The 88,212-nt window shown below is 54.2% G+C and carries 87 protein-coding genes and 1 riboswitch; of the genes, 37 read left to right on the forward strand and 50 right to left on the reverse strand.

The window, feature by feature from the left end; genetic code table 11:
* From RTM06_RS06050 to gmk, 3 genes are all read right to left on the reverse strand, one after another.
* The coding region (locus RTM06_RS06050; protein WP_312180679.1) for a RelA/SpoT family protein at positions 1–982 on the reverse strand (982 nt) is incomplete at its 3' end.
* 20 nt (positions 983–1,002) lie between these two features.
* Complete coding sequence (gene rpoZ, locus RTM06_RS06055; protein ID WP_007885265.1) at positions 1,003–1,278, reverse strand: DNA-directed RNA polymerase subunit omega; 276 nt, start codon at positions 1,276–1,278, stop codon at positions 1,003–1,005.
* A 57-nt stretch (positions 1,279–1,335) separates the two neighbouring features.
* On the reverse strand, positions 1,336–1,959 hold the full coding sequence (gene gmk / locus RTM06_RS06060) for a guanylate kinase (protein ID WP_256697857.1): 624 nt from the start codon (positions 1,957–1,959) through the stop codon (positions 1,336–1,338).
* Positions 1,960–2,199: 240 nt separating this feature from the next.
* On the opposite strand from gmk, the gene ligB reads away from it, so the two are divergent.
* Positions 2,200–3,969, forward strand: coding sequence for an NAD-dependent DNA ligase LigB (gene ligB, locus RTM06_RS06065; RefSeq protein WP_312180682.1), 1,770 nt, complete (start codon positions 2,200–2,202; stop codon positions 3,967–3,969).
* Here ligB and RTM06_RS06070 read toward each other — a convergent pair.
* Positions 3,883–4,500, reverse strand: coding sequence for a trimeric intracellular cation channel family protein (locus RTM06_RS06070; RefSeq protein ID WP_008109765.1), 618 nt, complete (start codon positions 4,498–4,500; stop codon positions 3,883–3,885). The genes ligB and RTM06_RS06070 overlap by 87 nt on opposite strands.
* A gap of 291 nt (positions 4,501–4,791) precedes the next feature.
* Here RTM06_RS06070 and RTM06_RS06075 point away from each other — a divergent pair, with 291 nt between their 5' ends.
* Complete coding sequence (locus RTM06_RS06075) at positions 4,792–5,484, forward strand: LuxR C-terminal-related transcriptional regulator (protein ID WP_312180684.1); 693 nt, start codon at positions 4,792–4,794, stop codon at positions 5,482–5,484.
* Between the two features lie 80 nt (positions 5,485–5,564).
* Here the strand turns inward: RTM06_RS06075 and RTM06_RS06080 are convergent, their stop codons facing one another.
* The 7 genes from RTM06_RS06080 to RTM06_RS06110 form a co-directional block, all read right to left on the reverse strand.
* Positions 5,565–6,209 (reverse strand): oligosaccharide flippase family protein, encoded by a 645-nt coding sequence (locus RTM06_RS06080; protein ID WP_312180686.1) that lies wholly within the window; start codon positions 6,207–6,209, stop codon positions 5,565–5,567.
* Positions 6,210–6,283: 74 nt separating this feature from the next.
* Positions 6,284–6,550 carry a hypothetical protein gene (locus RTM06_RS06085; protein WP_256697851.1) on the reverse strand — a complete coding sequence of 89 codons (267 nt, stop codon included), beginning with the start codon at positions 6,548–6,550 and terminating at the stop codon, positions 6,284–6,286.
* 436 nt (positions 6,551–6,986) lie between these two features.
* Positions 6,987–7,382: a polyketide cyclase gene (locus tag RTM06_RS06090; protein ID WP_256697850.1), complete on the reverse strand. Its 396-nt coding sequence runs from the start codon at positions 7,380–7,382 to the stop codon at positions 6,987–6,989.
* A gap of 111 nt (positions 7,383–7,493) precedes the next feature.
* Positions 7,494–8,636: an alanine racemase gene (locus RTM06_RS06095; protein ID WP_312180773.1), complete on the reverse strand. Its 1,143-nt coding sequence runs from the start codon at positions 8,634–8,636 to the stop codon at positions 7,494–7,496.
* 144 nt (positions 8,637–8,780) lie between these two features.
* Positions 8,781–9,449 (reverse strand): TolC family protein, encoded by a 669-nt coding sequence (locus RTM06_RS06100; protein ID WP_312180775.1) that lies wholly within the window; start codon positions 9,447–9,449, stop codon positions 8,781–8,783.
* 171 nt (positions 9,450–9,620) lie between these two features.
* Positions 9,621–10,544: a kdo(2)-lipid IV(A) palmitoleoyltransferase gene (gene lpxP / locus RTM06_RS06105; RefSeq protein ID WP_008109757.1), complete on the reverse strand. Its 924-nt coding sequence runs from the start codon at positions 10,542–10,544 to the stop codon at positions 9,621–9,623.
* Between the two features lie 425 nt (positions 10,545–10,969).
* Positions 10,970–11,833 carry a YicC/YloC family endoribonuclease gene (locus RTM06_RS06110; protein WP_061720336.1) on the reverse strand — a complete coding sequence of 288 codons (864 nt, stop codon included), beginning with the start codon at positions 11,831–11,833 and terminating at the stop codon, positions 10,970–10,972.
* A gap of 156 nt (positions 11,834–11,989) precedes the next feature.
* Here RTM06_RS06110 and RTM06_RS06115 point away from each other — a divergent pair, with 156 nt between their 5' ends.
* The gene (locus tag RTM06_RS06115) at positions 11,990–12,433 is read left to right on the forward strand and encodes a DUF3574 domain-containing protein (RefSeq protein ID WP_312180694.1); all 444 of its coding nucleotides are present in this window, start codon (positions 11,990–11,992) and stop codon (positions 12,431–12,433) included.
* A 31-nt stretch (positions 12,434–12,464) separates the two neighbouring features.
* Here RTM06_RS06115 and RTM06_RS06120 read toward each other — a convergent pair whose 3' ends face one another.
* Positions 12,465–13,649, reverse strand: coding sequence for a nucleoside transporter C-terminal domain-containing protein (locus tag RTM06_RS06120; RefSeq protein WP_312180696.1), 1,185 nt, complete (start codon positions 13,647–13,649; stop codon positions 12,465–12,467).
* A gap of 144 nt (positions 13,650–13,793) precedes the next feature.
* Here RTM06_RS06120 and rph point away from each other — a divergent pair, with 144 nt between their 5' ends.
* Positions 13,794–14,510 (forward strand): ribonuclease PH, encoded by a 717-nt coding sequence (gene rph, locus RTM06_RS06125; RefSeq protein WP_061720334.1) that lies wholly within the window; start codon positions 13,794–13,796, stop codon positions 14,508–14,510.
* A gap of 49 nt (positions 14,511–14,559) precedes the next feature.
* Complete coding sequence (gene pyrE / locus RTM06_RS06130; RefSeq protein ID WP_008109749.1) at positions 14,560–15,201, forward strand: orotate phosphoribosyltransferase; 642 nt, start codon at positions 14,560–14,562, stop codon at positions 15,199–15,201.
* 41 nt (positions 15,202–15,242) lie between these two features.
* Here pyrE and slmA read toward each other — a convergent pair whose 3' ends face one another.
* The 3 genes from slmA to coaBC all read right to left on the reverse strand — a co-directional run bounded on the left by slmA (position 15,243) and on the right by coaBC (position 17,612).
* Positions 15,243–15,839 carry a nucleoid occlusion factor SlmA gene (gene slmA / locus RTM06_RS06135; RefSeq protein ID WP_007885293.1) on the reverse strand — a complete coding sequence of 199 codons (597 nt, stop codon included), beginning with the start codon at positions 15,837–15,839 and terminating at the stop codon, positions 15,243–15,245.
* Positions 15,840–15,955: 116 nt separating this feature from the next.
* Positions 15,956–16,414, reverse strand: a complete 459-nt coding sequence (gene dut, locus RTM06_RS06140; RefSeq protein ID WP_008109745.1) for a dUTP diphosphatase — start codon at positions 16,412–16,414, stop codon at positions 15,956–15,958.
* Complete coding sequence (gene coaBC / locus RTM06_RS06145) at positions 16,392–17,612, reverse strand: bifunctional phosphopantothenoylcysteine decarboxylase/phosphopantothenate--cysteine ligase CoaBC (RefSeq protein ID WP_312180699.1); 1,221 nt, start codon at positions 17,610–17,612, stop codon at positions 16,392–16,394. The genes dut and coaBC overlap by 23 nt, the downstream gene beginning before the upstream one ends.
* 185 nt (positions 17,613–17,797) lie before the next feature.
* Between coaBC and radC the strand changes: the two genes are divergently transcribed.
* The 4 genes from radC (at position 17,798) to mutM (ending at position 19,992) form a co-directional block, all read left to right on the forward strand.
* On the forward strand, positions 17,798–18,454 hold the full coding sequence (gene radC, locus RTM06_RS06150) for a RadC family protein (RefSeq protein WP_312180700.1): 657 nt from the start codon (positions 17,798–17,800) through the stop codon (positions 18,452–18,454).
* 243 nt (positions 18,455–18,697) lie between these two features.
* Positions 18,698–18,934 carry a 50S ribosomal protein L28 gene (gene rpmB / locus RTM06_RS06155; RefSeq protein ID WP_007885297.1) on the forward strand — a complete coding sequence of 79 codons (237 nt, stop codon included), beginning with the start codon at positions 18,698–18,700 and terminating at the stop codon, positions 18,932–18,934.
* Positions 18,935–18,945: 11 nt separating this feature from the next.
* A complete protein-coding gene (rpmG, locus tag RTM06_RS06160) occupies positions 18,946–19,113 on the forward strand; it encodes a 50S ribosomal protein L33 (RefSeq protein ID WP_001051798.1) in 168 nt (55 codons plus the stop codon).
* A gap of 69 nt (positions 19,114–19,182) precedes the next feature.
* Positions 19,183–19,992: a bifunctional DNA-formamidopyrimidine glycosylase/DNA-(apurinic or apyrimidinic site) lyase gene (gene mutM, locus RTM06_RS06165; RefSeq protein WP_256697843.1), complete on the forward strand. Its 810-nt coding sequence runs from the start codon at positions 19,183–19,185 to the stop codon at positions 19,990–19,992.
* A gap of 1 nt (position 19,993) precedes the next feature.
* On the opposite strand, the gene coaD is transcribed toward mutM, so the two are convergent.
* From coaD to RTM06_RS06205, 8 genes are all read right to left on the reverse strand, one after another.
* Positions 19,994–20,479: a pantetheine-phosphate adenylyltransferase gene (gene coaD / locus RTM06_RS06170; RefSeq protein WP_312180702.1), complete on the reverse strand. Its 486-nt coding sequence runs from the start codon at positions 20,477–20,479 to the stop codon at positions 19,994–19,996.
* A complete protein-coding gene (locus RTM06_RS06175; RefSeq protein ID WP_256697840.1) occupies positions 20,476–21,252 on the reverse strand; it encodes a glycosyltransferase family 2 protein in 777 nt (258 codons plus the stop codon). Before RTM06_RS06175 ends, coaD begins: the two co-directional genes overlap by 4 nt.
* A 3-nt stretch (positions 21,253–21,255) precedes the next feature.
* Positions 21,256–22,530 carry a lipid IV(A) 3-deoxy-D-manno-octulosonic acid transferase gene (gene waaA / locus RTM06_RS06180; RefSeq protein ID WP_256697838.1) on the reverse strand — a complete coding sequence of 425 codons (1,275 nt, stop codon included), beginning with the start codon at positions 22,528–22,530 and terminating at the stop codon, positions 21,256–21,258.
* Positions 22,531–22,615: 85 nt separating this feature from the next.
* The gene (locus tag RTM06_RS06185; RefSeq protein ID WP_256697836.1) at positions 22,616–23,749 is read right to left on the reverse strand and encodes a glycosyltransferase family 4 protein; all 1,134 of its coding nucleotides are present in this window, start codon (positions 23,747–23,749) and stop codon (positions 22,616–22,618) included.
* Entirely contained in the window at positions 23,742–24,818 is a 1,077-nt protein-coding gene (gene rfaQ, locus RTM06_RS06190; protein ID WP_312180706.1) for a putative lipopolysaccharide heptosyltransferase III, read from the reverse strand. The genes RTM06_RS06185 and rfaQ overlap by 8 nt, the downstream gene beginning before the upstream one ends.
* A 73-nt stretch (positions 24,819–24,891) precedes the next feature.
* The gene (locus tag RTM06_RS06195; protein ID WP_312180708.1) at positions 24,892–25,890 is read right to left on the reverse strand and encodes a glycosyltransferase; all 999 of its coding nucleotides are present in this window, start codon (positions 25,888–25,890) and stop codon (positions 24,892–24,894) included.
* On the reverse strand, positions 25,887–26,996 hold the full coding sequence (locus tag RTM06_RS06200) for a glycosyltransferase family 9 protein (protein WP_312180710.1): 1,110 nt from the start codon (positions 26,994–26,996) through the stop codon (positions 25,887–25,889). Before RTM06_RS06200 ends, RTM06_RS06195 begins: the two co-directional genes overlap by 4 nt.
* A 42-nt stretch (positions 26,997–27,038) precedes the next feature.
* Positions 27,039–28,163: a glycosyltransferase gene (locus RTM06_RS06205; RefSeq protein WP_256698462.1), complete on the reverse strand. Its 1,125-nt coding sequence runs from the start codon at positions 28,161–28,163 to the stop codon at positions 27,039–27,041.
* 319 nt (positions 28,164–28,482) lie between these two features.
* Here RTM06_RS06205 and RTM06_RS06210 point away from each other — a divergent pair, with 319 nt between their 5' ends.
* A complete protein-coding gene (locus tag RTM06_RS06210; protein ID WP_293796777.1) occupies positions 28,483–29,451 on the forward strand; it encodes a polysaccharide deacetylase family protein in 969 nt (322 codons plus the stop codon).
* Positions 29,452–29,466: 15 nt separating this feature from the next.
* On the opposite strand, the gene rfaC is transcribed toward RTM06_RS06210, so the two are convergent.
* From rfaC to rfaD, 3 genes are read right to left on the reverse strand one after another with little or no spacing between them, the layout of a single operon-like run.
* The gene (gene rfaC, locus RTM06_RS06215) at positions 29,467–30,435 is read right to left on the reverse strand and encodes a lipopolysaccharide heptosyltransferase RfaC (RefSeq protein ID WP_312180713.1); all 969 of its coding nucleotides are present in this window, start codon (positions 30,433–30,435) and stop codon (positions 29,467–29,469) included.
* Between the two features lie 2 nt (positions 30,436–30,437).
* Positions 30,438–31,481 carry an ADP-heptose--LPS heptosyltransferase RfaF gene (gene rfaF / locus RTM06_RS06220; RefSeq protein ID WP_312180715.1) on the reverse strand — a complete coding sequence of 348 codons (1,044 nt, stop codon included), beginning with the start codon at positions 31,479–31,481 and terminating at the stop codon, positions 30,438–30,440.
* Between the two features lie 17 nt (positions 31,482–31,498).
* Positions 31,499–32,431, reverse strand: a complete 933-nt coding sequence (gene rfaD / locus RTM06_RS06225) for an ADP-glyceromanno-heptose 6-epimerase (RefSeq protein ID WP_008109718.1) — start codon at positions 32,429–32,431, stop codon at positions 31,499–31,501.
* A 230-nt stretch (positions 32,432–32,661) separates the two neighbouring features.
* Between rfaD and RTM06_RS06230 the strand changes: the two genes are divergently transcribed.
* Together RTM06_RS06230 and tdh are read left to right on the forward strand one after the other, a co-directional pair.
* A complete protein-coding gene (locus RTM06_RS06230) occupies positions 32,662–33,870 on the forward strand; it encodes a glycine C-acetyltransferase (RefSeq protein ID WP_256697829.1) in 1,209 nt (402 codons plus the stop codon).
* The gene (gene tdh, locus RTM06_RS06235; protein WP_312180717.1) at positions 33,867–34,895 is read left to right on the forward strand and encodes an L-threonine 3-dehydrogenase; all 1,029 of its coding nucleotides are present in this window, start codon (positions 33,867–33,869) and stop codon (positions 34,893–34,895) included. The genes RTM06_RS06230 and tdh overlap by 4 nt, the downstream gene beginning before the upstream one ends.
* A gap of 30 nt (positions 34,896–34,925) precedes the next feature.
* Here the strand turns inward: tdh and RTM06_RS06240 are convergent, their stop codons facing one another.
* Genes RTM06_RS06240 through envC form a run of 4 tightly spaced genes read right to left on the reverse strand, consistent with a single transcriptional unit; the run spans position 34,926 to position 39,272 of the window.
* Positions 34,926–35,837, reverse strand: a complete 912-nt coding sequence (locus RTM06_RS06240; protein WP_256697826.1) for a hypothetical protein — start codon at positions 35,835–35,837, stop codon at positions 34,926–34,928.
* Positions 35,830–37,050: a glycosyltransferase gene (locus tag RTM06_RS06245; RefSeq protein WP_312180719.1), complete on the reverse strand. Its 1,221-nt coding sequence runs from the start codon at positions 37,048–37,050 to the stop codon at positions 35,830–35,832. Before RTM06_RS06245 ends, RTM06_RS06240 begins: the two co-directional genes overlap by 8 nt.
* 20 nt (positions 37,051–37,070) lie before the next feature.
* Complete coding sequence (locus RTM06_RS06250; protein ID WP_312180721.1) at positions 37,071–37,967, reverse strand: divergent polysaccharide deacetylase family protein; 897 nt, start codon at positions 37,965–37,967, stop codon at positions 37,071–37,073.
* A gap of 3 nt (positions 37,968–37,970) precedes the next feature.
* On the reverse strand, positions 37,971–39,272 hold the full coding sequence (gene envC, locus RTM06_RS06255) for a murein hydrolase activator EnvC (RefSeq protein ID WP_222186086.1): 1,302 nt from the start codon (positions 39,270–39,272) through the stop codon (positions 37,971–37,973).
* 249 nt (positions 39,273–39,521) lie between these two features.
* On the opposite strand from envC, the gene RTM06_RS06260 reads away from it, so the two are divergent.
* From RTM06_RS06260 to cysE, 5 genes are all read left to right on the forward strand, one after another.
* Positions 39,522–39,953 (forward strand): rhodanese-like domain-containing protein, encoded by a 432-nt coding sequence (locus RTM06_RS06260; RefSeq protein ID WP_008109709.1) that lies wholly within the window; start codon positions 39,522–39,524, stop codon positions 39,951–39,953.
* A gap of 18 nt (positions 39,954–39,971) precedes the next feature.
* Positions 39,972–40,226 carry a glutaredoxin 3 gene (gene grxC, locus RTM06_RS06265; protein ID WP_097095602.1) on the forward strand — a complete coding sequence of 85 codons (255 nt, stop codon included), beginning with the start codon at positions 39,972–39,974 and terminating at the stop codon, positions 40,224–40,226.
* Positions 40,227–40,266: 40 nt separating this feature from the next.
* Positions 40,267–40,731: a protein-export chaperone SecB gene (secB, locus tag RTM06_RS06270; RefSeq protein WP_007885330.1), complete on the forward strand. Its 465-nt coding sequence runs from the start codon at positions 40,267–40,269 to the stop codon at positions 40,729–40,731.
* Entirely contained in the window at positions 40,731–41,750 is a 1,020-nt protein-coding gene (gene gpsA, locus RTM06_RS06275) for an NAD(P)H-dependent glycerol-3-phosphate dehydrogenase (RefSeq protein WP_312180729.1), read from the forward strand. Before secB ends, gpsA begins: the two co-directional genes overlap by 1 nt.
* 69 nt (positions 41,751–41,819) lie before the next feature.
* The gene (gene cysE, locus RTM06_RS06280) at positions 41,820–42,635 is read left to right on the forward strand and encodes a serine O-acetyltransferase (protein ID WP_008109705.1); all 816 of its coding nucleotides are present in this window, start codon (positions 41,820–41,822) and stop codon (positions 42,633–42,635) included.
* Here the strand turns inward: cysE and trmL are convergent.
* The 3 genes from trmL to cpxR are packed head-to-tail and all read right to left on the reverse strand — an operon-like array spanning position 42,632 to position 45,212.
* The gene (gene trmL / locus RTM06_RS06285) at positions 42,632–43,105 is read right to left on the reverse strand and encodes a tRNA (uridine(34)/cytosine(34)/5-carboxymethylaminomethyluridine(34)-2'-O)-methyltransferase TrmL (protein ID WP_312180731.1); all 474 of its coding nucleotides are present in this window, start codon (positions 43,103–43,105) and stop codon (positions 42,632–42,634) included. The genes cysE and trmL overlap by 4 nt on opposite strands.
* A gap of 35 nt (positions 43,106–43,140) precedes the next feature.
* On the reverse strand, positions 43,141–44,517 hold the full coding sequence (gene cpxA / locus RTM06_RS06290) for an envelope stress sensor histidine kinase CpxA (RefSeq protein ID WP_008109701.1): 1,377 nt from the start codon (positions 44,515–44,517) through the stop codon (positions 43,141–43,143).
* Entirely contained in the window at positions 44,514–45,212 is a 699-nt protein-coding gene (gene cpxR / locus RTM06_RS06295) for an envelope stress response regulator transcription factor CpxR (protein ID WP_007885339.1), read from the reverse strand. The genes cpxA and cpxR overlap by 4 nt, the downstream gene beginning before the upstream one ends.
* Positions 45,213–45,362: 150 nt before the next feature.
* Here cpxR and cpxP point away from each other — a divergent pair, with 150 nt between their 5' ends.
* The 5 genes from cpxP (at position 45,363) to RTM06_RS06320 (ending at position 50,151) form a co-directional block, all read left to right on the forward strand.
* Entirely contained in the window at positions 45,363–45,875 is a 513-nt protein-coding gene (gene cpxP, locus RTM06_RS06300; protein ID WP_312180734.1) for a cell-envelope stress modulator CpxP, read from the forward strand.
* A gap of 202 nt (positions 45,876–46,077) precedes the next feature.
* On the forward strand, positions 46,078–46,980 hold the full coding sequence (gene fieF, locus RTM06_RS06305; protein WP_008109699.1) for a CDF family cation-efflux transporter FieF: 903 nt from the start codon (positions 46,078–46,080) through the stop codon (positions 46,978–46,980).
* Between the two features lie 209 nt (positions 46,981–47,189).
* Positions 47,190–48,152 carry a 6-phosphofructokinase gene (gene pfkA / locus RTM06_RS06310; RefSeq protein ID WP_007885343.1) on the forward strand — a complete coding sequence of 321 codons (963 nt, stop codon included), beginning with the start codon at positions 47,190–47,192 and terminating at the stop codon, positions 48,150–48,152.
* A 143-nt stretch (positions 48,153–48,295) separates the two neighbouring features.
* On the forward strand, positions 48,296–49,285 hold the full coding sequence (locus RTM06_RS06315) for a sulfate ABC transporter substrate-binding protein (RefSeq protein ID WP_061720313.1): 990 nt from the start codon (positions 48,296–48,298) through the stop codon (positions 49,283–49,285).
* Positions 49,286–49,392: 107 nt separating this feature from the next.
* Positions 49,393–50,151, forward strand: coding sequence for a CDP-diacylglycerol diphosphatase (locus RTM06_RS06320; RefSeq protein ID WP_312180739.1), 759 nt, complete (start codon positions 49,393–49,395; stop codon positions 50,149–50,151).
* An 85-nt stretch (positions 50,152–50,236) separates the two neighbouring features.
* Here the strand turns inward: RTM06_RS06320 and tpiA are convergent, their stop codons facing one another.
* The 3 genes from tpiA to fpr all read right to left on the reverse strand — a co-directional run bounded on the left by tpiA (position 50,237) and on the right by fpr (position 52,568).
* Positions 50,237–51,004, reverse strand: a complete 768-nt coding sequence (tpiA, locus tag RTM06_RS06325; RefSeq protein ID WP_312180741.1) for a triose-phosphate isomerase — start codon at positions 51,002–51,004, stop codon at positions 50,237–50,239.
* 120 nt (positions 51,005–51,124) lie between these two features.
* The gene (locus tag RTM06_RS06330) at positions 51,125–51,715 is read right to left on the reverse strand and encodes a YiiQ family protein (protein ID WP_265303017.1); all 591 of its coding nucleotides are present in this window, start codon (positions 51,713–51,715) and stop codon (positions 51,125–51,127) included.
* 106 nt (positions 51,716–51,821) lie between these two features.
* A complete protein-coding gene (gene fpr / locus RTM06_RS06335; protein WP_312180744.1) occupies positions 51,822–52,568 on the reverse strand; it encodes a ferredoxin--NADP(+) reductase in 747 nt (248 codons plus the stop codon).
* 289 nt (positions 52,569–52,857) lie between these two features.
* On the opposite strand from fpr, the gene emrD reads away from it, so the two are divergent.
* The gene (gene emrD / locus RTM06_RS06340) at positions 52,858–54,054 is read left to right on the forward strand and encodes a multidrug efflux MFS transporter EmrD (protein WP_312180746.1); all 1,197 of its coding nucleotides are present in this window, start codon (positions 52,858–52,860) and stop codon (positions 54,052–54,054) included.
* On the opposite strand, the gene glpX is transcribed toward emrD, so the two are convergent.
* From glpX to RTM06_RS06355, 3 genes are all read right to left on the reverse strand, one after another.
* Entirely contained in the window at positions 54,044–55,054 is a 1,011-nt protein-coding gene (glpX, locus tag RTM06_RS06345) for a class II fructose-bisphosphatase (protein ID WP_008109685.1), read from the reverse strand. The genes emrD and glpX overlap by 11 nt on opposite strands.
* A 97-nt stretch (positions 55,055–55,151) precedes the next feature.
* Positions 55,152–56,660 (reverse strand): glycerol kinase GlpK, encoded by a 1,509-nt coding sequence (gene glpK, locus RTM06_RS06350; protein ID WP_008109683.1) that lies wholly within the window; start codon positions 56,658–56,660, stop codon positions 55,152–55,154.
* Between the two features lie 30 nt (positions 56,661–56,690).
* Positions 56,691–57,539, reverse strand: coding sequence for an MIP/aquaporin family protein (locus RTM06_RS06355; RefSeq protein ID WP_258144166.1), 849 nt, complete (start codon positions 57,537–57,539; stop codon positions 56,691–56,693).
* A 420-nt stretch (positions 57,540–57,959) separates the two neighbouring features.
* Between RTM06_RS06355 and zapB the strand changes: the two genes are divergently transcribed.
* Positions 57,960–58,199: a cell division protein ZapB gene (zapB, locus tag RTM06_RS06360; protein ID WP_007885384.1), complete on the forward strand. Its 240-nt coding sequence runs from the start codon at positions 57,960–57,962 to the stop codon at positions 58,197–58,199.
* A 50-nt stretch (positions 58,200–58,249) separates the two neighbouring features.
* Here the strand turns inward: zapB and rraA are convergent, their stop codons facing one another.
* The 6 genes from rraA to priA all read right to left on the reverse strand — a co-directional run bounded on the left by rraA (position 58,250) and on the right by priA (position 65,318).
* The gene (gene rraA, locus RTM06_RS06365; RefSeq protein ID WP_061720294.1) at positions 58,250–58,735 is read right to left on the reverse strand and encodes a ribonuclease E activity regulator RraA; all 486 of its coding nucleotides are present in this window, start codon (positions 58,733–58,735) and stop codon (positions 58,250–58,252) included.
* 154 nt (positions 58,736–58,889) lie between these two features.
* On the reverse strand, positions 58,890–60,227 hold the full coding sequence (gene hslU / locus RTM06_RS06370; RefSeq protein ID WP_008109676.1) for an HslU--HslV peptidase ATPase subunit: 1,338 nt from the start codon (positions 60,225–60,227) through the stop codon (positions 58,890–58,892).
* Positions 60,228–60,232: 5 nt separating this feature from the next.
* On the reverse strand, positions 60,233–60,769 hold the full coding sequence (hslV, locus tag RTM06_RS06375) for an ATP-dependent protease subunit HslV (RefSeq protein WP_008109674.1): 537 nt from the start codon (positions 60,767–60,769) through the stop codon (positions 60,233–60,235).
* An 89-nt stretch (positions 60,770–60,858) separates the two neighbouring features.
* Positions 60,859–61,764 carry a cell division protein FtsN gene (ftsN, locus tag RTM06_RS06380; protein WP_312180752.1) on the reverse strand — a complete coding sequence of 302 codons (906 nt, stop codon included), beginning with the start codon at positions 61,762–61,764 and terminating at the stop codon, positions 60,859–60,861.
* Positions 61,765–61,915: 151 nt separating this feature from the next.
* On the reverse strand, positions 61,916–62,953 hold the full coding sequence (gene cytR / locus RTM06_RS06385) for a DNA-binding transcriptional regulator CytR (RefSeq protein WP_061720292.1): 1,038 nt from the start codon (positions 62,951–62,953) through the stop codon (positions 61,916–61,918).
* 166 nt (positions 62,954–63,119) lie between these two features.
* The gene (gene priA / locus RTM06_RS06390; protein ID WP_312180754.1) at positions 63,120–65,318 is read right to left on the reverse strand and encodes a primosomal protein N'; all 2,199 of its coding nucleotides are present in this window, start codon (positions 65,316–65,318) and stop codon (positions 63,120–63,122) included.
* Positions 65,319–65,528: 210 nt separating this feature from the next.
* On the opposite strand from priA, the gene rpmE reads away from it, so the two are divergent.
* A complete protein-coding gene (gene rpmE / locus RTM06_RS06395; RefSeq protein WP_007885402.1) occupies positions 65,529–65,744 on the forward strand; it encodes a 50S ribosomal protein L31 in 216 nt (71 codons plus the stop codon).
* A gap of 77 nt (positions 65,745–65,821) precedes the next feature.
* On the opposite strand, the gene metJ is transcribed toward rpmE, so the two are convergent.
* Complete coding sequence (gene metJ / locus RTM06_RS06400) at positions 65,822–66,139, reverse strand: met regulon transcriptional regulator MetJ (protein WP_007885403.1); 318 nt, start codon at positions 66,137–66,139, stop codon at positions 65,822–65,824.
* 274 nt (positions 66,140–66,413) lie between these two features.
* On the opposite strand from metJ, the gene metB reads away from it, so the two are divergent.
* The 3 genes from metB to metF all read left to right on the forward strand — a co-directional run bounded on the left by metB (position 66,414) and on the right by metF (position 71,124).
* Complete coding sequence (gene metB / locus RTM06_RS06405) at positions 66,414–67,574, forward strand: cystathionine gamma-synthase (RefSeq protein ID WP_179453190.1); 1,161 nt, start codon at positions 66,414–66,416, stop codon at positions 67,572–67,574.
* 2 nt (positions 67,575–67,576) lie between these two features.
* Positions 67,577–70,009 (forward strand): bifunctional aspartate kinase/homoserine dehydrogenase II, encoded by a 2,433-nt coding sequence (locus RTM06_RS06410; protein WP_312180759.1) that lies wholly within the window; start codon positions 67,577–67,579, stop codon positions 70,007–70,009.
* Positions 70,010–70,227: 218 nt separating this feature from the next.
* Complete coding sequence (gene metF, locus RTM06_RS06415) at positions 70,228–71,124, forward strand: methylenetetrahydrofolate reductase (protein WP_256697811.1); 897 nt, start codon at positions 70,228–70,230, stop codon at positions 71,122–71,124.
* Positions 71,125–71,249: 125 nt separating this feature from the next.
* Here the strand turns inward: metF and ppc are convergent, their stop codons facing one another.
* Positions 71,250–73,901, reverse strand: a complete 2,652-nt coding sequence (gene ppc / locus RTM06_RS06420; RefSeq protein WP_008109660.1) for a phosphoenolpyruvate carboxylase — start codon at positions 73,899–73,901, stop codon at positions 71,250–71,252.
* A gap of 257 nt (positions 73,902–74,158) precedes the next feature.
* Positions 74,159–75,307, reverse strand: a complete 1,149-nt coding sequence (argE, locus tag RTM06_RS06425; protein ID WP_007885409.1) for an acetylornithine deacetylase — start codon at positions 75,305–75,307, stop codon at positions 74,159–74,161.
* A gap of 167 nt (positions 75,308–75,474) precedes the next feature.
* On the opposite strand from argE, the gene argC reads away from it, so the two are divergent.
* The 5 genes from argC (at position 75,475) to oxyR (ending at position 81,154) form a co-directional block, all read left to right on the forward strand.
* A complete protein-coding gene (gene argC, locus RTM06_RS06430) occupies positions 75,475–76,479 on the forward strand; it encodes an N-acetyl-gamma-glutamyl-phosphate reductase (protein ID WP_312180762.1) in 1,005 nt (334 codons plus the stop codon).
* 15 nt (positions 76,480–76,494) lie between these two features.
* Positions 76,495–77,268 (forward strand): acetylglutamate kinase, encoded by a 774-nt coding sequence (gene argB / locus RTM06_RS06435; protein WP_256697808.1) that lies wholly within the window; start codon positions 76,495–76,497, stop codon positions 77,266–77,268.
* A gap of 14 nt (positions 77,269–77,282) precedes the next feature.
* On the forward strand, positions 77,283–78,500 hold the full coding sequence (locus tag RTM06_RS06440; RefSeq protein ID WP_179453191.1) for an argininosuccinate synthase: 1,218 nt from the start codon (positions 77,283–77,285) through the stop codon (positions 78,498–78,500).
* Positions 78,501–78,576: 76 nt separating this feature from the next.
* Positions 78,577–79,950 (forward strand): argininosuccinate lyase, encoded by a 1,374-nt coding sequence (gene argH / locus RTM06_RS06445; RefSeq protein ID WP_179453192.1) that lies wholly within the window; start codon positions 78,577–78,579, stop codon positions 79,948–79,950.
* Positions 79,951–80,236: 286 nt separating this feature from the next.
* Positions 80,237–81,154, forward strand: coding sequence for a DNA-binding transcriptional regulator OxyR (oxyR, locus tag RTM06_RS06450; protein ID WP_008109652.1), 918 nt, complete (start codon positions 80,237–80,239; stop codon positions 81,152–81,154).
* Here the strand turns inward: oxyR and sthA are convergent.
* On the reverse strand, positions 81,137–82,537 hold the full coding sequence (sthA, locus tag RTM06_RS06455; protein ID WP_008109650.1) for a Si-specific NAD(P)(+) transhydrogenase: 1,401 nt from the start codon (positions 82,535–82,537) through the stop codon (positions 81,137–81,139). The genes oxyR and sthA overlap by 18 nt on opposite strands.
* A gap of 194 nt (positions 82,538–82,731) precedes the next feature.
* On the opposite strand from sthA, the gene fabR reads away from it, so the two are divergent.
* Positions 82,732–83,376 (forward strand): HTH-type transcriptional repressor FabR, encoded by a 645-nt coding sequence (fabR, locus tag RTM06_RS06460; RefSeq protein WP_008109648.1) that lies wholly within the window; start codon positions 82,732–82,734, stop codon positions 83,374–83,376.
* 18 nt (positions 83,377–83,394) lie between these two features.
* Positions 83,395–83,751, forward strand: a complete 357-nt coding sequence (locus tag RTM06_RS06465) for a YijD family membrane protein (RefSeq protein ID WP_265302966.1) — start codon at positions 83,395–83,397, stop codon at positions 83,749–83,751.
* 33 nt (positions 83,752–83,784) lie between these two features.
* Here RTM06_RS06465 and trmA read toward each other — a convergent pair whose 3' ends face one another.
* A complete protein-coding gene (trmA, locus tag RTM06_RS06470; RefSeq protein WP_312180767.1) occupies positions 83,785–84,888 on the reverse strand; it encodes a tRNA (uridine(54)-C5)-methyltransferase TrmA in 1,104 nt (367 codons plus the stop codon).
* A 112-nt stretch (positions 84,889–85,000) separates the two neighbouring features.
* Positions 85,001–85,182, forward strand: a riboswitch (cobalamin riboswitch).
* 68 nt (positions 85,183–85,250) lie between these two features.
* Here trmA and btuB point away from each other — a divergent pair.
* The gene (gene btuB, locus RTM06_RS06475; protein ID WP_312180769.1) at positions 85,251–87,131 is read left to right on the forward strand and encodes a TonB-dependent vitamin B12 receptor BtuB; all 1,881 of its coding nucleotides are present in this window, start codon (positions 85,251–85,253) and stop codon (positions 87,129–87,131) included.
* Entirely contained in the window at positions 87,076–87,927 is an 852-nt protein-coding gene (gene murI / locus RTM06_RS06480; RefSeq protein WP_312180771.1) for a glutamate racemase, read from the forward strand. Before btuB ends, murI begins: the two co-directional genes overlap by 56 nt.
* The last annotated feature ends 285 nt before the right edge of the window (positions 87,928–88,212 follow it).

The following is an 88,212-nucleotide window of genomic DNA, read 5'->3' on the forward strand; positions in this document are numbered from 1 at the left end:
CCATATCTTCAGTACGGATCTGCACCTCAACCGGCACGCCGTGCGGGCCAATCATTGAGGTATGCAGCGATTGATAGCCGTTGGCCTTGGGAATGGCGATGTAATCTTTGACGCGTCCGGGACGCGGTTTGTACAAGCTGTGCATCTGTCCGAGCACGCGATAGCAGGTATCCAGATCTTTCACGATGACGCGGAAGGCGTAGATATCCATGATCGAGTGAAAACGCTGCTCTTTCAGGTGCATTTTGCGGTAGATCGAGTAGAGATGTTTTTCGCGTCCACTTACGCGGCAGGGAATGCCTGCTTCCTGTAAGCGACCGTCGATTTCAGCAAGGATCTTCTGAATCATCTCTTTACGGTTACCGCGCGCCGCTTTCACCACCTCTTTAATCACGCGGAAACGGTTCGGGTAGAGCGCTTCAAAGCCGAGCTCTTCCAGTTCTGTTTTCAGGTGATGAATACCAAGGCGGTGCGCCAGAGGACTGTAAATCTCCAGCGTTTCCAGCGCGATACGGCGTTTTTTATCCGGACGTAACGCGCCGAGCGTGCGCATGTTGTGCGTGCGGTCAGCCAGTTTGATCAAGATGACGCGGATATCCTGCACCATCGCCATGATCATTTTGCGGAAGTTTTCAGCCTGTGCTTCTTTCTTGTCGCGGAACTTCAGCTTATCGAGCTTGGATACACCTTCCACCAGTTCGGCAACGCTTTTACCAAACAGCTGTTCCATGTCCTGGTAAGTGGCGGGCGTATCTTCAATCACGTCATGCAGCAGCGCCGCCATTAGCGTTTCATGGTCGAGTTTCATCTCGGCCAGAATGCAGGCAACAGCAACAGGATGGGTGATATAAGGCTCGCCGCTGGAGCGTGTTTGACCCTCGTGAGCATCACGCGCGACTAGATAAGCTTGCTTGAGGCGCTTGATTTGCTCCTCAGGCAAGTATTTTTCAATCAGTTGATTGAGGCTTTCAAACAGATACAAGGGCGACCTGCGAAGTGCTGTTAACGACGACCTTCAGCGATAGCGGTAACGGCTTGTAACTCAGCGGCTTCCTGCTCATGCTGTTCCTGACGATCACGGACATCCAGAATCTGGGTAGTGATCAGACCTTCTTCGATTTCGCGCAGGGCGATAACGGTTGGCTTATCGTTCTCTTCCGGAACCAGCGCATCTTTACCGCCTACCTGCATCTGACGTGCACGACGTGCAGCGACCAACACCAGGTCAAAACGGTTACCAACTTTCTCTACTGCGTCCTGAACGGTTACGCGTGCCATAGGTGTGCTACTCCACAGATGATGAAGAAATGACTGGGCATAATACTGAAAGTGAATTCAGACTGCCAATAGTTTGCTGATTAAAGCATCATGTCGCGATTTTTGGCGACCCATACGCAGACGTTCTGCGCGAATAATGGTTTTCAGATCTGACAGCGCCAGATCGAAATCATCATTAACAATTAAATAGTCATACTCGGCGTAGTGGCTCATTTCTGCCACGGCCTGTTGCATACGACGGGCAATCACCTCTTCGCTGTCCTGACCGCGGCCACGCAGGCGACGATCCAGCTCTTCGGTAGAAGGCGGCAGCACAAAGATGCTGCGTGCGGCAGGCATTTTCTGGCGAATTTGCTGCGCACCTTGCCAGTCGATATCCAGGAAGACGTCCACGCCGGTCGCCAGCACCTGCTCAATCGCCGCGCGTGACGTACCGTAATAATTGCCAAACACTTCCGCATGTTCGAGGAAGTCGTCTGTGGCAATCATGGTCTCGAATTCGGACTTAGAGACGAAATAGTAGTGCTCACCATGAGCTTCACCGGGACGCACGCCACGGGTGGTATGAGAAATAGACACCTGCGTATCGTACAGCGGTTGTGTCTTTAACAGCGCCTGAATCAGGCTGGATTTACCCGCGCCGCTGGGGGCGGAAACTATATAAAGCGTGCCTTGAGCCATGGTTATCTTGAATTGAGTAAAGAGCGGAGTCGATTTCCTGCACAGTATACACGGCTTGGGGTGGTCACGCAGCGTTTGCCGCTTGGCTGAGGCAATTCTTTTTTCTGTGAAGCCGCGCCAGAGGCTGATGTAGCAGGCTGCAACAGCGAATTAATCTCTGGAATCTGCCTCCAGCGCGCAATTTTCATGGCTGGTAAATGGCTGCGCTGCGCTCTCCAATAGCGAAAAAGGAGAGCGAAGATGAAAGGATGTCTGAGTTTATTATGTTGCTTATTTAGCATCGGTTGTTGGGCCGAAGCGCTCTGCCCGAACTGGTCGCCGGTGCGTGCGGGGCAGGAAATCGCACAACTGCAAACCCAGCTACGACAATGGGATGACGCGTACTACCGGCAGGGCACCAATCTGGTGACCGATGCCGATTACGACAGCTTGCAACAGCGATTACAGCAGTGGCAGCGCTGTTTCACGCCGGCGCAAGCCACCTACGATGCACAACTCTCCACCGATGGCAGCACGCATCATCCGGTGGCGCATACCGGCGTGCGCAAACTGCGCGACAAGCTGGCGGTGGCGTACTGGATGCAGGATAAATCTGCGCTATGGCTGCAGCCGAAAGTCGATGGCGTCGCCGTCACCCTGGTGTATCGGCAAGGCAAGTTGGCGTCATTGATCAGCCGCGGTGATGGTTTGCGCGGTGAAGAGTGGCTGGCCAAATCCACACATATTCCCTCCATTCCGCAGCGGCTGGATACTTTGCGTGAGGAAGTGGTGCTGCAGGGTGAGCTGTTTCTGCAAATGAGCGATCATCAACAGGCGCGGGACGGCGGCAAGAATGCGCGTGCTCAGGTGGCGGGGGCGATGATGCGTCACGACAACAGCCCGCTTCTTGAACGACTTGGCATATTTATCTGGGCGTGGCCGGATGGGCCAAATTCGATGCCCGATCGTCTGGCGCAACTCACACAATGGGGATTTGGACTGGCGCAGAGCTGGAGCCGTCAGGTAAGTAATGAAGAGGACGTCGCGGTGTGGCGCGATCGCTGGTTCCGCGAATCGCTGCCGTTTGTCACCGACGGCGTGGTAATCCATCAATCACCTGTCAGCGCAGGGCGCGACTGGCAGCCCGGTCAGGGCAGTTGGTCTGCGGCGTGGAAGTATCAACCGGCGGAAGTCAGCAGCGAAGTGCTGTCAGTGGATTTCAATGTGGGCCGCACGGGCAAGATCGCCGTGGTGCTGAATCTGATACCGGTGCAACTGGAGGACAAAACCGTACGCCGGGTAAACATTGGTTCACTACGACGCTGGCGTGAATTAGATGTAATAGCAGGTGATGAGGTGACACTCACGCTCGCAGGTTTAGGCATTCCGCGACTGGAGCGGGTGATTTGGCGCGTGGCGCAGCGCGATTATCCAGCGTCTCCACAGAATGGCGAATTCAACGGCTTAACCTGTCTGCACTTTAGTGCAGACTGCCGGGCGCAGTTTTTGTCTCGCCTCAGATGGCTCAGCCAGAAATCAGTACTCGATATTGTGGGCGTACAGCGCAGCAGCTGGCAGCGCCTGCTGGATAGCGGCGCTATCACCCATCTCTTTTCGTGGCTGACGCTGACGCCCGAGCAGATTGCGCAAGCCAATGGCATCACGCCAGCTCGCGCGCAACTTATCTGGCACCGCTTTAACCTGACGCGCCAGCAGCCGCTGCGGCGCTGGGTGAGTGCGCTTGGCTTGCCGTTGCCGCGCGCAGCGTTACAGGCGTTACCGGATGTGCAGTGGTCGCAGTTGCTAACGCGAACGGCGGAGAGCTGGCAGCAGTTGCCCGGCATCGGAAGCGTGCTGGCGCAGCGGATTGTGATGATGCTGCAGGATGCGCACCTGCAGCAGTTGATTCACTTTCTACAGCAGCAGGAGATTCCTGCCACTGACTCAGTGCTCAGGATGGGGATAATTAAAGATCGGCAAGCCGAGGCGGAAACGCAGCGCCAGCAAGCGGGCGAAAAAGCCGAACAGTAGCGTGATGATCACCACCGCTTCATGCGCCAGCGGCGTTTTCAGCAACAGGATGTACATCCAGCCCGAGGCGAATGCGATCCCGGCATACAGCTCTTTCTGGAACACCAGCGGAATGCGGTTGCAGAACATATCGCGCAGCACACCGCCAAACACGCCAGTGATCACGGCAGCAATGGCGGCGATGATGGAGGCGTGTCCGCTGTCCAGCGCAACCTGGGCGCCAATAATGGAGAACACCACCAAACCCAGCGCATCCAGCACGAGAAACACTTTGCGCAGGTGCGTCATTAGCGGCGCAACAAAGGTGGTCACCACCGCAGCCGCAGCAACGATCATGATGTATTCCGGGTTCTTAACCCAGCTGAGCGGATAGTGGCCCAGCAGAATGTCACGCACCGAACCGCCACCAATGGCGGTGACCGAAGCGATGATGATTACGCCAAACAGGTCCATTTTACGACGTCCTGCCGCCAGCGCGCCGGTCATGGCTTCGGCTGTAATACCAATAATATAGAGAACGGTTAATAACATAGAGCACTCCAATAAATTGGCGGCAAGGCTAAAGATTTCCCAGAGTGTAGACCACTGAGATTTTCTAAATACAGTGCTATCGGATTAGGCATTTTGATGGCGAGCATGCTAACAGGCTTAACGGGCGGGATAAATCGAGAGTTAATGACCTTTTCGCATAAGTATAAATGATGCGAAGAGGCTAAGAGCCTTTCTTCTTAAGTTCCATCAGGTTTGTGTCGTACGTGATTACTGGCAAATAAACCCGGCTTTCCGCTCTCAGGTATCACGCATAGCAACTATTGGACAGGCATGAAAACTCGCAACGAAGACATTCTCTTTTTCTCCTCTGACAAACTGGCAGCGCTGGGGCTTGAGAGTCTTTTGTCCAGGTTACCTGTGGCGTGTCAGGTGCATGAACTGTGGTCACTCAGCACGGTGATGGCGAAGTGTGAGAAGATGAAACCGCGTTTGCTGGTCTGTATCTTTCATGAAAATATGCCGCTAACCGGCACCTTAAAAGTGCTTTACGCTTTGCAGCAGCAGTTTCCCGCGATGCAAATCGTGGTCCTCACGCGACGTTTGTTACCGCTGATGCATGCGCTCAGTCGTTATCTGCCTTCTCTCACTGTTTTGGATTTAAAATCCTCGCGCCAAATGCTTTCCAGCCGCCTGCTCACCAGCATCAATACCAATGCCCAGATTCAGTTAGTAGAAGGCGCGGATATTCTTCTGCCAGACAGGCAATTAAGGGTGCTACTGATGTTGGCGTGGGGTTACAGCATCGAGCACATCGGCATTCGCTTAGGCATCAGTCATAAAACCGTGAATGCACACAAACTCAATGCACTAGCGCGACTGCAGGTCAAAAGCAAAAATGATATGGCCGATCTGTATATGGTGATTGATGAGTTACGCATGATAGTGAGTTGGCTGCGCTTGCAGCGTAACGGCAAGTTAAGTGAACTCAGTTTTCAGTCACTGGAAGAGTTACTGGAAGCCTAAAAAGAAAAAAGCGTGCTGGCGACCAGCACGCGAACGCATCTTTTCAGATGCCCAGAGCCCACCATACAGACTTGTTTTTATTATCCGTTTCTTGCTCGCACGTTAGCGAAACTTTTCAGGCTAAAACGGTATTCTGGCTGGAACCAGGAGCGCCCGTAGTAGCAGTAGATCAGCATTCTGATGGATACCATCGCGAGGTAGCCCCAGATGGCGCATAGCACTGAAGGTGTTAGCCACACGGTAAACAGCGTGACGCCCAATCCCACCAGCACAGAAGCTATTTCCGCAAATGCGATGCGCGAAAATTGGTTTTCCCGCTGTAATATGGCGCGATAATGTTGTCCCTGCGGAATAATGATGAATATGACCGACATCATCTCCAGCATGATTGCCATTTCGGGCTGATTCATTATACGACTGGAAATATCGCTGCCGATAAACAATGCAGCAAATATTGCCAGTCCGCTTAATACATTCCCCCAATACAATATTGAGAGATCGCTGTTATTCAGGTTTTTACTTCTAATAATTTTATTACCAAATCCGCGATCGGCCAGCGTATCAATAATTAATAACATCACAATAGCAATGGCGAGTAGATCTAACTCGTTTGCCTGGAGTATTTGTGCCAGAAGTGAAAGTTGTAAAACACCAATGCCGACGATTTTAATCGATGACAAAATTGACCATTTAGCGTTGGTCAGATTTTTTTCTCTTATCGCCATATCCTGCTCATTATGGTACATGTACCAGTGCAATTAAGGGTTTACTCTGGCCACAGGCCAAAGCACAGGTCACATTAATGCAGCGATTCCTGACGCAACCCTGATATACCTTTCAGGTTTTGCCACGTAAAGATGCTCGCAATTAAATGATGTTCTGAATTAATAAAGATGCCCCTGGCGCTTAATGGTGTTGTTGTCTTAATGGTATCTCCTCCTGTGCGGAGGAAATCCGTAAGATCATTATAAAATCCCTTTGCGTTTATATATTCCCCGGCCAGCATCCGCCTGGCAATCTCAACAAATTCTTTTTCTGATAACAAAGGATAGGTTGAGCGATCCATGTTATTTCCCTGCTGTTGTTATTATGGTTACTGCTGTGTGTGGAAAGAGTTATACCGTGTTTTAATTAAATTAACACCATCAGAAAACTCCTATAAATAGACCGCAGGAATAAATGGTTTCAGAATTTGCATCAGAATATATAAGGCGAGTGATTTACTATTTATTAGTGCTTTTCTTCATTCAGGACTGGTGAATGAAGAAGTGTTAGAGGTAATTAGAAAAAACTTTGATAAATCAGAGTGACTCAGCATTTTCATGCACATCCTCACCAGGAATTTTCCTGCTGAGGATGCTTAAGCCGGGCTGGTGAATAACAGATAAACACATGAAGGTTTGAACAAAACAGTTAAACGCTACTGAGCAAAAAAGTAACCGATTTTTATTGATTGATTCCAGCATGCGTTAAAGAGGCGAGCACTGCATAATCCATTGATTCTAATGAGTTAACAGATGGAGAAGCTGTTCGAGGTCGCGTTTTACCCACGCTACATCCCCGGCAAACTTCTCGTCAGACATGAATGGTTGACGGTAAACCACCATCACCACTTCTGCGCCTTGCTCGTTAGCAATTACTCGCATCGGCATATAAATCTCTTTACCGTTTCCGTTATCAATCCAGTGATCCATCACGCCAAACGGATTGTGTGGGGTAAAGCGAATCTTCACCGTTCCTTCGGGACCTTTGGCTTTCCAGCTGTTCCCTTCCTGCGTCAGCGTACTGGCGCTGAGTCCGCTAGCCCATTTGGCAAAGCATTCAGGTTTCCAGATGGTTTCATACAAATCTAACCAGTTGCGTGGGACCGTGAGTGTGACTGTCTGAGATGGCAGCATGGAACCTCCTGATGAGCTAACAAGAAGTCATTAAAGCACGCTGATACCGGGCTGCAAACGGCCCGGTCATGGAAGTGTGGGACAGCAGCGGTTTCCGTGAAAACGCTGTAATCAGATAAACTTGCCGCGCCCCTGAATGTCCTGCTCTTCACCCGCACCATCAGCATGGCGCAGCACGAAGCGATCGGACTGCGCAACCACTGCGCAGCTATGGTTAGGGAAGATGCGCAGCAGCGTACCAACGGCTGGCGCCTGCTCGGCGTATTGCAGGAAACCATGCTCTTCCGACAGCTTCAACACTTCAAAGTGATTGCCATGCTCATCCACGGCGATACCAAATCCGCTGGCATTGGTGCCGTGCGGGCCTTTGTCAGAGCTAAGCATTTTGGAACCGGCATCAATAATGGCGAAGTGCGGATTGACGGCCACCACGCGCGTCACCACGCTCAGCGCCAATGCATCTGGCGTGCAGAGACCCAAACGCCATGCGGTGAGATCGAGCAACGCATAGTTGCCTGGACGGATTTCATCGCTGCCCTGCGCGACGGGCGCTGCCAATGCCGTTGGCGTTGAACCGACCGAAATCGGGCAGTGCGCAAAACCGGCTGCAATCAGGCGCTGTTGAAGATCCTGCATGAGTGCAATTTCCTGCAGGGCCACTTCTGCAATCGCCGTGGCGTTGCCCGCGCCATAAGCGTGACCAGCATGTGAAACCAGCCCAGCAAAAGTAAGGCCCGCATCCTGAATCTGCTGCGCCAGCGTAATGACCGTATCGCTGTGCGGATCAACGCCGATGCGGTGCAATCCCACATCCACCTTGATGGCTAACGCCAGCTGACAATCGGGCTGGCGCTGATGTGCAGCCGCTATTGCCGCCACGCCATTGGCGCAATCAGCAATGCAGGTAATGCGCGCCTGATGTTGTGCGGCCACCGCTAACAGCTCTTTCAGCGTCCCGGCATGCACTATCGGATAAGCCAGCAGCAGATCGCGTTCGCCACCCAGAATAAAAGCGATGCCTTCACTCGGTTTAGATACGGTAATACCACGCGCGCCGAGCATGCGCTGCTGCTCAGCAATCCAGACACTTTTATGGGTTTTGATGTGAGGGCGCAGCGCGACGCCAGCGGCATCGGCTTTTTGCTGCATCTGTTGCAGGTTACGCTGCAGGCGAGCGGCGTCAATTTCGAGGTAAGGCGTTAGTCGGTCGGCAATCAGAGGCCGCAACCAGCCAGCCTCAATATTCTGTTCCATCATAATAGTCCGCAGGTGATTACACAGTGCGGACTATGATTCATCAATGCTCGTCAGAATGCCAGCCGGCAAAATTTGCACATTCATGGCGACCTTTTCAAACTTGAGAGCTGCCGCTCTGGAATCCGCCGCCCAAATCCTCAATCAACACCACCGCAAGATTGATCTGTTGAGCCCGGAAGTGAGTCCGGCGCTAACATGTTGCTGCTGAATGTTGGCGATACCCGCAGCCCGCTCAAGATTCTGCTGTGCCAGTGCGGCATTATTCCAGGAGGGATTAAGGTTGTTCCATGCTCGCGTCACGTTCGCAGCCAACGTTAACTGGCTAGCCTGACGATCCAACTCGCTGGCGCGTGCTTGCCCCAACGCGGCTTCAGCGGCATCTTTTTTGCCGCCCCACAAATCAAAGGTGTAGCTCAATCCAATGTTAGCGGTGCGCAGCGTACTGTAGCTCTTGCCCTCCAGCAGAGGATCATCCACTTTTGCCACGCGCGAACGCGTAATACCGGCATTGAGATCGACATCAGGATAGCGCTCAGCATCGGCGGCAATCACATGCGCATTGGCTTTATCTGCCAGCGTGTTGACCACCTGTAAAGCCGGGCTGGAAGCCATCGCATCATAAATCAGCTGATTGAGTTGAGCATCGTCAAAGCTTTGCCACCATTCACTTTTCGGCCAATTCGCGGCGCTGAAATGTGCATCTTTCAGGGATTGATTGGGTTGCAGAGCGTTGGCATCAAGCAGGGTGTTTTTGGTGTGTAAGCCGTGTGAATTGGCACAACTGGCCAGCAGCGCAGTGGCAACGGCCAGTGCGACAAATTTGCAATGAAAGTGCTATGTCATGGCTCTGGTCAAAGAGAGGAGGAGGCGACCATTACAAGAGGCAGGGCAGATTTTGACAAACCTGTTTTTCGTTAAGAATGGTTGTTAAATGTGAGTAGAGAAAATGAGCAGCAGGCGAAAACCTGCTGCATCAAGAGATTAGATATAAAGAGACGCTTCACCTGGCGGGCGGGTTTTAAAGCGGCGGTGCAGCCACAGGTATTGATCGGGTGCGCGCAGAATTTCTTTCTCGATGACGCGATTCATATACGCAGCGGCAGCGGCCTCATCTTCATACGGATAATTTTCCAGTTCTGGTTGAATGATCAGCTGATAACCACTTTTATCCTGATTGCGAATCAGCACGATGGTTAGCATCGCCGGTTTCGCCAGACGAGAAAGCACAAAGGTACCGTTGGTGGTCGCCGCTTGTTTAACCGCAAACAGCGGGGCAAACACGCTGCCTTTCGGGCCGTAATCCTGATCCGGTGCGAACCACACCGCTTCGCCTTTTTTCAGCGCCTGCACCATGCCGCGCAAATCGCGGCGGTCGATCATCGCCTTATTTGAACGCATGCGACCTTTGGTTTGTGCCCACTCCATCGCCTGATTATTGTGCGGACGGTACATCGCCATCATTGGCTGGCATAAACCGGTAATGCGGCCGCCCAACTCCAGCGACATGAAGTGCACACCGATTACCATCACACCGCGCTGATGGCTCTGGGCGTGCTGCAAATTTTCGAGACCGCTGACTTTGAAATAGCGACGTACGCGTGCATCGGACCAGAACCAGGCAATGCCAGTTTCTGCCAGCGCCATTCCCAGAGATTCGAAGTTGCCGGCGATCATCGCTTCTTTCTTCTCTTCATCAATATTGGGGAAGCACAGCTCGATATTACGGCGGGTGATGCGTTCGCGACGCTTGAGGAAGTGACGTGACAATTTGCCCGCGCCAGCGCCAAGCCGGATCAGAATGGGGTAAGGAAGTTGCACCAGCAGCCACAGCACACCTAGCCCAAACCAGGTAAACCAATAGCGGGGATGCAGAAGTTTGGAACGGAACTGCCTGGATTTCGTCATAACGCCTTCATGTCGGGAGAAAATGTATCGCACTAAGAAGAGGGTCCATGAGTTCCTGGCGGTACAACTGTTCTAATTACGACCAGTAGATTAACAAATAGTGCCGTCAAAGAAACGCGATCTCCACAATCTTTAAGATTAATGGAAATCATTGATGAGGCGACTATTGGCAGGTTAATGGCGATCAAAATGATTTTATTGTTTACTTACAGAGGGTTAATTACAGGGGGTATTTTGGTTTGCTGCCTATTTTCGCTCGCTTAACATCACTTTAGAAATGTTTTTTTATCATTGCTGACAATTCACTAACGCTAGCGGCGGAAAACATACGCTATCCGGGTGTGGATGATTCTCTACCAGAGCGATTCTGCTATCAATCGATGAAGTAGCAAAGCCCGCGGCAATGCGGGCTTTGTGGAAGCTAACTATTCGATGTTCTGAATCTGCTCACGCATCTGCTCAATCAGCACTTTCAGCTCAATCGCTGAAGTAGTGATCTCGGCATTAATCGATTTCGAAGCCAGCGTGTTCGATTCGCGGTTGAACTCCTGCATCATAAAGTCGAGGCGGCGGCCAACGGCTTCTTTCTTTTTCAGGATGTTGTAGGTCTCTTTAACGTGCGCATCCAGACGATCCAGCTCTTCTGAAACATCGGTACGCTGCGCCATCATCACCAGTTCCTGCTCGAGGCGATTATTTTCCAGCTGCACTTCGGCTTCTTCCAGCTTGGTCACCAGACGCTCGCGCTGCCATTTGATCACTTCTGGCATCTGCGCGCGCACTTTGCTGACTTCGTGCGATACGCCTTCCAGACGCTGCTCAATCATCGCTTTCAGCGCGGTGCCTTCGCTTTCACGCGCTTCGATAAAGTCATCCAATGCGCCATCCAGCGCCACCAGCAGCTCAGCATTAATAGCATCGAGATCCTGTTCTTGCGCGGACATTACGCCCGGCCAGCGCAGAATATCCAGCGGATTAATCGCGCCTTCATCACTCTGCATCTTCACCCAGTTGGCGGCCTGCACCAGCTGCTTGGCCAGCGATTCATTCAGCTGCAGTTCGCCTTGCGCGCTGGCATCGGCGTCATAACGCAGGTTGCACTCGATTTTACCGCGCGTCAGACGATTGCGGATGCGCTCGCGGATTACTGGCTCCAGACCACGAAATTGCTCCGGCAGACGGATATAGGTTTCCAGATAGCGCTGGTTAACCGAACGGATTTCCCAGGCGGCGCTGCCCCAGTGGCCTTTGGCTTCGCGGCGGGCGTAAGCGGTCATACTGCGGATCATAGTCGTCTTCTCTTTTTCAGAAATGTTGGGTGAAGTATAGCGAGGCAGCCTCGACGCTAACAGGCATAAGCGCACTTAAGCGTGAATAACAAAAAATTACCCCTTTTACTGACAGACACTTATGCTTAGCGCTGGTTCGCTTAAAAGGATGAAGTGATGTTCCGCTCTCTGGCTCTTCCTGCTTTATTTACCTTACTGCTCGCGGGCTGTCAGGCACCGTCGACCACAACGCAACAGATCCCGCCCAACACTACGCCGGTCGCGGTATGCGGTTCGGGTGACGTGATGATGCAAACCACGCTGTGGTTTGGCATGAACAAACCGAAAGGTGGCATTGTCAGCAGCAGCGAATGGCAGCAGTTTGTTGATAACGATGTGACGCCGCGTTTCAAAGACGGTTTATCGGTATATGACGCAAAAGGGCAGTGGCTGGGCGAGAACGGCAAGCTGGCGCGGGAAAACAGCAAAGCGCTGATGCTGATTCACAATCCGGATGTGGCGAGTTCTGAGAGCATCAATAAGCTGCGTGACGTGTATAAAAAGCGCTTTGAGCAGGAATCGGTGATGCGGGTTGATTCACTGGTGTGCGTGGCGTTTTAAAAAATGGCGGCCATGCAGCCGCCATGTGTTATCAGATAAACAGTCCGGCGAACGCGGCCGAGAGCAAACTCACCAGCGTGGAGCCATACACCAGCTTCCAGCCAAAGCGTGAAACCACATTGCCCTGTTTCTCGTTCAGGCCTTTAATCGCACCGGCAACGATGCCGATCGAGGCGAAGTTAGCGAACGAAACCAGGAACACCGACAGAATCCCCAGTCCGCGCGGCGTCATCTCAGCCGCCACTTTCTTCAGCTCGATCATCGCGACAAATTCATTTGCCACCAGTTTGGTGGCCATAATACTCGCTGCCTGCAAGGCATCAGCGGACGGAATGCCTACCAGCCACGCAAATGGATAGAAAACGTAGCCGAGCAGCTGCTGGAAGCTGTAGCCAAATAGCGCCGCGAACAGCGCATTGATCGCCGCGATCAGCGCGATAAAACCAATTAGCATCGCCATGATGATCATCGCCACTTTAAAACCGGCGAGAATATATTCGCCCAGCATCTCAAAGAAGCTCTGATCTTCGTGCAGCTTATCCAGCGCAATCTGCTCTTCGTTTTCCGGGCGGGTTGGATTGATGATCGAGAGGATAATAAAGGTGCTGAACATATTGAGCAGCAGCGCTGCAACCACATATTTGGCATCAATCATCGACATATACGCGCCAACAATCGACAGCGAAACCGTCGACATCGCCGTCGCCGCCATGGTGTACATACGCGGCGCAGAGATATCGGCGAGAATGCCTTTATAAGCGATGAAGTTCTCCGACTGGCCGAGAATCAAGGTGCTGACGGCGTTAAACGACTCCAGCTTGCCCATGCCATTCACTTTCGACAACAGAGTACCAACCGCGCGAATCAGCAGCGGCAGAATGCGCCAGTGCTGCAAAATGCCGATCAGTGCGGAAATAAACACAATCGGGCAGAGCACGCCGAGGAAAATAAAGGCTAATCCCTGATCCGCCATATTACCGAAGACAAAGTTGGTCCCTTGCGCGGCGTAGGTTAATAAGGTCTCAAAGAAGCCGCTCACCGCAGAGACCACCGATTGGCCGCCCGCCGAGTGCAGGAAGAACCAGCCCAGCGCGGCTTCAACAATCAGCAGCTGAATAATAAAGCGGGGACGAATGTGTTTGCGGTCGTGGCTGACCAACAGCGCAAGGGCAAAGATCACCACCAGCGCCAGCAGGAAATGGAGTATCGCGATCATCATTTATCTTTTTTAGGGAGGAAACGCGCATTTAGCCACAGCCACCACAGAATTTCATCCAGGATTGTGGCGATCGCGGGCAGGACAGCCGCAGCTGAAGTCCGTATAATGCGCAGCCAAACCTAAGCAAGCCGGAGAGAAACCATGCGTCCAGCAGGCCGTAGTGCATCTGAAACACGTCCCGTCACACTCACTCGTCACTACACCAAACATGCAGAAGGCTCTGTGCTCGTTGAGTTCGGCGAAACCAAAGTGCTGTGCACCGCAACCGTCGAAGAGAGCGTGCCGCGTTTCCTCAAAGGCAAAGGTCAAGGCTGGATTACCGCTGAATATGGCATGCTGCCGCGTTCTACCCACAGCCGCATGGCGCGTGAAGCGGCCAAAGGCAAACAGGGCGGCCGTACGCTGGAGATTCAGCGTCTGATCGCCCGTTCACTGCGCGCGGCAGTGGATTTGGAAGCGCTGGGTGAATTCACCATCACGCTGGATTGCGACGTGATTCAGGCCGATGGCGGCACGCGTACCGCATCCATTACCGGTGCCTGCGTGGCGCTGGCCGATGCGTTGAATGCGCTGGTGGCTGCTGGCAAGCTGAAAGCCAGCCCGCTGAAAGGCATGGTGGCGGCGATTTCTGTGGGCATCGTCGGCGGTGAAGCGTTATGCGATCTGGAATATGTGGAAGATTCCGCCGCAGAAACTGACATGAACGTGGTGATGACCGAAGACGGTCGCATGATTGAAGTGCAAGGCACCGCAGAAGGTGAACCCTTCAGCCACGACGAGTTACTGCAGCTGCTGGCGCTGGCGCGAGGCGGCATTGAGCAGTTGATTCAGGCGCAGAAAGCGGCGCTAACTAATTGATGTAACAGGCGACCATAGAGTCGCCTTTTCTTTATTTGAGGAGTGAGAAATGAAAGCCTGGCAGCGTCAGTTTATTGAATTCGCCCTGAACAAAGGGGTGCTGAAGTTTGGTGAGTTCACCCTGAAATCGGGACGTAAAAGCCCCTATTTCTTCAATGCCGGCCTGTTTAATACTGGTCGCGATTTAGCGCTGTTAGGCCGCTTTTACGCACAGGCGTTGGTCGACGGCGGTGTTGATTTCGACCTGTTGTTTGGCCCGGCGTATAAAGGCATCCCGATTGCTACCACTACTGCGGTAGCGCTGGCCGATCATCATGAGCGTGATGTGCCTTACTGCTTTAACCGCAAAGAAGCCAAAGATCACGGCGAAGGCGGTTTGCTGGTGGGCAGCCCGCTGCAAGGCAAAGTGATGCTGGTGGATGATGTGATCACCGCCGGCACCGCGATTCGTGAATCAATGGATATCATCAGTGCGCATAACGCGACGTTAGCGGGCGTGTTGATTTCGCTGGATCGTCAGGAACGCGGCCGCAGCGATATTTCGGCGATTCAGGAAGTGGAACGCGACTATAAATGCAAAGTCACCGCAATCATTACGCTGGCTGAGCTGATTGATTATCTGGAAGAGAAACCGGAGATGGCTGATCATCTGGCGAAAGTGCGCGCGTATCGCAAAGAGTATGGGATTTAATGATTCGGTAATGAGGTCGGCATAAATGCCGACCTGGTCTTTTAAACCAACTGCGCAGCCATCAGCGGCCAGCGGCTATCGAAATCTGCGGTCGGACGAAAACGAAACTCCGAGCGCACATAGCGCGACAACAGCCCTTCACAAAACGCCAGCAACTGGCTCGCCAGCAGCGTTTCGTCGTTCTGGAAACCTTCACCATCACGCATTTTCTTCTCGCGCATCACCTGACGCAGCTGCACTTCAATCCGTTCGAACAGCTGGTTGATACGCCCTTGCAGGCGATCCTGTTCAAACATCAGCGCATGGCCGGTCAAAATACGCGTCAGCCCCGGATTACGCTCACCAAATCCCAGAATCAGCTGCACGATTAAACGCAGTCGCGTCAGCGTCTCTTTTTCATCTTTCAGGATCAGATTGATGCGGGTAATCAGACTGTCTTCAATAAACTCGATAAGGCTGTCAAACATACGCGTTTTGCTGGGAAAGTGGCGATAGAGCGCCGCTTCCGATACGCCGACATTAGCGGCCAGCTTCGCAGTGGTGATGCGCTGACTGCCATCGCCCGACTCCAGCATTTGTGCCAGCGCCTGCAAAATCTCTTCGCGACGATTCCGTTTCGCGACTTTTTTTTCTGCCATGACCTTCAACACCCCTGAAATTCACCAAAAACAGGCAATACTGCCTCATCTGCCACAGACATAGCGGCCTGTGGCGACAAGAAATAAAAAGATGGCTAAGCGAAAAGTGTCGCGTGTTACTGACGGCCTGAGTGACCGAAGCCGCCTGCGCCGCGATCGCTGGTGTCAAAATCTTCCACCAGGTTAAATTCGGCCTGCACGACCGGCACGAAGACCAGCTGTGCCAAACGGTCGCCTGGCTGCAGCGTGAAGCTATCCTGACCACGGTTCCAGACGGAAACCATCAGTTGGCCCTGATAATCGGAATCGATTAAGCCGACCAGGTTGCCCAGCACGATGCCATGTTTATGGCCAAGACCGGAGCGCGGCAGAATCACGGCTGCCAGACCTGGATCGCCAATGTGGATCGCCAGACCGGTGGGTACCAGCGTGGTCATGCCTGGTGCGATTTCCAGTGCATCATCCAGGCAGGCGCGTAAATCGAGACCTGCGGAACCAGAGGTTGCATAAGTCGGCAGCGGGAATTCATTACCCACACGTGCATCAAGAATTTTAACGTCGATTTTTTTCATCATAACGGCTGACAATCTCGTCTATTAATTGTTGGCCAAGGAGCGTCTTATCGTTGAGCGGTAAGACTTTTTCTCCTTCCTGCCAAAAAAGGTGAAGAGCATTGGTGTCGCTATTGAAGCCCTGACCCGCCTGCGCCACATCGTTGGCACAAATCAGATCCAGGTTTTTTCGCACCCGTTTTTGCCGCGCGTATTCTTCCACATTCTGGGTTTCGGCAGCAAATCCCACAACGTAAGGGCGATTTTTCTGCAGCGCCGCCACGCCTGCGACAATATCGGGGTTCTTCACCAACTGCAGCGTGACGCTATCGTCGCCACCCTGTTTTTTGATTTTCTCTGCGGCAATGTTAGCCGCCCGATAGTCTGCCACGGCTGCGCTGGCAATGAAAATATGTTGTTGCTGGATTTGCGCCATCACCGCTGCTTCCATCTCCAGCGCGCTGTCGACGTCCACGCGTTGCACGCCAGCTGGTGTTGGCAGCGCCACCGGACCGGCAACGAGCGTCACCTTTGCACCGCGTTTTGCTGCCGCAGCCGCAATCGCAAAGCCCATCTTACCCGAGCTGTGATTGCTGATATAACGCACCGGGTCCAGCGCTTCACGTGTTGGACCGGCGGTGATCATAATGTTGAGATGTTGCAGATCGTTGACGGGCGCAGCCCATTCCAGCGCGTGCGCCACAATTGCCAGCGGGTCGAGCATGCGGCCCGGACCCATATCGCCGCACGCCTGGCTACCGCTGTCGGGTCCCCAAATCAACACGCCGCGCTGATGCAGACGTTGCAGGTTCTCTTGCGTGATCGCCGCGCGGTACATCTGCTGATTCATGGCCGGGACGATGGCAACGGGCGCGGCGCTTGCCAGACACGCGGTGGTGACCAAATCATTCGCCATACCGGCCGTCACGCGGGCAATCAGATCGGCGGTTGCCGGCGCCAGCACAATCAAATCGGCCCATTTCGCCAATTCAATATGGCCCATCGCCGCTTCCGCCGCCGGATCGAGCAAATCATCAAATACCGGATAACCGGAAACCGCCTGCAGGCTCAGCGGGGTAATAAAAGCTTTGGCCGCTTCGGTCATCATTACGCGCACATCCGCACCGCGATCGCGCAGCCGACGCACCAGCTCCGGCGCTTTATACGCAGCGATGCCGCCGCTCACGCCCAGCAGAATTTTCTTTCCGGCTAATCCCGTCATGTTGTTCGCCTCAAAGCAGATTGCCGCATCAGGGGCGGCAGATGCAGGCAACTTTATCACAAAATCCGCAACGCGCCTTTTCACTGCCTGCGGCCTTTGCGAGCCGGCTCTGAAATCGTTCAATGCGTGCTGGCGCTGAATGTGGCTGACGCGCAGAATCGCCGCAACGCAGGGAGAAGATGGTCATGACGGAACTGGCACCACGGGAAAAACTGATGTTAATGGGCGCCGAAGTGCTAAGTGATGCTGAGCTGCTGGCGATTTTTTTGCGCACCGGTATTAGCGGCACCAGCGTGCTGCTGCTGGCACAGCAGATGTTGAACGAGTTCGGTTCGCTCTATCGCATTATGACGGCCAGCAAAGAGGAGCTCGGGCAGATTAAAGGTGTGGGCAGCGCCAAAATGACGCAGCTGTATGCCATAGCTGAACTGGGAAGGCGGTTTTTTGCCAGCCAGCTGGCGCGTGAGAATGTGATGGAGAATCCACAGGTGACACGCCATTACCTGCAAAGCGTGCTGGCGCATCAGGAGCGCGAAGTGTTTATGGCGCTGTTCCTTGATAACCAGCACCGCGTGTTGCAGGCGCAAAAGATGTTCTCCGGCACGATTGCCAGCGTGGAAGTTCATCCGCGCGAAATCGTGCGCGAAGCGCTGAAACTCAACGCGGCAGCGGTGATTCTGGCGCACAATCACCCGTCGGGCATCGCTGAACCCAGCCGCGCCGATCGCGAAATTACCGGAAAAGTAGGACAAGCCTGCGCGCTGCTCAATATCCGCTTACTTGATCATTTGGTGATCGGTCACGGCGAGTTTACCTCTTTCGCCGAGCGCGGTTGGTTGTAATTCATCGATTCAACTGAACAGAAATAGGGCATTTTTGCGTGATCCAGAGGGATCTTTATCTGTTCGGGACTTGAGCACTTGGGCTGAGCGGCGTATACTACGCCACCTTTGAGAATCTCGGGTTTGGCGTTTGGGCCAGCTTAGCGGGTTCACATGGAACTCGCCTGGGCGGGCTAAGGCCTGACGAGGCGGCCAAAACCTAGTTTTTAAAGCTCGAGCTGATTTGATTTTTGGAGAATAGAAATGTCACGAGTCTGCCAGGTAACTGGAAAGCGTCCGGTAACGGGTAACAACCGTTCCCACGCAATGAACGCGACGAAACGCCGTTTCCTGCCGAACCTGCACTCTCACCGTTTCTGGGTTGAGAGCGAAAAGCGCTTCGTTACTCTGCGTGTATCTGCTAAAGGTATGCGTGTTATTGATAAAAAGGGCATCGATACGGTTCTGACCGAAATCCGCGCCCGTGGTGAGAAGTACTAAGGAACTGAATCATGGCTAAAGGTATTCGTGAGAAGATCAAGCTGGTTTCCTCTGCTGGTACAGGTCACTTCTATACCACCACGAAGAACAAGCGTACTAAACCAGAGAAATTAGAACTGAAAAAGTTCGATCCGGTTGTACGTCAGCACGTGATCTACAAAGAAGCTAAAATTAAGTAATTTTAGTGTTCTGTGAAAAACCCGGCTTCGGCCGGGTTTTTTGTTTCTGCGATTCGTTGAGGAGATGAGATGCCTGAATTACCTGAGGTAGAAACCAGTCGTCGCGGTATCGAACCCCATATGGTGGGTGCCACGATTCTGCATGCAGTGGTGCGCAATCCACGTTTGCGCTGGCCGGTCTCGCATGAAATCCACGCGCTGAGTGATCAACCCGTATTGAGCGTGCAGCGTCGCGCTAAATATCTGCTGCTCGAACTACCGCATGGCTGGATCATCATTCACCTCGGCATGTCCGGCAGCCTGCGTGTGCTTCCCGGCGAACAACCGGCCGCTAAACATGACCACGTCGATTTGGTGATGAGCAACGGCAAAGTGCTGCGCTACACCGATCCACGTCGCTTTGGCGCCTGGCTGTGGAGCAGTGACCTTGCAGGCAGCAGCGTGCTGGCGCATCTCGGTCCGGAACCGCTCAGCAACGAATTTGATGGCGCTTATCTGTTTGAAAAGTCGCGCGGCAAACGCACCGTGATTAAACAGTGGCTGATGGATAACAAAGTGGTGGTGGGCGTCGGCAACATCTACGCCAGCGAATCGCTGTTTACCGCCGGGATCTTGCCCGATCGTTCGGCGATGAGTTTGAGTCAGGAAGAGGCGGAACTGCTGGTTAACACCATCAAAGCGGTGTTGCTACGCTCGATTGAGCAGGGCGGCACCACGCTGCGTGATTTCCTGCAAACTGACGGTAAGCCGGGCTACTTTGCGCAAGAGCTGCAGGTTTACGGTCGCACCGGTGAACCTTGTCGCGCCTGCGGTACGCCGATTGTCAGCGGCAAGCATGGCCAGCGCAGCACCTTCTGGTGTCCACGCTGTCAGCACTGAGTTAAGGCTGTGCCAGCCGCGCCAGTAACGCCTTGTGCACCACGGCAGGCAGAAATGCCTGCACGTCACCGGCGTGGCGCGCCACTTCTTTGACCAGCGAAGAAGAGACGAACGAGAAACCTTCTGACGGCATCAGAAACACGCTTTCCAGCGTGGGCAACAGATGGCGATTCATCTGCGCCAGCTGCAGCTCATATTCGAAATCCGATACCGCACGCAATCCACGTACCAGCACATTGGCACTCTGCGCCTGGGCAAAGTTCGCCATCAGGTCGCTAAACCCAATCACTTCGACGTTCGGCAGATGTGCCGTCACCTGACGCGCCATATCCACGCGCTCATCCAGAGTGAACAGCGGTTTTTTACTCGGGCTGGCGGCAATCGCCACGACGATGCGGTCAAACATCTTCGCTGCGCGCGTCACAATATCCAGATGACCCAAAGTAAAGGGATCAAAGGTGCCGGGATAAATCGCTTTGGTACTCATACGCGACCTTGTGTTGAGGTGTGATGCAGCGCCCAGAGCGCCGAGTATTTGTTGAAAGTGTACTGCGCGTTAACCACCGCCAGGATCCAGCCCTGTTTGCCATCAAGAAAACCGGCGCGCAGCAGTAGCGTTTTAACGAACGCGCCGAGCGTGTGGCTAAAGATCGAGAACAAGCCGCAGCGTTTGCCGCGCTGGAAACGCTCATTTGCCCAGGCTTCGGCATAGTTCATCTGCTTACGCTGAAACGCAATCAGGTCGCGGCAGGTGAGATGTTGCAGATCGCCCGCCAGCTTCACTACCGGCGCACCTTGCGTCTCCAGTGATTCGTGTACCAGATTGTCGTTGTAATTGAGCTTGCGCGGATAAAGACGCATGACGCGGTCGGGATACCAGCCGCTGTGGCGCATAAAGCGGCCTAGAAAAAGATTGCTGCGACCAAGGCTGTAAACGTTGTCCGATGCGGGCTGCGCGAGAACCTGCTCGATAGCGCGACGCAGTTCTGGCGTCACACGCTCGTCGGCATCGATCATCAAAATCATCTCGCCTCGCGCATGGGCCTGCGCGCGCTGGCGCTGCTTGCCGAATCCCTGCCAGCCTTCAGCCTGGAACACCTGCGCGCCCTGTTCGCGAGCAATCTGCACCGTGTTATCGCTGCTGCCGGAATCCAGCACCACAATCTCATCCGCCCAATTGACAGAAGCCAGCGCCTCCGGCAGCAGTTCAGCTTCGTTTTTGGCGATCATCACCACGGAGAGACGTTGGCGTTGCGACATGAATTAGTGAGCTCGCGGTGGTAAGTGAGGTTCGAGTAACTGTAGCAGACGCTGTAATGCGCCCTGATTTTGATGCAGCACGTCCACAGCATGGCGGCCGTAATAGCGGCGATAATCGTCATCCTGCAGCAGGTTAGCGACCTCTTTCTGCAGCGATACCACGTCAGTGACGGTAATCAGCCCTTCGGCTTGCTGCAGCTTGGCGCAGATATCTTTGAAGTTCCAGATATGCGGGCCCATCAACACCGGAATGGCATGTGCTGCCGGTTCCAGCGGGTTGTGACCGCCGCGCTCAACCAGGCTACCGCCCACAAAGGCGAGATCGGCGATGCCGTACAGCATCATCAACTCGCCCATGGTGTCGCCAATCACCACTTGCGTGGAGCTGGAAGGAATTTCGCCGCTGCTGCGTAAGGTAAAGCTGAAGCCACGTTTTTGCGTCAGGTCGCAGGCATCTTTGAAACGTTCCGGATGGCGCGGCACCAAAATCAGCAGCAGATTGGGGAACTGTTGCAGCAGGCGGCGATGCGCATCGAGCACAATCGCTTCTTCGCCTTCGTGGGTGCTGGTGGCGATCCACACCGGACGACGCGATGCCCACTGACGACGCAGCGTGACCGCTTTTGCCGCCAGCTCTGGCGTCACGGAAATATCAAATTTGAGGCTGCCGGTAACGGTGAGATGCGAACGCTTCAGGCCAAGGCTGAGGAAACGGTCGCCATCTTCGGCGTTTTGCGCGGCAATCAGCGTGATGCGTTGCAGCAAGTCGCGCATAAAGCCGCCGAGCTTTTTGTAGCCTTTGGCCGAGCGCTCAGACAGGCGCGCGTTGGCAATCACCAGCGGAATCTTGCGCTGATGAAGAATACGAATGATGTTTGGCCACAGCTCGGTTTCCATGATGATTACCAGGCGTGGATCGACGGTATCAAGGAAACGGTTGATGGAACCTGGCAGATCGTACGGCAGGTAAACGTGGTGCACATCTTTGCCAAACGCTGACTGCGCACGTTCGGAGCCGGTCGGCGTCATGGTGGTGACGGTGATCGGTAGCGTCGGATAGCGGTGACGCAGCGCGCGCACCAGCGGCACCGCCGCCAGCGTCTCGCCGACGGAAACCGAGTGCAACACAATGCCATGCGGCAGCACTTTCCCAGTGCAATAGCCGTAGCGTTCTGCCCAACGTTTACGATAGGCCGGTGCTTTTCGACCGCGCAGCCACAGGCGCAGCCAGATGAGTGGCTGAATCAGATAGAGCAAGGCTGTGTATAGAGTCGTCATAGTTACCGTTACGACAGAATCGCGTCAAAAAACAGAGGAAAGGCGGCATGTTATCAGAAATTAACCGCCTGCTCATACCCCTTCGTCAGCGGGTCTGCAGCACTTGCTGATACAGCGAGGTCAGCGCTTGTGCCAGCCGCTGCGGGCCATAAGGTTCAATTCTGCGACGTGCGGCTTCGCCCATGGCAGAATTGTGTGAAAGCGCCGGTGTTGCTTTTACGGCTTCGTTTAACGCGTTGATATCTAATGCATCGCAAACAAAACCTTCCTGGCCCGCAGTGATAAACTCCGCGCCGCCGCAGCCGGTGCTGGTGATCACTGCCAGACCGCAGGCCATCGCTTCCAGCACCACATTCGGGAAGGGATCATAAAGTGTGGGCAGCAGCAGCGCATCGGCTGCATGGTAGAACGGTTGCACGTCCTGCTGTACGCCAACAAAGCGTAAGCGGTCGAGGCAATTGAGCTGGTTTGCCAGCTGCTGATAGCGCGACAACTGCTTATCCTGGCCGACCACCACCAGATAACGATCGCTTTTCGCCACCGCTTCAATCGCCGCCTTCAATCCTTTGCGCTCAAAGCCCGAACCTACGTAAATCATTACCGTGGCATCTTGCGGCAGTTTGAGCTGCTGGCGTGCCGCATGGCGCAGTGCTTCGCTGGCTGGCTGGAAGCGTTGGCTATCAATGGCGTTATGAATCACATGGATCTTGCTGGCATCAAGCGTGAAGTGCCGCAAAATATCCTGCTTCACCATCTCTGAATTACAGATCACCGCTTGCAATGAAGGCGCGTTGAACATGTCGGCTTCCGCCTGCAACACATAACGATGATAAGGGCTGAGGCGGGCACTTAAGCGTTGCCACGGCGACACGATGCGCGCGCGCTGCTCCAGCCAAACGCGATGCACGCCATCACCGGCACGAAAGATATCGCAACCGGCGATGCGTTCGTGGCTCTGCACAATATCGAACTTCTCGCGTTCCCAACATTCACGGGCGGCACGCGCAAAACCGCGCTCGCGCGAGATGCGACCAAATTTCGCCGGATTACAAATGTGCAGATGCCAGGCTGGATTCGGCGTGCCCTGCCAGCTGCGGGTGATGATATTGAGATCGAGCTGCTCGCTATCCAGCGCTTCCAGCGCCCGCGAGATAAAACGTTCTGCGCCGCCGTCTGGGCGGTATTTCTGCCGGACGATCGCCAGGCGTAACTTACTCATGCAAAAAACTCCGGGCGGCAGCCACCACATCCTCAACGGGAATGGCAGAAAGATAGCGCTGTTGCGTGTTGGTATCGATGGCGTCTGGCGAGGGCAGCGGACCATAATCGCCGGCCCAAATCACGCGGTTGTGATCGCCCCATGGACGCCAGTGTTGCAGCTTGGTGGGGCCAAACAGCGCCAAACAAGGCGTTTCCAGCGCGGTGGCCATATGCATCGGCGCAGAGTCCACACCGATAAACAGCTGCGCCGCATCGATCAGCGCCGCCAGCTGCGGCAAGGATAATTCACCGGCCAGCGACACCACGTTATGGCTATGGCACAGCGACTGTATATTGGCGATCATCGCCATTTCTTTCTGGTCCGGCGCCGCAGTCAGTACCACGGTGCGGCCTTCGGCGACCAGCGCATCGATCAGCTGTGCGACTTTTTCATCTTCCCAGCATTTGAACAGCCAGCGTGAGGTGGGTTGCACCACCACAAATGGCATTTTCACCGCGTGCTGCGCCAGCACATCCTGCACTTTCCGTTGATCGGCTACGCTGAAATGCATTGAGGCTTTTGCGCCAGCGGCACTGATGCCCAGCGGCTTCAGCGCCGCCATATTCTGTTCGACCGTATGCAGCTGATGATGATCAGCCGTGCTGACCAGCTGATTGTGCATCCAGCGCCATAAGGCATTATCACGTTTGCGGAAGGCAAACCCAATGCGCACCGGCGCGCCAGAGAAACCGGTTATGATGGCACTGCGCCACTGATCGGCAAGGTTAATCACAAGGTCATAATGGCAAGCACGCACCGCTGAAAGCAGCGCCATTTCATGTCGGAATTTCCGCCAGCCGCCTTCCTTCTTCCAGTTGCGATCGATGATGTGTAACTGGCGAATGGCCGGATGCGCTTCCAGCATTGGACGGGTTTCTTTATACAGCAGGACGTCAATGTTGGCCTGCGGATAGCGCTGGCGAAGCGCGTTAATCGCGGGCGTGGTCAGCAGCATATCGCCGTGATGGCGCAGCTTGATCAGCAGAATATTTTTCGGTGCAAAGGGGTCTGGAATCGGGCTTGCCATACTCAAATGATCTCAGAATTCAGTCAGCTGATTGTAGGGCAAACCCCAAAGGCGTGAAAGCCAGACGCGGCGCTTATTTGTTACGCCAGCGATATATCCGGCTCAGCCACAGCAGCAGTTGATACCATTGGCGTACGCCGCGCGCATTACGCAGCATGCGCTTATGGGTTTGCGTAGCAAACAGATCGGCAATCATCGCCTGACGCGCGTCCTCCTCGGGCTCGCGTCGGATACAGTGACAAACGCTGAGCGCCTCATGGGTGACCTGGTAGTGAAACGCCGGGTAAATTGTTACTTGATGGCGATAGCGTGCGTTGAGCTCTTCCAGCAATTGCGCAATTTTCAGGTAATGACGCTGATACTCGACGTTACGCTGGCCGGTGCGTTTACGATTACTGATTGAGGCATCATGCATGTAATAACGGTAAAGCACCCGATCGGTGTAGCGAACGCGTTGGGCATTAAGCATGAACTCAGTCGTCCATGGAATGTCCTGATGATGCAGGCCAGGTTCAAAGTAAAGTTTGAGCCGTTCAATCAAGTCACGGCGGTAAATGCCCAGCCAAACCACATGCATATAGCGATGCGTTTTAAGTGCTTTATTGAGCCACTCAGGGCCGCCGAACACTTCGGTGCTGGTAAGGCGATCGAGAGGAATCAGTGGCTTCACTTGCTGGCTGGCTTTGAAATACCATTCTGCGTTGCACTGCGCAGCATCGAGATTGTCGCGTTCTGCCATCTCAACCAGCGTTTGATACATTGCCGGATCCATAGTGTCGTCGGCATCTGGAAACGAAACGTACTTACCGCGCGCTACCGCTAAGCCGGCATTGCGCGCGCGCGATACGCCACCGTTGGCCTGGTGAATCACTCGCACATGTGGGTGCTGCTGCGCGTAGGCGTCGGCACGTTCGCCGGAACCGTCGGTGGAACCATCATCGACAATGATAATTTCCATTTCTTTCAACGTTTGGGCCAGCAATGACTGCATGAATGTTGCGAACATCTCGCCGGCATTGAACATGGGCGTGATGATGGAGAGTAAAGGGGAACTTTCTAGCTGCATGGTCATGCTGTTTTACTGTTCTTCCGTCGCGCCAGGCGTTGCTGCTGCCTGGCGCTGATAAAATCATGAATATCGTTTAGCTTCCGCTGATCAAGTTCAAACAGCTGTTCAGCGGGATGCATAAATTTGTACTGTGCGTCGAAAACAAAAGATGAGGGCGCAATATGATTTGGCCCAATCAACAACACATCGCCCAGCGGGCGCTGCTCTTCAACGCAACATGGGCCATAAATCAAAATGATCGGCACCTGCTGCGCATCGGCGATATAGACATTGCCGGAATCTGACGCGATATAGAAATCCATTTCACCGATAGCCGCTGGCACGTCTTCTAATGGCACCTTGCCAACCAGGCTGATGAGGTTCTCGCGCGCGCCGACAACTTTATACAACTCCTGCAAGCGTGATTGTTCATTCGGTGCGCCAAAGGCATAAAACTGGCAAGGCAGATCGCTCAAGTGGTTAAAAAGTCGCTGCCAAATTATCGGTGGGATCGTTTTTGCCTGATTACCTGCGGTAATACTGATGCCAATGCGAATGCCATCATGCTGGAATATTTCATCCGGCAGCGAGTTGGGTTGCCAAAGTGGTTGTGTGGCATGCTTAGGATAACTCTCTTTAGTGAACGAGCGATCGGCGAGTTTCAGGTAATTTTCCAGCGTCAGGGTATTTTTTTCATGTTCGACCACGCCGCTTGCAGTGAGGTAAAACAAACCCTGATAACTTTTGCGGCGATAACTTGAAAGAAACTGTTTGTTGCTGGCATTACAGCAAGCGGCAATAAACAGATTGAGATTGGTGGGATGCAATAGATAGATGTTGTCGTAGCGGTTGAGTATCTGCCACACCAACTTCATTTTTTTGACTAAGCCTGAACGATGCTCTTCGATATACCAGATGTTTTCCAGCGTGTTATTGCGCGTGGCAAGAGCGGCAACGCTATTGCTCAATAGCGCATCGCTTTTTCCCAGATGGGTTAATAGCGGGGTGATATTAACGAAATCACCGATCTTGGCTGTTTGAATAACCAGATTTTTACCGGTTCGGCCGTGGAAGATTTTCATCACCCATTTGACCGGTAAAAAAAGTAAAAATAGAATTACATACGTCAACGATCTATCCCCATGATACGGCCACACCGACATGGGGACCTATTAACCTGAAACGTGCTGAGTGCCTGAAAATAGAGGTACTTCCATTTCTGCCAGTTGCAAATACTGCTGACAAATAATCTTGAGACTATAAATGCTTAAGTCCAGATCTTGCAACTCAGGCGGATCGGCATAAATCTCGCGCATTCTCTGCGCGAGTGAATCAGCATTCAAATCCGCTAGACCGCGCGCCAGGTCGCCGGTCATGATGGCCGACGGCGCGCCGGGGCAGCGAGTACTTACCACGGATGTGCCGCAGCTCAAGGCTTCAACCAGTACATTGCCGAATCCTTCGCTGTCTGAACTCACTACTAACAGCCGAGCGTGGCGAATCCACGGGTAAGGATTTTTATGAAAACCTTCAAAGCGCACACGTTCTGCGATGCCTAAATCAGTGGCTTGCTGGCGTAATCTTTCCGTGATTTTTTCGCTCCCCTGACCCAATAAAACCAGCGGAGCAGTGATGCCACTCTGAGCATAGGCGGCCAGCAAACGATCGTGACGCTTAGTTTCATGGAAGCGTCCGACGTGCAGCACGAAATTGCGTCCTGCAAGTGGGCAAGGTTCTGCGGCCAGTCGGGAAATAAGTTCGAAATCAAATGGGTTAAAGATGACCTGCGCTTTGCTGGGCTTCACGCCGATATTATGAATCACATCATCAATGACGTATTGCGAGACGCCGATAAGCTGCTTGCCGTGGTAAGTATCACGAATTTTCAGCCGCTTAAGCCATAAAGAGAAACCTGATTTGCGAGCAAGATAGGAGGCTGAAAAAACGCCGTGCAGGCAATACCAGGTTTTACTCGCATCCAGCGCACGTGCATAGCGAACAATGCGATCGGTTTTGTGCAGATTAGATAAAACCAAATCGAATTTTCCGTGCAGCGCTTCGCTTTGAAGCACGGCTTCATCTAGCAAATGCGCACGACGATGGGTTTCAGTCAGTTTGCGCCACGGACGTGAACTTTTATCAATCACGGTCTGATAATCCACGCCCGCAGGAATGGGGTATTCGCAGACTTTGCGCAAGGAGAAAAGCGACACACGATGTCCCTGACTGATAAAACCCTCAGCCAGTGTCAGCACGACTTTTTCGGCACCGCCGCCCGGCAGGCCATCAATCACCATCAGAATGCGCTTCGACAAATTCTTTTGCTCCTAATCGCCAGCCTGTTTTGTATGACAATGCAGCTATCATCCCCTGATAAAACAGGACTGAATATAAGATAAATCAATTTATTAGGTATGTTTGGCTTCAGATATTGCTTATTGCTCTTACGATGAACATTCTGCGTATGCGCGTCGATGTGCAGTCTAATTTACTCTAGTTTAACCACACTTATACTGCTAACAACATCTGTGCGAACACGCCAGATGAAATGTTTGCCCTCACTCAAGGGCTTGCGTACCATAGCGATGAGAAAGTGCTCATTTTACCGGATAAGTTATGGATAAGCCTGCGTTTTTAATTACTCTCGATACTGAAGGGGATAATCTTTGGCGCAATCGCAGCGGCAAGGTTACCACGCGAAATGTTCAGTTCCTGCCGCGCTTTCAGGCTTTATGTGAGAAATACGGGTTTAAACCTACCTGGCTAACCAATTACGAAATGGCGAGCGATGCGGCTTATGTTGAATTTGGTCGCGATCTACTGGCGCGCGGGCAAGGTGAAATCGGCATGCATCTTCATGCATGGTATAGCCCGCCGGAATACGCGTTGACCGATGATGACTGGCGCTATCAGCCTTATTTGATTGAATTTCCTGAAAATATTTTGCGCGACAAGGTCGCATACATGACCGATTTGCTGGAAAGCGCTTTTCAGCAGAAGATGACTAGCCATCGAGCCGGACGCTGGGCTTTTGATGAAGTTTACGCCCGAGCATTGATTGACAATGGTTATCTGGTTGATTGCTCCGTCACACCGCGCGTGGATTGGCGCAATTCATCTGGTGCGCCGCAAGGCAAAGGCGGCACCGATTACAGCCGTTTCCCCGATCATGCTTATTACCTTGATGTTCATGACATTTCCCGCGCAGGTGACAGTCCGTTGTTAGAGTTGCCGATGAGCATTCAATACCGCTATGGCACATTCACTAATCAGCTGAAAAAAGTGTGGAATGACGTACGCGGCAAGAAACGGGGTCCCTCTGTCAACTGGCTGCGTCCGGTTGGGGGCAATGTGGCGCAGATGAAGCAGGTGGTTGAGCAAACACTTAGCCAGGGAAATGATTACGTCGAATTCATGCTGCATTCATCAGAATTCATGCCTGATGGCAGCCCCACATTTAAAAATGAAGCTGACATTGAGCGCCTTTATGATGATTTAGAGCAGCTTTTCAGTTGGTTACAATCACGTACTCAGGGTATGACGCTGACGGAATATGCGCTGCAGAAGAGAAACAGCGCTATCTAGCGGAGCGGTATAAATTTATACCGCAATTTCTTTCATCATCGTTGCAACATCTGCGGCTTGAATATCCGCCATGCTGTGTCCTTGCGCAGGGCGCAGCACGTACTGATTCTTACCATAACCACCTATCAACCCCGGATCGGTTGGACCGTAAAGTGTGATATTCGGACGATCCAGCGCCGCCGTAAGGTGACTCAAACCGGTATCCACCGACACCACCGCACGCGCGCCGGCTAGCTGCTGCGCTACCTGCTCCAGCGTTAATTTTGGCAGTACTTCAACATGAGCGAACCCTTCGGCCAGACGCTGTGCGCGTTGATGTTCATGCTCAGCGCCCCACGGCAACTTCACGCGCAAACCTGTTGGCTGCACTAACTCAATCAGCGCACGCCAGTGTGATTCCGGCCAGTGTTTGTTATCACGCGTGGTGGCATGCAGAAACACCAGATAAGGCTGAGCGTTGTCTGGCAGCGTAGAACGGAAATGGCCAGCAATCGCATAATCGCCCTGCGTGGTGGGCTTTTCATAGCCGAGGCTTTTGGCAAACAGCTCGCGCGTACGTTCCACCGCATGCTGCTCCTTGTTGATTTCATGGCGTTTGTCATACCACCAACTGGCGAAAGGTTCACGCGCACTGCGGCTGTCTTGTCCGTGCTTCTCGCCTTTTGCCAGGCGCGTAACCAGCGCGGCGCTTTTGATCAGGCCTTGCGCATCCAGCACCACATCATACTGACGCGATTGCAGCTCACGCTTAAATTGCACACGCTCTTCACGCTGCTGGCTGCCGAACCAGTGCTTGCGCCAGCGGCGAATCGCCACCGGCAGCACTTTATCGACCGCCGGATGCCAGGCTGGGATTTGAGCGAAGTTCTCTTCAACCACCCAATCAAACCTGATGCCAGGAATCGCCTGCATCGCATCTGTCAGCGCCGGTAAGGTGTGCAGCAGGTCTCCCATTGAGGAAGTTTTAACAATTAAAACGTGCATCTTTACTCCTGCACCGGATGCAACAGCGCGCTCAGTTCCTGATGAACGCGCGCTGGCTGAATATCGATCAGGCTCTGGTGATAACCTTGCTCGGCATCACCTTTGCGGACTTTGTGATAACCGGTGATCAAACGAATAATGCGCGCATGTTGGGACAACGGCGGCGTGAAGTCCGGGCTGCTTGGGCCATACAGCGCCACCAGCGGACGATTCAATGCAGCAGCGATATGCATCAGGCCGGAATCGTTACTGATTACCGCCGCGCAATTCGCTAACAGAATCACCGCTTGCTCCAGTTGCGTCTCACCGGCCAGATTTTTGCAGTGCGCACGCGCCACTTCAGACAGCGTCTGCACAATGGTGTCGCCAGTTTCGCGGTCTTTCGCTGAACCGAACAGCACCACCTGATAACCTTCGCCAATCAGCTGCTCTGCCAGCGCGGCATAATGGTAGTGTGGCCAGCGCTTCGCCGGGCCAAACTCTGCGCCTGGGCAAAAGCCGATCACCGGGCGATCGGCCGACAGCGCAAAATGTGCCGCCGTCATCTGCTTTTCATCGTCATCAACACGCAATTGCGGCCACAGCAATGGCTGTGGCAGCTGCTGCGCGGAAGCAACCGGTTTGTCATAGCCGAGCGCCACATAGCGCTCAACCATCAACGGAAAGGCCGCTTTGTCCAGCAGGCGCACATCATTCAACACGCCATAGCGCATCTCGCCGCGCCAGCCAGTGCGACGTTTGATCCCGGCGAAAAACGGCACCAGCGCAGATTTGAAGGAGTTCGGCAGCACGTAGGCGCGGTCGTAGCCGCTGGCCTGCAGGGTTTTCCCCAAACGACGACGTTCGCCTAGCGCTAATGCGCCATGGCCGAGCGGCATCGCCAGCGCCTGATTCACTTCCGGCATACGCGACAGCAATGGGCGGCACCATGCCGGCGCCATCACGTCGATTACCGCTTCAGGATGCTCAGCCTTGAGCGTGCGATAGAGACTTTGCGACATCATCATATCGCCGACCCATGATGGGCCAATAACCAGAATTTTCATCGCTGCTGCCGATTTCCTTATGCGTTACGGTTCAGCCAGGCCATATATTCGCCCACGCCTTGCGCGACGGTTTTAAACGGCTTGTCGTAACCGGCCGCACGCAGATTGGTGAGGTCGGCTTGGGTAAACGCCTGATAACGGCCTTTCAGCTTGTCCGGGAACGGAATGTATTCAATCTGGCCCTTCTGATGGAAGTTAAGCACCGCATCAGCCACTTCCTGGAAAGATTCAGCGCGCCCGGTACCGCAGTTGTAGATACCGGAAACACCGTTTTCCCAGCACCACAGATTTACCGCCACCACGTCATCAACGTGGATGAAGTCGCGGCGGAAATCGTCGCTGCCTTCGAACAGTTTTGGATTTTCACCGTTGCTGATTTGCGTGTTGAGGTGGAACGCGACGCTCGCCATGCCGCCTTTGTGGCCTTCACGCGGACCGTACACATTGAAGTAACGGAAGCCGCACACCGGCGATTCGGCTTCAGGCAGAATCTGGCGCACATAGTGATCGAACAGCATTTTCGAGTAACCGTATACGTTCAGCGGCTGCTCGTACTGGCGCTCTTCGATGAAGTTCTCATTGCGGCCGCCGTAAGTGGCCGCAGAAGAGGCGTACAGGAACGGAATTTCACGCTCGAGGCAGAAGTGCAGCAGATCTTTCGAGTACTGATAGTTGTTATCCATCATGTACTTGCCGTCCCACTCGGTGGTCGCGGAACACGCACCTTCGTGAAAAACGGCTTCGATGGGGCCGAGATCTTCGCCAGACATGATGTAGCTGAGGAATTCCTCTTTATCCATGTAATCAGCGATGTCGAGATCCGCCAGATTCACGAACTTGGTGCCATCCTTCAGATTATCCACCACCAAAATGTCGGTCAGACCGCGATCGTTCAGCGCTTTAACAATGTTGCTGCCAATCATGCCAGCGCCACCGGTTACGATAATCATATGCTTTGCCTTTAAAGAGTTGGGGTAAACAGGAGGTTTCACCCACGAATGCCTATCATCATAACATTTCAGCCAGACGCAGGCAGCCAGATGACTCCGTAAGCGCTGCACAAATCCTGTCCGCAGCGTGAACTATGCTGCAAAACCGAGATATTGATGGCTGAAATATCGTCTATTCGCTTTTCGATCAGTAATATGTGCCAAAATTTTGCTATCTGAGGAGCAGAATCATGTCCAGTCAGTTTTATTCGCAAATTCGTCAACAACTTGAGACAACACGTCAGGACGGATTGTTCAAACGAGAACGCACCATCACATCGGCACAGCAGGCAGAAATCAACGTTGCCAACAGCCCGCCCGTTATCAACTTTTGCGCCAACAACTATTTGGGTTTAGCCAATCATCCGGCATTGATCCAGGCGGCGAAAGACGGCATGGATTCGCACGGTTTTGGCATGGCCTCGGTGCGCTTTATCTGCGGCACGCAGGACATCCACCAACAGCTGGAACATAAGCTGGCTGAGTTTCTCGGCATGGAAGACGCGATTCTGTTCTCGTCCTGCTTTGATGCCAACGGTGGCCTGTTTGAAACGCTGCTCAGCGCTGAAGACGCGATTATTTCCGACGCCCTCAATCACGCCTCGATCATTGATGGCGTGCGTCTGTGCAAAGCGCAGCGCTATCGTTACGCCAACAATGACATGAGCGAGCTGCGTGCGCGTTTACAGGAAGCACGCGATAAAGGCGCGCGTCACATCCTGATTGCCACCGACGGCGTGTTCTCGATGGATGGCGTGATCGCCAATCTGCAGGGCATTTGCGATCTAGCCGATGAGTTCGATGCGCTGGTGATGGTCGATGATTCTCATGCGGTGGGCTTTGTCGGTTCTGCCGGACGCGGCACGCACGAATATTGTGACGTGATGGATCGCGTCGACATTCTGACCGGCACGCTGGGCAAAGCGCTGGGTGGTGCATCGGGCGGCTACGTGGCAGCGAAGAAAGAAGTGGTTGAATGGCTGCGTCAGCGCTCGCGTCCGTATCTGTTCTCCAACTCGCTGGCGCCGGCAATTGTTGCCGCCTCGCTGCGCGTGCTGGAGCTGCTAAGCGAAGGCGACGGTTTACGTCAGCGCCTGTGGGAAAACGCCCGCTTCTTCCGCGAGAAAATGACTGCTGCAGGTTTCACGCTGGCCGGCGCCGATCACGCCATCATCCCGGTAATGCTGGGCGATGCCAAAGTGGCGCAGCAGTTTGCCAACCTGTTGCAGCAGGAAGGCATCTACGTCACCGGCTTCTTCTATCCGGTGGTACCGCAAGGCCAGGCGCGTATCCGTACGCAGATCTCTGCCGGACATACGCAGGCGCAGCTGGAGCACGCCGTGGCTGCCTTTACCCGCATTGGTCAACAGCTGGGCGTTATTTCAGGAGCAAGTAAATGAAAGCACTCGCCAAATTAAAAGCCGAAGAAGGCATTTGGATGGTTAAGGACGCGGCGATTCCCGAACCCGGCCATAACGACCTGCTGATTAAGATTCGTAAAACTGCTATCTGCGGCACCGACGTACACATCTATAACTGGGACGACTGGTCGCGCAAAACCATTCCAGTCCCGATGATCACCGGCCATGAATATGTGGGCGAAGTGGTAGGAATGGGTCAGGAAGTTAAGGGCTTTGCCGTGGGCGATCGCGTTTCCGGTGAAGGTCATATCACCTGCGGCCATTGCCGCAACTGCCGCGCCGGACGCACGCATCTGTGCCGCAATACGGTAGGCGTTGGCGTCAATCGTCAGGGCTGTTTCGCTGAATATCTGGTGATTCCGGCATTTAACGCCTTCAAAATTCCTGACAACATTTCCGATGAACTGGCGGCGATTTTCGATCCCTTCGGCAATGCGGTGCATACCGCGCTGTCGTTCGATTTGGTAGGCGAAGATGTGCTGATTTCCGGTGCTGGGCCAATTGGCATTATGGCGGCGGCGGTGTGTAAGCACGTCGGCGCGCGCCATGTGGTGATCACCGACATCAACGACTATCGCCTCGAACTGGCGCGCAAAATGGGTGTAACGCGCGCCGTGAACGTGGCGCAGGAAAATCTGCGTGACGTGATGGCTGAACTCGGCATGACCGAAGGCTTTGATGTGGGTCTGGAGATGTCCGGTGCGCCAGCGGCGTTCCGCACTTTGCTGGAAGTGATGAACCACGGCGGTCGCATCGCGCTGCTCGGCATTCCGCCGGGCGAGATGTCCATCGACTGGAATCAGGTAATCTTTAAAGGCCTGTTCATCAAAGGCATCTACGGCCGCGAGATGTTCGAAACCTGGTACAAGATGGCGGCGCTGATTCAGTCTGGCCTCGATCTCACGCCGATCATCACCCATCGCTATCACATTGATGAGTTCCAGCAGGGCTTTGATGAGATGCGTTCGGGACGATCCGGCAAAGTGGTGTTGAGCTGGGATTAAACCTTTCTCCGGCCTGATGGCCGGAGAATTTCAGGACTGCTGTTTTTCCGCATCCGTCAGATAACGTACTTTGCGCGTATAATCCTGGCCTCTAAAAGTGAGAGGCTGAGTGGGATCATGTAAATACTTTTGCCATTCACTCAATGGAAAACCACCATGCGCGCCAATGACTTCTGCGGGGATTGTCGCCGGGGTGCCACCAATCTTTTTTGACACAGGCCAATTCGCCCATTCACCTAAATTAACTGTGCGTAGATCCAGCATATCCAATAAGGCGGCAAGAGGAAGCTGATCTGTCGGCGGTTGACTATCGTTCATTAATTCCCAGGTGTCCTGAAATAGCGTTAACCATAGTGGACAAATGCGTTTCCAGGTTTGTCGGGTTGCCGCCAAATAGGCGCCATTAACGTGGTCTTCAAAATAAGGTCTTATTGACGGCCGGTAATAGGCGGGAATGGCATGTTTTTCTGCACCCTCCAGCTTGGCGATCATTTTTCCGTTACGGAAACTAGAATAAAGGTGACCTGCATGCATGCGAATATCGGGGGATTTAAGCAAATTCAGATCCGAATCAATCATTAAAATACCGTTACCTTTTGCTTGTAAAGGCGCCTGAATTTTAATTAAACGGCTGCGGTAGATTTGCTTGTAACGATAGCTCTCTTCACGATGAGGAACATCTAACGTTACCACACGACTATTGTGTGGAAGTTTGCCAAAAACCTGCACAGGCTGATCGCTAACGATAACAATCTCTTTCATTTCGGGCGCAAACCGACTGGCAAACTCGGCGCTTAATAACGCTTCTTCAACATAGTCAGCACCGGTACAAGGTATGACAACAGAGGTAACCGGAACATCGCCCTGCGTACTGCTTTGCGAATAGGGGATATTATGACGCCCACGAATATGCCGACGATTTTTGTTTAAAAAATCAAACATCCGTTTTCCTTTCAATACTCTTATCCAATATCATTTCAACCCCCGCGACATAGTGTTCAATCGCGTAGCATTCACGCACGCGTAATTCCGCAGTACTAATCAGTCGCTGGCGCAAGCTTGCATCTTTCCATAAGGCGGTAAGATGAGCACTTAATTGCTTAACATCGCCATATTCAAAAATTAATCCAGTCTCATTATGGTTAATTAACTCTGAGGTGCCCACGATATTCGAACCAATAACGGCCGTTTTCACCAGCATGGCTTCCAGCACTACGCGCGGTAAGCCTTCACTGCGCGAGGCGAGAATAAAGGCATCAAACGCTGCGAGGTAATCCAGCGGGTTGTTTTGAAAACCGGTAAAAACAACATTCGTTTCAATGTTTTCTTTAAGTGCCAGCTGAACCAGATTTTCATGTTCCGGCCCGGAACCCACCACCACCATTTTCCATTTAGCTTCAGGATGCATGCGTTTAAATTGGCCTAGCGCCTGGAAAATATGATGATTCGCTTTACGTGTAATAAGGGATCCGATCGAGCCAAAAATAAAAGTATCAGGCGAATAAGCAAAGCGCTCGCGCACTTTCTCGTGATCCGGTAAGGCCTGATGGATATCGATGGCGTTTGAAACAGTAAAGCAACGCTGCGCATCAACCCCGCTCTGGCGCAGCGTCTGGTTTACGCCATGCGAAACCGCGATAACGGCATCAACACGTTCATTAACCATCTCGACCAGCGCAGAGTTCATTTGCGGCTCAATGCGGCAGTGTTGTATTAACGCAACCGGCATACCCTGAACAGCGCGATAGCCTTCAACATTGGTGCTGGGCTGATTATTCATATACAGCGCGTCATATTGCCCTGCATGCAAAATTGATGAAATCTGTTTTGCGTTTGGCAACACACGCCATTTTTCATCAACCCGACCAATCATCTGCTTCTTCAGCGAACGGTTAAAAATGAATAGCGTGCGTAACAGCTCTTTAGCGATTTTCGCCCATTTCGGCTGACGACGCTGGGCGATAAAAACCACCGGAATGCCAATCGAATTGAGAATTGACTCAACAGTTTCACTGTTGCCGCGAGAATAGTTGTTATAGAAGCAGCAGGTAATATCAAATTTCTGTCGATCAATGCGCTTGAGCAACTCGAGCATACTGTTGGTACCGCCGCCCCATTCGCGGCCGGTATCCAATAGCAGAATTTTTCTTCTCATTGAATTTCCTATTCCCGATCTCAGAAGAGCTGCTTTATTGACTGAACCAATGGGCTTTGCACAATGCTTTCACTGATCAACTCAACGGCGTGGCTCTGCGGCACTGGCGCCAACGGTTTGTTCGGTTTACATACGCCTGGCGCGCGGAAGCGTTGAGGCTGCGTTTTGGATGGCGGCGGAGTCGTGCCCTGATGCAGCGGCTCATTCAGTAACTGGCTTGGCCGCACTAACGTGATATCGGCGGGTAATGTCGGCAGCATCTGCTGCAGGACGCGCACCGTCGTGGGATGCGGATGGCCAATGGCGATGGCATAACCATCGCGTTGCGCCAGTTTCACCGCGCGGGTAAACTGTATGCGAATTGAAGCTTCATCCTGGCTATCATCAAGGAACACGCGACGTTTCAGTACTTTAACGTTGGTGCCTTGCGCGGCCGGGATCGACTGACTGTTGCCAATCGTCATGCTATCGAGAAAGTAGTAGTTGTAGTGATTGAGCACCTGCATCACTTTCTGCATGCCGGGCAGGCTGGATGTCATTTTGCTGCCCATATGGTTATTCAGGCCGACGGCGTAAGGCACTTTGCCGCTGGCTTCACGAATAATCCGCTCGATTTCCGTGCTGCTCATCTCTGGCGTTAGCGTGTTTTTCTCCAGCGGCTGTTTGCTGAGCGGTGCCATCGGCAGGTGAATCAGCACTTCGTGACCGCCCTGATGCGCTTTCGTCGCCATCTCACGCGCATGTGGCGCATTCGGCAGGACCGCAACGGAAATCGCAGTAGGCATCTGCAGCACTTTATTCTCTTCTTTTGGCCGATAACCGAAGTCGTCGATCACGATGGAGAGTTTACCCGCATGAGCGGAAAGTGATAGAAACAGGCCGCACAGGGCGGCCGAGAGCTTAGAGGGTTGAAACAAAACTTATCTTCCTAACCACGGTAGTGGATTGACGGCCTGTCCCTGGCGTCGGATTTCAAAGTAGAGCGAAGGCGTGCCGCGGCCGCCGCTGGTGCCCACAAGGGCGATAGGCTGTCCTGCCTTCACCTGAGCACCCACGCTCACCAGTGCGCTTTGGTTGTAGCCATAAAGGCTCATATCACCTTTACCGTGTTCCAGAACCACAACCAGACCATAGCCTTGTAGCCAGTCGGCCATCAGTACGCGTCCGTCTGCGATGGCTTTCACTTCAGTGCCTTCTGGCGCATCAACCACCAGACCTTTCCAGCGCAATTCGCCCTGCATCGATTCACCAAAGCGATGTTCAATGCGTCCACGTACCGGCCAAACCGCTTGCCCGCCGGGCTTGCCTAATCCGCCGGTACGCGCCATCAGCTCACGCTCACTCTGCGTTGGCTGATAGCTTGATCCTTTGGCTTTCGCCTGTGCCTGACGTTGACGCACTTTTTCCGCCTCGCGCGCTTCCCGTTCGGCACGTTCACGCGCTTCACGCTCAGCCTTGGCGATTTTGCTCTGCAATCGGCTTTCGTTCTCACGCATCTCAACCAGGTCAGCCTGATCTTTCTCCAGCGAGCTTTCCAGTGCGGTGAGCGTTTTCTTACGCGCCGCGCTAGCTGCTTCCAGCTTGTTTTGCTGCGTCTGCTGCTGAGCTAACAACGATTTTTGCTGATCCTGTTTACCCTGCAATGATTGGCGCTGTTCCGCTAATTGCTGTTGGGTTTGCTTGAGATCGTCGATGTTTTTCTGGCGTGCGGCGTTGAGATAGCCGAAATAGGCAAGAATACGCTCACTGCGCTGGGCTTCTTCGCCACCAAGCAGCAACTGTAGACCATTATGCTGTCCCTGACGAAAGGCGGCATCAAGCTGTTGTGCCAGCAGTTTTTCCTGCTGCGCTTGCTGCTTTTCCAGCCGCGAAATAGAGGAGGTGACCTGCGCGATTTCACCTTCGAGCGTGCTGAGGCTGTTACGCGTTTCGCGCAGCTGACGGCTGGCCTGCGCAATCACTTTTTCCTGACTCTGCAGTTGATCCAACAGCTTACTGCGCTGCACTTTCTGTGCTTTAACGCTTTTCTCTTTCTCGGCGATATCCTGCTGAATAGACTTCAACTGCGTTTTACTGTCATCCGCACTGCGAGCGGCAGCAGGAAGTAATAATGTGCCTGCCAGAAGCAGACTCAGGGAGATTTCGGACCAGCGGAATGACAACGGAAGCGCAGTGCCGTTGTGACGGGTCCTTGTGTGTGTAACGGTCGCTTTTCCCTTCATAGTCGATAATTATTCCACGATGAACAGCCGCTTACCAGTTAGCCCGGCCGGGTTTTACTTTGCTAAAAATATCTGTACCGAGCTTACCGGCATAAACTTTGTCTTAATTTTGGGATTAGAACACTTTTTTTGGAAAATGACGCACAAATCGTAACTCTGTCCCCTTAGCGACTGTACATGCGAAGTGGCGCAGGTATACTCAGAACCCTTGTTTTAGCTTATCAGCCCGGTTTGGAGTCGTTACCCCTCATGCAAGAAATTATGCAGTTTGCAAGCAATCACCCCATCCTCAGTCTGGCATGGGTTGCTTTACTCGTTCTCGTGATTGTGACCACCGTTAAAGGGATGTTCTCTAAAGTAAAAACCATCAGCCGTGGTGAAGCAACCCACCTGATTAACAAAGAGGACGCGGTGGTGGTAGACGTTCGTTCACGTGACGATTACCGCAAAGGACACATTTCTGGGGCTATCAACGTAGCGGCAGCAGACATCAAAAAAGAGAGCTTTGGCGAGCTGGAAAAGCACAAGTCACAGCACATAATTGTAGTTTGCGCGACCGGTCAAAGTGCGGGCGAATCTGCGGCGAAATTGAGCGCAGCGGGCTTCGAGAAAGTCTCCGTACTGAAAGATGGCGTGAGCGGCTGGAGTGGTGAAAACCTGCCACTGGTGCGCGGTAAATAACTTCTTCGAGGTAACCGTATGGCAAATGTAGAGATCTACACCAAAGTCACTTGTCCTTATTGCCACCGTGCAAAGGCGTTGTTGGATCAGAAAGGCGTGTCGTACCAGGAGATTCCCATTGACGGGAACGCGGCGAAACGTGAAGAGATGATTCAACGCAGCGGTCGCACGACGGTGCCACAAATTTTTATTGATGCGCAGCACATTGGCGGCTGTGACGATCTTTACGCGCTGGATGGGCGTCAGGGACTTGATCCTTTACTCCAGGCATAACTTTTCGGTCAGACAATTTTAACTCACAGGATTTAGACACATGTCAGAGCAAAGCAACAGCGAAATGCAGTTCCAGATTCAACGTGTTTACACCAAAGATGTTTCTTACGAAGCGCCAAACGCACCGCAGGTTTTCCAGAAAGAGTGGGAACCGGAAGTGAAGCTGGACCTGGACACCGCCTCTTCTCAGCTGGCTGATGGCGTTTTTGAAGTCGTTCTGCGTGTTACCGTAACCGCAACCGTTGGCGAAGAGACCGCATTCCTGTGCGAAGTTCAGCAGGCGGGTATTTTCACCATTAGCGGTATCGAAGGCACGCAGATGGCACATTGCCTCGGTGCTTACTGCCCGAACATTCTTTTCCCGTATGCACGCGAATGCGTAACCAGCCTTGTGTCTCGTGGTACTTTCCCGCAGCTCAACCTGGCGCCAGTTAACTTTGATGCGCTGTTTATGAACTATCTGCAGCAGCAAGGTGAAGGCGAAGCGCCACATCAGGATGCCTGATGACTACACTCAATGCTTCAATTAGCGTCATCGGTGCCGGCTCGTACGGCACCGCATTGGCCATCACGCTGGCCCGTAACGGCCATCCGGTTCTGCTCTGGGGCCACAATCCTCAAAGCGTGGCGCAGCTGCAAGCTGACCGCTGCAATACCGCTTTCCTGCCCGATGTGCCTTTCCCTGATAATCTCGTTCCCGAAGCCGATCTGGCTACCGTGGTTAATGCCAGTCGCGATCTGCTGGTCGTGGTGCCGAGCCATGTATTTGGCGACGTGCTGACGCAGCTTAAACCGCATTTGCGTGCCGATTCACGGATTGTCTGGGCGACCAAAGGACTGGAAAAGGAGACCGGCCGTTTGCTGCAGGATGTGGCGCGTGAAATCCTCGGCGATGCCATTCCGCTAGCGGTGATTTCCGGACCCACCTTTGCCAAAGAGCTGGCTGCTGGCATGCCTACGGCCATCGCACTGGCATCGACTGATGCGGAGTTCGCTGACGACCTGCAGCAGAAGCTGCACTGTGGTAAAAGTTTCCGCGTCTATAACAATCAGGATTTCATCGGCGTGCAGTTAGGCGGCGCGGTGAAGAACGTGATTGCGATTGGTGCGGGGATTTCTGACGGCATCGGCTTTGGTGCCAACGCGCGTACTGCCTTAATCACCCGTGGTCTGACGGAAATGAGCCGTCTCGGCGCAGCGCTGGGTGCCGATGCCACCACCTTTATGGGCATGGCCGGTTTAGGCGATTTGGTGCTGACCTGTACCGATAATCAGTCGCGCAACCGTCGTTTCGGCATGATGCTGGGGCAAGGTGAGAGCGTAGACGATGCGCAACGCATTATCGGACAAGTTGTAGAAGGCTACAGAAACACTAAAGAAGTCAAAGCATTGGCCGCGCGTGTCGGCGTAGAAATGCCGATTGCTGAGCAGATTTATCAGGTGCTCTATTGCGGAAAATCAGCGCGAGAGGCAGCATTGACCTTACTTGGTCGTGCAAGGAAGGACGAAAACAGCCAAAGCTGAAGCAGGATGCGCCAGCGTCACCACCTGTAGCGCCCCATCAGGCGCTTTTTTTATCGGGAGCAAACAGCAATGTCGTCTGAAGAGTTAGAACTGGTCTGGAACCATATCAAAGCCGAAGCCAGAGCACTGGCCGACTGTGAACCGATGCTGGCCAGCTTTTACCATGCGACATTGCTTAAACACGAAAACCTCGGCAGTGCGCTCAGCTATATGCTCGCCAACAAGCTGGCGAACCCGATCATGCCCGCTATCGCTATTCGCGAAATCGTGGAAGAAGCCTATCGTGAAGACCCAGAGATGATTGTCTCCGCGGCCTACGATATTCAGGCTGTGCGTCAGCGCGATCCCGCTGTTGATAAATACTCCACGCCGCTGCTCTATCTCAAAGGTTTCCACGCCTTACAGGCCTATCGTATTGGTAACTGGTTATGGAGAGAAGGTCGCCGCGCACTGGCGGTTTATCTGCAGAACGAAATTTCCGTCTCGTTTGCCGTAGACATTCACCCGGCGGCACGCATCGGTCGCGGCATCATGCTTGACCACGCCACCGGCATTGTTATCGGCGAAACGGCGATCATCGAAAATGATGTTTCAATCCTGCAATCGGTGACGCTCGGCGGTACCGGTAAAACCAGCGGCGATCGCCATCCGAAAATCCGTGAAGGTGTGATGATTGGCGCAGGTGCCAAGATTCTCGGCAACATTGAAGTGGGACGCGGTGCGAAAATCGGTGCCGGTTCCGTTGTCCTGCAGCCTGTACCGCCGCATACCACGGCGGCCGGCGTGCCAGCGCGCATTGTCGGTAAACCGACCAGCGATAAACCGTCGATGGATATGGATCAGCATTTCAACGGCGCGGGCTTTGAGTACGGCGACGGCATCTAGCCTCTGATCAGCGCGCCAGCATAATCGAGCTGGCGCCACGCTTCATACACCACCACAGATACCGCATTAGACAGATTCATGCTGCGGCTTTCCGCCATCATCGGAATACGGATTTTCTGCTCAGCGGGTAGCGTGTTGAGGATTTCTGCGGGTAAACCGCGACTCTCCGGACCAAACACCAAATAATCACCCTTTTGATAACTCACCGCGCTGTGCGCAGGTGTTCCTTTGGTGGTGAGCGCGAACATGCGCTGAGGCGTTTCCGTCGCCAAAAATGCTGCGTAATTAGCGTGTTTTTTTAAGGCGGTATATTCGTGGTAATCCAGCCCGGCGCGGCGAAGTCGCTTATCATCCCAGGCAAAGCCCAGCGGTTCAATCAGGTGTAACTGGAAACCGGTATTTGCGCACAAGCGAATGATGTTGCCGGTATTTGGCGGAATTTCAGGTTCAAATAAGACAATGTTTAGCATAAGGCCCCCAGAAACGAGGGCCGAAGCATAACAAATTATTGACGGGCGGAGTACAGCGGCAGCCACAGCGTGAGGCGTAAACCGCCGAGCGGACTGTCATCGGCTTTGACCCAGCCGCGATGCTGCTGAATGGCCGTTTCGACAATCGCCAGGCCCAATCCGGTGCCGCCTGATTCACGATCGCGCGCCTCATCGGTGCGGTAGAACGGACGGAAAATCTGCTCGCGATCTTCTGGGCTGACGCCCGGACCATCATCATCGACGTGGATGGTGATGCCTTCGATATCCACCGAGAAGCTGACGCTGATATGCGAATTCGAATAGCGCAGCGCATTACGCACGATATTCTCCAGCGCACTCTCCAGCGCATGTGGATTACCGTACAGCGGCCACGGGCCAGGCGGATAGGGCACTTCCATCAGTTTGCCCATCTGCTCGGCTTCAAATTTGGCATCTTCCAGCACGCCGTTCCACAGCTGGTTGGCCTTCATTGCCTCGCTAACCAGCGCGTTATTGTGCTGAGTGCGTGACAGCACCAGCAGATCGTTAATCATGCCATCAAGACGCTGCGCTTCCGTTTCGATGCGCTGCAGCTCTTTACCTTCACCATTACGGCGACGCAGTAACGCGGTTGCCAGCTGCAAGCGAGTCAACGGCGTACGCAGTTCATGGCTGATATCCGATAGCAAACGCTGTTGCGCCGTCATCATGCGTTCGAGTGCGCTAACCATTTGGTTGAAACTCGAACCCGCTGCCAGAAACTCTTGCGGCCCCGATTCCAGTTCCGGATGCTGACGCAAATTGCCGCTTGCCACTTCATCCGCCGCATATTTAAGTTTTCGGGCAGGACGCGCCAGGCTCCACGCCAGCCACAGCAGCAGCGGTGAACTTATTAACATGGTGACAATGAGTAGCAACAGCGGGCGGTCAAACAGCAGATTGACGAAATCGAGCTGTGAGCTGGTGGCAGGACGAATCAGGTAGAGCTGATAGTTGTCTTCGCCATCGCGCACCGCGAAAGGCCCAACCATTTCAACGCGACCATACTTTTTCTTTTGTGGGTGATCGGCGTTATCCGACTGCCCAATAAAGTTGCGGATGATCTGCATTTCATTATGCTGCGCGCCAATCACCCGGCCTTCGCTGGTCACCAATAACAAGCGCTGTCCGGGCGGCGCCCATTTGTCGATGGAGCGGAACAAGCGACGCCACCACATTAAGTCGTTTGGCGGATCCTGAGACAGCTCCGCTTCAACGTGCTGTTCAATCATGGTGCCCTGACGCTGCTCGCTTTCCAGTAATGCGGTCATCTGGCGCGAATCGAGTTTGGGCACCATCAAAACCAGCATCAACACCAACGCTAGCGTGAGCCAGAAGATGGCGAAGATGCGGGTGGTTAAACTTCCAATCATGATGCCGAAACCATCAGATAGCCGCGTCCGCGCAGGGTTTTAAACCACGGATGACCATCACGACGTTCCGGCAATTTACGGCGCAGATTAGAAATGTGCATATCGATAGCGCGGTCAAACGGTGTCAGACGTTTGCCCAACACTTCCTGACTCAGGTGCTCACGCGATACCACCTGACCCAGATGCTGTGCCAGCAAATAGAGCAGAGTGAACTCGGTGCCGGTGAGATCCAAGGTTTCGCTATCAAAGCTGGCTTCCTGGCGACCTGGATTCAGGCGCAGGCAGTCGACTTCCAGCGTCGGTGAGCTGTTATCATGCTGCTGTTGCTGCTCGCTCCAGTTTGAACGACGCAAAATGGCACGGATACGCGCCACCAGTTCACGATCGTTAAACGGTTTAGGCAGATAGTCATCTGCGCCCAGTTCAAGGCCCAGAACACGGTCCAGTTCGCTGCCACGTGCAGTCAGCATAATGACCGGAGTTTGGTGCTGTTGGCGTAGTTCTTTCAATGTGTCGATACCGTTCTTCTTCGGCATCATGACATCAAGCAATAACAAGTCCACGGTGTTGTCTAGCAGGTTAAGCGCCTGCTCACCATCGCTTGCCACAATGACTTCAAAACCTTCCATCTCAAGCAGTTCTTTAAGCAGCGAAGTTAATTCGCGGTCGTCATCAACCAACAGGATTTTATTCATTTTTTATTGCCCTCCGCAGGCAAAATACCGTGTTCCTTGACTTGCAATCCAACGCTTTACGTAGTTTTACACCCCCTGACGGATGTTTGCAGCCACCGCCGTACACTGGCTCTCGTTGAATCGCAAAACGGAACGAACTGGGAGTTAACGATGCGCTACTTAACCGCCGTCGTCATTGCCTCAGCGATGGTTCTCAGTCACGCCAGCGCCGAAGCAGCAGACACGACGACGATTGACGAGATGCATCCGAACAGCGGATTGACGACAGGCAGTATGACGCAAAATCCGCAAAGCTACATGTTCGATGGCATTGAGCTGACTGAACAACAGCGGCAACAGATGCGAGACCTGATGCAGCAAGCGCGACACGAACGCCCAACAATCAGCGTTCAAGATATAGAAACTATGCATGACCTTGTCATTGCAGACAAATTTAACGAATCGGCTATTCGACAGCAGGCAGAGAAACAAGCCCGCGCAGCGATAGAACGGCAAGTCGAAATGGCTCGGGTTCGTAATCAGATGTACCACCTGTTAACGCCTGCACAGCAAGCGACATTGCAGAAAAATTATGAGCGACGATTGGCTGAAGTTCGTCGGCTCTCAGGATTGCAGCCATCATCACCGCTGCAAGCAGTGAGTAGTACCAGCAGTAACCAGTAACATAGTATCCCTGTTTTCCTTGCCATAGACACCATCCCTGTCTTCCCCCGCATGATGCGGGGGTTTTTTTTGCTTGTCATTTCTCTCTAACATCATTGTCTTAAAATTCAATCACGCAGCACACTTCTGCCGATGATAAACTTTAGCCATCTTGAGACCTAAAGGCCGCACCGATGAAGCGTGCGACCCGGCGAGGCATAGCATGGATTCTTCCTATGCAAAGTTAGTCAATCGGGCGGCGTTAGCGGCGACTACGCTGGCGACGCTGCTGTTAATCGTGAAAATTTTCGCCTGGTGGCATACCGGTTCAGTCAGCATGTTGGCGGCCTTAGTGGATTCATTGGTGGATATCGCCGCTTCTCTCACCAACTTGCTGGTGGTGCGCTATTCATTACAGCCGGCCGATGACGATCACACCTTCGGCCATGGTAAAGCCGAATCATTGGCCGCGCTGGCGCAGAGCATGTTTATCTCCGGCTCGGCGCTGTTTCTGTTTCTCACCGGTATTCAGCATCTGGCATCGCCCGAAACCTTACATGCGCCGCTGGTGGGCATTGTGGTGACGGTGATTGCGCTGTTTTCAACCCTGACATTGGTTGCCTTCCAGCGCTGGGTGGTGCGTCGCACGCGTAGCCAGGCGATTCGCGCAGACATGCTGCACTATCAATCTGATGTGGTGATGAACGGCGCAATATTGGTCGCCCTTGGTTTGAGCAGCTATGGTTTTGTACGGGCGGATGCATTGTTCGCGCTCGGCATCGGTGTTTACATTCTCTATAACGCCTTGCGGATGGGCTATGACGCGGTACAGGCGCTGCTAGACCGCGTACTGCCCGAGCATGAAACGCAGGAGATCATTAACGTGGTGACCAACTGGCCAGGCGTACGTGGCGCACATGCACTGCGCACGCGGCAATCGGGCCCGACGCGTTTTATCCAACTGCATCTTGAGATGGAAGATCAGTTGCCGCTGGTGCAGGCGCATCAGGTGGCCGATCAAATTGAGCAGGCATTACTGAAGAAGTTTCCCGGCTCAGACGTGATCATCCATCAAGATCCTTGCTCTGTTGTGCCGAGCAATCAGCACGGTTTTTTTCAAGGTTAGCGATTTAAAATCATGCAATTACACAAAAAAAATGACGTAACGCTAACAACTCTGTAAAAAATTTGCGAAAACTTGTCTGACCTGAATCAATTCAGCATCAAGCGTTTGATATACTATTTTGCAACTATTAAGCCATGCGATCGCGAGCTGGTCCACGCCGGACACATGGCAGGAATAATCCTTAGTTTTTGAACAATCCAGAGGTTGTCATGATCAAAAAAATCGGAGTACTGACCAGCGGCGGCGACGCCCCAGGCATGAACGCAGCCATTCGCGGAGTTGTACGTTCCGCGCTGAGTGAAGGACTGGAAGTTTTTGGTATTTACGACGGCTATCTGGGATTGTACGAAGATCGCATGATCAACCTCGACCGCTACAGCGTGTCAGACATGATCAACCGTGGCGGAACCTTCCTCGGTTCCGCACGCTTCCCAGAATTCCGCAACGATGAAGTGCGCCAGACCGCGATTGATAACATGAAAAAGCGCGGCATTGATGCGTTGGTCGTTATCGGCGGTGATGGTTCCTACATGGGTGCGAAGCGCCTGACCGAAATGGGCTTCCCGTGCATCGGCTTGCCGGGCACCATCGATAACGACGTAGCAGGCACCGATTACACCATCGGATACTTCACTGCATTGGAAACCGTGGTTGAAGCGATTGACCGCCTGCGCGACACCTCCTCTTCCCACCAGCGCATCTCCATCGTTGAAGTGATGGGCCGTTACTGCGGCGATTTAACCCTGGCGGCAGCGATTGCCGGCGGTTGTGAGTTCATCGTACTGCCTGAAATCCCCTATACCCGCGAAGAGCTGGTTTCAGAGATCAAAGCGGGCATCGCCAAAGGCAAAAAACACGCCATCGTGGCGATTACCGAGCACATCTGCGATATCGACGATCTGGCGCACTTCATCGAAGCTGAAACCAAACGCGAAACCCGCGCCACCGTTCTCGGTCACATTCAGCGTGGCGGTGCACCTTGTGCCTATGACCGCATCCTGGCATCGCGCATGGGTTCTTACTCCATCGAGCTGCTACTGCAAGGTTATGGCGGCCGCTGCGTCGGCATTCAGAACGAGAAGATGGTGCATCACGACATCATCGACGCGATTGAAAATATGAAGCGTCCGTTCAAACGCGACTGGCTGGATACCGCCAAAAAACTTTACTAATTCCCTGTCAAGGCGCGACGCAACTCGCGCCTTTTTTATACCTGCTCATATTCCCTCCAGTTATAACAGCTTATTTTTAATTCTTTAATCCATGGATAAGTTTGTGTCAGTCTTGTTCTATAACGACCTCGGGAGAGCAAGCAATGAATAAGTGGAGTATTGGTGTCACCCTGTTACTGGCTTCAACCAGTGTTCTGGCAAAGGATATTCAGCTGTTAAACGTCTCTTACGATCCAACCCGTGAGCTGTACGAGCAGTACAACAAAGCGTTTAGCGCGCATTACAAGCAGGAAACCGGCGACAACGTGGTGATTCGCCAGTCGCACGGCGGTTCCGGTAAACAAGCGACCTCAGTGATCAATGGCATCCGTGCTGATGTGGTTACGCTGGCGCTGCAATCTGATGTCGATGCTATTGCTGACCGTGGTCGTATTAATAAAGACTGGATTAAACGCCTGCCGGACAACTCCGCGCCTTACACCTCAACCATCGTGTTCCTGGTGCGCAAAGGCAACCCGAAAGGCATTCATGATTGGCCAGATCTGATCAAACCGGGCGTTTCCGTCATCACACCAAACCCGAAAACGTCGGGCGGTGCGCGCTGGAACTATCTGGCTGCATGGGGCTGGGCGCTGGATCAGAACCATGGCGATCAGGCCAAAGCGCTGGCTTACGTCAAATCGCTGTTTAAGAACGTCGAAGTACAGGATTCGGGTGCACGTGGTGCGACTAACACCTTCGTTGAACGTGGTATTGGCGATGTGCTGATTGCGTGGGAAAATGAAGCCTATCTGGCGGTGGATAAGCTGGGTAAAGACAAGTTTGAAATCGTCACCCCAAGCGAATCGATTCTGGCCGAGCCAACGGTTTCAGTGGTGGATAAAGTGGTCGACGAGCAGGGCACCCGTAAAGTGGCCGAAGATTACCTCAAGTATCTCTACTCGCCGGAAGGCCAGACCATCGCGGCGGAGAATTTCTACCGTCCACGTGATGAAGCCGTTGCGAAGAAATTTGCCAATAAATTCGCCCCGGTAAAACTGTTCACTATCGACAGCAAATTTGGTGGCTGGACGCAAGCCCAGAAAACCCACTTCGCCGATGGCGGCAGCTACGACCAGGTGATGAAGCCATAACGCATAAAAAACGGCCAGCGAGAATGCTGGCCGTTTTGTTTTAGTCCGTGACTTTCATCACCTGCCAGGCGAGGATGCTGGCAGGTGATGAACAGAGGAATCGGGCTATGCAGGGCAGTCGTCGTACCCTGAAGTTACTTACCGCATTATTGGTGCTGTTGATTGTCGGACTGATCGCCGGCGCCATCCATTTCCATAAAAACTCCAACGCCTTGTGGCAGATTATCAGCGAAAAGTGCGTGCCTAACATGGCGGCGACGGGCAAACCCGCGCCATGTCAGCAGGTTAACAGCGCGCAGGGTTACGTCACGCTGAAAGATCTCAACGGTCCGTTACAGTATCTGCTGATACCGATCGAAAAAATCACCGGCATGGAAAGCCCGATCCTTCTTGAACCCGCAACGCCGAACCTGTTTGCCGAAGCCTGGCAGCAACGCACATTGCTGGCGCAGAAGCACGGCGCGCCGATTCCCGATAGCGCGCTGTCGCTGGCCATCAATGCGCAATATGGGCGTACGCAGAATCAGCTGCATATTCATATTTCCTGTCTGCGGCCAGATGTGCGTCAGCAGCTGGACGCGCTGGCTCCGAGGCTAAACGCGCAGTGGCACAGTGAAATGCTGCGTAAGCATCGTTATCTGGTGCGGTCGATTTCTGCGGCAGAACTGGCGCAGCAGAGTGCGTTTATCCGCCTGGCGGATGAAGTGCCGCATGCGCGCACCGAGATGGGGAAATATGGGTTGGCGCTGGCACAATTGCCGGATGGCCGTTTAGCGCTGTTGGCGCTGGAGCGTAACTGGCTGAAATTAAACAGCGGCTCGGCGGAAGAGCTGCAGGATCATAACTGCAGCATATTGCCGCAATAACCCATCTTTCGTAGGGTTGCCATTTATGGCGACCAATAAAAAAGGCGGCTAATCAGCCGCCTTTTTCTGCATAGAAAACGCTGACTTACGCGTTTTTCGCTGCTGCCGCCGCTTTCACGATCACCGTAAATGCATCGGCTTTCAGTGACGCACCGCCAACCAGCGCGCCATCGATATCTGGCTGGGTGAACAGCTCAGCGGCGTTTTTGTCGTTGACCGAGCCGCCGTACTGAATGATCACTTGCTGGGCGATAGCTGCATCTTTCTTCGCGATATGGTCACGAATGAATTTATGCACCGCCTGAGCCTGCGCTGGAGTGGCTGATTTGCCGGTACCGATCGCCCAAACTGGCTCGTAAGCGATCACTGCGCCTTCGAACGCTGCAGCGCCCTGAGTTTCCAGCACGGCGTCGATCTGGCGTGCGCACACTTCTTCCGTTTTGCCCGCTTCGTTTTCTGCGTCAGTTTCACCGATGCACAGAACCGGCACCAGGCCCGCTTCTTTCACGACGGCAAATTTCTTCGCAATGAACTCGTCGCTCTCTTTGTGGTAGGTGCGGCGCTCAGAGTGGCCGATGATGATGTATTTCGCGCCAACGTCTTTCAACATGTCTGCGGAAGTTTCGCCAGTGAATGCGCCAGACAGATTAACGTCAACGTTCTGAGCACCCAGAGCAATGTGGCTACCGGAAATGGCGTGTTTCGCCAGGTCCAGATAGATGGCTGGCGGTGCAATCGCGACGCCACAACCATCAACACCAGACAGCTCTTTGCGCAGGCCTTCAATCAGCTCTTTGGTGATCTGCTTGCTACCGTTCAGTTTCCAGTTACCCATAACCAGTGGATGTCGCATTCTTTCCTCCGCATAACGCGATTCATGAAATAGCGCTGCCATCGGGCAGCGATGTCTGCGAGACAGTATAGAGATCAAATTTGTTGCTGGCTTTGCTTTTCGTCATTTTTGCCGGTGCGATCAGGGCGTCGCGAGCGCCAGTTTTATCGGTTCAACGGCGAAGGTCAAACCCTTGTCGCCGTTGTCTGCCACCACGAAACGCAATGCACCTTCGGTGCGGGCAAAATAGCGCGCGCCTTTACCGGCGCTCAGCAAGGAATCGAGTTTTTTACGCCCATCTTCGGGCGATAAGCCGGGGATGAAGAAGCGCAGCAGAGCGGTCATATAATCCATGGCGCGTGCCTGCGCGGCTTTCATATCGGGGCCGGGAACCGGCAGCCAGGTGATTTGCAGGGTTTTGATTTTGCCAGTGCCTTGCTCCAGCGCCGTTGAGGCATACAGCGTTTCGCTGATTTTGCTGGCGGCACGCGTCAGGTTGCTTTTATCGCCGCGACTATCAATAGCGCGATATTCCTGCAGCAATTCATTGGGATTGGCCGCGTTGTACTTCTCACGGAACTGAGCAACGGTCATATCGAAGGTCGGCGCACCCGCGAGCAGATAGGGCGCAGCAGGCAGATGATCGCTACGATCTAACGCGGGGGCATCCTCCGCCCAGACGGGAAATGTCAGTGCGAGGCCAAGCAGCAGCGCGACTGGCAGGTTGTTCATTGCTTCGGCCCTAAATCATTCACTTAGCCCACGATTAGAACGGTTTTTACCGGGCAAAGTCAAAACCCACACTGGGAAAAATCTTACATTCTTTGTGCCGCGCCGATTACCAGTAATGTTCGCTGGTCATATGGCCGGGTTTACGTTTGAAATGTTTACGCATCTCACGCGTATCTTTCAGTAATTGCTGGGTATCGCGCACCATCTGTGGATTGCCGCACAGCATCACATGGCTGGTTTCGGCCGTCAGCGGCAAGCCGACGGCTCGCTCCAGTTCTCCACTTTCAATCAGCTGCGGCACGCGACCGTGTAGCGAACCGGCGATCTCTTCCCGGCTAACTACTGTTTGAATGTGCAATTTGCCCTGATAGCGCTGCTGCAGTGCTTGCATTAAAGGCAGGAAGCTCAGGTCATCGGCGAAACGCGCGGCATGTACCAGCACAATGTTATCAAAACGATCCAGATCTTCGCCCTGTTGCAGAATCGATAAATAGGGGCCGATCGCCGTGCCGGTCGCCAGCATCCACAGCGTTTGGCAGTCTGGAATTTCGTCGAGCACAAAGAAACCCGCCGCCTCTTTGGTGATCATTACTTGCTCGCCGGGCTGCAACGCCTGCAAACGCGGACTTAGTTTACCTTCCGGCACCGTGACCAGATAAAACTCCAGCAGCGGATCCTGCGGCGCGTTGACGTATGAATAGGCGCGCTGCACGCGCTCACCGTCAATTTCCAGTGCCAGCTTGGCAAACTGTCCCGCCGCAAAGGTATCAATCGGTGCTTCGACGCGCAGGCTGAACAGTGCATCGGTCCAGTTTTTTACTTCTTTAACTTCAGCATTGATCCACTCAGCCATGCTAACTCCTTAATGTTGAATATTCAGGCACATGATTATCATCGTTATCCATCCGGAAAATTTCCAGCCTTGAGCCCAGCAAAGGGCTCTCAGCGACAAACGCAGCGCACAGATCAGCAACTGTAGCGGGCGGTTTACAATCTGGACTACCAACTTGACGGCTTAAGACATACAGCTTTGCCCGCGCCTCTCGATTTGTCACTGAATCCTGATATTTTTGCCGCCATAAATCCGAGGCGGCCTGTTTTGTGCTGCCTATTCTTTGTTTCTCAGGCAGACATTTTGTTCCATGTTGATAAGTAAAACGCAAAATCGCTTTCTGTTATTCATGCTGATCGTGCTGGTGGCGGTCGGTCAGATGGCGCAAACCATCTATGTGCCAGCGATGGCCAACATGGCCGAAACGCTCAATGTGCGCAGCGGCGCGATCCAGCAGGTGATGGCCGCCTATCTGATGACCTACGGCGGATCACAGTTGATCTACGGCCCGCTCTCGGACAGTTTTGGCCGCCGTCCGGTGATCCTGATTGGCATGACGATCTTTGCCGTCGGCGCGTTGATCGCCATGTTCGCGCCCTCGCTCGATATTCTGGTGCTTGGCAGCGCGGTGCAAGGTTTAGGGACCGGCGTAGCGGGCGTGATGGCGCGTACTATGCCGCGCGATCTCTATTCCGGCATAGCTCTGCGTCAGGCGAACAGCCTGCTGAATATGGGCATTCTGGTGAGTCCGCTGCTGGCGCCGGTGATTGGTGCGCTGCTGACGCATCTCTTTGGCTGGCACGCCTGTTTCGCCTTCCTGCTGCTGTTATGCGTCGGCGTCACCGCCTCGATGGCGCGCTGGCTGCCGGAAACGCGTCCTGTTGATACGCCCGCCACGCCATTCCTGCGCCGTTATGTCACTTTGCTGAGCGACGGCAACTTCGTGCGTTATCTGCTGCTGCTGATTGGCGCGCTGGCCGGCATCGCGGTGTTTGAAGCCAGCTGCGGCGTGCTGATGGGCGGCGTATTGGGGCTGGATGGATTAACCGTCAGCATCCTGTTTATCCTGCCGATTCCGGCGGCGTTTTTTGGCGCCTGGTTTGCCGGACGCGAGCAAAAATCCTGGCACACGCTGATGTGGTACGGCGTGAACAGTTGCCTGTTAGCGGGCTTGTTAATGTGGGTGCCGGCTTGGTTTGGCGTAATGAACATCTGGACGTTGCTGGTGCCAGCTGCGCTGTTCTTCTTTGGCGCGGGCATGCTGTTTCCGCTGGCAACCTCGGGTGCGATGGAGCCGTATGCGTGGCTGGCGGGCAGCGCTGGTGCGTTGATCGGTGGTTTGCAGAACCTCGGTTCCGGCGTGGTGGCGTGGCTTTCTGCGCTGTTACCGCAGCACGATCAATCCAGCCTTGGCATGCTGATGTTCGTGACGTCGCTGGTGATGTTACTGTGCTGGTGGCCGCTCTCTCGTCATCCAGAGAGCGGCAAGCAGGCGATTACAGGATAAATTGATGCAGCGCCGCGTCTTTGCGATCCAGATAGTGGATTGACTGGATGCGGCGAATAGTGCGCGATTTGCCGCGCACCAACAGCGTTTCGCTGGTGGCGATGTTGCCGTTACGCGTGATGCCTTTCAGCAAATCGCCGGTGGTGATGCCGGTGGCAGCGAAGATAACGTTATCGTTGCGCGCCATCTGATCCAGTTTCAGTACCTGACCCGCTTCAATGCCCATCTCGGCGCAGCGTTGCAGTTCATTCTCGCCGAGGCGACGATTCTCTTCGCTATCGCCTTTCACTTCGTGACGCGCCAATAAACGCGCCTGCATGTCGCCGTCCATCGCGCGAATGACCGCCGCCGACACCACACCTTCCGGTGCGCCACCGATACCGTACATCACATCCACTTCGCTATCCGGCATACAGGTCAGTATCGAGGCTGCGACATCGCCGTCCGGGAAGGAGAACACGCGCACGCCGAGCTGCTGTAGCTGGGCAATCACCGCATCGTGGCGTGGCTTAGCCAGAATCGATACCGTTAACTGGCTGAGCGGTTTGCCTAATGCCAGCGCGATGTTTTTCAGGTTAATGTCGAGCGGCAGATTGAGGTCAATGGCACCACGTGCGCCCGGTCCAACAATCAGCTTTTCCATGTACATATCAGGTGCGTGCAGGAAGCTGCCTTTGTCTCCCACCGCCAGCACCGCTAGCGCATTGGCCTGGCCCATTGCCGTCATGCGCGTGCCTTCGATCGGATCAACCGCGATATCCACGGCGTCGCCACGGCCGGTACCGACTTTCTCACCGATATACAGCATCGGCGCTTCGTCGATTTCGCCTTCGCCAATCACAATCTGGCCGTCGATATCGATGGTGTTGAGCATAATGCGCATGGCGTGAACGGCTGCGCCGTCGGCCGCATTTTTATCGCCGCGTCCTAACCAGTGATAGCCCGCCAGAGCGGCGGCTTCTGTCACGCGGGAAAATTCAATCGCGAGTTCTCGTTTCATGGTGGCACCTGATAAAAAACAGGCAGGCAGTTTAACACAGCGGGGAAATGTGGCAGGGGGAAAAACCCGCGACAGGGCGCCGCGGGTTAGCAGGATTTTACTCTTCGTCTTCCCACGCTTTGGCGCGAGCGACCGCTTTCTTCCAGCCGGCGTAACGGACGTTACGTTCGGTGGTTTCGATGCTTGGGCGGAACTCACGCTCAATCACCGCTTTAGCGCGAACTTCTTCCAGATCGTTCCAGAAGCCGACCGCTAAGCCCGCCAGATAGGCTGCACCCAGCGCCGTGACTTCACGCACTTCCGGACGCTCAACGCGCGTGCCGAGAATGTCAGACTGGAACTGCATCAGGAAGTTGTTGGCAACCGCACCACCATCCACGCGCAGTGATTGTAGGCGGGTGCCCGCATCGTTCTGCATCGCTTCCAGTACGTCGCGCGTCTGGTAAGCAATCGACTCCAGCGTGGCACGGATGATGTGGTTCGCGTTCGCACCGCGCGTCAGACCGAAAATCGCGCCGCGTGCATACGGATCCCAATATGGCGCACCCAAACCGGTGAAGGCTGGCACCATATACACGCCGTTGGTGTCTTTCACTTTCAACGCGAAGTATTCAGAGTCGGTTGAATCGCTGATCAACTTCATCTCATCACGCAGCCATTGAATCGACGCACCACCGATAAACACCGCACCTTCCAGCGCATAGTTCACTTCGCCGCGTGGGCCGCACGCGATGGTGGTCAGCAGGCCATGCGTTGAGGTCACCGCTTCGGTGCCGGTGTTCATCAGCATGAAGCAGCCAGTGCCGTAAGTGTTTTTCGCCATACCCGGTTGTACGCACAGCTGGCCGTACAGCGCCGCTTGTTGGTCACCCGCGATACCGGCGATTGGAATACGCGTACCGCCTTTACCACCAATGTTGGTCTGGCCGTACACTTCTGAAGAGCCTTTCACTTCTGGCAGCATTTCACGCGGGATATCGAGGATCTCCAGCATGCGCTCATCCCACTCCAGCTTGTGGATGTTGTACATCATGGTACGTGAGGCGTTGGTATGATCGGTGACGTGCACACGTCCCTGCGTCATTTTCCAAATCAGCCAGGTATCAACGGTACCGAACAGCAGTTCGCCGCGTTTGGCACGGTCACGCGCGCCTTCCACGTTATCCAGAATCCACTTCACTTTGGTGCCTGAGAAGTACGGGTTAATCACCAAACCGGTGGTGTGCTGGATATACTCTTCCAGACCCTCTTTCTTCAGCTTGTTACAGTAATCTGCGGTGCGTGGATCCTGCCAGACAATGGCGTTGTAAACCGGTTTGCCGGTCTCTTTATCCCAGACGATGGCGGTTTCACGTTGGTTGGTTATACCAATCGCCGCGATTTGATCGGAGTTAATGTCGGCGTGTGCCAGCACTTCAACCAGCGTTGAGCTTTGTGACGCCCAGATATCCATTGGGTCATGTTCAACCCAACCCGCTTTCGGGTAGATCTGGGTAAATTCGCGCTGAGAAACCGCGACGATGTTGGCATCATGATCAAGCACCACGGCGCGTGAGCTGGTTGTGCCCTGATCGAGTGCAACTATATATTTTTTATCAGTAGTCATTGTGCTTTCCTGATGTGGTATCAATGAAACTTACGCTTTACGCTGCTGAGCGCGCGCAACCGGTTTTTCTGCTGTGCTGGCTTCCGCGACGTTAACTGGCAGATGGCGGCCAATCAGCGAACGGTAACCAAAGGCTCCGAGGCAAGCACCGACCAGCGGGCCAAAAATCGGAACCAGGAAGTAAGGAATATCTTTGCCACCGGTGAAGGCTACGTTGCCCCAGCCAGCGAAGAAGGCGAACAGTTTTGGACCGAAGTCACGCGCCGGGTTGAGTGCGAAGCCGGTCAGTGGACCCATTGAGCCACCGATTACCGCGACCAGTAAACCAATCAACAGCGGAGCCAGCGGACCACGCGGTACACCGTTGCCGTCATCGGTCAGCGCCATGATCACCGCCATTAATACAGCTGTAATCACCATCTCAACCAGGAACGCCTGAGCGACGCTGATGTGCGGGTTCGGGTAGGTAGAGAAGATACCGGCCAGATCGAGGCTTTCAACGCTGCCGCGCACCATTTGATGGCCTGCTTCGTAATCAAAGAACAGATTGTAGTAGAGACCGTAAACCAACGCGGCAGCGCAGAACGCGCCGGCAACCTGCGCCAGAATATAGGGAATAACTTTACGACCTTCGAAATTAGCGAACAGGCACAGCGCGACGGTAACGGCTGGGTTAAGATGCGCACCAGAAACGCCTGCGCTGAGATAGACTGCCATGGAGACGGCTAAACCCCAGATAATACAAATTTCCCACTGACCGAATGACGCACCGGCCAGTTTCAGTGCAGCAACACAGCCTGCACCAAAGAAGATAATCAAACCTGTGCCGAGAAATTCAGCGATGCACTGACCTTTTAGTGTGTTAGTTGTCTGACTCATAATGGCATTCCTGAAGCGAGGTTAAATTTTATCAGTTTTTGTTCTCATCCATGAGTCGCCCAGCTATCAATGTAGGGTTGATGTGAATTTATCGTTAACGAGCATAAACGAGAAATAGCGAAATTGAAAACTGTGTACTCCATCATAAAAATGCGCGTTTTCGCGTCTTTTACGTTGCTTTAAGACCCATTTTTCCCGCTTTGCTGGTCGATGCTGATGTGATCGCGCACACAGATGCGCGAAGATGCGCATTTTTTTAGGCATAGACTGAAAAGTGTTACAGACTGCCCTCGCAAGCCTTGTGCCACTGGACTTGCTGGGTTTGGCTACATACAATCGAGTCATCGTGGCTGAGCGCACCATAATAAGGCATGCACTAGCCCCATCAACGCCTTGCAAGATTTAGGAGAGGTCAGAAAGATGTCATTTGAAGTGTTCGAGAAACTGGAAGCGAAAGTACAGCAGGCGATTGATACCATCACTCTGCTGCAGATGGAAATTGAAGAGCTGAAAGAGCAAAACAATACGCTGAAAAACGAAGTCAGCCAGGCTTCAGGCAACCAGGATGCGCTGGTGCGTGAAAATCAGCATCTGAAAGAAGAGCAGCATGTCTGGCAGGATCGTCTGCGGGCACTGCTGGGAAAAATGGAAGAAGTTTAAGCGTCGATGCTTAAACCAACGGGTGCCGCGGCACCCGTTTTTGTTGCGGCTTACTCGATGTCGAGTGCGTCTTCAGACAGGATGATGCCGGTATTGTCGGCATACAGATGGTCGCCAGAGAAGAAGGTCACGCCGCCGAAGTTAACGCGCACGTCACTTTCGCCAATGCCTTCACCCGCTGCGCCCACCGGAATCGCCGCAATCGCCTGAATGCCGATTTCCAGCTCTTCAAGATCGTCAACCTGACGCACCGAGCCGTAAACCACAATGCCTTCCCACTCATTTTGCGCCGCCAGACTTGCCAGCTGAGCATCGACCAGTGCGCGACGGACCGAACCGCCGCCATCCACCAGCAATACGCGACCCCGACCGTTCTCTTCCAGCAAATCGTAGAGTAAGCCGTTATCTTCGAAACATTTCACTGTGGTGATTTGACCACCGAATGAGCTGCGCCCACCAAAGTTCGAAAAAAGCGGTTCAACAACATTCACAGCTTCGTGGTAGATGTCACAGAGTTCAGATGTATCGTATTTCATGAGGGTTTTCGTCTGTTTGCCACAGGAGCGCTAAGTATATCGCTATCTGGCGATTGTTGGCAAAATCATCAACCGCCAAACAAAGCGTTGCATCAATATCCTGCGTAAAAAAAAGCCCGGCACAGTGGCCGGGCAGCGATTTCGCGGGTGAAGCTTACAGAATGAAGCGGCTGAGATCTTCGTCGGCCACCAGCTCATCCAGATGCTTACCAACGTACTCGGCATCGATAGTGATCGATTCACCGTTACGATCGCTGGCGTCATAGGAGATATCCTCCATCAGACGCTCCAGCACGGTATGCAGACGACGCGCACCGATGTTCTCGGTGGTTTCGTTCACCTGCCATGCGGCTTCGGCGATACGACGTACGGCGTCATCGGTGAAGTCGATATTGACTCCTTCAGTGCCCATCAATGCTTTGTACTGCACGGTAACCGAGGCGTTTGGCTCGGTCAGGATGCGCTCGAAGTCATTGACGGTCAGCGCCTGCAGCTCAACGCGAATCGGCAGACGACCTTGCAGTTCTGGGATCAGATCTGATGGGCTCGCGACCTGGAACGCGCCGGAAGCGATAAACAGAATGTGGTCGGTTTTCACCATGCCGTGCTTGGTGGAAACGGTGCAGCCTTCAACCAGCGGCAGCAGGTCGCGCTGTACGCCTTCGCGTGACACGTCTGGGCCGCCCGCATTCTGGCCGCCGCGCTTACAGATTTTGTCGATTTCATCAATGAACACGATACCGTGCTGCTCAACGGCATCGATGGCATCCTGCTTCAGCTCTTCCGGGTTCACCAGCTTGGCCGCTTCTTCTTCAATCAGCAGCTTCATGGCTTCTTTGATTTTCAGCTTACGCGGTTTCTGCTTCTGGCCACCGAGGTTCTGGAACATCGATTGCAGCTGGCTGGTCATCTCTTCCATGCCTGGAGGCGCCATGATTTCGACGCCAGCCGATGAAGCGGCCAAATCGATCTCAATCTCTTTGTCATCCAGCTGGCCTTCGCGCAGTTTCTTGCGGAAGGACTGACGCGCGGTTGATGGCTCAGCCGCTTGTTCAGCCTGGCCCCAGTTGTTTTTCGCGGGGGGGATCAGCACATCAAGGATGCGCTCTTCCGCCATCTCTTCCGCGCGGTATTTGTTCTTCTCGATCGCCTGGCTGCGCACCATCTTGATGGCAGAATCGGTCAGATCGCGAATGATGGAATCCACCTCTTTGCCGACATAACCCACTTCGGTGAATTTGGTGGCTTCCACTTTGATGAACGGTGCGTTCGCCAGTTTGGCTAAGCGACGGGCGATTTCGGTTTTACCGACGCCGGTAGGACCAATCATCAGAATGTTTTTCGGCGTCACTTCGTGGCGCAGCTCTTCGTCGAGCTGCATGCGGCGCCAGCGGTTACGCAGGGCGATCGCGACCGCCTTCTTTGCGCCGTCCTGGCCGATAATAAAGCGGTTAAGCTCGCTGACAATCTCGCGTGGAGTCATCTCAGACATGATGTTTAGTCCTTAGCCTTAGACGGTAATGCTTCGAAGTTAATATTGTGGTTGGTGTAGATACAGATATCGCCAGCGATGTTCAGCGCTTTCTCCACGATATCGTGCGCACCAATGTCGGTGTTTTCCAACAACGCGCGTGCCGCTGCCTGGGCGTAAGGCCCACCAGAACCAATTGCAATCAGATCATTTTCCGGCTGGATAACGTCGCCGTTGCCGCTGATGATTAATGAGGAGTTTTCGTCGGCCACCGCCAGCAGCGCTTCGAGGCGGCGCAGCATGCGATCGGTACGCCAATCTTTGGCCAGTTCGACCGCCGCTTTCACCAGATGGCCCTGGTGCATTTCCAGCTTGCGCTCAAACAGTTCAAACAGGGTGAAGGCATCTGCGGTACCGCCAGCAAAACCGGCGATCACTTTATCGTTGTAAAGACGACGGACTTTTTTAACGTTGCCTTTCATTACGGTATTGCCGAGCGTAGCCTGGCCATCACCGCCAATCACTACCTGGCCGTTGCGTCGTACACTTACTATTGTTGTCACGGGCAGACCCCTTGTTGCAGTAGAAAAGGAACTCCGCGCACTCGGCGCGGAGTATCATGCAACCAGATATGGGGTAGCTTTGAAGGGTTTCAACCCCCGATAGCGAGGGGAATACAACTTCCGTGGCCGGAACTGTGTAAGCGTTTGACTGTGCTGTCGGCGCTGCTGCGATCTTTGAACGGCCCGATCACCACGCGATTCCAGCCACCGCCGGTCATAATGCGGCTCTCGAATCCTTCAAATGCCAGACCGGCGCGTACAGATTCCGCCTGATCGGTACCTTTGAACGATCCACACTGCACCATCCAGCGCTGTGAAGAGGCTTTCTCTTCGGTTTTCGCCTTGGCCGTTTCCTGCGGTTTGGTCTGTTGCGTTGGCTCACGCGTGATCGGCGCAGCTTGCTGTTGCTGACGCGCGGCCTGTTGTTGCTGCAACTGTTGCTGACGCTGCTGCTGTTGTAACTGTTGCTGCTGACGTTGCAACTGCTGCTGCTGTTGTTGCTGAACCTGCTGCTGTTGTTGCACCTGCTGACGCTGCAGCGTTTGCTGGCGCTGCGCCGGGGTTTGTTCGTTCCACGGCACTTCGTTCAACTGCGTCGGCTGCTGGCGCATATCGGCCTGCATCTGCTCCAGCAACTGGCGCTGTTCGTCGGTCAGCTGAGTTTGAGATTGCACGCCACCGGCCGAAGGCTCAGTCGGCGACGGAACGGTAATTTGGCGATTTTCCAGCTCTTTGATGTACTTCCAGCGCTCTTCCGGCTTCGGCGGCAGGCCGTTACCGTTGGCTTTGTGGTTTGGAATGATCTCAATCTCTTCTTTCTTATGATGCGAGATGAACCATAAACCACCGGCAAAGGTGACCAGCACGGCCACGGCCAGTACCATCATGAGCTTTGAAATGCCTGATCCGCCTTTGCTTTTCTTGCTGCGGCTGGCGGGTTTTTTGCGACGCGTCCCTGTTGAACGCCCGCGGCCTACATAATCTTTCTGTGCCACTTTCGTTCTGCTACCCTTCAAAAAAATGCCAATGGGCATGTAAATGTGCTGTTAATTGCCCGGCAATGAATGCGCCATGTTACGCAAGGGCTGGAACTTTGACCAGCACAGTCTGCCTTCAGAATCCGCTGAAAATGCAGGCTTCTACGCGCTATTTTTCCCTTTTTGCTGCCGGTGCCGTGCTGCCGCGCACGCGTAGCTCCGCATCCAGCAGGCGCGAACCGTTATTCACGCGTTTACCCTGCAGCTCATCAAGTAATAGCAGCATGGCTTCACGACCGATGGCAAAGCGCGGCTGTGCCACGGTGGTCAGCGGCGGATCGTAGTATTGCGCCAGTTCGATATCATCAAAGCCCACTACTGACAGATCCTGTGGAATGCGCATGCCCAATTTGCGCGCCTGATTCATCGCGCCCAGCGCCATCAAGTCGCTATGACAGAAAATCGCCTTCGGCGGCTGCGGCAAACTCATTAGCTGCTTAAGCGCATTCGCGCCGGCTTCAAAGGTGAAGTCGCCGTGTACAATCATTGTCGGGTCGATGGCGATGCTGCTGCGACGCAGCGCCTGAATGTAGCCCTGCAAACGATACTGGCTCAGAGGAATATGTTCTGGCCCGGTGATGCAGGCGATTTGGCGATGACCGAGCTGCAGCAGGTGATTTACCGCTTCAAAAGCGGCGGTCAGGTTATCGATATGTACCGTTGGCAACGCCATTTCCGGCGCAAATTCGTTGCCCATCACCATTGGCGGCAGGTTACGCTGATCTTCAATGCCCGCCTCAAATGGCAGCTGTGAACCCAACAGCACCATGCCGTCGATCTGGCGCGTTAGCATTAAATTCAGGAAGGTTTTTTCCTGTTTGTTCTGATGCGCGCAATCGCCAATCAGTACCAGATAACCTTCATGCGCGGCGGTGACTTCCACGCCGCGAATGATCTCACTGAAGAAGGGATCACAGATATCCGGCACAATCACCAGAATGGTTTGCGTTTCACCGCGTTTGGCATTGCGCGCTAACCCGTGCGGCGCATAACCCACGGCAATCACGGCTTTTTCGACTTTGAGTCGGGTCGCAGCAGAGACTTTTTCTGGATTCATCAACGCACGTGAAACCGTGGCGGTTGAAACGCCTGCTTTCTCGGCCACATCTTTCATGGTGGCGGCGGTGGAGGGTTGCTTCTGGTCCAACGTATAACTCCTGACGCGGTACAGCGCATTGATTTTCTGACATTACCGGGCTTCAACCGGGTCGGCACTATTGTTAACCCAAGGTCGCGCCGGGTTGTTACTTAATTTGCATAAAAATTGTGACTTGTGCGACTTTTTTCGATCTGGCTCGCAGATGTGGCGCGGCCTAGCTCTCGGTGGGATCGATATCCAGCGTCCATTTCACTTTGCGTGACGCGGGCAAGGTGGCGATCAGCGGCAGCGATCCGCTCAACAGCTGTTGCAGACGTTTGCGTGACGGATGCTGCAACAGCAGCTGCCAGCGCCAGCGTCCGCTGCGTTTCGGTGCCAATGCCGGAACCGGCCCCATCAGCCACATCGCGTCATCTTTTAGCGGGCTGGCTTCCAGTAAATTGCGCAGCTGAGTGAGGAATTCCGCCGCTTGTTGGTTATCCATATCTTCTGCGCGGAACAGCGCATGGCTGGTCCACGGTGGCAGCTGCACCGATTGACGCTCCAGCAGCGTTTGATCGGCAAAAGCGAAATAGCCGCGATGCAGCAACGTTTGCAGCAGCGGATGTTCCGGATGATGGGTTTGCAGCAATACTTCGCCCTGTTTACCGGCACGACCGGCGCGGCCCGCGACCTGCGTGTAAAGCTGAGCGAAGCGCTCGGCGGCACGGAAATCGGCGGAGAACAGCGCGCCATCGACATCCAGCAGCGACACCAGCGTGACATCTGGGAAGTGATGACCTTTCGCCAGCATTTGCGTGCCCACCAGAATGCGCGCGCCGCCGCGATGCACATCGGCCAGATGCTGCTCCAGCGCACCTTTACGGCTGGTGGTATCGCGATCGATGCGCGATACCGGCACGCCGGGGAACAGCGTGCCCAGCTGCTGTTCCAGCTGTTCGGTGCCGACGCCAACCGGCATCAAATGCGTCGAACCACAGCTCGGGCACTGATTCGGCAGCGGGCGCTGGCTATCACAATGGTGGCAGCGCAGCTGGCGATGATTCTGGTGCAGCGTGTAGTAGCTATCGCAGCGCTGGCACTCCGCCAGCCAACCGCAATCGTGGCACATCAGCGCCGGAGAGAAGCCACGGCGATTGAGGAATAGCAGAACCTGATTGTCAGCCTGTAGATGCTGACGCATTTTGCCGAGTAGCGCCGGTGCCAGCCCGCCTTTCAGCTGCTGGCCTTTAAGATCAATCAGCTGTTGCAATGCCGGTTTAGCATTGCCCGCGCGTTTGGTGAGATTGAGCTGGCGATATTTGCCGACGCGCACGTTGTGCAGCGTTTCCAGCGCGGGCGTGGCCGAACCCATCACAATCGGAATGTCTTCTTCATGGGCGCGGAACACCGCCAGATCGCGTGCCTGATAGCGCCAGCCTTCCTGCTGTTTGTACGAGCTGTCGTGCTCTTCATCAATAATGATGACGCCGGGACGCGCCAGCGGCGTGAACAGCGCCGAGCGTGTGCCGATAACAATCGCGGTTTCGCCGCTGCGCGCGCGCAGCCAGACGGCCAGGCGTTCGCTGTCATTCAGCGCTGAGTGCAGCACATCAATCGGCGCATCAAAGCGCTCGCGGAAGCGGGCGATGGTTTGCGGCGTCAGGCCGATTTCCGGCACCAGCACCAGCGCCTGTTTGCCGCGTGCCAGCACGTTCTCCAGTACGCTGAGATACACTTCGGTTTTACCCGAACCGGTAATGCCGGCCAGCAGCCACGGCGCATAGTGATCGTCTTCACTGCGCATCGCGCCCACCGCCATCGCCTGATCGGTATTCAGGCGTAGGCGATCACCTTTAACGGCAAAGCGGGTGCGCCAGTCGTGCATCTGCGGCGTATGTTCACGCAAATCGCACAAGCCTTTAGCGCGCAACGCTTGCAACGCGGCATCGGTAAAATCGTGTTCGCTAACCTGATGACGATAGAGCGGTCGCTGACGCAGCATCGCCAACGCTTGTTGCTGTTTCGGCGCGCGCTTCAGACTTTCCATCGCCACTTCACGGCCAGCATCATTTATCACCCATTGCCACAGCGGCGCTTCCTGCGCCGGTTTGCCCTGACGCAGCAGCACCGGCAGCGCATGGCTCAGCACTTCGCCGAGCGGAGAATGATAATAGGTGGCGGCCCAATGCAAAATGCGCCACAGGGCGGGCGAGAACAGACTTTGATCGTCGAGTATGCTTTCTATCTGCTTGAGCTGCGTCAGCGGCAGATCGCTGGTCTCGCGCGTGCCGACCACAATGCCGATCATTTTGCGATTGCCGAACGGCACATTCACGCGTGCGCCCGCCACCGGCTGCGGCGTATCGGCAGGCAGCAAGTAGTCAAACAGGCGAGGTAGCGGAACGGGCAGGGCAACCTGAACAACGGGCATCTGAATCTCTATCCAGTTCTGAATTAAGGAGAAGTAGTGTACACGCCTAATTAGGAAGCGGCTATTTGCTAAAACCGGTTAATTTCTGTATACTATGCCGCCTTCGATGAGATCGCTTGTCGGAGCATACACTTAATGTTCAACCGCGTGTGGTGCTGTGCAGGCTGAGCCTGGCACGGAGAGCGACACGGCCTTTTATGAGGTTCTCCCATGAAACAAGGTATTCACCCTAAGTACGAAGCAGTAACCATGACTTGCTCTTGCGGTAACGTGATCAACACCCGTTCAACCATGGCTTCTGGTCTGAACCTGGACGTGTGCGGCAAATGCCACCCGTTCTACACTGGTAAGCAGCGTATTGCTGACACCGGTGGCCGTGTAGATCGCTTCAACAAGCGTTTCAGCGTGCCAGCAAGCAAGAAATAAGATTTTTGGCCGTCGAATCTTCGCGATTCGGCAGCAAGAAAAAACCCAGCCTCGGCTGGGTTTTTTTATTTCTGGCTTCAGTATTCCCAGCTATCGGGATCGATGCCCATTTCACGCATAATCTGTTTTGCTTCTTCCGGAATCTCATCGCTGCGTTCTTTACGCAAATCGACATCGTTCGGCAGAGGCTGCCCGGTGAAAGCATGCAAAAAGGCTTCACACAGCAGTTCGCTGTTGGTGGCGTGACGCAGGTTGTTCACCTGACGGCGGGTGCGCTCATCCGTTAAAATCTTCAGCACTTTCAGCGGGATAGAAACTGTGATTTTCTTAACCTGCTCGCTCTTCTTGCCATGTTCAGCGTAAGGGCTGATATATTCGCCGTTCCATTCAGCCATGGGTTACCTTAATCAATAAAAGTTGAATATGGGGAAATCCGTTGATTATGCCCGATTTTTCGATGCCTGACCCCTTAAACCGCAGGTTTTATGCTTGAGCACCGCTTCTGTAAAGGAAAGCGCGCTGAACACCAGGCGATGACGGACAATTTTAGCGGTTATTGATGATTTGCTCAATCTATACGCAAAGACATTTAGATGTCCAGATGTATTGACGTCTATGTGCGGAGTGTTATTCTGTTGCTCTTCTTTTTCTTCAGGAACAGTAAGCACCATGACGCGTAAACAGGCAACCATCGCAGTACGTAGCGGTTTGAATGATGACGAGCAATATGGCTGCGTTGTCCCACCGATTCATCTCTCCAGCACCTATAACTTCCTCGACTTCAATGAGCCGCGTGCGCATGACTATTCACGTCGTGGTAACCCAACGCGCGATGTGGTTCAGCGCGCGCTGGCAGAGCTGGAAGGTGGCGCAGGCGCGGTATTAACCAATACCGGCATGTCGGCGATTCATTTGGTGACAACTGTGTTCCTGAAGCCGGGCGATCTGCTGGTGGCGCCACACGACTGTTACGGCGGCAGCTATCGTCTGTTCGATAGCCTGAGCAAGCGCGGTGCGTATCGCGTTAAGTTCGTCGATCAAGGCGATAAAGCGGCACTGGACGCGGCATTAGCCGAAAAACCGAAACTGGTGCTGGTTGAAAGCCCAAGCAATCCACTGCTGCGTGTGGTCGATATCGCCAGCATTTGCGCCGCCGCGCGTGAAGCGGGCGCCATTAGCGTGGTGGACAACACCTTCCTCAGCCCGGCGTTGCAAAACCCGCTGGCGCTGGGCGCCGATCTGGTTGTTCACTCCTGCACCAAATACCTGAATGGTCACTCGGATGTGGTGGCGGGCGCGGTAATTTCGAAAGATCCGGCGATGGCCACCGATCTGGCGTGGTGGGCGAATAATATTGGTGTAACCGGCGCAGCGTTTGATAGCTACCTGCTGCTGCGCGGTCTTCGCACGCTGTCACCGCGTATCGCGGCAGCACAACGCAATGCATTGGCGATTGTTGATTACCTGAAGCAACAACCGCTGGTGAAAAAACTGTATCATCCGTCTCTGCCGGAAAATGCCGGTCATGAGTTCGCGGTACGTCAGCAGCGTGGCTTTGGTGCGATGTTGAGTTTTGAAATCGATGCCGATGAGGCTCGCCTGCGCCGCTTCCTGAAAGCGCTGCAGCTGTTCACGCTGGCTGAATCACTCGGCGGCGTAGAGAGTTTGATTTCGCATACCGCGACCATGACGCATGCCGGCATGTCTGCAGAAGCGCGCGCGGCAGCGGGAATTTCGGAAACACTGCTGCGTATTTCTGTTGGGATTGAAGATCACGAAGATTTAATCGCCGATCTGGATAATGCATTCCGGATCGCAGCCGAGGAGTAATCATGACGAGTTCAGTGGGCGCGGGAACGCCGATCAAGCAGTTGCATAAATTTGGTGGCAGTAGCCTGGCCGACGCACGTTGCTATCAGCGCGTGGCCAGCATCATGGCGGATTACAGCCAGCCAGGCGACTTAATGGTGGTCTCTGCCGCTGGCAGCACCACTAACCAGTTGATCAGCTGGCTGAAATTGAGCCAGAGCGATCGCTTATCTGCCCATCAGGTGCAACAGGCTTTACGGCGTTTTCACAGCGAGTTAATTGCTGCGCTGCTGCCTGCTGAATATGCCGAAACCCTGACGTCTTCATTTATACGCGATCTGGAAAGACTGGCGGCGCTGCTCGATGGCACCATCACCGATGCGGTGTATGCGGAAGTGGTGGGGCACGGTGAAATCTGGTCGGCGCGCTTGATGGCCGCGGTGCTGAGCCAGCGCGAGATCGAAGCCGCCTGGCTGGATGCGCGTGACTTCCTGCGTGCTGAACGTGCCGCGCAGCCGCAGGTTGATGAAGGCAAATCCTGGCCGCTGCTGCAGGAGTTGTTAACACAGCATCCGCATAAGCGTTTGGTAGTGACCGGATTTATCAGCCGCAGTGAAGCGGGTGAAACCGTGCTGCTAGGTCGTAACGGCTCGGACTACTCGGCAACGCAGATTGGTGCGCTGGCGGGCGTGGGTCGCGTAACCATCTGGAGCGATGTGGCGGGCGTTTACAGCGCCGATCCGCGTAAAGTTTCTGATGCTTGTTTGCTGCCGCTGCTGCGTCTCGATGAAGCCAGCGAGCTGGCGCGTCTGGCTGCGCCGGTGCTGCATACCCGCACCTTGCAGCCGGTTTCCAACAGCGACATCGATTTGCAGCTGCGTTGCAGCTATCAACCGGAGCAAGGCTCGACGCGTATTGAACGCGTGCTGGCATCTGGCACCGGCGCGCGAATCGTTACCAGCCACGATGATGTGTGTCTGGTGGAGATTCAAATCCCCGACAATCACGATTTCAAAACGCAGCAGAAAGAGATCGATCTGCTGCTGAAGCGCGCGCAGCTGCGTCCGCTGGCGATTGGTGTACATCCCGATCGTCGCCTGCTGCAGCTGTGTTACACCTCGGAAGTCGTGAATAGCGCCTTCAACCTATTGCAGGATGCCGCACTGCCGGGCCATCTGCAGCTGCGCGACGGCTTAGCGCTGGTGGCGCTGGTGGGCGCAGGCGTGACGCGTAATCCGCTGCACAGCCACCGCTTCTGGCAGCAGATCAAAGATCAGCCGGTGGAGTTTGTCTGGCAATCCGAAGATCACATCAGCATCGTGGCGGTACTGCGCGTCGGCCCGACGCAGCACCTGATTCAGGGACTGCATCAGTCGCTGTTCCGCGCAGAAAAACGCATCGGTTTGATGTTGTTCGGCAAAGGCAACATCGGTTCACGCTGGCTGGAGCTGTTTGCCCGCGAGCAGGAAACATTGTCGGCGCGTACGGGATTTGAGTTTGTGCTGGCGGGCGTCGCAGACAGCAGCCGCAGTTTGCTAAGTTACGACGGTCTGGAAGCCAGCCGCGCATTGGCGTTTTTTGATGATGAAGCGGTAGAGCGTGATGAAGAGTCGCTTTTCCTGTGGATGCGTGCGCACCCGTTCGATGATTTAGTGGTGCTGGACGTCACCGCCAGCGAGCAGCTGGCGCAGCAGTATCACGATTTCGCCAGCCACGGCTTCCACGTCATCAGTGCCAACAAGGTTGCCGGTGCGTCGAGCGGCAAGAGCTGGCGTCAGGTGCGTGATGCTTTCGCCAAAACCGGTCGTCACTGGCTGTATAACGCCACCGTCGGTGCCGGGTTGCCGGTCAATCACACGGTGCGCGATTTGCGCGAAAGCGGCGATAGCATTCTGGCGATCAGCGGTATCTTCTCCGGCACGCTCTCCTGGCTGTTCCTGCAATTTGATGGCACGGTGCCGTTTAGTGAGCTGGTCGATCAGGCGTGGCAGCAAGGCCTGACCGAACCGGACCCGCGCGTTGATTTGTCCGGGCAGGACGTGATGCGCAAGCTGGTGATTCTGGCACGTGAAGCGGGCTACGACATCGAGCCGGATCAGGTGCGAGTCGAATCGCTGGTGCCGGCGATTTGCGACGGTGAGTCGATTGATCACTTCTTCGAAAACGCTGACGAACTGAATGACCAGATGCTGCAGCGTCTGGAAGCAGCGCAGGAGATGGGCTTAGTGCTGCGTTACGTGGCGCGTTTCGATGCCAATGGCAAAGCGCGCGTCGGCGTGGAAGCGGTACGTCCCGAGCATCCGCTGGCCGCGTTGCTGCCGTGCGATAACGTGTTTGCCATTGAAAGCCGCTGGTACCGCGATAATCCGCTGGTGATTCGCGGACCGGGCGCAGGCCGTGATGTTACGGCGGGCGCGCTGCAATCGGATATCAACCGCCTCGCACAGCTGCTGTAATCTGCCTCACTCTGCAGACGGCATCAGCCGTCTGCACTCTTCACCTTCTCCCGCGCATCATGAAACGCTTTCACCTTGATTGAAGATTTGTCACGCCCGTACATTAATTTTCTGTTGACGCTGGCGCGCGAATCGTTCATTTTGTGCATCTGGACGTCTAAACGTATGGATGTTCGAAGGCCGCAAAATAATCGATATGTGATGACGAGGTAATTAGGATGAGTTTCTTTCACGCCAATCAACGCGAAGCGTTGAACCAGAGCCTGGCTGAGCTGAACGGGCAAATTAATGTCTCTTTCGAATTTTTCCCGCCACGCACCAGTGAAATGGAAGAAACCCTGTGGAGCTCAATCGATCGACTGAGCAGCCTGAAGCCGAAATTCGTCTCCGTCACTTACGGTGCCAACTCGGGCGAGCGCGACCGTACGCACAGCATCATTAAAGGCATTAAAGATCGCACCGGTCTGGAAGCGGCACCGCATCTGACCTGTATCGATGCCACGCGTGATGAGCTGCGCGCTATCGCACGTGATTACTGGAATAGCGGCATTCGCCATATCGTGGCACTGCGCGGTGATTTACCGCCGGGCAGCGGCAAGCCGGAAATGTACGGTTCGGATTTAGTTGAACTGCTGAAAGATGTCGGCGATTTCGATATCTCGGTGGCGGCCTACCCGGAAGTGCATCCCGAAGCGAAAAGCGCACAGGCCGATTTGATCAACCTGAAGCGTAAAATCGATGCCGGTGCTAACCGCGCCATCACCCAATTCTTCTTCGATGTGGAAAGCTACCTGCGCTTCCGCGACCGCTGTGTCGCAACCGGTATCGACGTGGAAATCGTGCCAGGTATTTTGCCGGTCTCTAACTTTAAACAGCTACAACGCTTCGCCACCATGACCAATGTGCGTGTGCCGGGCTGGATGAGTGCGATGTTTGAAGGTCTGGATAACGATCCGGAAACGCGCAAAATGGTGGGTGCCAGCGTCGCTATGGACATGGTGAAAATCCTGTCGCGGGAAGGGGTGAAGGATTTCCATTTCTATACGCTGAATCGCGCCGAATTGAGTTACGCCATTTGCCACACGCTGGGCGTGCGCCCGGCGATTGGGGGTTAATGCCCTCACCCTAACCCTCTCCCGCAAGCGGGCGAGGGAATGTTTAGGTGGGGAAATGTGTAACATCTGTGCTTGATCGGTCCCCTCTCCCGCAAGCGGGAGAGGGTTAGGGTGAGGGGAAAAAATTACCCCGTATTACGCATACCTGCCGCAACACCCGCGATCGTCACCATCAGCGCTTGTTCTACACGCGCATCAGGCTCATCACCGCGCTCTTCCTGCGCACGCGAACGATGCAGCAGTTCAGCCTGCAACACGTTCAGCGGATCGGTATAGACGTTACGCAGCGCGATAGATTCAGCAATCCACGGTTGGTCAGCCATCAAATGCGCATCGTTGGCGATGGTCAGCACCGCTTTGATATCCGCATCCAGCTGATCGCGCAGCTGCTTGCCGAGCGGCCACAGTGATTTATCCACCAGACGCTGATCGTAATATTCCGCCAGCCACAGATCGGCTTTTGAGAACACCATCTCCAGCATGCCAAGACGTGTGGCGAAGAACGGCCATTCGCGGCACATGTTTTCCAGCTCATCCTGATGACCTTCATCCATCGCTTTCTGCAACGCGGCACCCGCGCCCAGCCAGGCGGGCAACATCAGGCGGTTCTGCGTCCAGGCGAAGATCCAGGGAATCGCACGCAGCGATTCCACACCGCCGGTTGGGCGACGTTTAGCCGGACGTGAACCCAGCGGCAATTTACCCAGCTCCTGCTCTGGCGTGGCCGAGCGGAAATAGGGCACGAAGTCCGGGTTTTCACGCACATAACCGCGATACATCGCACAGGAGTGCGCCGACAAACCGTTCATGATCTCCTGCCATTCGCGCTTTGGTTCCGGCGGTGGCAGCAGGTTGGCTTCCAGAATCGCACCGGTATACAGCGACAGGCTGGCAATGGTGACTTCTGGCAAACCGTATTTGAAGCGAATCATCTCGCCCTGTTCGGTCACGCGCAGGCCACCTTTCAGGCTGCCCGGCGGCTGTGACAACAACGCAGCATGAGCTGGCGCGCCGCCACGACCGATTGAGCCGCCGCGTCCGTGGAACAGCGTCAGCGTAATGCCCGCGCTCTCACAGGTTTTGATTAGCGCATCCTGCGCCTGATATTGCGCCCAGCTGGCGGCCATCACGCCGGCATCTTTCGCCGAGTCGGAATAGCCAATCATCACCATCTGTTTGCCGTTGATAAAGCCGCGATACCAGTCGATGTTCAACAACTGCGTCATCACGTCGTTGGCGTTGTTCAGGTCATCGAGGGTTTCGAACAGCGGCGCAACCGGCATGGCGTAAGGAATGCCGGCTTCTTTCAGCAGCAGATGCACGGCCAGCACGTCCGACGGGGTTTTCGCCATGGAGATCACGTAGGAAGCAATCGAACCCTGCGGCGCTTCGGCCACCACTTTGCAGGTATCCAACACTTCACGTGTCTCATCGCCCGGTTCCCACTGATGCGGCAACAGCGGGCGCTTAGAATTCAGTTCGCGGATCAGGAAGGCTTGTTTATCCGCTTCTGACCAGCTTTCGTAATCACCAAGGCCGAGATAACGCGTTACTTCGGCAATCGCCTGGGTATGGCGGGTGCTCTCCTGACGGATATCGATACGCACCAGCGGCACGCCGAAACACTTCACGCGGCGCAGCGTGTCCAGCAGCTGGCCGTTGGCGATGATGCCCATGCCGCACTGTTGCAGAGATTGGTAGATAGCGAACAGCGGTTCCCACAGCTGATCGTTGGAGACCAGCAGATCGGCCGGACGCGGCAGGCGCTCGCCTTTCAGACGACGGCCAAGATAGGCTTGCGTGGTCATGAGCTGGCTGCGAATGCGCTTCAGCACCATACGGTACGGCTCGAGCGCTTCCGGATCGCCGCACAGCTCGCGTACTTCGTCGCTACATTCGGACATCGACAGCTCAGAAACCAGCACGCCGATATCGCGCAGGAACAGGTCCGCGGCTTTCCAGCGGCTCAGCTGCATCGCGTGGCGGGTAATCGGTGCGGTGACGTTCGGGTTGCCGTCACGGTCGCCGCCCATCCACGAAGTAAATTTAATCGGCACGAAATCGACCGGCAGCTTAATGCCAAAGGTCTCTTCAACTTGCTCGTTCAGCTCACGTAGGAAGGCGGGCACGCCTTGCCACAAACTGTTTTCCACCACGGCAAAGCCCCATTTAGCTTCATCGATTGGCGTTGGACGGTATTTGCGGATCTCGTCGGTGTGCCACGCTTGCGCCACCAGCTGGCGCAGACGGCGCATCACCTGCGTGCGCTCGTAATCGGAAATGTCGCTGTGATCGAGTTGCTGCAAGCAGCTGTTCACTTCGCCCAGCATATGGATCAGCGTGCGGCGGGTAATTTCGGTGGGGTGCGCAGTCAGCACCAGCTCCAGCGACAGCTCTTCAATTGACTGACGGATTGCCGCTTCGCTGATATCGCCTTGCTGTTTCAGGCGCTCGAAAGTCTTTTTCAGCAGTTCAGGATGGTTCGCGCCATCACCGCTACGCGAAATGGTTTGGTACTGTTCAGCGACGTTGGTGAGATTAAGGAACTGGCTAAAGGCACGCGCCACCGGCAGCAGCTCGTCATTCGACAGATTTTGCAGCGTGGTCAGCAGTTCCTGACGATGGGTGTCATTTCCCGCACGGGATGACTTAGAGAGTTTACGGATGGTCTCCACCTGGTCGAGGATGTTCTCTCCTAGTGCATCCTTAATCGTATCCCCGAGCAGTTTGCCGAGCATACTGACATTACTTCGCATTGCGGAATATTGTTCGTTCATTGGACCCTGACACCCTCATCATCTTTTTAAATATCCCCACGGGAATGATTTACCCACGGGCATAACATCGTCTTTTATCTAGCCACGTATCTTCCTGCACGTCAATTGCCTTAAATCTACGTAAATGTGCTGCTAAATGGCGGAAATTCAAAGAATTTGCTTGCAGCGAAGCGAGATAAGTTATTCTTATTATCAAATCCCGAACAATGACGGGGCAATTTGCTGATTTAACAGTGAAATGCCCCATCTGTTGTTCATCAATGACAAAAATGCTGCACGACTTGAGTGATAAGCGCATGAGTCGGCTTGATAAATGCGGTATCAATAAACTCATCAGGTTGGTGGGCTTGATTGATAGATCCCGGGCCTAAAACCAGCGTTGGGCACAATTGCTGGATAAAAGGCGCTTCAGTGCAATAGTTTACCACTTCGGTTGGCACGCCCAGCAGCTTCTCCACCACTTGCACCAGCTCATGATCGGCCGGGCATTCGTAGCCTGGAATCGGCGGATGCAGTTCGCCCACGGTTAATCGTCCGGGCCAGCGTGCACTCACCGGTGCCAGCGCGTCATTCAGTAAACCATCCAAATCGCTCAGGGTTAAGCCCGGCAGCGGACGAATATCCATATGCAATTCACAGCAGGCGCAAATGCGGTTGGCGGCATCGCCACCATGAATATGGCCGAAGTTCATGGTTGGATAAGGAATGGCAAACCCATCGTGGTTGTAGCGCTCTTTCAATGTGTTACGCAGCTGCATCAGTTGGGTGATGGATTCATGCATCAGCTCAATGGCGTTGACGCCGCGTGACGGATCGCTGGAGTGGCCCGATTGTCCCTGAATACGAATCACATTCGACAGATGACCTTTGTGCGCGCGTACTGGCTTGAGCGAGGTTGGCTCGCCGATGATGGCGCAATCCGGACGCAGTTGCGTTGATTCAGAGAAATACTTCGCGCCCGCCATGGTGGTCTCTTCATCGGCGGTGGCGAGGATGTAGAGCGGCTTGCTGAGTTTGGTCACGTCAACGTCACGCAGCGCATCCAGAATAAAGGCAAAGAAGCCTTTCATATCGGCGGTGCCCAGGCCGTACAGCTTGTTGTCGTGTTCCGTCAGCGTGAAGGGATCGCGCGTCCAGCGGCCATCATCATAGGGAACGGTGTCAGTATGACCGGCCAGTAACAGGCCGCCTGCGCCCAATCCGCTGCGCGCCAGCATGTTGAATTTATGCCGCGTGCCAGGTACCGGCTGCACTTCTACACTGAAGCCAATATCGCGGAACCAGCCGGCCAGCAAATTGATTAAAGTTTCATTACTCTGATCCAGTGCGCTATCGGTTGCGCTGATTGATGGCGTGGCAATCAACTGGCGGTAGAGTTCGATAAAAGGTGGTAATTTTGTCTTCACTGTTGACGGTCCTTGGGTTAGGATGTATCAATATTAATGCATTAATAGTGAATAAAAATACAATAACGTCGCTTGCATGTGAAGCATCAAATCTTCTGCAAACGGCATTCTGGGCAACGGGGCAAGGCCGCGACCCGATACGTGACTGTAATAAGGTATACAGCCTGATGTTGAATACGCTGATCGTTGGTGCCAGTGGTTACGCTGGCGTAGAGCTTGCCACCTACCTGAATCGCCATCCGCATATGAACATAACCGCTTTGGCGGTTTCAGCGCAAAGCCCGGATGCTGGAAAGTTATTGTCGGATTTGCATCCGCAGCTCAAAGGCATTGTCGATTTGCCGCTGCAGCCGCTGAGCGATGCCGCTGAATGGGCCGACAAAGTGGATGTGGTGTTCCTCGCCACCGCCCATGAAGTCAGCCACGATCTGGCACCTGAATTCCTCAAAGCCGGTTGCGTGGTGTTCGATCTCTCCGGCGCATTCCGCGTAAACGACGACGCTTTCTATATCCAATATTACGGTTTCAGCCATCAGCATCAGGATTGGCTGGATAAGGCGGTTTACGGCCTGGCCGAATGGCAGCACGACAAAATTAAAGATGCGGAGCTGGTTGCGGTGCCGGGTTGCTACCCAACCGCAGCCCAGCTTTCGCTGAAGCCGCTGATCGCAGCGGGCCTGCTTAGCGACGCACAGTGGCCGGTGATCAATGCCACCAGTGGCGTGAGCGGTGCAGGGCGCAAAGCCAACGTTGGCACCAGCTTCTGTGAAGTGAGCTTGCAGCCGTACGGCCTGTTTAATCACCGTCATCATCCGGAAATCGTGGCACATCTCGGTACGCCGGTGATCTTTACGCCACATCTGGGCAGCTTCCCGCGCGGTATTTTGTCGACCACGACCTGCCGCCTGAAAGCGGGCGTGACGCAACAGGATGTGGCGGATGCTTTCCATAATGCATACCACGACAAACCGCTGGTGCGCGTGTATGACAAAGGCGTACCGGCGCTGAAAGCGGTGGTCGGTTTGCCGTTCTGCGACATCGGCTTTGCCATGCAAGGCGAGCACCTGATTGTGGTGGCTGCTGAAGATAACTTGCTGAAAGGCGCCTCATCGCAGGCGGTTCAGTGTTTGAACATTCGTTTCGGCTTCCCCGAAACGCTGTCTTTGATTTAACGAACGGATAACGCAATGAATCCATTGATCATTAAACTGGGTGGCGTGCTGCTGGATAGCGAAGAAGCGCTGGCCCGTCTGTTTGATGCCCTGCTGGCGTACCGCAATGAACATCAGCGTCCGCTGATCATTGTGCACGGCGGTGGTTGCGTGGTGGACGAGCTGATGAAGAAGCTCGCGCTGCCGGTGAAAAAGAAGAACGGTTTGCGCGTGACGCCAGCCGATCAGATTGACATTATTACCGGTGCGTTAGCCGGTACCGCCAACAAAACGCTGCTAGCGTGGGCGAAGAAATACGGCATCGGCGCAGTGGGTTTGTGCCTCGGCGACGCCGGTTTGGTTAATGTGGCGCAGTTCGATGAAGAGCTGGGACACGTTGGCAACGCGACGCCTGGCAATCCGGCGCTGGTGAACACGCTGCTGGCGGCGGGCTACATGCCGGTGATCAGCTCGATTGGCATCACCGACGGCGGCGAGTTGATGAACGTCAACGCTGACCAGGCGGCGACTGCGCTGGCGGCGACCCTTGGTGCCGATTTAGTGCTGTTGTCTGACGTTAGCGGCATTCTCGACGGCAAAGGTCAGCGCATCGAAGAGATGACCGCCGCGAAAGCGGAACAGCTGATTGCTCAGGGCATCATCACCGATGGCATGATCGTGAAAGTGAACGCGGCGCTTGATGCCGCCCGCACGCTCGGTCGCCCGGTCGATATCGCTAGCTGGCGTCATGCTGAACAACTGCCAACCCTTTTCAACGGCGTGTCGATTGGCACCCGGATTCTCGCATAATCAAGGATTAAGACATGAGCACGCAAAACATCAAAAAAATCGTTCTGGCCTACTCAGGCGGTCTGGATACTTCAGCCATCATTCCATGGTTGAAAGAGAACTACGGCGGCTGTGAAGTGGTGGCGTTCGTGGCGAACATTGGCCAGGATCCGGCAGATTTAGAAGGCGTTGAGAAGAAAGCGCTGCAGTCAGGTGCGTCTGAGTGCCACGTGGCCGATCTGCGTGAAGAGTTCATCAGCGAATACGTTTATCCGGTACTGCAGACCGGCGCTCTGTACGAAGGCACTTATCTGCTGGGTACCTCAATGGCGCGTCCGATTATCGCCAAAGCGCAGGTTGAGCTGGCGCTGAAAGTGGGCGCAGATGCGCTGTGCCACGGCGCAACCGGTAAAGGTAACGATCAGGTGCGTTTCGAAACTACCTACACCGCGCTGGCACCACAGCTGAAAGTGGTTGCACCATGGCGTGAATGGGACCTGCGTTCACGTGAGGCGCTGCTGGATTACCTGAAAGAGCGCAATATCCCGACCACTGCGTCGCTGGAAAAAATCTACAGCCGTGACGAGAACGCATGGCACATCTCTACCGAAGGCGGCGTGCTGGAAAGCCCAGCTAACGCACCAAACAAAGATTGCTGGGTGTGGACCGTTGATCCGCTGGAAGCGCCAGATCAGCCAGAAAACGTTACCGTTACCGTTGAGAAAGGACGCGTTGTCGCGGTGAACGGCGAGAAACTGAGCCCGTTCCAGTGCCTGGAAAAACTCAACGTGCTGGGTGCGAAACACGGCGTGGGTCGTATCGACATCGTGGAAAACCGTCTGGTAGGCATCAAGTCTCGCGGCTGCTACGAAACCCCGGGCGGCACCATCATGGTGAATGCACTGCGTGCGGTTGAACAGCTGGTGCTGGATCGCGATAGCTTCAAATGGCGCGAGCAGCTGGGCCATGAAATGTCTTACGTGGTTTACGATGGCCGCTGGTTCGCGCCGCTGCGCAAATCCATCCAGGCCGCTGCTGAATCACTGGCAGAAGAGGTGAACGGCGAAGTGGTACTGCAGCTGTACAAAGGCCAGGCTACGGCGATTCAGAAAACCTCTGCTAACAGCCTTTACTCAGAAGAGTTCGCCACCTTTGGCGAAGACGAAGTGTACGATCATCGTCACGCGGGCGGCTTTATTCGCTTGTTCTCGCTCTCTTCACGCATTCGCGCGCTGAACGAGCAGAAGAAGTAAATACCGCGGCAATCGACATATTTTGCAAGGGCGGCTTCGGGCCGCCTTTTCTATAACGGATTCAGGAGTAATTCAGATGGCACTTTGGGGCGGACGTTTTTCGCAGGCAGCAGACCAACGGTTCAAACAGTTCAACGACTCGCTGCGTTTTGACTATCGCCTGGCCGAGCAGGACATTACCGGCTCGATTGCCTGGTCAAAAGCGCTGGTAACGGTCAACGTGCTGACCAATGAAGAGCAGCAACAGCTGGAAAGCGCATTGAATGAGTTGCTGGCCGAGGTACGCGCCAATCCTGAGCAGATTCTGCAAAGCGATGCGGAAGATATTCACAGCTGGGTGGAAGGCAAGCTGATCGATAAAGTCGGCGCGCTGGGTAAGAAATTGCACACCGGCCGTAGCCGTAACGATCAGGTCGCGACCGATCTGAAACTGTGGTGCAAAGAGCAGGTTGCCGTGCTGCTGGAGGCGACGCGCGAACTGCAATCGGCGCTGGTCGCTACGGCAGAAGCCAATCAGGACGCGGTGATGCCGGGTTATACGCACCTGCAGCGTGCGCAGCCGGTGACTTTCGCACATTGGTGCCTGGCGTACGTTGAGATGCTGGCGCGTGACGAGAGCCGTTTGCAGGATGCACTGAAGCGTATGGATGTCAGTCCGCTGGGCTGCGGCGCGCTGGCCGGTACCGCTTACGAGATCGATCGTCAGCAGCTGGCCGGCTGGTTAGGTTTTGCTTCTGCCACGCGTAACAGCCTCGATACCGTTTCCGATCGCGATCACGTGCTGGAGCTATTGTCAGACGCCTCGATTGGCATGGTGCATCTGTCGCGCTTTGCTGAAGACCTGATCTTCTTCAACACCGGTGAAGCAGGCTTCCTTGAGCTGTCTGATAAAGTCACTTCCGGCTCTTCGCTGATGCCACAAAAGAAAAACCCGGATGCGCTGGAGCTGATCCGTGGCAAATGTGGCCGTGTGCAGGGCGCATTGACCGGCATGATGATGACGCTGAAAGGCCTGCCGCTGGCGTATAACAAAGATATGCAGGAAGACAAAGAAGGGCTGTTCGATGCGCTTGATACCTGGCTCGATTGCCTGCATATGTCGGTGCTGGTGCTGGACGGCATTCAGGTAAAACGTCCGCGTTGCCAGGAAGCCGCTGAGCAGGGCTACGCTAATTCGACCGAGCTGGCCGATTATCTGGTGGCAAAAGGCGTTCCGTTCCGCGAAGCGCACCACATTGTCGGTGAAACCGTGGTGGAAGCGATCAAGCAAGGCGTGGCGCTGGAAGCGCTCACTCTGGCGCAGTTGCAGCAGTTCAGTGCGGTGATTGAGGATGACGTGTATCCGATCCTGTCGCTGCAATCCTGTCTCGATAAGCGTAATGCGCAGGGCGGCGTGTCACCGCAGCAAGTGGCGTTTGCCATCGGCGAAGCGCAGAAGCGTTTAGGTTAATGCCTTGATGGGTTGCCATTCATGGCGACCAATAAATCCAACGCAAAAAAAGCGGGCACCTCTTCGGTAGCCCGCCAACCTCTAGCTTCGGAATTACATTTTGTTATAGGCACATCATCAAGGGCAGGCCACTCCCGGCCAGCACAGTGATTTGTTTTAAGCAGTTTGCAGGTTCTGCTCCACATCATGTTGATGCGCGCATTATTCCCGCACACGGCTTGATAGGGCCAATCGTTCATTGCTATTCTATCTATCGCCACGGGCTATCGTGGTTTGGAGGATTTCAATGAATATTCGTGATCTCGAATACCTGGTTTCACTTGCGGAGCATCGCCATTTCCGGCGCGCAGCTGACGCATGTCATGTCAGCCAACCCACCTTAAGTGGACAGATTCGTAAGCTGGAAGATGAACTTGGTGTGATGCTGCTGGAGCGTACCAGTCGTAAGGTGTTGTTTACTCAGGCTGGACTATTGCTGGTGGACCAAGCGCGAACCGTGCTGCGCGAAGTGAAAGTGTTGAAGGAGATGGCGAGCCAACAGGGCGAAGCGATGTCTGGACCGCTGCACATTGGTTTGATTCCAACCACCGGGCCGTATCTGCTGCCGCACATCATCCCGATGCTGCACAAAACCTTCCCCAAACTCGAAATGTACCTGCACGAAGCGCAGACGCAGCAACTGTTGGCACAGCTCGACAGCGGCAAGCTGGATTGCGCCATTGTGGCGTTGGTAAAAGAGAGTGAAGCCTTTATTGAGGTGCCGCTGTTTGATGAGCCAATGACGCTAGCGGTGTATGCCGATCATCCGTGGCGCGATCGCGATCGCGTGCCAATGTCGGATCTGGCCGGTGAGAAATTACTGATGCTGGAAGATGGGCACTGCCTGCGCGATCAGGCGATGGGCTTCTGCTTCGAAGCCGGTGCCGATGAAGATACGCATTTCCGCGCCACCAGTTTAGAAACGCTGCGCAACATGGTTGCCGCCGGAAGCGGTATTACCTTGCTGCCTGCGCTGTCCGTACCGAATGAACGCGAACGTGATGGCGTCTGCTATTTGCCGTGCTACAAGCCTGTTCCACAGCGCACCATCGCGTTGGTCTATCGTCCAGGATCGCCTCTGCGCAGCCGCTATGAGCAGTTGGCAGAAGCAATCAAAACCCACATGAAGGGTTATCTGGATACCTCGTTAAAACAGGCGGTTTAAGCCGTTTAACGCTGCCACACGATAGGCTTCGGCCATGGTGGGATAGTTGAAGGTGGTATTCACGAAGTACTCAATCGTGTTGCCGCCGTTCTTCTGTTCCATGATGGCCTGGCCGATGTGAATGATCTCCGCAGCACGCTCGCCAAAGCAGTGAATCCCTAAAATCTCTTTGGTTTCGCGGTGGAACAGAATCTTCAGGCTGCCGACGTGCATACCAACAATCTGCGCACGCGCCAGATGTTTGAACTGTGCACGACCCACTTCATACGGCACTTTCATCGCCGTCAGCTGCTGTTCGGTTTTACCCACGGAGCTGATCTCCGGAATGGTGTAAATCCCGGTTGGAATATCCTCGATCAGATGCGCGGTGGCTTCACCTTTGATGATCGCCTGCGCGGCGATGCGGCCCTGATCGTAAGCAGCAGAGGCCAGGCTTGGATAACCAATCACGTCACCGACCGCGTAAATATGCGGCAGCGCGGTTTGATACATGCTGTTCACTTTCAACAGGCCACGACCATCCGCTTCCAGTCCTACGTTTTCCAGCGCCAGTGAATCGGTGTTACCGGTTCGACCGTTTGCGTACAGCAGGCAATCCGCTTTCACTTTTTTGCCCGATTTAAGGTGAATAATCACCCCGTCATCAACGCCTTCAATCTTCTCGAACTCTTCGTTGTGACGAATCACCACGCCGCTGTTCCAGAAGTGATAGGAGAGGGAATCTGACATCTCCTGATCGAGGAACGCCAGCAGACGGTCGCGGGTGTTGATCAGGTCAACCTTGACGTTCAGGCCGCGGAAAATCGAGGCATATTCACAGCCAATCACGCCGGCGCCGTAAATGATGACGTGGCCAGGTTCATGGTGCAGGTTGAGGATGGAGTCGGAATCGTAAACGCGTGGATGGGTAAAATCGACATCCGCTGGATGATACGGACGAGAACCGCAGGCAATAACGAATTTCTCGGCGGTTAAGCGCTCGCGGGTGCCGTCGGGTTGTTCCACTTCGATAGTGTTGGCATCAACAAATCGGGCATCGCCCTGATAAAGTTCACAGCGGTTGCGCTCGTAGAAACCCTGACGCATCGCGGTTTGCTGACTGATCACGTTCTCGGTGTGGTTGAGAATGTCGGCGAATGAGGAGCGCAGGAGTCGAGTGTGATCGCTGTAAAGTGGGTTTTGATTGAACTCGATGATACGGCTGACAGCGTGACGCAAGGCTTTGGAAGGGATGGTTCCCCAGTGAGTACAACCGCCGCCGATGTTGTGGTAGCGTTCGATCACTGCAATACGCGCTCCCTGCTTCACCAGCCCCATCGCCGCACCTTCGCCGCCCGGACCGGAGCCAATCACAATGGCATCGTAATCGTAAGACTTTTGCATACCAGTACGTCCTATTTTTTTATCACATTTTTACAACGAGATTCTAACATCTCGCCGCGCACATCTGAATTCTAACAGCGTAAATTGCTGAAGTTTGACAAAGCGTGAGGTTCACAGGCGTTCACAAAGTTTGCACCGCTGTACGCTGAAAATTTTGTTATAGTGCCTGCCAAATCACCTAAAAGGCCGGAAAAATGGGCGTCAGAGCGCTACAAAAAGAACGTACACGACGTTCACTGATTGAAGCTGCCTTCAGTCAGTTAAGTGCAGAAAGGAGTTTTGCCAGCCTGAGTTTGCGCGAAGTTGCACGCGAAGCGGGGATTGCGCCGACCTCATTTTATCGTCACTTCCGCGATGTCGACGAGCTGGGCTTGACCATGGTGGACGAAAGCGGCTTAATGCTGCGCCAGTTAATGCGTCAGGCGCGCCAGCGTATTGCCAAGGGCGGCAGCATCATCAAAACCTCGGTGGCAACTTTTATGGAGTTCATCGGGAACAATCCCAACGCTTTTCGGCTCTTACTACGCGAGCGCTCCGGAACCTCGGCAGCATTTCGTGCCGCCGTTGCCCGAGAGATTCAGCACTTCATCGCCGAACTGGCCGATTACCTTGAGCTGGAAAATCGCATGCCGCGCAGCTTCACCGAAGCGCAGGCCGAAGCGATGGTGACGATTGTGTTTAGCGCGGGTGCCGAAGCGCTGGATGTTGATATTGAGCAGCGCCGCAAGCTGGAGGATCGATTAGTGCTGCAGCTGCGCATGATCGCCAAAGGTGCTTATTACTGGTATCGCCGGGAGCAAGAGCGCCTGGCAGTTACCCTGGAAAAACCCGAAGAGTAATGTGATAAGGATAATGAAATGATTCAGCAAAACCCACGCGATAAAGGAACGCTTTTATTGGCTTTTATCACCGGTTTAGCGATCAACGGCTCCTTTTCGGTGCTGTTCAGCACGTTTGTTCCCTTTTCGATATTCCCACTGATCGCGCTTGGCCTCGCGGCCTGGTGTCTGCATCAGCGTTATCTCAACCGCAATATGCCAGACGGCATGCCTTCACTGGCGGCGGCGTTCTTTCTGCTGGGTATTTTGGTTTATAGCGCGCTGGTGCGGGCTGAATATCCGGATATCGGCTCCAACTTCATCCCGACCATTCTGATGGTGGCGCTGGTGTTCTGGATTGGGATGCGTTTCCGCCGCGCGAAGAGCAAGCAGTAAAAAAACGGGAACCTTGAGGGTTCCCGTTTTTGTTTAGGCTTTCAGCGTCAGCAGCACGCCGCATTCCATATGATGGGTATACGGGAACTGATCGAACAGCGCCAGACGCGTGACATCATGCGTTTCTCCCAGCACCGCGAGGTTGTCGCACAGGGTTTGCGGGTTGCAGGAGATATAAAGGATGCGCGGATAGGCCTGCACCATCTTCACGGTTTCCTCATCCAGCCCGCTGCGCGGCGGATCGACAAAAATGGTTTCGCACTGATAGCTCTTCAGGTCGATGCCTTCTAAACGATTGAAGCTGCGTACGCCCGTCATCGCCTGAGTAAACTCTTCGGCGGCCATACGAATAATCTGCACGTTATCAATCTGGTTGGCGGCAATGTTGTATTGCGCGGACGCGACTGACGGCTTGGCAATCTCGGTGGCCAGCACGCGGCGGAAGTTACGCGCCAGCGCCAGCGAGAAGTTGCCGTTACCGCAATAGAGTTCCAGCAGATCGCCACGCGAATCCTGCGTCACGTCCAGCGCCCACTCCAGCATCTGAATATTCATCGCCGCGTTTGGCTGGGTGAAGCTGTTCTCCACCTGACGATAAATCATCTCTTTACCGGCAACCGGCAGACGTTCATCAACGTAATCGCGATCGAGGCAGATTTTGGTTTTGGTGGCGCGGCCAATCAGCTGCACGTCAAAGCCTTCGGCACGCAGGCTATCACGCAGGGCGCTGGCGGCGGCGGTCCACTCCTCTTCCAGCTTGCGGTGATAGAGCAGCGAGATGACGATCTGGTTGCTCATCGTCGACAGGTAATCGATCTGGAATAGCTTAAAACGCAGCGCGCGGTTGTCGCGGATCGCCGCGATCAGTTTTGGCATCAGCTGGTTGATCAATTCACTGGCCGCCGGGAATTGATCGACGCGGATACGTTGCTTGGTCTGTTGATCAAAGATGATGTGGTAGAGATCGTCACCGTCGTGCCAGATGCGGAATTCGGCACGCATCCGATAGTGGCTGACCGGCGAACGGAACACCTCCACGTCGGGCGCAGCAAAGGGCACCATCATCGCCTGTAAGCGGCTGACTTTTTCCGCCAGTTGCGCGTCGTATTGTTCAATCGGGAGCTGTTCGGGTGTCATCTTTAATCCTGGTAATAAGCTGGCTTGCCGGGCGATTGTAGGCATTCAACTGCTGATGTCCAGCCCTGCGGAAAACAAGATGGCTGGAAGTCTGGATTTCCGGCCTTCCTGGCCGTAGACTGCGCCTGCCGGCCTCCTTGAGTTAAAAGGGAATCCAGTGTGAATCTGGAGCTGACGCGCAGCGGTAAAGAATGTCGTGGTGATGGCACTGATAAACACTGTCCTGCCGGATGGGAAGTTTTTCACCATTTATGATTCTCAGCCCGAAGACCTGCCGGTGTAACGTCGCAATACATACGACCATCGCGAGCTATTGGTTGTAGTCGTGCGGCATCCTGCTTCGTCTTTTGGATGCTATAACAATGAAAAAAACACATGCTTCGCTGTTTGCCTTCAGTGCAACGGCGTTGTCTCTCTGGGCGCAATTTGGCTACGCGCAGCAGAATGATGATACGCAAATCGTTACCGCTAACCGCTTCGCACAGCCGGTCTCGTCGGTGCTGGCGCCAACTTCCGTGGTGACACGTGGAGATATTGATCGCTGGCAGTCAAAAACCCTGAGCGATGTGATGCGCCGTTTGCCGGGCGTGGATATCGCGCAGAATGGTGGTATGGGTCAGAGCAGTTCGCTGTTTATTCGAGGCACCAATTCCAGTCATGTTCTGGTGCTGATTGACGGTATTCGTCTCAATCAGGCCGGCGTTTCCGGTTCATCCGATCTCAGCCAGATTCCGCTTTCGCTGGTGCAACGCATCGAATACGTGCGTGGCGCGCGTTCGGCGGTGTATGGTTCGGATGCGATTGGTGGAGTCATCAACATTATTACTGGCCGCGATAAACCAGGCACAACGTTGACCGCTGGTGTGGGTTCGAACGGTTATCAGAGTTATGAAGGTTCAACGCAGCAACAGTTGGGTGATGCCACCAGGCTGACCATGGCCGGTAATTACACCTACACCCGAGGCTACGATGTGGTGGCCAACTTACCTGATGTGTATGGCGATCCGGCACAAAAAGACCGCGATGGTTTCATGAGCAAGTCGCTGTATGGATCGCTGGAACATCAATTTAGCGACGAGCTGAGTGGCTTCTTCCGCGGTTACGGTTTTGATAACCGTACGGCCTATGACGGCACTTACAGTTATGACAGCAGTTTCAATATCACCGGATTAAACGACACTCGTCAGCTATATAGCCAGACTTGGGATACCGGCCTGCGCTACAGCCATGACATCTATTCCACTCAGCTGATTGCCAGCTACAGCCGCAGCAAAGATTACAACTATGATCCACGCACTGGCCGTTATGGTCCGGCGACCACACTGGATGACAGTAAGCAATATAACCTGCAATGGGGCAATACCTTCCAGGTTGGGCAAGGCACCGTCAGCGGCGGCGTAGACTGGCAGAAACAGACTACCGAGCCGGGCACCGCATATGTCACCCATAGCACTGAACTGCGCGATACCGGCATTTACGCCACTGCGCAGCAAAAGTTTGGCGATGTAACACTTGAAGGTGCGCTGCGTGGTGATGACAACAGTCAGTTTGGCTGGCACAGCACCTGGCAGGGTGGCGCATCCTGGGAGTTTGTTGACGGCTACAGCGTCTTCGCTAACTATGCGACTGCCTATAAAGCGCCGCGTCTTGGTCAGCTGTATGGTTCTTACGGCAACAGCGATTTGAAACCGGAAGAGAGTAAACAATGGGAAGGTGGCTTTGAAGGTTTAACCGGGCCGGTCAGTTGGCGCGTGTCGGGTTATCGCAATGACATCGAAAATCTGATTGATAGCGATCCAAGCACTTTCATCTACTACAACATCGACATAGTACGTATTAAAGGTGTTGAGGCTACGGCATCGTTCGATACCGGCCCGCTTAGCCATCAGATTTCTTACGATTATGTCGATGCGCGTGATGCTGAGACCAATCAGCAATTGGTGCGCCGTGCGAAGCAGCAGGTGAAGTATCAACTCGACTGGACGGTGTATGACTTCGACTGGTCTGTGACTTATCACTATCTCGGCGATCGTTTCGATACCGATTACAACCACTCTTATACCGCTGAACGCGTAAAATTAGGCGGCGTGAGTTTGTGGGATCTGGCAGTTTCGTATCCGGTCACATCACAGCTCACCGTTCGTGGTAGAATTGCCAACCTGTTCGATAAAGATTACGAGACAGTGTATGGCTATCCAACTCCAGGAACGGAGTATTACCTCAGCGCCAGCTACAGCTTCTGATCTACAACCCACCGTTCTGGTGTTTGACTCCGGCGTCGGTGGGCTGTCTGTCTATGATGAGGTCCGGCATTTACTGCCGGATCTTCACTATCTTTACGCCTTCGATAATGAAGGTTTCCCGTATGGCGAAAAATCCGAAGACTTTATTGTCGAGCGTGTAGTGGCGGTGGTGACGGCTATCACTCAGCGTTTCCCGCTTGCGCTGGTGATCATCGCCTGTAACTCGGCCAGTACCATCTCTTTGCCGGCTCTGCGTGAGCGCTTCGAATTCCCGGTTGTGGGTGTGGTGCCAGCGATTAAACCTGCTGCGCGTCTGACGCGTAACGGCGTGGTGGGATTACTGGCCACGCGTGGCACGGTGAAGCGTCCTTATACGCATGAGTTGGTGACGCAATTTGCCCGGGACTGCAAAATCGAAATGCTCGGTTCTGCTGAGCTGGTGGAACTGGCGGAAGCCAAGCTGCATGGCGAAGATGTTGAACTGGCCGATGTGCGCCGCGCTGTGCAACCCTGGCTACGTATGAAAGAGCCGCCCGATACCGTGGTTCTCGGCTGTACGCATTTCCCTTTATTACGTGATGAGCTGCAATTGGTACTGCCGGAAGGGACAAGGTTGGTGGATTCGGGCGCGGCGATCGCGCGACGTACCGTTTGGTTATTAGAGCATGAAGCACCGCAGGCGGTTTCGTCCGGGCAGAATTTAGCGTTCTGTACGCGTTTGGATGATGAAGTGGCGAAATTGTCATCGATTTTGCAGCGTTATGGCTTCCCGTTGCTGGAAAAATTAGCAGTTTAGGGACGTTTCGACGAAAAAATCAGCACTCGGAAATTAATTTGAAATTAGCACTTGTCAGCCCCGAAGAAATCCCTATACTGCGCCTCCACTGACACGGAACAACGGCTTACGAAGCGATGTGTTCAGGAGGTAGCCTTCAAGGCAACCTTCAGAAAAGCAAAAATAAATGCTTGACTGAGAATGCGGAAAGCGTAATATACGCATCCCGCGCCGCTAGAGAAATCGCGGCATGCTCTTTAACAATTTATCAGACAATCTGTGTGGGCACTCGCAGGATTGATATCA

The sequence above is a fragment of the Pantoea sp. CTOTU46764 genome (genome assembly GCF_031974595.1).
GTDB lineage: Bacteria > Pseudomonadota > Gammaproteobacteria > Enterobacterales > Enterobacteriaceae > Pantoea > Pantoea trifolii.

What these genes read in the sequence shown, in the direction of transcription:
- rpoZ (WP_007885265.1), bottom strand. Translation starts at nt 1,278, where the DNA reads ATGGCACGCGTAACCGTTCAGGACGCAGTAGAGAAAGTTGGTAACCGT.
- gmk (WP_256697857.1), bottom strand. Translation starts at nt 1,959, where the DNA reads ATGGCTCAAGGCACGCTTTATATAGTTTCCGCCCCCAGCGGCGCGGGT.
- ligB (WP_312180682.1), top strand. Translation starts at nt 2,200, where the DNA reads ATGAAAGGATGTCTGAGTTTATTATGTTGCTTATTTAGCATCGGTTGT.
- RTM06_RS06070 (WP_008109765.1), bottom strand. Translation starts at nt 4,500, where the DNA reads ATGTTATTAACCGTTCTCTATATTATTGGTATTACAGCCGAAGCCATG.
- RTM06_RS06075 (WP_312180684.1), top strand. Translation starts at nt 4,792, where the DNA reads ATGAAAACTCGCAACGAAGACATTCTCTTTTTCTCCTCTGACAAACTG.
- RTM06_RS06080 (WP_312180686.1), bottom strand. Translation starts at nt 6,209, where the DNA reads ATGGCGATAAGAGAAAAAAATCTGACCAACGCTAAATGGTCAATTTTG.
- RTM06_RS06085 (WP_256697851.1), bottom strand. Translation starts at nt 6,550, where the DNA reads ATGGATCGCTCAACCTATCCTTTGTTATCAGAAAAAGAATTTGTTGAG.
- RTM06_RS06090 (WP_256697850.1), bottom strand. Translation starts at nt 7,382, where the DNA reads ATGCTGCCATCTCAGACAGTCACACTCACGGTCCCACGCAACTGGTTA.
- RTM06_RS06095 (WP_312180773.1), bottom strand. Translation starts at nt 8,636, where the DNA reads ATGGAACAGAATATTGAGGCTGGCTGGTTGCGGCCTCTGATTGCCGAC.
- lpxP (WP_008109757.1), bottom strand. Translation starts at nt 10,544, where the DNA reads ATGACGAAATCCAGGCAGTTCCGTTCCAAACTTCTGCATCCCCGCTAT.
- RTM06_RS06110 (WP_061720336.1), bottom strand. Translation starts at nt 11,833, where the DNA reads ATGATCCGCAGTATGACCGCTTACGCCCGCCGCGAAGCCAAAGGCCAC.
- RTM06_RS06115 (WP_312180694.1), top strand. Translation starts at nt 11,990, where the DNA reads ATGTTCCGCTCTCTGGCTCTTCCTGCTTTATTTACCTTACTGCTCGCG.
- RTM06_RS06120 (WP_312180696.1), bottom strand. Translation starts at nt 13,649, where the DNA reads ATGATCGCGATACTCCATTTCCTGCTGGCGCTGGTGGTGATCTTTGCC.
- rph (WP_061720334.1), top strand. Translation starts at nt 13,794, where the DNA reads ATGCGTCCAGCAGGCCGTAGTGCATCTGAAACACGTCCCGTCACACTC.
- pyrE (WP_008109749.1), top strand. Translation starts at nt 14,560, where the DNA reads ATGAAAGCCTGGCAGCGTCAGTTTATTGAATTCGCCCTGAACAAAGGG.
- slmA (WP_007885293.1), bottom strand. Translation starts at nt 15,839, where the DNA reads ATGGCAGAAAAAAAAGTCGCGAAACGGAATCGTCGCGAAGAGATTTTG.
- dut (WP_008109745.1), bottom strand. Translation starts at nt 16,414, where the DNA reads ATGATGAAAAAAATCGACGTTAAAATTCTTGATGCACGTGTGGGTAAT.
- coaBC (WP_312180699.1), bottom strand. Translation starts at nt 17,612, where the DNA reads ATGACGGGATTAGCCGGAAAGAAAATTCTGCTGGGCGTGAGCGGCGGC.
- radC (WP_312180700.1), top strand. Translation starts at nt 17,798, where the DNA reads ATGACGGAACTGGCACCACGGGAAAAACTGATGTTAATGGGCGCCGAA.
- rpmB (WP_007885297.1), top strand. Translation starts at nt 18,698, where the DNA reads ATGTCACGAGTCTGCCAGGTAACTGGAAAGCGTCCGGTAACGGGTAAC.
- rpmG (WP_001051798.1), top strand. Translation starts at nt 18,946, where the DNA reads ATGGCTAAAGGTATTCGTGAGAAGATCAAGCTGGTTTCCTCTGCTGGT.
- mutM (WP_256697843.1), top strand. Translation starts at nt 19,183, where the DNA reads ATGCCTGAATTACCTGAGGTAGAAACCAGTCGTCGCGGTATCGAACCC.
- coaD (WP_312180702.1), bottom strand. Translation starts at nt 20,479, where the DNA reads ATGAGTACCAAAGCGATTTATCCCGGCACCTTTGATCCCTTTACTTTG.
- RTM06_RS06175 (WP_256697840.1), bottom strand. Translation starts at nt 21,252, where the DNA reads ATGTCGCAACGCCAACGTCTCTCCGTGGTGATGATCGCCAAAAACGAA.
- waaA (WP_256697838.1), bottom strand. Translation starts at nt 22,530, where the DNA reads ATGACGACTCTATACACAGCCTTGCTCTATCTGATTCAGCCACTCATC.
- RTM06_RS06185 (WP_256697836.1), bottom strand. Translation starts at nt 23,749, where the DNA reads ATGAGTAAGTTACGCCTGGCGATCGTCCGGCAGAAATACCGCCCAGAC.
- rfaQ (WP_312180706.1), bottom strand. Translation starts at nt 24,818, where the DNA reads ATGGCAAGCCCGATTCCAGACCCCTTTGCACCGAAAAATATTCTGCTG.
- RTM06_RS06195 (WP_312180708.1), bottom strand. Translation starts at nt 25,890, where the DNA reads ATGACCATGCAGCTAGAAAGTTCCCCTTTACTCTCCATCATCACGCCC.
- RTM06_RS06205 (WP_256698462.1), bottom strand. Translation starts at nt 28,163, where the DNA reads ATGGTGATTGATGGCCTGCCGGGCGGCGGTGCCGAAAAAGTCGTGCTG.
- RTM06_RS06210 (WP_293796777.1), top strand. Translation starts at nt 28,483, where the DNA reads ATGGATAAGCCTGCGTTTTTAATTACTCTCGATACTGAAGGGGATAAT.
- rfaC (WP_312180713.1), bottom strand. Translation starts at nt 30,435, where the DNA reads ATGCACGTTTTAATTGTTAAAACTTCCTCAATGGGAGACCTGCTGCAC.
- rfaF (WP_312180715.1), bottom strand. Translation starts at nt 31,481, where the DNA reads ATGAAAATTCTGGTTATTGGCCCATCATGGGTCGGCGATATGATGATG.
- rfaD (WP_008109718.1), bottom strand. Translation starts at nt 32,431, where the DNA reads ATGATTATCGTAACCGGTGGCGCTGGCATGATTGGCAGCAACATTGTT.
- RTM06_RS06230 (WP_256697829.1), top strand. Translation starts at nt 32,662, where the DNA reads ATGTCCAGTCAGTTTTATTCGCAAATTCGTCAACAACTTGAGACAACA.
- tdh (WP_312180717.1), top strand. Translation starts at nt 33,867, where the DNA reads ATGAAAGCACTCGCCAAATTAAAAGCCGAAGAAGGCATTTGGATGGTT.
- RTM06_RS06240 (WP_256697826.1), bottom strand. Translation starts at nt 35,837, where the DNA reads ATGTTTGATTTTTTAAACAAAAATCGTCGGCATATTCGTGGGCGTCAT.
- RTM06_RS06245 (WP_312180719.1), bottom strand. Translation starts at nt 37,050, where the DNA reads ATGAGAAGAAAAATTCTGCTATTGGATACCGGCCGCGAATGGGGCGGC.
- envC (WP_222186086.1), bottom strand. Translation starts at nt 39,272, where the DNA reads ATGAAGGGAAAAGCGACCGTTACACACACAAGGACCCGTCACAACGGC.
- RTM06_RS06260 (WP_008109709.1), top strand. Translation starts at nt 39,522, where the DNA reads ATGCAAGAAATTATGCAGTTTGCAAGCAATCACCCCATCCTCAGTCTG.
- grxC (WP_097095602.1), top strand. Translation starts at nt 39,972, where the DNA reads ATGGCAAATGTAGAGATCTACACCAAAGTCACTTGTCCTTATTGCCAC.
- secB (WP_007885330.1), top strand. Translation starts at nt 40,267, where the DNA reads ATGTCAGAGCAAAGCAACAGCGAAATGCAGTTCCAGATTCAACGTGTT.
- gpsA (WP_312180729.1), top strand. Translation starts at nt 40,731, where the DNA reads ATGACTACACTCAATGCTTCAATTAGCGTCATCGGTGCCGGCTCGTAC.
- cysE (WP_008109705.1), top strand. Translation starts at nt 41,820, where the DNA reads ATGTCGTCTGAAGAGTTAGAACTGGTCTGGAACCATATCAAAGCCGAA.
- trmL (WP_312180731.1), bottom strand. Translation starts at nt 43,105, where the DNA reads ATGCTAAACATTGTCTTATTTGAACCTGAAATTCCGCCAAATACCGGC.
- cpxA (WP_008109701.1), bottom strand. Translation starts at nt 44,517, where the DNA reads ATGATTGGAAGTTTAACCACCCGCATCTTCGCCATCTTCTGGCTCACG.
- cpxR (WP_007885339.1), bottom strand. Translation starts at nt 45,212, where the DNA reads ATGAATAAAATCCTGTTGGTTGATGACGACCGCGAATTAACTTCGCTG.
- cpxP (WP_312180734.1), top strand. Translation starts at nt 45,363, where the DNA reads ATGCGCTACTTAACCGCCGTCGTCATTGCCTCAGCGATGGTTCTCAGT.
- fieF (WP_008109699.1), top strand. Translation starts at nt 46,078, where the DNA reads ATGGATTCTTCCTATGCAAAGTTAGTCAATCGGGCGGCGTTAGCGGCG.
- pfkA (WP_007885343.1), top strand. Translation starts at nt 47,190, where the DNA reads ATGATCAAAAAAATCGGAGTACTGACCAGCGGCGGCGACGCCCCAGGC.
- RTM06_RS06315 (WP_061720313.1), top strand. Translation starts at nt 48,296, where the DNA reads ATGAATAAGTGGAGTATTGGTGTCACCCTGTTACTGGCTTCAACCAGT.
- RTM06_RS06320 (WP_312180739.1), top strand. Translation starts at nt 49,393, where the DNA reads ATGCAGGGCAGTCGTCGTACCCTGAAGTTACTTACCGCATTATTGGTG.
- tpiA (WP_312180741.1), bottom strand. Translation starts at nt 51,004, where the DNA reads ATGCGACATCCACTGGTTATGGGTAACTGGAAACTGAACGGTAGCAAG.
- RTM06_RS06330 (WP_265303017.1), bottom strand. Translation starts at nt 51,715, where the DNA reads ATGAACAACCTGCCAGTCGCGCTGCTGCTTGGCCTCGCACTGACATTT.
- fpr (WP_312180744.1), bottom strand. Translation starts at nt 52,568, where the DNA reads ATGGCTGAGTGGATCAATGCTGAAGTTAAAGAAGTAAAAAACTGGACC.
- emrD (WP_312180746.1), top strand. Translation starts at nt 52,858, where the DNA reads ATGTTGATAAGTAAAACGCAAAATCGCTTTCTGTTATTCATGCTGATC.
- glpX (WP_008109685.1), bottom strand. Translation starts at nt 55,054, where the DNA reads ATGAAACGAGAACTCGCGATTGAATTTTCCCGCGTGACAGAAGCCGCC.
- glpK (WP_008109683.1), bottom strand. Translation starts at nt 56,660, where the DNA reads ATGACTACTGATAAAAAATATATAGTTGCACTCGATCAGGGCACAACC.
- RTM06_RS06355 (WP_258144166.1), bottom strand. Translation starts at nt 57,539, where the DNA reads ATGAGTCAGACAACTAACACACTAAAAGGTCAGTGCATCGCTGAATTT.
- zapB (WP_007885384.1), top strand. Translation starts at nt 57,960, where the DNA reads ATGTCATTTGAAGTGTTCGAGAAACTGGAAGCGAAAGTACAGCAGGCG.
- rraA (WP_061720294.1), bottom strand. Translation starts at nt 58,735, where the DNA reads ATGAAATACGATACATCTGAACTCTGTGACATCTACCACGAAGCTGTG.
- hslU (WP_008109676.1), bottom strand. Translation starts at nt 60,227, where the DNA reads ATGTCTGAGATGACTCCACGCGAGATTGTCAGCGAGCTTAACCGCTTT.
- priA (WP_312180754.1), bottom strand. Translation starts at nt 65,318, where the DNA reads ATGCCCGTTGTTCAGGTTGCCCTGCCCGTTCCGCTACCTCGCCTGTTT.
- rpmE (WP_007885402.1), top strand. Translation starts at nt 65,529, where the DNA reads ATGAAACAAGGTATTCACCCTAAGTACGAAGCAGTAACCATGACTTGC.
- metJ (WP_007885403.1), bottom strand. Translation starts at nt 66,139, where the DNA reads ATGGCTGAATGGAACGGCGAATATATCAGCCCTTACGCTGAACATGGC.
- metB (WP_179453190.1), top strand. Translation starts at nt 66,414, where the DNA reads ATGACGCGTAAACAGGCAACCATCGCAGTACGTAGCGGTTTGAATGAT.
- RTM06_RS06410 (WP_312180759.1), top strand. Translation starts at nt 67,577, where the DNA reads ATGACGAGTTCAGTGGGCGCGGGAACGCCGATCAAGCAGTTGCATAAA.
- metF (WP_256697811.1), top strand. Translation starts at nt 70,228, where the DNA reads ATGAGTTTCTTTCACGCCAATCAACGCGAAGCGTTGAACCAGAGCCTG.
- ppc (WP_008109660.1), bottom strand. Translation starts at nt 73,901, where the DNA reads ATGAACGAACAATATTCCGCAATGCGAAGTAATGTCAGTATGCTCGGC.
- argC (WP_312180762.1), top strand. Translation starts at nt 75,475, where the DNA reads ATGTTGAATACGCTGATCGTTGGTGCCAGTGGTTACGCTGGCGTAGAG.
- argB (WP_256697808.1), top strand. Translation starts at nt 76,495, where the DNA reads ATGAATCCATTGATCATTAAACTGGGTGGCGTGCTGCTGGATAGCGAA.
- RTM06_RS06440 (WP_179453191.1), top strand. Translation starts at nt 77,283, where the DNA reads ATGAGCACGCAAAACATCAAAAAAATCGTTCTGGCCTACTCAGGCGGT.
- argH (WP_179453192.1), top strand. Translation starts at nt 78,577, where the DNA reads ATGGCACTTTGGGGCGGACGTTTTTCGCAGGCAGCAGACCAACGGTTC.
- oxyR (WP_008109652.1), top strand. Translation starts at nt 80,237, where the DNA reads ATGAATATTCGTGATCTCGAATACCTGGTTTCACTTGCGGAGCATCGC.
- sthA (WP_008109650.1), bottom strand. Translation starts at nt 82,537, where the DNA reads ATGCAAAAGTCTTACGATTACGATGCCATTGTGATTGGCTCCGGTCCG.
- fabR (WP_008109648.1), top strand. Translation starts at nt 82,732, where the DNA reads ATGGGCGTCAGAGCGCTACAAAAAGAACGTACACGACGTTCACTGATT.
- RTM06_RS06465 (WP_265302966.1), top strand. Translation starts at nt 83,395, where the DNA reads ATGATTCAGCAAAACCCACGCGATAAAGGAACGCTTTTATTGGCTTTT.
- trmA (WP_312180767.1), bottom strand. Translation starts at nt 84,888, where the DNA reads ATGACACCCGAACAGCTCCCGATTGAACAATACGACGCGCAACTGGCG.
- btuB (WP_312180769.1), top strand. Translation starts at nt 85,251, where the DNA reads ATGAAAAAAACACATGCTTCGCTGTTTGCCTTCAGTGCAACGGCGTTG.
- murI (WP_312180771.1), top strand. Translation starts at nt 87,076, where the DNA reads ATGGCTATCCAACTCCAGGAACGGAGTATTACCTCAGCGCCAGCTACA.